At 38.0% G+C, this 115,343-nt stretch carries 108 protein-coding genes and 3 pseudogenes (1 of these 111 running past the window's edge); 65 read left to right on the top strand and 46 right to left on the bottom strand.

The annotated features are described in order from the left end of the window. Window positions 1-1,328: the 5' portion of an electron transfer flavoprotein-ubiquinone oxidoreductase gene (locus H5116_RS02830; RefSeq protein ID WP_182715515.1), read on the bottom strand. The gene continues 319 nt to the left of window position 1, outside the view; 1,328 of the gene's 1,647 nt are visible here — the first part of the coding sequence; its start codon is at window positions 1,326-1,328; the stop codon falls past the left edge of the window. A 221-nt stretch (window positions 1,329-1,549) separates the two neighbouring features. On the opposite strand from H5116_RS02830, the gene H5116_RS02825 reads away from it, so the two are divergent. Further along, complete coding sequence (locus tag H5116_RS02825) at window positions 1,550-2,299, top strand: electron transfer flavoprotein subunit beta/FixA family protein (protein ID WP_182715514.1); 750 nt, start codon at window positions 1,550-1,552, stop codon at window positions 2,297-2,299. Continuing rightward, window positions 2,300-3,226 (top strand): electron transfer flavoprotein subunit alpha/FixB family protein, encoded by a 927-nt coding sequence (locus tag H5116_RS02820; protein WP_182692832.1) that lies wholly within the window; start codon window positions 2,300-2,302, stop codon window positions 3,224-3,226. It abuts the gene before it with no gap. Window positions 3,227-3,365: 139 nt separating this feature from the next. Here the strand turns inward: H5116_RS02820 and asnS are convergent, their stop codons facing one another. Further along, window positions 3,366-4,763 (bottom strand): asparagine--tRNA ligase, encoded by a 1,398-nt coding sequence (gene asnS, locus H5116_RS02815; RefSeq protein ID WP_002961230.1) that lies wholly within the window; start codon window positions 4,761-4,763, stop codon window positions 3,366-3,368. 297 nt (window positions 4,764-5,060) lie between these two features. On the opposite strand from asnS, the gene H5116_RS02810 reads away from it, so the two are divergent. Then, complete coding sequence (locus H5116_RS02810; protein ID WP_002961231.1) at window positions 5,061-5,495, top strand: ATP-binding protein; 435 nt, start codon at window positions 5,061-5,063, stop codon at window positions 5,493-5,495. A 4-nt stretch (window positions 5,496-5,499) separates the two neighbouring features. On the opposite strand, the gene H5116_RS02805 is transcribed toward H5116_RS02810, so the two are convergent. The 6 genes from H5116_RS02805 to bioA all read right to left on the bottom strand — a co-directional run bounded on the left by H5116_RS02805 (window position 5,500) and on the right by bioA (window position 12,021). Further along, the gene (locus tag H5116_RS02805) at window positions 5,500-6,129 is read right to left on the bottom strand and encodes a Vat family streptogramin A O-acetyltransferase (RefSeq protein ID WP_024604311.1); all 630 of its coding nucleotides are present in this window, start codon (window positions 6,127-6,129) and stop codon (window positions 5,500-5,502) included. A 35-nt stretch (window positions 6,130-6,164) separates the two neighbouring features. After that, complete coding sequence (locus H5116_RS02800) at window positions 6,165-7,181, bottom strand: ABC transporter ATP-binding protein (protein ID WP_182715513.1); 1,017 nt, start codon at window positions 7,179-7,181, stop codon at window positions 6,165-6,167. Between the two features lie 14 nt (window positions 7,182-7,195). Then, the gene (locus tag H5116_RS02795) at window positions 7,196-8,695 is read right to left on the bottom strand and encodes an iron ABC transporter permease (protein ID WP_002961234.1); all 1,500 of its coding nucleotides are present in this window, start codon (window positions 8,693-8,695) and stop codon (window positions 7,196-7,198) included. Then, window positions 8,695-9,735: an extracellular solute-binding protein gene (locus tag H5116_RS02790; RefSeq protein WP_096793161.1), complete on the bottom strand. Its 1,041-nt coding sequence runs from the start codon at window positions 9,733-9,735 to the stop codon at window positions 8,695-8,697. Before H5116_RS02790 ends, H5116_RS02795 begins: the two co-directional genes overlap by 1 nt. Further along, complete coding sequence (locus H5116_RS02785; protein ID WP_182715512.1) at window positions 9,736-10,548, bottom strand: hypothetical protein; 813 nt, start codon at window positions 10,546-10,548, stop codon at window positions 9,736-9,738. Between the two features lie 171 nt (window positions 10,549-10,719). Next, a complete protein-coding gene (gene bioA, locus H5116_RS02780) occupies window positions 10,720-12,021 on the bottom strand; it encodes an adenosylmethionine--8-amino-7-oxononanoate transaminase (RefSeq protein WP_182715511.1) in 1,302 nt (433 codons plus the stop codon). Between the two features lie 95 nt (window positions 12,022-12,116). Between bioA and bioB the strand changes: the two genes are divergently transcribed. The 8 genes from bioB (at window position 12,117) to H5116_RS02740 (ending at window position 20,257) form a co-directional block, all read left to right on the top strand. Continuing rightward, entirely contained in the window at window positions 12,117-13,157 is a 1,041-nt protein-coding gene (gene bioB, locus H5116_RS02775; protein ID WP_002961242.1) for a biotin synthase BioB, read from the top strand. A gap of 12 nt (window positions 13,158-13,169) precedes the next feature. Then, window positions 13,170-14,321 carry an 8-amino-7-oxononanoate synthase gene (locus H5116_RS02770; RefSeq protein ID WP_182715510.1) on the top strand — a complete coding sequence of 384 codons (1,152 nt, stop codon included), beginning with the start codon at window positions 13,170-13,172 and terminating at the stop codon, window positions 14,319-14,321. Continuing rightward, on the top strand, window positions 14,318-15,196 hold the full coding sequence (locus H5116_RS02765; RefSeq protein ID WP_182715509.1) for a methyltransferase domain-containing protein: 879 nt from the start codon (window positions 14,318-14,320) through the stop codon (window positions 15,194-15,196). The genes H5116_RS02770 and H5116_RS02765 overlap by 4 nt, the downstream gene beginning before the upstream one ends. Window positions 15,197-15,282: 86 nt before the next feature. Then, on the top strand, window positions 15,283-15,966 hold the full coding sequence (gene bioD / locus H5116_RS02760; protein ID WP_182715508.1) for a dethiobiotin synthase: 684 nt from the start codon (window positions 15,283-15,285) through the stop codon (window positions 15,964-15,966). Between the two features lie 121 nt (window positions 15,967-16,087). Beyond that, complete coding sequence (locus tag H5116_RS02755; protein ID WP_182715507.1) at window positions 16,088-17,671, top strand: FAD-dependent oxidoreductase; 1,584 nt, start codon at window positions 16,088-16,090, stop codon at window positions 17,669-17,671. Window positions 17,672-17,883: 212 nt separating this feature from the next. Next, window positions 17,884-18,747: a protease HtpX gene (gene htpX / locus H5116_RS02750; RefSeq protein WP_182715506.1), complete on the top strand. Its 864-nt coding sequence runs from the start codon at window positions 17,884-17,886 to the stop codon at window positions 18,745-18,747. 280 nt (window positions 18,748-19,027) lie between these two features. Further along, window positions 19,028-19,513, top strand: coding sequence for a hypothetical protein (locus tag H5116_RS02745; protein WP_182715505.1), 486 nt, complete (start codon window positions 19,028-19,030; stop codon window positions 19,511-19,513). Between the two features lie 201 nt (window positions 19,514-19,714). Next, window positions 19,715-20,257, top strand: coding sequence for a hypothetical protein (locus H5116_RS02740; protein ID WP_182715504.1), 543 nt, complete (start codon window positions 19,715-19,717; stop codon window positions 20,255-20,257). Here H5116_RS02740 and H5116_RS02735 read toward each other — a convergent pair. From H5116_RS02735 to gloA, 3 genes are all read right to left on the bottom strand, one after another. After that, window positions 20,254-21,852, bottom strand: a complete 1,599-nt coding sequence (locus H5116_RS02735) for an MASE1 domain-containing protein (protein ID WP_182715503.1) — start codon at window positions 21,850-21,852, stop codon at window positions 20,254-20,256. The two genes, H5116_RS02740 and H5116_RS02735, sit on opposite strands and share 4 nt — an antisense overlap. After that, a complete protein-coding gene (locus H5116_RS02730; RefSeq protein WP_024589303.1) occupies window positions 21,839-22,468 on the bottom strand; it encodes a response regulator transcription factor in 630 nt (209 codons plus the stop codon). The genes H5116_RS02735 and H5116_RS02730 overlap by 14 nt, the downstream gene beginning before the upstream one ends. A 168-nt stretch (window positions 22,469-22,636) precedes the next feature. Next, on the bottom strand, window positions 22,637-23,164 hold the full coding sequence (gene gloA / locus H5116_RS02725) for a lactoylglutathione lyase (protein WP_182711227.1): 528 nt from the start codon (window positions 23,162-23,164) through the stop codon (window positions 22,637-22,639). A gap of 121 nt (window positions 23,165-23,285) precedes the next feature. On the opposite strand from gloA, the gene H5116_RS02720 reads away from it, so the two are divergent. Both H5116_RS02720 and H5116_RS02715 read left to right on the top strand, forming a co-directional pair. Continuing rightward, window positions 23,286-23,732 (top strand): GNAT family N-acetyltransferase, encoded by a 447-nt coding sequence (locus H5116_RS02720; protein ID WP_220487420.1) that lies wholly within the window; start codon window positions 23,286-23,288, stop codon window positions 23,730-23,732. A gap of 91 nt (window positions 23,733-23,823) precedes the next feature. Then, window positions 23,824-24,333: a DUF421 domain-containing protein gene (locus H5116_RS02715; protein ID WP_182715502.1), complete on the top strand. Its 510-nt coding sequence runs from the start codon at window positions 23,824-23,826 to the stop codon at window positions 24,331-24,333. 71 nt (window positions 24,334-24,404) lie between these two features. Here the strand turns inward: H5116_RS02715 and H5116_RS02710 are convergent, their stop codons facing one another. Beyond that, window positions 24,405-25,025, bottom strand: coding sequence for a trimeric intracellular cation channel family protein (locus H5116_RS02710; RefSeq protein WP_154944503.1), 621 nt, complete (start codon window positions 25,023-25,025; stop codon window positions 24,405-24,407). A 414-nt stretch (window positions 25,026-25,439) separates the two neighbouring features. Here H5116_RS02710 and H5116_RS02705 point away from each other — a divergent pair, with 414 nt between their 5' ends. The 6 genes and pseudogenes from H5116_RS02705 to H5116_RS02680 all read left to right on the top strand — a co-directional run bounded on the left by H5116_RS02705 (window position 25,440) and on the right by H5116_RS02680 (window position 30,770). Further along, the gene (locus H5116_RS02705; RefSeq protein ID WP_182715501.1) at window positions 25,440-26,027 is read left to right on the top strand and encodes a cold shock domain-containing protein; all 588 of its coding nucleotides are present in this window, start codon (window positions 25,440-25,442) and stop codon (window positions 26,025-26,027) included. A 195-nt stretch (window positions 26,028-26,222) separates the two neighbouring features. After that, complete coding sequence (locus tag H5116_RS02700; protein WP_165735167.1) at window positions 26,223-26,696, top strand: hypothetical protein; 474 nt, start codon at window positions 26,223-26,225, stop codon at window positions 26,694-26,696. A gap of 205 nt (window positions 26,697-26,901) precedes the next feature. Next, entirely contained in the window at window positions 26,902-28,113 is a 1,212-nt protein-coding gene (locus H5116_RS02695) for a hypothetical protein (protein ID WP_165735166.1), read from the top strand. Further along, window positions 28,106-29,890: an ATP-binding protein gene (locus H5116_RS02690; RefSeq protein ID WP_165735165.1), complete on the top strand. Its 1,785-nt coding sequence runs from the start codon at window positions 28,106-28,108 to the stop codon at window positions 29,888-29,890. The genes H5116_RS02695 and H5116_RS02690 overlap by 8 nt, the downstream gene beginning before the upstream one ends. A 200-nt stretch (window positions 29,891-30,090) precedes the next feature. Further along, window positions 30,091-30,252, top strand: a pseudogene (locus tag H5116_RS02685) (transposase); the annotation flags it as partial. Between the two features lie 74 nt (window positions 30,253-30,326). After that, window positions 30,327-30,770 (top strand): hypothetical protein, encoded by a 444-nt coding sequence (locus tag H5116_RS02680; protein WP_182715500.1) that lies wholly within the window; start codon window positions 30,327-30,329, stop codon window positions 30,768-30,770. 280 nt (window positions 30,771-31,050) lie between these two features. Here H5116_RS02680 and H5116_RS02675 read toward each other — a convergent pair whose 3' ends face one another. Both H5116_RS02675 and H5116_RS02670 read right to left on the bottom strand, forming a co-directional pair. Further along, window positions 31,051-31,653: a thiamine biosynthesis protein ThiC gene (locus H5116_RS02675; protein WP_182715499.1), complete on the bottom strand. Its 603-nt coding sequence runs from the start codon at window positions 31,651-31,653 to the stop codon at window positions 31,051-31,053. 382 nt (window positions 31,654-32,035) lie between these two features. Continuing rightward, window positions 32,036-32,737, bottom strand: coding sequence for a metal-dependent hydrolase (locus tag H5116_RS02670; RefSeq protein WP_182715498.1), 702 nt, complete (start codon window positions 32,735-32,737; stop codon window positions 32,036-32,038). Between the two features lie 264 nt (window positions 32,738-33,001). Between H5116_RS02670 and H5116_RS02665 the strand changes: the two genes are divergently transcribed. After that, on the top strand, window positions 33,002-33,424 hold the full coding sequence (locus tag H5116_RS02665; RefSeq protein WP_182715497.1) for a hypothetical protein: 423 nt from the start codon (window positions 33,002-33,004) through the stop codon (window positions 33,422-33,424). Between the two features lie 31 nt (window positions 33,425-33,455). Here H5116_RS02665 and H5116_RS02660 read toward each other — a convergent pair whose 3' ends face one another. The 4 genes and pseudogenes from H5116_RS02660 to H5116_RS02645 all read right to left on the bottom strand — a co-directional run bounded on the left by H5116_RS02660 (window position 33,456) and on the right by H5116_RS02645 (window position 38,023). Next, window positions 33,456-35,087, bottom strand: coding sequence for a diguanylate cyclase domain-containing protein (locus tag H5116_RS02660; RefSeq protein WP_182715496.1), 1,632 nt, complete (start codon window positions 35,085-35,087; stop codon window positions 33,456-33,458). Beyond that, the gene (locus tag H5116_RS02655) at window positions 35,080-35,520 is read right to left on the bottom strand and encodes a hypothetical protein (protein WP_182693798.1); all 441 of its coding nucleotides are present in this window, start codon (window positions 35,518-35,520) and stop codon (window positions 35,080-35,082) included. The genes H5116_RS02660 and H5116_RS02655 overlap by 8 nt, the downstream gene beginning before the upstream one ends. 2 nt (window positions 35,521-35,522) lie before the next feature. Beyond that, window positions 35,523-36,785, bottom strand: a complete 1,263-nt coding sequence (locus H5116_RS02650; protein WP_182715495.1) for a hypothetical protein — start codon at window positions 36,783-36,785, stop codon at window positions 35,523-35,525. 334 nt (window positions 36,786-37,119) lie between these two features. Beyond that, window positions 37,120-38,023: pseudogene (locus tag H5116_RS02645) on the bottom strand (2OG-Fe(II) oxygenase family protein). Between the two features lie 323 nt (window positions 38,024-38,346). On the opposite strand from H5116_RS02645, the gene H5116_RS02640 reads away from it, so the two are divergent. Continuing rightward, window positions 38,347-38,586: a hypothetical protein gene (locus tag H5116_RS02640; protein WP_002962631.1), complete on the top strand. Its 240-nt coding sequence runs from the start codon at window positions 38,347-38,349 to the stop codon at window positions 38,584-38,586. A gap of 68 nt (window positions 38,587-38,654) precedes the next feature. Here the strand turns inward: H5116_RS02640 and msrA are convergent, their stop codons facing one another. Beyond that, window positions 38,655-39,254: a peptide-methionine (S)-S-oxide reductase MsrA gene (gene msrA / locus H5116_RS02635; RefSeq protein ID WP_039487894.1), complete on the bottom strand. Its 600-nt coding sequence runs from the start codon at window positions 39,252-39,254 to the stop codon at window positions 38,655-38,657. 281 nt (window positions 39,255-39,535) lie between these two features. On the opposite strand from msrA, the gene H5116_RS02630 reads away from it, so the two are divergent. After that, a complete protein-coding gene (locus tag H5116_RS02630) occupies window positions 39,536-39,730 on the top strand; it encodes a CPXCG motif-containing cysteine-rich protein (RefSeq protein ID WP_002962627.1) in 195 nt (64 codons plus the stop codon). 58 nt (window positions 39,731-39,788) lie between these two features. Here H5116_RS02630 and H5116_RS02625 read toward each other — a convergent pair whose 3' ends face one another. Further along, window positions 39,789-39,989, bottom strand: a complete 201-nt coding sequence (locus H5116_RS02625; protein ID WP_002962626.1) for a hypothetical protein — start codon at window positions 39,987-39,989, stop codon at window positions 39,789-39,791. 107 nt (window positions 39,990-40,096) lie between these two features. Here H5116_RS02625 and H5116_RS02620 point away from each other — a divergent pair, with 107 nt between their 5' ends. The 3 genes from H5116_RS02620 to H5116_RS02610 all read left to right on the top strand — a co-directional run bounded on the left by H5116_RS02620 (window position 40,097) and on the right by H5116_RS02610 (window position 42,272). Beyond that, window positions 40,097-40,579 (top strand): GNAT family N-acetyltransferase, encoded by a 483-nt coding sequence (locus H5116_RS02620; protein ID WP_182715494.1) that lies wholly within the window; start codon window positions 40,097-40,099, stop codon window positions 40,577-40,579. A gap of 169 nt (window positions 40,580-40,748) precedes the next feature. Then, window positions 40,749-41,360, top strand: a complete 612-nt coding sequence (locus H5116_RS02615) for a MarC family protein (protein WP_033029579.1) — start codon at window positions 40,749-40,751, stop codon at window positions 41,358-41,360. 30 nt (window positions 41,361-41,390) lie between these two features. Further along, the gene (locus tag H5116_RS02610) at window positions 41,391-42,272 is read left to right on the top strand and encodes an alpha/beta hydrolase (RefSeq protein WP_182715493.1); all 882 of its coding nucleotides are present in this window, start codon (window positions 41,391-41,393) and stop codon (window positions 42,270-42,272) included. Window positions 42,273-42,785: 513 nt separating this feature from the next. On the opposite strand, the gene H5116_RS02605 is transcribed toward H5116_RS02610, so the two are convergent. Beyond that, entirely contained in the window at window positions 42,786-43,931 is a 1,146-nt protein-coding gene (locus H5116_RS02605; RefSeq protein WP_182715492.1) for an MFS transporter, read from the bottom strand. Between the two features lie 24 nt (window positions 43,932-43,955). Continuing rightward, window positions 43,956-45,128 carry an MFS transporter gene (locus H5116_RS02600; protein ID WP_182715491.1) on the bottom strand — a complete coding sequence of 391 codons (1,173 nt, stop codon included), beginning with the start codon at window positions 45,126-45,128 and terminating at the stop codon, window positions 43,956-43,958. Between the two features lie 108 nt (window positions 45,129-45,236). On the opposite strand from H5116_RS02600, the gene H5116_RS02595 reads away from it, so the two are divergent. After that, entirely contained in the window at window positions 45,237-46,148 is a 912-nt protein-coding gene (locus H5116_RS02595) for a LysR family transcriptional regulator (RefSeq protein ID WP_182695936.1), read from the top strand. 89 nt (window positions 46,149-46,237) lie between these two features. On the opposite strand, the gene H5116_RS02590 is transcribed toward H5116_RS02595, so the two are convergent. Next, window positions 46,238-47,446: a porin gene (locus H5116_RS02590; protein ID WP_182715490.1), complete on the bottom strand. Its 1,209-nt coding sequence runs from the start codon at window positions 47,444-47,446 to the stop codon at window positions 46,238-46,240. Window positions 47,447-48,083: 637 nt separating this feature from the next. Between H5116_RS02590 and H5116_RS02585 the strand changes: the two genes are divergently transcribed. From H5116_RS02585 to H5116_RS02565, 5 genes are all read left to right on the top strand, one after another. Then, entirely contained in the window at window positions 48,084-49,673 is a 1,590-nt protein-coding gene (locus H5116_RS02585) for an ABC-F family ATPase (RefSeq protein ID WP_182715557.1), read from the top strand. Window positions 49,674-49,834: 161 nt separating this feature from the next. Continuing rightward, window positions 49,835-50,317 carry a 5-(carboxyamino)imidazole ribonucleotide mutase gene (gene purE / locus H5116_RS02580; protein WP_002962540.1) on the top strand — a complete coding sequence of 161 codons (483 nt, stop codon included), beginning with the start codon at window positions 49,835-49,837 and terminating at the stop codon, window positions 50,315-50,317. 2 nt (window positions 50,318-50,319) lie between these two features. Further along, window positions 50,320-51,471, top strand: a complete 1,152-nt coding sequence (locus H5116_RS02575) for a 5-(carboxyamino)imidazole ribonucleotide synthase (protein WP_182715489.1) — start codon at window positions 50,320-50,322, stop codon at window positions 51,469-51,471. 119 nt (window positions 51,472-51,590) lie between these two features. Next, window positions 51,591-52,754: an endonuclease/exonuclease/phosphatase family protein gene (locus H5116_RS02570; protein WP_182715488.1), complete on the top strand. Its 1,164-nt coding sequence runs from the start codon at window positions 51,591-51,593 to the stop codon at window positions 52,752-52,754. Between the two features lie 132 nt (window positions 52,755-52,886). Beyond that, a complete protein-coding gene (locus H5116_RS02565) occupies window positions 52,887-55,391 on the top strand; it encodes a prolyl oligopeptidase family serine peptidase (protein ID WP_182715487.1) in 2,505 nt (834 codons plus the stop codon). An 81-nt stretch (window positions 55,392-55,472) separates the two neighbouring features. Here H5116_RS02565 and rrtA read toward each other — a convergent pair whose 3' ends face one another. Further along, window positions 55,473-56,057 (bottom strand): rhombosortase, encoded by a 585-nt coding sequence (gene rrtA, locus H5116_RS02560; protein WP_182194594.1) that lies wholly within the window; start codon window positions 56,055-56,057, stop codon window positions 55,473-55,475. A 97-nt stretch (window positions 56,058-56,154) separates the two neighbouring features. Between rrtA and ggt the strand changes: the two genes are divergently transcribed. The 3 genes from ggt (at window position 56,155) to H5116_RS02545 (ending at window position 60,650) form a co-directional block, all read left to right on the top strand. After that, window positions 56,155-57,933 carry a gamma-glutamyltransferase gene (gene ggt / locus H5116_RS02555; protein WP_182715486.1) on the top strand — a complete coding sequence of 593 codons (1,779 nt, stop codon included), beginning with the start codon at window positions 56,155-56,157 and terminating at the stop codon, window positions 57,931-57,933. Between the two features lie 142 nt (window positions 57,934-58,075). Beyond that, entirely contained in the window at window positions 58,076-59,770 is a 1,695-nt protein-coding gene (locus tag H5116_RS02550; protein WP_002962527.1) for an NAD-dependent malic enzyme, read from the top strand. A gap of 154 nt (window positions 59,771-59,924) precedes the next feature. After that, window positions 59,925-60,650, top strand: a complete 726-nt coding sequence (locus tag H5116_RS02545) for an SIMPL domain-containing protein (RefSeq protein WP_024596616.1) — start codon at window positions 59,925-59,927, stop codon at window positions 60,648-60,650. Between the two features lie 16 nt (window positions 60,651-60,666). Here the strand turns inward: H5116_RS02545 and H5116_RS02540 are convergent, their stop codons facing one another. Then, complete coding sequence (locus H5116_RS02540; protein WP_182715485.1) at window positions 60,667-62,019, bottom strand: DUF2254 domain-containing protein; 1,353 nt, start codon at window positions 62,017-62,019, stop codon at window positions 60,667-60,669. A 152-nt stretch (window positions 62,020-62,171) separates the two neighbouring features. On the opposite strand from H5116_RS02540, the gene H5116_RS02535 reads away from it, so the two are divergent. The 14 genes from H5116_RS02535 to H5116_RS02470 all read left to right on the top strand — a co-directional run bounded on the left by H5116_RS02535 (window position 62,172) and on the right by H5116_RS02470 (window position 76,882). Beyond that, window positions 62,172-62,543, top strand: a complete 372-nt coding sequence (locus H5116_RS02535; protein ID WP_002962524.1) for an MAPEG family protein — start codon at window positions 62,172-62,174, stop codon at window positions 62,541-62,543. 14 nt (window positions 62,544-62,557) lie between these two features. Beyond that, on the top strand, window positions 62,558-63,190 hold the full coding sequence (locus H5116_RS02530) for a sulfotransferase (protein WP_182715484.1): 633 nt from the start codon (window positions 62,558-62,560) through the stop codon (window positions 63,188-63,190). 47 nt (window positions 63,191-63,237) lie between these two features. Continuing rightward, complete coding sequence (locus H5116_RS02525; protein WP_165743839.1) at window positions 63,238-63,810, top strand: tRNA-(ms[2]io[6]A)-hydroxylase; 573 nt, start codon at window positions 63,238-63,240, stop codon at window positions 63,808-63,810. Between the two features lie 212 nt (window positions 63,811-64,022). Further along, a complete protein-coding gene (locus H5116_RS02520) occupies window positions 64,023-65,942 on the top strand; it encodes a pilus assembly protein N-terminal domain-containing protein (RefSeq protein ID WP_182715483.1) in 1,920 nt (639 codons plus the stop codon). Beyond that, a complete protein-coding gene (locus tag H5116_RS02515; RefSeq protein WP_182693153.1) occupies window positions 65,939-66,616 on the top strand; it encodes a lipopolysaccharide assembly protein LapB in 678 nt (225 codons plus the stop codon). The genes H5116_RS02520 and H5116_RS02515 overlap by 4 nt, the downstream gene beginning before the upstream one ends. 288 nt (window positions 66,617-66,904) lie before the next feature. Continuing rightward, window positions 66,905-67,294: a hypothetical protein gene (locus H5116_RS02510; RefSeq protein ID WP_076925982.1), complete on the top strand. Its 390-nt coding sequence runs from the start codon at window positions 66,905-66,907 to the stop codon at window positions 67,292-67,294. Window positions 67,295-67,377: 83 nt separating this feature from the next. Continuing rightward, a complete protein-coding gene (locus tag H5116_RS02505; protein WP_007586678.1) occupies window positions 67,378-68,145 on the top strand; it encodes a hypothetical protein in 768 nt (255 codons plus the stop codon). Window positions 68,146-68,151: 6 nt separating this feature from the next. After that, window positions 68,152-69,450, top strand: a complete 1,299-nt coding sequence (locus H5116_RS02500; RefSeq protein ID WP_182715482.1) for a CpaF family protein — start codon at window positions 68,152-68,154, stop codon at window positions 69,448-69,450. Then, complete coding sequence (locus tag H5116_RS02495; RefSeq protein ID WP_182715481.1) at window positions 69,443-70,318, top strand: type II secretion system F family protein; 876 nt, start codon at window positions 69,443-69,445, stop codon at window positions 70,316-70,318. The genes H5116_RS02500 and H5116_RS02495 overlap by 8 nt, the downstream gene beginning before the upstream one ends. Then, window positions 70,315-71,130, top strand: a complete 816-nt coding sequence (locus H5116_RS02490; RefSeq protein ID WP_169043649.1) for a type II secretion system F family protein — start codon at window positions 70,315-70,317, stop codon at window positions 71,128-71,130. The genes H5116_RS02495 and H5116_RS02490 overlap by 4 nt, the downstream gene beginning before the upstream one ends. Window positions 71,131-71,139: 9 nt before the next feature. Then, complete coding sequence (locus tag H5116_RS02485; RefSeq protein WP_182715480.1) at window positions 71,140-72,306, top strand: hypothetical protein; 1,167 nt, start codon at window positions 71,140-71,142, stop codon at window positions 72,304-72,306. Further along, window positions 72,303-75,170 (top strand): hybrid sensor histidine kinase/response regulator, encoded by a 2,868-nt coding sequence (locus H5116_RS02480; protein WP_182715479.1) that lies wholly within the window; start codon window positions 72,303-72,305, stop codon window positions 75,168-75,170. The genes H5116_RS02485 and H5116_RS02480 overlap by 4 nt, the downstream gene beginning before the upstream one ends. A 16-nt stretch (window positions 75,171-75,186) precedes the next feature. After that, entirely contained in the window at window positions 75,187-75,612 is a 426-nt protein-coding gene (locus tag H5116_RS02475; protein ID WP_182715478.1) for a response regulator, read from the top strand. A 445-nt stretch (window positions 75,613-76,057) separates the two neighbouring features. Then, a complete protein-coding gene (locus H5116_RS02470) occupies window positions 76,058-76,882 on the top strand; it encodes an alpha/beta fold hydrolase (protein WP_182715477.1) in 825 nt (274 codons plus the stop codon). Between the two features lie 433 nt (window positions 76,883-77,315). Here H5116_RS02470 and H5116_RS02465 read toward each other — a convergent pair whose 3' ends face one another. The 6 genes from H5116_RS02465 to H5116_RS02440 form a co-directional block, all read right to left on the bottom strand. Then, window positions 77,316-78,275 carry a sugar-binding transcriptional regulator gene (locus tag H5116_RS02465; RefSeq protein ID WP_002960874.1) on the bottom strand — a complete coding sequence of 320 codons (960 nt, stop codon included), beginning with the start codon at window positions 78,273-78,275 and terminating at the stop codon, window positions 77,316-77,318. Window positions 78,276-78,523: 248 nt separating this feature from the next. Next, the gene (locus tag H5116_RS02460; protein WP_182715476.1) at window positions 78,524-79,525 is read right to left on the bottom strand and encodes an ABC transporter ATP-binding protein; all 1,002 of its coding nucleotides are present in this window, start codon (window positions 79,523-79,525) and stop codon (window positions 78,524-78,526) included. 10 nt (window positions 79,526-79,535) lie between these two features. After that, window positions 79,536-80,366, bottom strand: coding sequence for a carbohydrate ABC transporter permease (locus H5116_RS02455; RefSeq protein ID WP_002960878.1), 831 nt, complete (start codon window positions 80,364-80,366; stop codon window positions 79,536-79,538). 2 nt (window positions 80,367-80,368) lie between these two features. Beyond that, window positions 80,369-81,241, bottom strand: a complete 873-nt coding sequence (locus H5116_RS02450) for a carbohydrate ABC transporter permease (protein WP_002960879.1) — start codon at window positions 81,239-81,241, stop codon at window positions 80,369-80,371. Between the two features lie 146 nt (window positions 81,242-81,387). Beyond that, window positions 81,388-82,692: a sugar ABC transporter substrate-binding protein gene (locus tag H5116_RS02445; RefSeq protein ID WP_007377152.1), complete on the bottom strand. Its 1,305-nt coding sequence runs from the start codon at window positions 82,690-82,692 to the stop codon at window positions 81,388-81,390. A gap of 152 nt (window positions 82,693-82,844) precedes the next feature. After that, window positions 82,845-84,173, bottom strand: a complete 1,329-nt coding sequence (locus H5116_RS02440) for a hypothetical protein (protein ID WP_165723449.1) — start codon at window positions 84,171-84,173, stop codon at window positions 82,845-82,847. A gap of 529 nt (window positions 84,174-84,702) precedes the next feature. On the opposite strand from H5116_RS02440, the gene H5116_RS02435 reads away from it, so the two are divergent. From H5116_RS02435 to H5116_RS02415, 5 genes are read left to right on the top strand one after another with little or no spacing between them, the layout of a single operon-like run. Beyond that, window positions 84,703-85,086 (top strand): response regulator, encoded by a 384-nt coding sequence (locus H5116_RS02435; RefSeq protein WP_002960883.1) that lies wholly within the window; start codon window positions 84,703-84,705, stop codon window positions 85,084-85,086. Window positions 85,087-85,099: 13 nt separating this feature from the next. Continuing rightward, complete coding sequence (locus H5116_RS02430) at window positions 85,100-86,005, top strand: MoxR family ATPase (RefSeq protein ID WP_182715475.1); 906 nt, start codon at window positions 85,100-85,102, stop codon at window positions 86,003-86,005. A gap of 6 nt (window positions 86,006-86,011) precedes the next feature. Continuing rightward, window positions 86,012-86,998, top strand: coding sequence for a DUF58 domain-containing protein (locus H5116_RS02425; RefSeq protein WP_182715474.1), 987 nt, complete (start codon window positions 86,012-86,014; stop codon window positions 86,996-86,998). Then, entirely contained in the window at window positions 86,998-88,968 is a 1,971-nt protein-coding gene (locus tag H5116_RS02420; protein WP_182715473.1) for a DUF3488 and transglutaminase-like domain-containing protein, read from the top strand. The genes H5116_RS02425 and H5116_RS02420 overlap by 1 nt, the downstream gene beginning before the upstream one ends. An 8-nt stretch (window positions 88,969-88,976) precedes the next feature. Beyond that, complete coding sequence (locus tag H5116_RS02415; protein WP_182715472.1) at window positions 88,977-90,299, top strand: Na+/H+ antiporter family protein; 1,323 nt, start codon at window positions 88,977-88,979, stop codon at window positions 90,297-90,299. Between the two features lie 271 nt (window positions 90,300-90,570). Here H5116_RS02415 and H5116_RS02410 read toward each other — a convergent pair whose 3' ends face one another. Genes H5116_RS02410 through H5116_RS02400 form a run of 3 tightly spaced genes read right to left on the bottom strand, consistent with a single transcriptional unit; the run spans window position 90,571 to window position 92,676 of the window. Next, window positions 90,571-91,002 carry an acyl-CoA thioesterase gene (locus H5116_RS02410; RefSeq protein WP_002960891.1) on the bottom strand — a complete coding sequence of 144 codons (432 nt, stop codon included), beginning with the start codon at window positions 91,000-91,002 and terminating at the stop codon, window positions 90,571-90,573. 5 nt (window positions 91,003-91,007) lie between these two features. Next, complete coding sequence (locus H5116_RS02405; protein ID WP_182693902.1) at window positions 91,008-91,826, bottom strand: M23 family metallopeptidase; 819 nt, start codon at window positions 91,824-91,826, stop codon at window positions 91,008-91,010. Continuing rightward, a complete protein-coding gene (locus H5116_RS02400; protein WP_002960893.1) occupies window positions 91,819-92,676 on the bottom strand; it encodes a 6-carboxytetrahydropterin synthase in 858 nt (285 codons plus the stop codon). The genes H5116_RS02405 and H5116_RS02400 overlap by 8 nt, the downstream gene beginning before the upstream one ends. Window positions 92,677-92,879: 203 nt before the next feature. Here H5116_RS02400 and fabA point away from each other — a divergent pair, with 203 nt between their 5' ends. Beyond that, the gene (fabA, locus tag H5116_RS02395) at window positions 92,880-93,395 is read left to right on the top strand and encodes a bifunctional 3-hydroxydecanoyl-ACP dehydratase/trans-2-decenoyl-ACP isomerase (protein ID WP_002960896.1); all 516 of its coding nucleotides are present in this window, start codon (window positions 92,880-92,882) and stop codon (window positions 93,393-93,395) included. A 65-nt stretch (window positions 93,396-93,460) separates the two neighbouring features. Here fabA and rmf read toward each other — a convergent pair whose 3' ends face one another. Beyond that, the gene (gene rmf, locus H5116_RS02390; protein WP_002960897.1) at window positions 93,461-93,631 is read right to left on the bottom strand and encodes a ribosome modulation factor; all 171 of its coding nucleotides are present in this window, start codon (window positions 93,629-93,631) and stop codon (window positions 93,461-93,463) included. Between the two features lie 409 nt (window positions 93,632-94,040). On the opposite strand from rmf, the gene H5116_RS02385 reads away from it, so the two are divergent. The 3 genes from H5116_RS02385 to H5116_RS02375 all read left to right on the top strand — a co-directional run bounded on the left by H5116_RS02385 (window position 94,041) and on the right by H5116_RS02375 (window position 96,207). Continuing rightward, on the top strand, window positions 94,041-94,676 hold the full coding sequence (locus tag H5116_RS02385) for a TetR/AcrR family transcriptional regulator (RefSeq protein WP_182715471.1): 636 nt from the start codon (window positions 94,041-94,043) through the stop codon (window positions 94,674-94,676). A gap of 49 nt (window positions 94,677-94,725) precedes the next feature. Next, entirely contained in the window at window positions 94,726-95,718 is a 993-nt protein-coding gene (locus H5116_RS02380) for an MDR family oxidoreductase (RefSeq protein WP_182715470.1), read from the top strand. A 72-nt stretch (window positions 95,719-95,790) separates the two neighbouring features. Further along, window positions 95,791-96,207, top strand: a complete 417-nt coding sequence (locus H5116_RS02375; protein ID WP_182715469.1) for a VF530 family DNA-binding protein — start codon at window positions 95,791-95,793, stop codon at window positions 96,205-96,207. A 97-nt stretch (window positions 96,208-96,304) separates the two neighbouring features. On the opposite strand, the gene H5116_RS02370 is transcribed toward H5116_RS02375, so the two are convergent. Continuing rightward, the gene (locus tag H5116_RS02370; RefSeq protein WP_182715468.1) at window positions 96,305-96,736 is read right to left on the bottom strand and encodes a DUF3859 domain-containing protein; all 432 of its coding nucleotides are present in this window, start codon (window positions 96,734-96,736) and stop codon (window positions 96,305-96,307) included. A 205-nt stretch (window positions 96,737-96,941) separates the two neighbouring features. Between H5116_RS02370 and H5116_RS02365 the strand changes: the two genes are divergently transcribed. Both H5116_RS02365 and H5116_RS02360 read left to right on the top strand, forming a co-directional pair. Continuing rightward, on the top strand, window positions 96,942-97,946 hold the full coding sequence (locus tag H5116_RS02365; RefSeq protein ID WP_182715467.1) for a YHYH protein: 1,005 nt from the start codon (window positions 96,942-96,944) through the stop codon (window positions 97,944-97,946). A 13-nt stretch (window positions 97,947-97,959) separates the two neighbouring features. Then, window positions 97,960-98,484, top strand: coding sequence for a hypothetical protein (locus tag H5116_RS02360; RefSeq protein ID WP_182715466.1), 525 nt, complete (start codon window positions 97,960-97,962; stop codon window positions 98,482-98,484). Window positions 98,485-98,597: 113 nt separating this feature from the next. Here H5116_RS02360 and H5116_RS02355 read toward each other — a convergent pair whose 3' ends face one another. Beyond that, window positions 98,598-100,415, bottom strand: a complete 1,818-nt coding sequence (locus H5116_RS02355; protein ID WP_182715465.1) for a protein kinase domain-containing protein — start codon at window positions 100,413-100,415, stop codon at window positions 98,598-98,600. 225 nt (window positions 100,416-100,640) lie between these two features. Between H5116_RS02355 and H5116_RS02350 the strand changes: the two genes are divergently transcribed. Further along, window positions 100,641-102,656 carry a TonB-dependent receptor gene (locus H5116_RS02350; protein ID WP_182715464.1) on the top strand — a complete coding sequence of 672 codons (2,016 nt, stop codon included), beginning with the start codon at window positions 100,641-100,643 and terminating at the stop codon, window positions 102,654-102,656. Between the two features lie 114 nt (window positions 102,657-102,770). Here H5116_RS02350 and H5116_RS02345 read toward each other — a convergent pair whose 3' ends face one another. Together H5116_RS02345 and H5116_RS02340 are read right to left on the bottom strand one after the other, a co-directional pair. Next, complete coding sequence (locus H5116_RS02345; protein WP_170070926.1) at window positions 102,771-103,217, bottom strand: hypothetical protein; 447 nt, start codon at window positions 103,215-103,217, stop codon at window positions 102,771-102,773. Window positions 103,218-103,338: 121 nt separating this feature from the next. Continuing rightward, a complete protein-coding gene (locus tag H5116_RS02340; protein ID WP_182715463.1) occupies window positions 103,339-103,998 on the bottom strand; it encodes an NADPH-dependent FMN reductase in 660 nt (219 codons plus the stop codon). 250 nt (window positions 103,999-104,248) lie between these two features. Here H5116_RS02340 and H5116_RS02335 point away from each other — a divergent pair, with 250 nt between their 5' ends. Then, entirely contained in the window at window positions 104,249-105,295 is a 1,047-nt protein-coding gene (locus H5116_RS02335; RefSeq protein WP_182715462.1) for a YHYH protein, read from the top strand. 12 nt (window positions 105,296-105,307) lie between these two features. Beyond that, window positions 105,308-105,628, top strand: coding sequence for a hypothetical protein (locus H5116_RS02330; RefSeq protein WP_182715461.1), 321 nt, complete (start codon window positions 105,308-105,310; stop codon window positions 105,626-105,628). 68 nt (window positions 105,629-105,696) lie between these two features. On the opposite strand, the gene H5116_RS02325 is transcribed toward H5116_RS02330, so the two are convergent. From H5116_RS02325 to H5116_RS02305, 5 genes are all read right to left on the bottom strand, one after another. Beyond that, a complete protein-coding gene (locus H5116_RS02325; protein ID WP_182715460.1) occupies window positions 105,697-106,500 on the bottom strand; it encodes a hypothetical protein in 804 nt (267 codons plus the stop codon). 122 nt (window positions 106,501-106,622) lie between these two features. Further along, the gene (locus H5116_RS02320) at window positions 106,623-107,075 is read right to left on the bottom strand and encodes a hypothetical protein (RefSeq protein ID WP_182715459.1); all 453 of its coding nucleotides are present in this window, start codon (window positions 107,073-107,075) and stop codon (window positions 106,623-106,625) included. 11 nt (window positions 107,076-107,086) lie between these two features. Then, window positions 107,087-107,323, bottom strand: a complete 237-nt coding sequence (locus tag H5116_RS02315) for a hypothetical protein (RefSeq protein WP_170070932.1) — start codon at window positions 107,321-107,323, stop codon at window positions 107,087-107,089. A 71-nt stretch (window positions 107,324-107,394) separates the two neighbouring features. Beyond that, a complete protein-coding gene (locus H5116_RS02310; RefSeq protein ID WP_182715458.1) occupies window positions 107,395-108,408 on the bottom strand; it encodes a DUF5924 family protein in 1,014 nt (337 codons plus the stop codon). A gap of 135 nt (window positions 108,409-108,543) precedes the next feature. Then, on the bottom strand, window positions 108,544-109,293 hold the full coding sequence (locus H5116_RS02305) for a spermidine synthase (RefSeq protein ID WP_182715457.1): 750 nt from the start codon (window positions 109,291-109,293) through the stop codon (window positions 108,544-108,546). A 612-nt stretch (window positions 109,294-109,905) separates the two neighbouring features. On the opposite strand from H5116_RS02305, the gene H5116_RS02300 reads away from it, so the two are divergent. Continuing rightward, window positions 109,906-110,883 carry a DUF1852 domain-containing protein gene (locus tag H5116_RS02300; protein WP_182715456.1) on the top strand — a complete coding sequence of 326 codons (978 nt, stop codon included), beginning with the start codon at window positions 109,906-109,908 and terminating at the stop codon, window positions 110,881-110,883. A gap of 78 nt (window positions 110,884-110,961) precedes the next feature. After that, window positions 110,962-111,990: a methionine synthase gene (locus tag H5116_RS02295; RefSeq protein ID WP_182715455.1), complete on the top strand. Its 1,029-nt coding sequence runs from the start codon at window positions 110,962-110,964 to the stop codon at window positions 111,988-111,990. 638 nt (window positions 111,991-112,628) lie between these two features. Here the strand turns inward: H5116_RS02295 and H5116_RS02290 are convergent. Next, window positions 112,629-113,786: a DUF547 domain-containing protein gene (locus H5116_RS02290; protein WP_182715454.1), complete on the bottom strand. Its 1,158-nt coding sequence runs from the start codon at window positions 113,784-113,786 to the stop codon at window positions 112,629-112,631. 675 nt (window positions 113,787-114,461) lie between these two features. Next, window positions 114,462-114,683 carry a hypothetical protein gene (locus tag H5116_RS02285; RefSeq protein ID WP_002961860.1) on the bottom strand — a complete coding sequence of 74 codons (222 nt, stop codon included), beginning with the start codon at window positions 114,681-114,683 and terminating at the stop codon, window positions 114,462-114,464. 412 nt (window positions 114,684-115,095) lie between these two features. On the opposite strand from H5116_RS02285, the pseudogene H5116_RS02280 reads away from it, so the two are divergent. Then, a pseudogene (locus H5116_RS02280) lies at window positions 115,096-115,343 on the top strand (transposase); the annotation flags it as partial.

Raw genomic sequence — 115,343 nt, 5'->3', positions numbered from 1 at the left:
GGTTTTGGATATGCAATTTTGTCAGCGGCGTTAGCATCAACAAGGGTAGAGTGATCGGGCGTATTATCTTTAAACGTAAAGGGTAAACCGCCATTAAAAATGTTTTGATCAAGCGTATTGTACGCACCACCTAAAAATTTACCGAGCTTGTGCATAGCAGGGCCAAAGTTACGAGATTGATATAGCTCTTTATATGCCCACGATTGCTCAAACGCAGTTTGATAATGAGTTAAATCGGTATTTGCTAACTCATTTTGCAATGCTTCAAAAATAACCTCAGCGGCAATCATTCCCGATTTCATTGCAGTGTGATTACCTTTAATTTTTGCAAAATTAAGAGTGCCTGCATCACACCCTACAAGTAAACCACCAGCAAAATGCATTTTTGGTAATGAATGCAAGCCACCTTTAGCAATAGCACGCGCACCGTAAGCAATACGTTCAGCGCCTTCAAGTACGTTTTTAAATACTGGATGGTGCTTCATTCGCTGAAACTCATCAAACGGGCTCAAATGTGGGTTTGAGTAATTTAAATCAACAATTAAACCAACAACAACTTGATTGTTTTCACTGTGATACATAAATGGACCACCATTAGTATCGCCGCTAAGTGGCCAACCTGTACCATGAACTACCTTGCCAAGCTCATGTTTACTTTCATCTATTTGCCAGATTTCTTTAAAGCCTAAACCGTAATGCTGCGGCGATGAATCTGCATCAAGTGCAAACTCATTGATTAGTTGTTTACCTAAATGACCTCGGCAACCTTCGGCAAAAATAGTGTATTTTGCACGAAGCTCCATGCCTGGCATGTAACCGTCTTTTTCATTACCATCTTTGTCTACACCCATATCGCCAGTAATAATGCCTTTTACTGCTTCATCTTCAATTATTAAAGAGTGTGCGCTAAATCCTGGAAATATCTCTACGCCTAAGCTTTCAGCTTGCTCTGCAAGCCATCGACATACATTGCCCATAGATACAATGAAGTTACCATCATTATGAAATGTTTTTGGTGTAGCAAAGTGGGGGATTGATGTCGCTTTTTGCTCGTTATTAAACCAATAAATTTCATCATTAGTTACTTTGGTTGTAACCGGTGCGCCAAGCTCTTGCCAATTAGGTAGTAGTTCATCCAAAGCTCTGGTTTCAAAAACAGCACCAGAGAGTACATGTGCACCTACTTCAGAACCTTTTTCGACTACGCAAATCATGCACTCTTGTTGTTTTTCTTGTGCTAATTGCGCGAGTTTAATTGCACTTGAAAGCCCAGCAGGGCCTGCACCAACAATTACTACATCAAATTCCATGGTTTCACGTTCGACCATAATAACCTCTTTATCTATGACGGACTTATTTGAATGTTTACTACGCATTTAAATAAGGTGTACAGCCTATTTATAACTTTGCAAATTAAACGTTACAGACTGTGAATAGTTAAAGGTTATTTTAGGTTGACGTTTACGTCAACAGGAAGTAGTCTAATTTCATAAAATAAATAGGTTGACGTGCACGTTACCTTGTAGGTTTAAATAATTATGGAGTTCCTATGAAAGTTCTCGTACCAATAAAAAGAGTGATTGATTACAACGTAAAAGCACGCGTTAAAAGTGATAACAGCGACGTTGATTTAACCAACGTTAAAATGGCAATGAACCCGTTTTGTGAGATTGCTATAGAAGAAGCAATTCGCCTTAAAGAAGCCGGTACCGCCACTGAAGTGGTTGCCGTAACTATTGGTCCAAAAGCATCACAAGAACAATTACGCACAGCATTAGCATTGGGCGCTGACAAAGCCATTCACATCGAAACCGATGAAAAGCTCGAGTCACTTCATATTGCAAAACTACTCGCTAAAATTGTAGAGCAAGAAACGCCTGAACTTGTCATTTTAGGTAAGCAGTCAATTGACTCAGATAATAATCAAACAGGTCAAATGCTTGCTGCATTAACTAATCGCGGGCAGGGTACATTTGCATCAAAAGTTGTTATTGAAAATGGCAAAGTAAACGTAACTCGCGAAGTTGATGGCGGGCTGCAAACGGTAGCACTTAATTTACCGGCGGTTGTTACAACTGATTTACGCTTAAATGAGCCTCGCTATGCATCACTGCCAAATATTATGAAAGCCAAACGTAAGCCGCTTGAAGTAATAGCAGCAGATTCGCTTGGTGTTGATTTAACACCGCGTATGCAATTAATAAGTGTTGAAGAGCCAGCTAAACGCACCGCAGGAATTATTGTAGAAGACGTTGCACAGCTTGTAGAAAAATTAAAAACAGAGGCAAAGGTGATTTAAATGAAAACACTCGTAATTGCAGAGCACGACAACGGTGCCTTAAAACCAGAAACCTCAAAAACTATTAACGCTGCAGTAAAAATGGGCTTTCCTATTGATGTACTAATAGCAGGTAACAACTTAAGCGCAATGAGCTCACAAGTTGCAAGCATTGATGGCATAGCTAATGTTTTAGTTGCCGATAATAGCGTTTATGAACATCAGTTAGCTGAGAACATGAGCGATTTAGTTTTATCACTTAGCGACACCTACAGCCACATTGTTGCAAGTGCTACTACAACGGGCAAAAACTTTATGCCACGTGTTGCCGCGCTATTAGATGTTGCGCAAATTTCTGAAATTATCGCAGTAGTGGACGCCGATACATTTAAACGACCTATTTATGCAGGTAATGCAATCGCCACGGTTAAATCACTCGACAGTAAAAAAGTAATTACCGTACGTGCCAGTAGCTTTGATTTACAAGGTGAGCAATCAGCTGTTGCTATAACAAGCATTGATACAGTATCAGATTCGCAATTAAGCAGCTTTGTAAGTGTTGAGCAAACAGAATCAGAACGCCCTGAGCTTACAGCTGCTAGTGTGGTCATATCGGGTGGTCGCGGTATGCAAAACGGCGAAAACTTTGCATTACTTAATGGTATTGCCGATAAACTAGGTGCAGCTATTGGTGCATCGCGTGCAGCAGTTGATGCAGGCTTTGTACCTAACGACATGCAAGTAGGGCAAACAGGTAAAATTGTAGCACCTAACTTATATATTGCAGTAGGTATCAGCGGTGCTATTCAGCATTTAGCCGGCATGAAAGACTCAAAAGTAATCGTCGCGATTAATAAAGACCCTGACGCACCTATTTTTCAAGTTGCAGATTACGGTTTAGTGGCTGATTTGTTTGAAGTACTGCCACAGTTAGAGAGTGCTTTATAGCCTTTAAATAAACAAACTTATTCTGGTTGAAAGCCGTGGTGCTCTTTGAGTGCTGCGGCTTTTTTATTCGGTAAATTAAAGACACAAAAAAACCAGCCAATTGGCTGGTTTTTAGTATTTATAAACGGCTAACTTAGTATTAGTAAGTTGCGCTGCCTTTAGTACGAGGGAAGGCAATAACGTCACGTACGTTGCCCATACCTGTTACATAAGCAACTAAGCGTTCAAAGCCTAAACCAAAGCCTGAGTGCGGCACGCTACCGTATTTACGTAAATCGCGGTACCAGCTGTAATCTTCTTTGTTTAAGCCCATTTCTTCTAAGCGTGCATCAAGTACATCAAGGCGTTCTTCACGTTGTGAACCGCCAATGATCTCACCAATACCAGGTGCTACAACGTCCATTGCGGCAACGGTTTTACCGTCTTCGTTTTGGCGCATGTAGAATGCTTTAATATCACGTGGGTAGTTTTTAATAACTACCGGTGCTTTAAAGTGCTCTTCAGCTAAGTAACGCTCGTGCTCAGACTGTAAATCTACGCCCCATTCAACAGCGTACTCAAACTTTTTGCCACAGTTTTTAAGGATTTCTACAGCGTCTGTGTAGTCAACTTGTGCAAAGTCTTTATCTACAAATTCTTCTAAACGCGTAATTGCGGTTTTTTCTACACGTTGTGCAAAAAATTCCATGTCATCACGGCGCTCTTCAAGTACGGCTTTAAACACATACTTAAGCATGTTTTCAGCAAGTTTTGCTATGTCTTCTAAATCTGCAAACGCTACTTCAGGCTCTACCATCCAAAATTCTGCAAGGTGGCGAGATGTATTTGAATTCTCTGCGCGGAATGTAGGGCCAAATGTATAAATTTTTGACATTGCAGACGCGTAAGTTTCGCCATTTAACTGACCAGATACAGTAAGGAATGCTTCTTTGCCGAAGAAATCTTCGCTGTAATCAACATCGCCTTTGTCTGTAAGTGGTAAGTTTTGCATATCAAGCGTTGATACACGGAACATCTCACCCGCGCCTTCACAGTCACTTGCCGTAATGATTGGCGTGCTGATCCAGTAAAAGCCTTGCTCGTGGTAAAAACGGTGAATAGCTTGTGCTAAACAGTTACGTACACGAGTTACCGCGCCAATCATATTTGTACGAGGGCGAAGGTGAGCGTGCTCACGTAAGTACTCAATGCTGTGGCGCTTTGCCGACATTGGGTATGAATCTGGGTTCTCTACCCAACCTAATACAGTCACTGAGTTAGCTTGAATTTCGTAAGATTGACCTTGGCCAGCAGATTGAACTAAAACACCAGTAACCGACACAGAACAACCGGCTGTTAAGCTAGTAACTTCATCATAATTATTCAGTGAATTAGGAACTACCGCTTGAATAGGATCAAAACACGAACCGTCATGAACGGCTAAAAATGAAATTCCTGCTTTTGAATCGCGGCGAGTACGGATCCAGCCTTTAATTGTTACTTGGCTGTCTACCGCAACATTGCCTTTTAATAGCTCTGAAATCGCTAAATGGCTCATCTTCACTCCAATGATATAAGTTGCCTAACTATTTTATTTTAACTGTGCGCAACACGCGGGCATAAATTGCACATAAACGGCGCTGCACTTGAACCCTGTATCTTACCTAGTAAAGTTAAATAAAAAAACTATTGTGGGCAACTCTTTAAAAGTTTTTATGCATGCGGTTTATTTTTAAACAGTTTTTAGAGTTTAATTGCCACTATTATGATTTGTTGCTCTGAAATTTAATGATTTTGTGGCATTATTAACATCCAAACTAAATTAATATTTATTCACCCTTAAAAAATCGATGCTATGAAACAAGTTTTTATTTTACGAGGACTACCAGGAAGTGGTAAGTCTTACTACGCGCAAAGCCTTGCTGACGAATTAGGTGGAGCCGACGAAAGTCAGTATCTAATTTGCTCAACTGATGATTACTTTAATAATGAGCAGGGCGAATATCATTTCGATAAATTTAAGTTACCACAATTTCATAATTTAAATTTGGCGCGCTTTATAAATGCACTTGCTCAAGGCATTCCATTGGTGATTGTAGATAACACCAATATTAAAAAATGGGAATTTATAGCTTACTCTCAAGCTGCCGTTGCTTTAGGTTATCAAGTAAAAGAAGTGATAGTGGGTGAAGTAAAAGACAAAGCTATGCAGCACCTATACGCTAAACGAAACTCACATAATGTGCCGCTAAAAACAATAAGTAAAATGGCCTACATGTTTGAGTGGTAATCACTTAGAGATTAGATAAGGCTTTTATATCGCATTGTGTAATGGCATCTAAATGAGCAGTGATTTTTTCATTGCTCCAATCCCACCAAGCTATATCTAGCAGCGTATTTATTGTTTTATCGTCAAATCTGGTTTTTATCACTTTAGCGGGATTTCCACCTACAACGCTATAAGCAGGTACATCGCAGGTAACAACTGATTTACTGGCAATAATAGCGCCGCTGCCAATTTTTACCCCGGGCATAATTGTAGCGTTATAACCAATCCAAACATCATGACCAATTTCTGTATTGCCTTTAAAGGGTAAATCATTTGATTTTGGTACAAATTTTTCCCAGCCATTACCAAATATAAAAAATGGATAAGTAGAAAATCCAGAAGTTTGATGGTTAGCGCCATTCATTATAAAAGTAACGTCTTTAGCTATCGCACAAAACTTACCTATGATCAGACGATCCCCAATAAAATCGAAATGGTAAAGCACATTTTTTTCAAAATTCTCAGGGCCATCAGGATCGTCATAATATGTATAATCGCCTACTTCAATATTGATAGAAGTAATATAGTTTTTTAAAAAACCTACTTGAGGAAAACCTTCCATTGGTGAAGGATTATTGGGGTTTGGTCCGTTCATGGGGTTTCCTCTTAACTTTGAGTTAGGTATAGATATTAATCTATAGATTTATAAACGGCTAGTGGGTGCGATGTGCTTAGTGATACATGCACTTCGTCGCCTGGGTTTACCACAACTTCATGGCTTACTCGGCTAGTTACCACCGTAGAACACGCAAGTTTTACAGCGCACAAGCGGCTGCCACCTTCAAAGCGTACCCAAATCACTTCGCCGTTATTACCAACACTGCTTTGTACAAGCAATACATCGTCAGGGCGTAGTAGTACATCAACGTCGCCACTTTCACAGTCAACGCCATGAGCTGGCGCATTACCAATTGAGGTAGTGGCTTGTCCTTGGCTAAATTGGCCGCTAATAAAGCTGGCTTCACCTAAAAAACGTGCTACAAAGCGATTTTTTGGGGTACTAAAGCAGCGCTCGGGTGTATCGATTTGCTGAATTTTACCGCCTTTAAGCACACCAACACGATCGCCAACTGAGAGTGCTTCTTCTTGGTCATGTGTTACCCAAATCGCCGGTACGCCAGCGGCTTTAAGTGCGTTTCTAATATCCCAACGAAGCATGTCTTTAAGAGCGGCATCTAAGTTTGAAAGCGGCTCATCAAGTAATACAAAGTCAGGTTGGTGGGCAAGGGTACGCGCAAGTGCAACGCGCTGCTTTTGTCCGCCAGAAAGCGTTGCTGGTTTTTTGTCTCTAAAATCGCTCAACCCAAGTAGGTTTATCCAATACTCAGCAGGGGCTGTATCTTTTAATCTAAAGCAAATGTTTTGCTGTACGGTTAAGTGCGGAAATAACGCAAAATCTTGAAATACCATGCCTACACTGCGTTTTTCAGGAGGTATTGTTAATTTGGGTGTAGCGCGCCATTTACCTGTGTTTATTTCGCCTTCGCTAATAGGTATAAGGCCAGCAAGGGCTTGTAAAATTGTACTTTTACCACAACCTGTTGGCCCTACAAGCATAAGGATTTCGTTTTCACCCAGCGAAAAGTTTAAATCGCTTACTACGCGGTTACTGCCATAATCTATAGACAACTGACTTACAGATAGCATTGTTTCTTAAATCCTTAATGTTCAAACTGGTTGCGTTTTTCGCCAGACATCATAATAGCTAACCCGCAGGCAGATATCACTACTAACAATAACCCTGGAATCGCGGCGCGACCAAAATAGCCCGCTTCGTATACACGCCATAAATATGTAGAGAGGGTTTCAAACCCTGTTGGGCCAAGTAGTAGCGTGGCTTCTAGTTCGCGCATTGACTCTAAAAACACCAGTGCTGCACCGGCAATAATACCGCGCATAGTTAAAGGTAGTGTTATGCGAGTAAATACTTCACGTGGGCTTGCCCCTAATACGCGCGCAGACTTTACTAAGCTTGGATCTAAGTGTTCGGTGCTTGTTCTAACAGAGCCTACAGCAAGTGGTAAAAATCGCAGCATATAAGCAATAATAAGCAATCCCAGTGTTTGATATAAAAACGGCAACTGCAAACCACCGTAAACAAGCGCTGTGCCCATTACTATACCCGGAATACCAAAACCAAAGTAAGTAACACGCTCCATTATACGACCCGCTTTTCCACTCAGTGCAGCATGTGCAACGGGGATCGCAACGATAACGGCTACAATTGCCGCAATACCCGATGCATACGTAGAGTTCCACGCAATATTAAAATCAAATGAGCTAAAACCATCGCGAGCTAACCAAAGCGAAAATATAGCCAAAGGCAAGCCAATAGCAAGCAGTAAAACAGGTGCAAACGTAACAAACATGGCACTTAACTGTAATTTACTTGGAAATAAAATTAACGGACGACCATGGCGCTCAGGTGCTGTTTTTATTTGTGATTCAACTAAAAGTAAAAAACCGACAATAACCATCAGCTGAAGTGAAAGCATTGCAGCGCGCCCTAACGCAAAGGCGTTGTATTCAACATAAATTACGCGGGTAAAGGTATCTAGGCGCATCATTGCGGGCGTACCAAAGTCTGATAACGTATAAAGCGCGACTAACAAAGAGCCTGCTGCAATACCGTTAACTACGCGCGGTAATATAACTTTAAATATACTTTGCGTCATCGACATGCCCAGCGTTCGCGCGGCATTAACCATGCTTGCGTCAAGGCTCAGTAGGGATGAGCGAGTTGTCATCATTACAAACGGGAAGGTATAAAGCGTCATTACAATGGCGGCACCTGTTAGGCCATACATTGATGGTGTTTCTATTCCTGTTAAGGTATTTATTTCGCCACCGGGGCCAAAAGCAGCATAAAGTGTAAATGCGCCAATATAACTGGGAATTGCCAGTGGGGCTGCAAATACAACCAGCCAGAGCTTTTTAAATGGTAAATGCACATACGCGCTAATAAACGCCAGTGGCACACCAATTAAAATAGATCCGAGTACCGTTAAACCCATTAACGATAACGTGTTACCTAAAATTTGAAGATTGTGGGTGTCAAACACTGAGCTTGCATCGCTTGCAAGCACAATTAATACATAAACAGGGGTAAGCGCAACAAGCGCTGCAAGCAGCGCCATTGGATAAGAGGCAGGTATTTTCATTACAATACGCCGCTGCTTCGCATCAAATCTATAGTAGGGCGTAAATCAGCTAGCTGTGTTAAATCTACTTTAGGTGGAGAAATATTAGCAAGTGACGGTAAACCCTCAGGTTGGGTAATACCATTTACTAACGGAATTTCGTACGCTTCACTGGCTAAGTAACCCTGTACTTCTTTACTTAGTAAGTAACGCATAAAGTTAGTTGCAAGCGGATCGTCGTTAAGCGCTAATACACCCGATGCATTAACTAAACAGCCCGCATCATTTTGTGTAAATGCTAAATCTAGCTTGGCATCAGGCTTACCTGATTTTAAACGCAAAGTGTAATAGTGATTTGCAAAACCAATATCAACTTCACCGCGTTCAACGCCCATAACAACACCTAGCTCGCCGGCGTATGTTTTAGCACGTTTTTGAATCTTTTTAAGCCACTTAGCGGTTTTGTCATCGCCTTCTAAAATTCGCATTGCGGTTACAAACGATTGAAAAGAAGCGTAGGCGGGTGCCCAGCCAATACTTAAATCGCTGTCGGCAATTTCCATAATACTTGTTGGAATTTGATCTTTAGTCAAACGCGACGTGTTATATGGCAATGTACGAATACGGCCAGTTACGGGTGCCCACTCTTTATATCTAAATTGTGGTTGTAACTGAGCAGATAAATCACCAGGGATGGGTTGTGCAAGGCCTGCATCGGTTACTAAACCAATTGCGCCTGAATCAACTGCCCAAAATAAATCAGCGCGGCGAACGCCAGCTTTAGCTTCTGCAACAATGGTATTTGCTAAAGCAGCAGTAGGACCTCGGCGTATACCGAGTTTAAAGTCTGGATTTTTTTTCTGGATTGCTTGTAATACGTTTTCATACAAACCACCTTCGCCTCGACCTAAATAAAGCGTTAACTCGCCTTTAAGCTTTGGTAAATCGTCAACAGAAACAGGGTTTGCTATATCAGCGGCTAGCGCACGAGAAAGAGGCAGTGGCAATGAGCCAACCACCCCTAACGCAGCTAGGCCTTGAATAAAGGTCCTACGCTTCACTTAAAATACATCCTTACGAGCTTTTTCGGCTTTTTCTATTAAAACCTTAGCGCGGTCTAATTTTGTTTGCATGTCACTGATCACATCGCGTACTTCGTCTACGCTTTTGCTGTTTTTAATGGCTTGTGGCAGTGTTACGTTAAAGTCTTTTTCCAGCACTTCAACTAGTTTTGCATCTTGTTCAATAAGAGTACCTTCAACGCCTTCAAACAGGTGCAGATAAGTATCATGAACAATTTCAGTTGCTTCGTCTCGTAAACGCTCAGCAAATTTAGCTACTACACGGTCTAATTTGTGCTTAATTTCATCAATTGTGGCACTTTGTGTCATTTGAGTTGTAGCCGTTGCTTTTACAGTGTCTAACAAGCCTTTTTGCTGGAATTTTGCAGCAAGCTTAACAGCCCCAAGACCTTGCCACAAGGCTATGTTCATCGCTTTTTGCTGTTTACGAACTTCATTAGCAGGCTCTTTATTATCAATGGCCATTTTTACGCCATAAAGACCCTGCCAAATAGAAGCGTATACTGGTACAAAGTTAGTTTCTATTGCGCTGTGAAACTTAACTGATTCCCAATATTCAATTAAATCATCAGTTTTTACAGATTTTGCGCCTTTAGTATCGTAGTCGCTTACCATGGTATCAACTTTGCCTACCATCCATTCTACTTCTTCTGCGTAACTTTTAAGGTTAGCTTGAAGATGATTAACATGCTCGCCAATAGGGCCGTTAGCTAATACTGGTTGAGCCATAAACGCCGAGGCTAGTAAAAGGCTTGCACCTAAAGTTTTGGCTGGTTTAAATAGTAATTTCATAGCAAAGAAGTCCAAAAAGGTAATTGTAAATGATAGACATTATCATATAGCTAATGGTTAACGAGATCAATAACTACAAACTCGCTTAATAGATAAAAACACTAAATGTAGCGGTAGGTTGCAGCAAATAGCGCTATAACCTGTATTAGGATTAGTTATTGAGACCGACTATTAAGCGTAATGCTTGCCTTTAATGGCATTATAAATGGCATCACACAGTGTTTTTATACTTGTGTCGTCACTTATATACGGTGGCATAAGGTAAATTAGTTTACCGAATGGGCGTATCCATACACCTTGCTCTACAAAATAAGCCTGAATTTTAGCAACATCAACATTGCCCGCAGCCTCGTTCAGTTCAACAACGCCTATTGCTCCTAAGGTACGCACATTGGCAACCGCATCTAGTTCACTGCATTTATTAAGTTGTTGTAGCTGGGTGTTTAGCTGCTTTATTCGTTGTTGCCAGTTTTGTTCAAGTAATAAATCAATACTTGCGCAGGCCGCTGCACAGGCAAGCGGGTTACCCATAAACGTAGGGCCGTGCATTAATACACCTGCTTCACCTTCGCTGATGCCAATCGCTATTTTATCGCTAGTTATAGTGGCCGATAACGTCATTGAGCCGCCAGTTAATGCTTTACCAATACACATTATATCGGGCTCTATATTGGCGTGCTCTACAGCAAATAATTTACCTGTACGGCCAAAGCCTGTGGCAATTTCGTCGCAAATTAGCAGTACGTTATATTGGGTGCATAATTTACGCACGCAGGCTAAATAATCAGGGTGATAAAAGTTCATACCACCTGCGTTTTGTACAATAGGCTCAATGATAAAGGCGGCTACTTGGCTGTGGTTTGCTTTAAAGTATTCTTCAAGCTCTTGGGCTTCAGTTTGGTTAAACTCGAACCCAAATTGACTAACCGGTGCAGGCACAAAAACGTGTTCAGGTAAAAAGCCTGAATATAAACTATGCATTGAGTTAACGGGGTCGCATACGCTCATGGCTGCAAAGGTGTCGCCATGGTAGCCCTTGTAAGGCGTCATTAATTTTTGTTTTGTTGTAATGCCTTGGCTTAACCAATATTGCAGCGCCATTTTTATTGCTACTTCAACACTTACCGATCCGCTGTCGGCTAAAAACACTTTAGTTAAACTAGGCGGCGTTATATTTACTATTTTTTTGCACAGCTCTACCGCGCTGTTATGCGTAATACCGCCAAACATAATGTGGCTCATATTATTAATTTGCTCAATCATGGCGTTATTTATAACAGGGTTGTTATAGCCATGTATTGCGCTCCACCACGAGGCCATGCCATCGATTAATTGCTCGCCAGTTTCGAGGTGAATAATATTGTGATTAGCATGTGTAACAGGGTATACCGGAATTGGCTTAGTCATCGATGTATATGGGTGCCAAATGTGCTCACGATCAAAATCAAGGTCAATCGTATTCTTTTTAATCATATGTAAACTTTAACTTGGTGGGCTTCGTTGACAATGGTACTTCAACTCGTAGACTAAGCCAATATCACCGTTATGAAAAAAAATAAGAGAGTATTATGGAACTTGCACCTGTTCGTCACGATTGGACCCACGCTGAAGTTAAAGCATTATTTGAAATGCCATTTAACGATTTACTTTTTAAAGCCGCATCGGTTCACCGTGCTAACTTCAACCCAAATGAAGTGCAAATTTCTACGTTGTTATCAATTAAAACAGGTGCTTGCCCAGAAGACTGTAAGTACTGTCCGCAGTCGGGGCATTACCGAACAGATTTAGAACGCGAACGCTTAATAGAAGTAGAAAAAGTAGTAGAGCAAGCACGCCTTGCAAAACAAAAAGGCGCTACCCGTTTTTGTATGGGGGCTGCATGGTCAGATCCAAAAGACAGAGACATGCCATACATTTCGCAAATGGTTAAAGAAGTAAAAGAGCTAGGGTTAGAAACCTGTATGACGCTAGGTAAACTCACAAACGAAAAAGCCCATGAGCTTAGAGACGCAGGGCTTGATTACTACAACCATAACCTTGACACGTCACCTGAGTATTACGAGCAAATTATTTCAACCCGTACTTTTCAAGATAGATTAAATACCATTGACCACGTACGCGATGCCGGTATGAAAGTATGCTCGGGCGGAATAGTCGGTATGGGTGAGCAAGCAAGCGACCGTTTTGGACTACTTATGCAACTAGCTAATTTGCCACAACAGCCAGAAAGTGTGCCTATTAATATGCTGGTTAAAGTTAAAGGCACACCGCTTGAAAACGTAGACGATTTAGATCACTTTGAATTTATACGTACCATAGCAACAGCGCGTATTATGATGCCACACAGTTATGTACGTTTATCGGCAGGGCGTAATGCCATGAACGAGCAAATGCAATCAATGTGCTTTTTTGCAGGCGCTAACTCAATATTTTATGGTGATAAACTACTTACCACCGAAAACCCAGACGCTGATGCTGATATGAACCTAATTAAAAAATTAGGCATGAACCCAGAAAAACGTCACGACTATTCAGACGAAGCAGTAGAAGCCTCGCTTTCATCGCAAGTAGCCGACAAAGCAACGTCTGAATTGTTTTACGAAGCGTAGGCTTTTATATCTATGCCTTTTGATTTTATAAATACGCATCTTGAGGCTCGCCAGCAAGATGCGCTGCTTCGTAAACGCAATGTAGTAGAGCACGCTACAGCGCGCACCATAACGGTTAATAATAAAACCTATCTTAATTTTGCGAGTAACGACTACTTAGGTTTTGGGGATGAGGCTGTAAACCTTAATGACTCCTACGCATTAGGCAGTCACAGCTCTGCATTGGTTACCGGTTATCAGGCGCAGCAAAAAGCGCTTGAACAATACTTATGTGAGCAATTTGGTTATGGCGCAGGAATGCTATTTAACTCAGGGTTTAGCGCTAATAGCAGCGTAATTAAAGCGCTGTTTCAAGATAAAGCGGCTGCACAAAACAGCGATATTTTTCAAGATAAGTTAAATCATGCAAGCTTGATTGACGGTGCTCTGCATTGTAATGCGGCATTAGTGCGTTTTAATCACAACGACATGAATCACTTACGTTCACGGCTCGAAAAATCAAAAGCGCAAAACAAGCTAATTATAAGCGAAGGTGTGTTTTCGATGGATGGCGATACCGCGCCTCTTAAAGAATTACTCGCACTTGCAAAACAGCACAACGCATGGCTAATGATTGACGACGCACACGGCTTTGGTGCATTAGGTAAAACCGGTTTGGGCAGTTGCGAAGCGTTTATTACTCAAACGCTGCCAGATATATTAGTTATTACCTTTGGTAAAGCAGTGGCTAGTAGTGGCGCCTGTGTATTAGGCAGTAAACAGTTTATTGATTACATGCTGCAATTTAATCGCGATTACACGTATTCAACTGCTATCTCGCCGCTTATGGCAAGCCACACACTTGCGCGTATTAAAAGCATAAAAACAGCTGATGATAAACGCGATAAGCTAAATGCCAATATTGCGTTATTTAAGCAACTCGCTAAAACCCATAATATTGCTGTAATGGAATCAAACACAGCCATACAGCCCATTGTATTAGGCTGCGCTGAGCAAACGCTACAAGCGGCAGATAAACTAAAACAACAGGGTATTTGGCTCACTGCAATTAGACCGCCGACGGTTGCACATAACACCTCACGTTTACGCATTACTTTAACCGCCGCACATACCGAGCAAGACATAACGCATTTAGTTAAACATTTAGTAGGTGCAATAGCATGACTGCTCAGCCAGTATTAAAAACAAACCTAGTGCAAACTCGCTTAGTAAAACAGTGCCTAGTAAGTAGCGATTTAAATAAAGAATTAAATAAGGAGCCAAATCGAGAGCTAAACAAGGAGCTTAAAAAGTCCACCCAAAGTAAGTTTTCAAAGGCGGCAGCGCGTTATAACACCCATGCAAATGTACAAAAACACGCAGCGAGCGATCTATTTGCGCTCATAAAACCAGGTATTAATAAAAATAAGCTTTGTGTTGATTTAGGCGCAGGCCCACTTGTTAATACACATACCTTACAAAGCGTATTTGCAAGCGTTGTGGCAATGGATTTAAGCTTAAACATGTTGCAAAGTAGTGATTTAACCGCACCTAAAATATGTGCAGATATGGATAATTTACCGCTGCAAGCAAATAGTGTTGATGTTATTTACAGTAATTTTGCAGTGCAGTGGTCTGCAAATTTTTCGGCTTTAATGCAATCACTTTACAGCATATTAAAACCAGGCGGGCAGGCGTACATAAGCACTGTGGTAGAGGGTTCACTAAACGAAATAAAAACAGCTTTTGCAGCGCTTGATTCTAACAGCCATATAAACACCTTTAATAGTGAGTTGCATATAAACCAATCAGTCCAAAATGCAGGATTTACTATTAACAGCACTAAAAAACGTATTTACACCGATGAATACACAACACCTTTAAAAGCTATTGCCTCAATTAAGGCTATTGGTGCAACAACGCAAAATCATACCAATACGCGCCAAGGGTTACTTACCAAATCGGCGCTACAAAAAGTATGCAGTGCGTATCCGCTTATAAATAATAAAGCATGTGTGTCTTATCATGTGGTGCTGTTATCATTAGAAAAAAGCCATTAGAAAAAAGCCATTACAAAAAAGCGATTAATTGCTTAAGTTAAAACTTAAAATTAAACCAAACTTAGATTCAGATCATAAGGCAACGCATGAAAGAATTTTTTATAACAGGCACCGACACCGATGCCGGAAAAACCCACGTTACCAGTTTGCTATTAAAGTTACTTGCCCAACACAAAAAACAAGCAATTGGTTTTAAGCCTCTTGCTGCTGGCTGCGAAATGGCGTTCGATCAACTAGTAAACGCCGATGCCCTTATACTAATGGAAAGCGCAACAGTGAGCGCTAAATACGACGTAGTAAATCCGTTTGCGTTTGCACCGCCTATTGCGCCGCACATAGCAGCTGAGAAAGTTGGGGTTAGTATTACTATTGATAAACTAAGTGATGCTTATAAAAACGTAAAACAACAGGGCGCTGACATTATACTTACCGAAGGCGCTGGTGGTTGGGCACTACCAATTAATAATACCGACTATTTATACGATTGGGTAAAGGCTGAGCAGCTACCAGTAATACTTGTTGTAGGCATGAAGCTAGGTTGTTTAAATCATGCATTACTAACCGCTGCGCATATGCAAAGTATGGGAATAAACTGCGTTGGCTGGATTGCAAACCAAGTAGATAAAAATATGGACGAGTACCAAGCAAACCTTGACTCACTAAAAGCACGTTTACCGTTTCCAATACTTGCTATAAGCCCATACAGCGAGCAAACGCCTAAGTTACAAATATACAAAAGCTTGCTTAGTGCGTTATCTATAAACACTTAAGTGGTTTAAAAAGATTTACTTTTTTAGGTAAATCTTGAAATAGTCAACCTTAGTACACATATAAACGTTTATAAATACATAGCTTGCTTAAAGACAATGTTACTAAGGACATAACGACTATATGACGCACCCATTTATTGAAAACTACGCCCCAGATGCGCACGTAAGCGCTGAGCCAAAAGCACTAAACTATGGCTTACCTAAAAAACGCGTAGGTATAATAGGTGGAGGCACAGCTGGCGCCACAATAGCCATTAGACTTGCTGCGTTAGGGCTAGAAACTTATGTGCTTGAAAAGAAAAAGTCGTTAATTGATGGCCCTCCAATGTGCCATTTGCATGCGGGTGGCAACTTATATCGTGAAATACCCGACGAAGACTGCATAGATTTACTCAAGCAATGTATAGATATTGCGCGCCTTTATCCTTACACCATCGATGTTCGCCCCACAGTATTTGCAGTGCCTAAACGCGATGACGACTCACCGGAGGATTTATTTCCGCGTTTAAATAAATTAGTAAAAGCATACAGCGAGCTTGTAGAGCAAGATAGCGCTAATAAAGTGTTAGGCGAGCCAGAGCATTATTATCAGTTATATAGTTATGAGCAAATGCTAAAGCTTGCTAAGCAAAAACAAGTAGCCAAGCCCACGTCGTTAGATGAGTGGATGATACCCGTGGCTAAGCATTTAGATTTAGATAAGCTAAAGTTTCCGCTTATCGTTGCACAAGAATATGGCTGGAATATTTTTCGTTTATCGGCCAGTGCACAACTCGCCCTTGCACAGTACAAACACGCTCACGTTTTAACAAGCACCAGTGTTAAAAATGTATCGCCAGTTATAAATACCAATAATGATAAGCAAACACTTAAGTGGCGCATTGAATATCAATCAGAGCCAAGCCTTGATGAACAACCTGATACTTCAACCAATACACAAGCCGATTCACAAACCATTGAGGTAGATTACCTAATTAATGCGTGTGGTTTTCAAACCGGTATTATTGACGACCTCGTTGGGGTAGATGTAAAACGCATGGTCGAATTTAAAGCCTCTTACATTACTCATTGGCAAGGTGCTGGTGGGCAAATACCCGAAATAATTATTTATGGTAACCGAGGTACGCCAGAAGGTATGGCGCAGCTAACCCCTTACCCTAACGGATACTTTCAAATACATGGCATGACTAACAACATTACATTGTTTAATGATGGGTTAGCTGATGCCACGCCAATGAGCGCACAACCTAAACTTCCCAATAAATACCTGCATTATATTAAAGATGGCTGGGACAAAGCAGCATTGCAAACACGTACCCAAACAGCAATTGATTATGTAGCCGAGTTTGTCCCTGCGTTTAAAATTGCTAATAAACAAAATAATGCCTTGTATGGCGGGCAACAAATCCCAGGGGATGACGACACTTTGCGCGTAGCCGATGTAAGTTTATATTCGCATATTAGTTACGCACGGGCCGAAAATGTAAAAGCATCGTCAACGTTAATAGCGGCAGATCAAATAGTGGGTGAGTTTATAAAATTAGGAATAATAAGTAGCGATCCTGCTGTAAATCATCACCGAAGTACCCACCAATGGTCGTACCTTAAACATAATAGCGGCGACAAAATTGACGAAGTTGCACGCATATTGGCACACGAGCGTGGTTTTCCGATTGATATGGCAGAGCTTAATAACAGCTTGTAATAAGCTGACTTATAAAGAAACTTTAGTCTTAAATTTGCTGTAAAACCCTTCTTAAAAAAATTATCAATAAACACATAAATAACACTTGTGTTATGACATAGTTTGTCACAGAATAGCGCTAACGTTATGACATAGTGTGTCATAACGCAGTGGTTGCTTTAACCTAATTTAATTTTATGTTCGGTGATCAAACCTATTTTTGTGAGGACAATATGAAACGTATATTTTTGTTTTTATTAACTAACCTAGCGGTTATGTTGGTATTAGGTGTAGTGCTTTCAATAATAATGAGTGCGCTGGGCTTAAGCCATCGTAGCCTTGGCGGAATTTTACTTATAGCAACAGTATTTGGTTTTGGTGGATCGTTTATTTCGTTATTTATGTCGAAATGGATCGCTAAAAAATCAACAGGCGCGCACGTAATTACGCAGCCTCGAAACGAAACCGAACATTGGCTTGTACAAACGGTATCTGCGCAAGCACAAAAAGCAGGTATTAAAATGCCAGAAGTAGCTATTTACGACAGCCCAGAAATGAACGCGTTTGCAACGGGCCCAAGTAAAAACAACTCGTTAGTGGCAGTAAGCACAGGCTTAATGCACAACATGACCAAAGATCAGGCCGAAGCCGTACTTGCCCACGAAGTATCGCACGTGGCTAACGGCGACATGGTAACGCTTACGCTAATACAAGGCGTGGTAAACACCTTTGTAATATTTGCCGCAAAAGTACTGGCAGGCATTGTAGATAATTTTATTAATAGCGATGAAGAAGAGGGCGGTAGTAGCTGGACATACTTCTTATTCGATATTTTATTCCAAGTATTATTTGGCGTGCTAGCAAGCATAGTGGTTGCAAGTTACAGCCGTAAACGTGAGTTTGCAGCCGACAGCGGCGCAGCAAAACTAGTTGGTGCTGATAAAATGCGTTCCGCACTTGAGCGATTAAAGCAAAACCATCCTTCGCAATTAGAAGGCTCAATGATGGCCTTTGGTATTGCAAGTGGCAAAGGTGTTGCTGAGCTGTTTTCATCCCACCCGCCGCTTGATGCGCGAATCGACGCACTACGCAAGTAACTATGTAAGTTAGTAAATATTCTAAGCCAGCTTAACCGCTGGCTTTTTTATGTTTACGTTAAAATGCTAAAATCTAATGCACTGTTTTTATATACAGTGCATTGTGTTGTATTATAAAATCGTTACTTTTTTAACCTATATGTGTTTACGGGGTTCTTTAGCATGAGTAAACTAAGATACCTTAAAGTCAGCAATGCTGCTGGTTTTAATACTTAACATTTAATACTTAACAAGGACGGTTATTGTAGTGGAAAAGGTGCAACACACTAAAGAATGCATTATGTGCTTTAGCACTATAGATTCACGGGCTAAAAAATGCCCGCAATGCACCTCACTTCAAGCTAAATATTCTAACTTAGAAAACAATCCCATTATTATTGGTGCATTAGCGCTTAGTATTGTTGGTATTTTTGGGTTTATTTTTTATCAAAATATTTATGTAGCAGGGCTTAAAGACCAAGCACAAAAAAACTTAATCGCTAATGTAAGCCAAATTAATACTAAAAATGAAAACGATGCATTGTATGTTGCATGCATAGGGCAGGTAAAAAACGAGTCGGACTTCACCTTTAAAAATATAAAGTTTAAGGTCGATTTTTTAACCGAGCAAAACACGCTAGTCGATACGTTATCAATAACCGACGAAGACCTAATTATACTTCCTAATGACTCAACAAACTTTAGAGTAAGAGGTATTGCGCAAAAACAAGCGGCCAGTTATAACAATTGCCAAGTAATAATAACCGATGCCTGGGCTTATAAATAAGCTATAAATCACTTACAAATTAATTATTAGCAGTTAGCTAAACCACTCGCTTTTTTATATGTAATATTAGTTATTGACTTGCAAGCCACTAAATCCAAAATTTATATAAGCCATTTTCCTAGAGCGATTAAGAATATGGATGATTTATTACTTAAGTAATCGTTTATACACTCCTTGTAACTTGCAAGTGAGGGATCGAAAATGAGCTTGATTGATGAAAGTACAAAGGATTTTGGAAGCATGAGCGTGTTGCTTCACAGCTTAGGAACTGATTGCTACCGCATTGAGTGGAATAGCAGAATGACCGGAGCCTCAATAAGCTTAATTCGTGTTAAAAAAAACGAATACATAGTTGTGCGAAAATGGGCAACCGCCCGAAATATAGATGACGTATCAGCAGAGTTTGATCGGGCTAACCAAGCACTAATTCATTTTTTAAATAATGTAGATGTAATTAAAAGTAAAAACGAAAGTATTGTTGCAGCTAAAGAGCATTGCATAAACTTATTTACCTCAGCTGAGGGCTTAAAACCAATTAGCCATCCGAGCTTACCTACGCCACGCTTACAAGAAGCCATAGGCAAAGAAGTCATTGTAAAATCAAGTTTAGGCAACTACCTAATATCAAAAGGAGTGCTATTACAGCTATTAGGTAATCAAGCCGAGATCCAAGTTAATCCCGACCACCTTGACGAAGGCCAATTAAGGCAAAAATTTTATACCAAACAAGTTCATGTTTGCTAGTTAATCGCGCTATCAAAACTCAAAGGCAGCTTTACTTTAATGGTAAAGCCATTTTGTTTAAACACCTTAAAAGTGCCGCCTAATGCCGTAGTGCGCTCCTCTATAAACGCTAAACCGTAGTGACCTGAGTTATCTGTTGGGGTTACTAAAGTCCCGTTATCGCTAATTGTTAACTCAATAAATTCGTCGCTGTTTATTATATTTATAATCAGTTTGCTGGCATTGCTGTGCTTCATACAATTGGTTACTGCTTCTTGGCAAATTCGGTAAATAGCTATTTCGTGATCTTTTGAAAGGCTATTATCTAACTTAAATTGTGGCTGATACCTAATATTTGCCTTGTGCAGTAAGCTTTTTAGTCGCCCTTGTGTTATTGCCTTTTCTAAACCGAGTTCATCTAGCTCACGCGGGCGTAGATAATGCATTAATTGATAAACAGAGTCATACATCGAATTAGCATTGTTTTTTAATGTAGTCACAAACGATTGGGTATCTTCGTTACTAAGGTGCGACAAAATAGCTAAATCTGTTTTTAATGCCGTTAGGTTTTGCCCTAATTCGTCATGCAACTCTTGCGAAAGGTGCTTTCGCTCGTTTTCTTGCACCGACACCATTTTGGCAGCCAGCGCCGTGTTTTGAGTTAGCTGCTCTTTAAGCTCTTTATTGGTTTGCTTTAACTCGTTGTTTTTACGTTTAAGCTCAGTAATTGCAGCGCCTAAAACCATACTGGTAATTGCGTTTGCTAAAATAAATAACTGGCTAATGTAGGTATTGCTAGGCTCGTGCGTAATGCTTGCTTCAACAATTATTAACGCGTTAATAAGCGCTGCACTGCTTACAGCCCCTAACAGGCCATACTTATACGAAAACCAAATTATCGGTAATAACGATGCAAGCCTTAATAGCGGGTAGGTGTCTGGGCGAACCGCATAGACAAAAAATACAATTAATATAAAACACACTAAAGTGGCTACTAGGCCAAATAACTTAGTGAGCCTGACTGTGTTAAAACTGTATTTAGAATCGTAAATTAACATAATAAAAGGGGCAATTAACAACGAGCCAGTAATATCGCCCAAGCACATGTTTAACTGATACTGCAGTAGCTCTTTAGCAACCAATACATTTGTAAATTCAAACGCACTGGCAAACAAAAACCACTTTATAGATGTACTCGCAACACAAAGCAGTATTAACGAAAGTATACCTAGGCTGTCGTTAATGCTTGGCGGCCAACGGCTATTTTTAAACACATAAACAAGCGCTATAAAACAAAGCTCCTGCCAAAAGCCATGAAATAAATCAAACTCCCAAACCCCACTGTATGTTAAACCAAGCTGCGCAGCTAAAGCGCGTGACACAATCCATAAGGTGAGCCAGTATCGTGTTGGAGTGAGTAAGTAAAACGCAATTTTTACGCCTGCGGGAATAAATATAGCGCTGCTCTCGGGTACGGTTTCAAGGTTTTGGCTAACCCAAAAAGCGGCGAGTGAAGCAATAAAGTAAATTAGCCCCACCAATAACTGTTTAGCTACCTCTTTGTATGCGGTAGTAAAACTAACATTAGATAAAGAAGAAACGTTAGGTAAGTTCATCTAACTGTATTACTCCCGCATCAATTGCAATTTTTAGCAGTTCAAACGAGGTCGTAACATTAAGTTTGCTGTATATGTTTGCTTTGTGTACATGTGCTGTTTTAGGCATTATTTCGAGTATTTGCGCAACTTGTTTAGCGTTTAATCCCTTAGAAAATAACGGAAGGGCTTCAAGCTCTCTGTTAGTAAGCACAGTTAATGCTAAATTTTCGCTACTCATCGAAAAATTTACGTCTTCACTAATGTACCTTTTACCTAAAGCGACCGCTTTAACTGCATCTATTAGCTCATCAGAGGCAGAGCGCTTAGACACATAACCCAAAGCACCTAATCGCAAAGCATTGCTTACATAAGGTTCGTGGTCGTGCATGGAGGCAACAATACTTTTAATATGCGGGAAAAACTCTTCAAGGTACGACAAAAAAGAAAGGCCGGTTTCAGTGCCGTTAAGCGATATATCAACAATAAATATATCAGGTTGTTCAAGCTCTACAGCCAGCTTGGCTTCTGTCACGCTGCACGCTTCAATAATTACTTTCCAATCTGGTTGTAACTCTAAAAGCTTTTTAAAGCTGTCTCTTACTAATTGATGATCTTCTATGATGCCAATGAGCATTTAAATCTCCTTTTATGCTTAAAATACAGCGGGGCGGGTAACTAATTACCTAAAACGTTTTAAATGGGTTACCTCACTTAAAAGCAAGGTAACAAAACCAGTGGTTCTAAATTGGTAATTAGTTGCTGGTGGAGATTACAACTAAGCTCTTTTTATAGCAGCTTATTATTACTGAGAAAGAATAATATCAGCAATACCTTCGGCAGATAGTATTTCAATCCAGTAGCCGTCAGGGTCTTTAATAAATGCTAAGCCTTTCATTGAGCCATCATCTGGTTTTTTAACAAACTCAACATCGTATTTTGCAAAGCGCTCACAGGCTTCGTAAACATCCGGTACGCTAATACCAATATGGCCAAAGCCTTTGGGCTCTTGGTTACCGCTGTGGTAGCCCTCAAAGCTGTCGTCGCTTTCAGTGCCCCAGTTATGGGTTAACTCAATTAGCGCAGGGCGACGAAACACCCATTCTGCTTTAGTTCTATCATCACCTTGCGGTAATTCTTGTTCGTAGCCTAAAAAGTAAAGCGTAAACTTCATACCAGGAAAATCATACTTACCTAACAGCTTCATACCTAATACATTTTGGTAAAATTCGAGCGACGGCTTTGGATCTTTAATACGTAACATAGTTTGTTGCATAACAAAGCCCTGAGTGGCCTGTTCAACTTGTTCTGGAGATTCGTTATAGTTAGACATGGTGATCCTTTCTAATAATTAAAAAGCGAAAATAGAGATATAATGCTTAAACCATCATAATCAACCGTAGTTTAAATTTAAACTGTCTAGGTCAAATCATATAATAAAAACAAGGAATTTTATGGCTATAACTATAACTATAACCACAGGCACCATTGATGATATAACCGCAGTGAGTGAATATATCCCTGAACTACTAACAGCCATTGATAGTGACACTTTACGTAACCGTTTAGAAAACAAAAAAACATTGATATTAGTAGCACATAAAGAAGATACATTAGTTGGTTTTAAAATTGGCTATGAGCTATCTAATACACAATTTTATAGTTGGCTTGGTGGAGTGCATTTTAACTATCGTAGATTAGGTATTGCTAAAAAATTACTTGTCCAACAAGAAAAGTGGGCTTATGAACAAGGCTTTACCGATATACACGTAAAATCGATGAACCGGTTTCCTCAAATGCTGACTATGCTAATCACCAATGATTATCATGTTTGTGGCTACGTTGATAATCAAAGCACAGAGCTAAGTAAAATTAAGTTTGTAAAACAACTAACAAAGTAGATGCAGGCACTTTATTCATCGTTATTTAACTTAGCGCCATGTAGGGTTATAAGTAAAAGCTAATTGCCACCTTTAATAGCAAGGAGCCACTATGTTTTACGATGATATTCAGGGGTTATTACGTGTACTTACAATAGGTGTACTGGGTTATATCGCGCTGGTGTTTTGGTTGCGTGTATCGGGTAAACGTACGCTTTCAAAATGGAACGTGTTCGACTTTATAGTCACCATTGCGCTGGGCTCTATTTTAGCCTCGGTGATTATTTCAAAAAGTGTTCCGTTAGCTGAGGGCATACTTGCCTTTGTCGTATTAATAGGGCTGCAATATGTTATTACATGGCTTAGTGTGCGCTCGTCAAAATTTGCAGCGCTCATAAAAGCAGAGCCCACGTTGTTACTGAGTGATGGTGAATATTGCACGGCAGCCCTTAAATCACAGCGCGTAACTAAATCAGAAATTCGCGCTGCTATTCGTGGTGCGGGTATATTAGCCATAGAAGATGTAGCTGCCGTAGTGCTAGAAACCGATGGCAGTTTTAGCGTACTTAAGCAAAATAACAGCGGCTTAAAAACTGCGTTAAGTGATGTAAGTGTGCATTAAATTAATACGCTAATAGTTATATTAACTAAGGCAGGTATATTACCTGCCTTATTTTGTATTAAAGGTTATTTTTATTTAGCGTGCTGCTCTAATAAACTAAAGGTAGGTAAGCGCCATTTAAAGCGTATTGATGCCATACGAATTAAGTAGCCTGCAACAAGGCTTGCAATAATGCTGATGTTGTCGTCAATATTATAATGGTGTAGCGCTAAGTATAAACAGGCAACAAGTAACGATACACTCGCGTATAGCTCGTTATGTAATACCAACGGCGCTTGGCGACATATTAAATCACGCAGTAATCCACCAAATACGCCAGTAACAACGGCAGCCACTACACAAATACCATAATGCAGGCCCATATTTAGCCCCACTTGGCAGCCAATAATACTAAAAGCAGCTAAACCCAGTGCATCTAGGCGCATAAATATGCCTTTAAATTTAACTACCCATTTAGCAAGCCACGTAGTAACAATACCGGCAATACAGGTAATTAATAAATACTCAGGGTGTTGTACCCACGTAAGCGGGTAATTGCCTAGTAATATGTCTCGCACGCTACCACCGCCAATTGCCGTGGCGCTGGCTACTAGCACTACGCCAAACCAATCCATTTTCATCCGTCCTGCGCTAAGTGCGCCAGTCATGGCTTCTGCGGTAATACCAATAATATAAACAACGGTTAGTAACATGAGATAATCACTTAAAATACGTGCGTAAAAATAAGGTGTGGATTGTATAGATAAATTAAGTAAATAACGAATGAAAAATCATGCTAAAAGAGCTTCATTTAGATAGAAATAACTTATAACAAAACCTAGTGTAAACAAGCTGTTAAGCTAATCGCTTCGCAAAAGTCAGCAGTCGTAGAATAAAGGACAAATGGCCGTAATTTATAAAATAAAACACGCTATTTTTTCCTTGTTTTTAAAGCTAAAGCTCGATATTTTCCCTATACGGTTAAGTATTTTGCCAACTTATTAGAATATTTAAATTAACCTAATATGAATATTTGGTTGCGTGGTAGCAATTTAGGAACGTATACTAACGACTCTTAACTTAAATGGAATTTGCGTAATCGCAGCTTAATCAGCACAGGTAAATACATGAACAAAGGATTGTTAAAAGCGTGGAATGACGAAAAGGGCTTTGGTTTTATTAAATCAGAAACCCTAGCGCACGACACCTTTATACACATTTCAGCGCTCAAACATATGAGCCGCAAGCCTAAAGTGGGCGACACCCTTTACTTTGAAGTGGCAACACAGCCCGACGGTAAAACCAAAGCAATTAACTGCCGCATAGAAGGCGTTGCAGAGCTTAAAGCACCTTACCAAAAACACAATAACCAGCCGCATCGCATTGCCAAATCTAATTTTGCCAGTAGCTTTTTAGGTAAAGTTGCCTCAATTGGTCTTATCGCTGTGCTTTGTTTATATGCATTTAATAAATACAACACCCACTCAAGTAGCCAAACTCCCGTTATTACGAATGATGATTTAGCCACCTTTGATGAAAAATACCCAAAAATAGTGATACCAAAAAACACTAATAATTTTACCTGCGATGGCAGGCAGCACTGTAGCCAAATGACTTCACGAGCCGAGGCAGTATTTTTTATTAATAACTGCCCGAATACAAAAATGGATGGCGACGGTGATGGTAATCCTTGCGAAAGGGACTCACGGTTTTAAAATGGGTGATAATTTGATAAATCGCTTAGTTAAAGGTTTGGGTGAAAAAAAAGAATTAATTAATGGCTGTGTATAAATACAGTTATTTGCAATTTGCCCTATAACATTATTAAAAGTCGTTTTTTGGGTGTTATAGCCTCAAAAGTGGTTTGAATGAGTTGTTAGAACTCATCCTTCAATTTCTAAAAGGTAATTATGGATAATTTTGTAGATCTAGCGATGAAATTTATTGTTCCGTTTGTGGTGTCAATACCTACTGCAATCATCGCTGTAAAGCTTGCATTGAGAAAATTCAAATCAGAAAAATGGTGGGATAAAAAGCTAGCTTGTTATATTGGATTATCTGAAGCTCTTAGTGTGATTATTAATTATGCCGATATGGTGATTGATATTAAACTTGACGGCGTAAAGCACGATGAAGAAGAGCTCAATAATCGCAAACTAATGTTTAATAAATCAATGCTGAAATTACAAACTCAAGTATATTCAAGCGTTCTTTTTATGGATAACACCTCACATGAATCGTTGTTACGATTTTATAATAAACTATTCAGTATGCAAACAAGCTCGGAAGACCCAAAAAAGCTAGCAGAATTAAGGGAAAATGCTGAGTTCTGTTTAAACATAATTAACAAAGAGGCTAAAAGAGAATATAGAAGTCAAATGTAAAAGCCTAACAAGGCGTTGATGCTGTAGAATTTTTTTTAAGGAAAGCAGCTTCGAATTCATTACTTAATGCTTAAAAGGGGCTATGATTTCAAGAACTCATATTTAAATTAATTGTGTCTGTTGAAGTTATTTTATAGCCTCACTAGGTACCAATCTAATTTCTGGTTTTGTTAAATAATCAAAGTGGTAAAGGGAGTTTGTATCAATGACAGGAAGAACAGCTGATAGCACCATTAAAGGCTTTCTATATCAATTTAATAAAACGTTGCTAGAAGTAACTCAAGCAGATGACGATGAAATAATAACCGTAGAAGGGCTTGTTGAAGATGTTGATATCTATAGTGCTGATGGAAGCCTAAACGCAATACAATGTAAATATCATGAATCCCAAGATAAATTTACAGGTAGTCTGATATATAAACCACTGCTGCAAATGGCTGAAGCTTTCTCAAAGAACTCAAAAAAGGACATTAAGTACACTATATTTCTTCACGTACCCAATGAAGTTATAGGTGTTAGGAATGTTGAAAAAGAAATGCTTAATGAGGCTATGGCAACAGATAATCAATCCCTGATTAAAATTGTAGCAAGGATTGAAAATAACTTTGATGCTGATGAATTTTTGAAAAATGTAAAAATCGAGTTTGGAACTTCAATTGATGAGTTAGAGGTCGAAGTTAAAAAGTCTTTAGGAAAATATAAATTATCTGGTAGTGATATAGACACATTACTATATCCAAACGCAATCACAAAAATTTCGAAGTTATCTAGTTTAAAATCTGAAGCCCACAGGAAAATTAGTAATAATGATCTTCGAAAGTACCTTTCAAGTGTTACAACCACAGCTATTTCAAAGTGGACTTTATCTCTTAAAAACCGTAAAGAAATTCTAAATAAAACAAAAAAACAACTCGCGAACTCTTTTTCGCAAAACAGTAGAGAGCGATGTTTTTATTTTGATATTCATGAAATTGAAGAATTTGAAGAAAGAATTGTTGTATTCATTGGTAATTACTTAAACAAATACCATTCAAAACCAAGTCACTTAAAAACACCTATTTTTGCAATGAATATTGATTTTTCATCCATTAAAGATATTCAGTACCGTTTATTTATAAAGGGAATTAAGGCAAATACTGGCTTAGTTGGAGATGTTTTTGAAGTAGATAACTTCTATAAAGATCCAATTCAAATAATACAAAAAAGTAAAATTGAAAATCGAGAGTTTGACTTGAGATTGTTAGCACTTAGTTCCGAGCAGCATGCTATAAATCACAGGAAAGGTGATGATCTTTATTTAGTCTGTAGCTCAACTCCTGAATGTATAGAAACAACTGATATTAACTATTATCAGGTTGGTACTAATAACTTCAACGAACTTGAATATGTAGTAAGTTTAAGGAATAGCCATGAGTAAAATAGGGTATGTTACATCAAGCTCTCCAGAGCAAGTAACAATTGAAATTGATGGTTTAGAAATTTTAGAAAAAAATAAAACTAAGTTACAAGTTGGGAAATTTTTAAAAATTGAAGATGGAAATCATAACTTTGCAGTAGCTACGATAAATAATATAAGTGGTCAAAAAGTCGAAAAAGAAGGGGAATTACTCTGGAATTTTATTATTGATTCCTCGCCCGTCGGTGCGTTAATTAATGATAACGGGCAGTTGAAGTTTTTCAGAGGTACACAAGTATTACCTGTTCCTACAGAAATAGTCCATATTTTCGATGATTCTGACTTATCAATTATTTTTTCAAATGATGGTGATTATAATTTTAATGTTGGTCATCTTTCTGGAAATACAGAAGTACCATTCTGTATTGATGGTGATAAGTTTTTTGGTAAACATATTGGATTAGTTGGGTCTACTGGTTCAGGTAAATCATGTGCTGTTGCGAGCTTAATACAGAATGCTGTTGGTATTTCAGATTCAAAAAATATAAATAAAGAAAATAAGAAAAATTCACATGTACTTATTTTTGATATTCACTCTGAGTATTCGTCGGCATTTAAAGTTGATGAGGAAGAAAAATTTAGCTTGAATGAATTAAGCGTCGATAACTTAAAGTTGCCGTATTGGCTAATGAATTCTGAGGAGTTAGAGTCACTTTTCATTGAAAGCAATGAACAGAACTCACACAATCAATTATCGCAGTTTAAACACGCAGTCATTCTTAACAAAGAAAAGCATAACCCTACACTAAATAAAATAACTTATGACTCTCCTGTATATTTCGATATTAAAGAAGTTTACAGTTTTATTTGTAACAAAAATGAGCTCACCGTTTATGAAAAGGACTCAAAAAAGTTATTTGCAACACTCAGTGCTGAAATTGAGTTTGATGAAGATAAGTTGTGGGAAACTATAAACTTTGAAGCATCCACAGGTAATGCCAAGCATAAAGTGTTAGATGCTAAAGTATCCAAAGATGGAGGTTTTAATGGTGAATTTGATAGGTTTATATCAAGGCTTGAGACAAAGCTAAATGATAAACGACTCACTTTTCTTCTTAATCCATTAACTGAAAATAGTGAGATATACAAAACTAAAGATTTTGAGGAAATATTGAGACAATTCTTAGGATATATTGATAAATCAAATATCTCGGTCGTAGACCTAAGTGGAGTCCCTTTTGAGGTTTTGAGTTTGACTGTTAGCTTGATTTCTCGGCTTATCTTTGATTTTGCATTTCATTATTCAAAACTGAAGCATAATCTAGATGAAACGAACGATATTCCATTTATGATTGTTTGTGAGGAAGCCCATAATTACATTCCGCGAATTGGGGGAGCAGAATACAAAGCCTCAAAAAAATCTATCGAAAGAATTGCAAAAGAAGGACGCAAATACGGGCTTAGCCTAATGGTGGTTAGTCAAAGACCATCAGAAGTATCTGATACAATTTTCTCTCAATGTAATAATTTTCTAGCGTTAAGACTCACAAATAGAGTAGATCAAAGTTATATAAAAGCACTGTTGCCTGACAGTTCAAGTGGTCTTATTGATTTGTTACCTTCGTTAAATCAAGGGGAAGCATTCATTGTTGGAGATGCTGTACTAATGCCCAGTTTAGTTCAACTCCCTAAACCAAGTCCAGAGCCAAAGTCAGCAAGTGTAAGTGTATATACTGAGTGGAGTTCGGCATGGAAGGATGTAGCTTTTGATAAGGTTGTTGAACGCTGGAGAAAGTAAGGAATAATTGAAAAAAGCGAAAGGGGTCACTCATTAGAAAATTCCGGTCAAGCAGGCAGCTGTGTTTTCTTGATCTTTTTATTCAAAAACCAAGTGTTCTTATTATTTAAAAGATTAACAGTGACACCCATTCTAAATTTTGCTCTTTTAAAAATTAAGGACTAGGTTTTAATTAGTTCAAAAAAAGAGCAGGGTGTCTTATGGCAATTGCAAGAAAGCGTCAAATAAGTTTGGTTGATACAAAATACTATCACTGTATTTCACGCTGTGTTCGTCGTGCATTTTTATGTGGCGAAGACCGTTTTACAGGTCAATCTTACAAGCACCGACGAGGGTGGGTTGAAGATAAGCTGCTTGAATTAGGAAATTAATAAGACACCCATTTTAAATTTCAGCTTAGTCAGCAGTGCAGAGCAAGTTTTCGGAGTATTAAAAAATGGACTTTGTTATATGCTTAATTTTATTTTTATTGTTCTATATTTTAGTCAATTATATCCAAAGCATTATTGGGTATTACCCTAAACTAGCTAGAGAATATAAAACGGATTTAATTATTTCTGATTCCTCACTTTTAAAATCAAGCAGTATGTACTTGACGAATGTGGCAGATATTTCTCGTGAGAAAAACAGTGAATATCGGACTTGGCTAAATATCAAATCATTTCAGCAAGGTATATTTATAAGCCAAAAACGGATGTTGATTCTACTATTTCCCAGGAGTTTTTTAATACCATGGGAGCAAATTAGTTTAATAAAAGAAAAAACTAATTTTCTTAAAAATCAATATCTTTATAAAGTCGAATGTAAAAAAGAACCTGTTTATATCATTACGAAATTCGATTTATTAAAAAGCGTAAGTAACATGAATTTACGAGAATAAATGAAGTCAAATCTTGACTTCATACATCAAAACTTAAATGAGTTAAATAGCTTTGATTCAAGCTATTTATACCCTCTAAAAGCGCAGCGCCTCATATCCTCTTTGTGAATTAGTCTTTAGAGATTACGAAGAGGGCATTAACTTGGGAAGCTGTAGTCGAACGTTTTAAGTTGAAAGTGGGCGTCAGTTCAAACGTAAAACATCGGCGAATTAGATCTCTAATATACGCCGATGTTTATAACTCATTTAAATAAGCACATTACTTGTAAGGTATTAAGCCTTAGCCTTGTTTACGGTAAAGACTAATCAAACATATTGCTAAAAGTAACGTTGCAATCATGCCTGATGCACCAGCAACAGCTGATGGAAGGAATCCATCACGGCCAAAGGTAATTAAAATACCATTGGCAAGCATTGCAACTCCGCCAGCTAAGGCTGTAAGTCCGCCAATTGCTTTGCCGCCTTTAGCTAGAAAAGACAGCCCAAATACAAGGGCTGCTAAGCCTAATAATAATTTAGCTGCGTAGTAAATCATGAATGATAAAGACACCACACCACCAATTAAAGGTTGTGCGCCTTCTACTGCGCCCGCTACTTTGCCAAATGTTGAAAACAACGTTAGGCCAATGCTTACCTGTACTATGTTTAATATTGCGCTAAATGTGATAGCAGACCAACCTAGTTGAGCGTTTTTAGCTTGCACCATAGTGGTACTTGCAAAGGCCACAAGTACAGTAAACAGCACGGCTTCTAGTCCCCATGCATACTGTCTTGAAAAGCTAATTTCAGCACTGTAAAGGGCAGTAAAAATAGCCTGAGTTATCGCCAACGCCAACAATAACGATGCTGTAATTAGGGTGGTGCGTTTATGTGTAAATTCCATTATGGACCTCTTATAATTTTATATTTAACGCTTTTAAAAGATGCAGTAGTTTTGCACACATCAAACCGTTGAAACTTTTATATAAATATTGAAACTATAAGACAGGCAAAGCGATTTAAAAATTTCACTAAAACCAATAAAAATAATAATTAATTACAAAAAGGCTAAAACTTGCGCTTTTAATTAAACTTAAACGAGCAAAGTCGCATTGATTTAAGCTGATAAACCTCTAAAAGCGCAGCGCCTCTTACCCTCTTTGTGCATAAACTTTTAAATTACTAAGAGGGTATTTTGCATTCATTCTAGCAATGGGGATAAGCGACTTTGCAAAAGTCACTTACTTTAGTAGGGCAAGTCTATAAAAGGGCTTAAATCGCCTTCATTAAGATAAAAACGTAAAATGGGACCAGTCACTTAACGCTGTAATAGTTTGCTTTGTAGGGGGCGCAACATAGATTAAACCTGTAATGGCAATAACTGATGCTAGCGTAATTAGTTTGTTATCGAAGTCGGCTATTTTTAAAGCGGTGCCAAAAGAGCGTTTAATGGTGACGTTACTCAAATCTACACTGTAAATTTCATCCAGCAATAAATGAATTAATCCGCCGAGTAAAATAAACCCACCCGTTAACCAGGCAAAGACGGCTGCTTGTGTGGTTGATTGGTCATTCAGTTTCCATGTTACTTGAGTTGTTAATAGCGCGCATAACAGTATAAATAGTAAAGAGTGGCAACTACCTCTGTGTACTGTGATCCATTCAAAAATGGGTCTAATAATGTATTTCATAAATCCGTAAACCAATAACGGCACTACGATTAACTCGATAAAGCTAATTTCAATAATGAGTTCGGTGGTTATGTAATGCAGTACCAGTAATACAGCGCTGAGTGCGAATAAGTTAAAAATAGTATCGAGTGATGTTGAGTTATCTGAATCTATGTCGGGCAATAAGCCGCCAATTGAGCCTAAAAACCAAAGCCAGAGTGCGCCCTTTAAATCAATATGGCCTGCAGATAATAAGGTGGCTGAGGCTAAGCCTGTGATGATTACGGCAGTATTAAGATGAGTATTGAAGTTTGCCATTGTATCTCTTTATGGGAAAAAGTAGGGCATTCTATCAATTGAAAAGTTTATTGTTCAATATTCTTTTTAATTAGATTTTTTATTACTTTGATTAATTACTAATAGTACAATTGTTATTCTGTTTTGTGGTTAGTAGAGCAATCAAGTTGTAATTTTTTTTATAAAAATCAATAATACGGACAGTTTTTATTGTCTATTGGCCTTTTGTGTTTTAAATAAAAGCCTAGCTATCAACTTATATAAAACGGCTTAACTGGAATCCACATGAACCAAAATAGATATAAAGCATCGTTTCCTGCGCCTGACATTGGTAGTAACTATTTTGTCTCATCAACTTGGAGCAGTTATGGTTTCTGGGCTTTATTAGCACTGACTCCGCTTGCTCATTACATGATGTACTATACCGAAGATGGTTTAGCGCATGGGGAAGATTTAAACACTTTAGTGTATGTAATACTTGGTGCTATTAGCTTGTTTGTTTTAAATATTGCAGCCCAATCTATATGTTGCTTAGGCAGGCTTTTGGCAGTGGTTTGCTTTAGCATGAGTCTGTTTTTTATTTTATCGATTATCTATCTTAGTATTTATGCTCACTTCCCAATCGCTTATTTTGGTCCTGTTATTTACTTTGGTTTAGCAGCGTACTTTTATAATAAAGACTATTTGAAAGCCATAAAAACATTATAGCATTTACTATGTAGTTACTAATTCACGCCATCTAATTTTTTATATCGTCATAAAAGGCAACTTTCCCTCGGCCTGTTTCTTTTACGTGATAAAGAGTTTTATCACCGTTGTGCATTAATTGATGTAGTTCATTGCCATCATATGGGGCTATTGCAATTCCTATGCTTGCACCTACTGCGCATGTTTTTGTGTTTGAAATACTAACCTGCTGTTGTAACTCATTGAGTAAGGCGTTCGCTTTTTGTTGTGTTGCCGTTTTATCGTAGGTTTTAATTTGCTGCGCAACAATAAATTCGTCACCGCCTAGGCGGATACACATGTCGTTTTTTTCGTGAAAAAGTGTTTTAAATCTGTGCGCTATTTCAATTAGCACTTTGTCGCCGGCTTCGTGTCCGTAGGTGTCGTTAATGGGTTTAAACTTATCTAAATCAATCATCATAAGCACTAAATGTTCATTATGTTTAATACATTCACGTAGTGCTTTTTTAAGGCGTTTTTCACCGGCGCGTCGGTTTAATAAGCCAGTAAGTGGGTCGTGATCGGCTTCAAAGCGGGTTTGCTGTTCGCGTTCTGCGCGCTCGGTTACATCGTGTAAAATTACTTCTACTAGCTGCTCTTGTTTGGGGTTTCGTTTGGTATCTCTTTGGTCTGTTAACCTTACAAATAAACAATGAAACCATACCGTTTTATAGCCAACTTTACACTCTACATCTAAGGTGGTTTGTGGTGGGTTTTTAGCAGAGCGAATATCTGCCAGTAGGCTTTGTAATTCGTCTACATTGCTAAGTAACTCAGGAAAATGCAAGGTTGGTAATTCTTCTTCACCGGGTACGGTAAAGTAATGCTTAAATGCAGGGTTAAAGGTGGTGATAATATTTTTGTCATCTAGTAAACAAATACCTGCGCTGGCTTGTTCAAAAATAAGTCTAAATTTAGCTTCTAGCTCTTGAGTTTTTTTACGCAGTGTTTGCTCATTACTAATAGTTAAATGTAGCTCGTGCATTAAGGCATTTATACCTTGGGTTAAACGGCTTATTTCGTCCCGCTTGCCTTGCTTGAAGGTTAGCATTTTAAGGGTTTCTGGCTCGCTTGGATTTATTTTAGCAAAGCTGTCGGTTAGGTTTTGAATTGGCTGTGTAAGCCAGCGCTGAACTACCAGCGATACAAAAAATGCGATAACAATGGATTGAATCAGCATTAAGATAAATTCTTTTATAAGCGCTGACTGTGCTTGTTGTTCAATAAAATTATCGTCTGGGTATATGGCGAGTACACCTATAAAAGTGTCTTCTATAAAAGGGTGAACTAATTTAATTAAAACAGCTTCATTTTTTTTGTTAGTGGAGCCACTTGTAATAAATAAATCCATCTCTCCTTTAGGGTTTACTTCTCCTTCTAGGCTTGCACCTTGCACTAAGTCGTTACTGAGTAGGCCGTTAATAATTTCTTGGCTTAATTCTTTGTCATTTAAGTAAGCGGCAATAGCGGCTGTTTTTTCCATTGTTTGCGCTAACTGTTGAACAAGTAGGTAATTTGTGTTTTTTTTCTCTTTAAAGCCTGAGTAATAAGAGAGCATAGACGAGACTAAAGACACAACAATAGCAACTAACGCAATTGATATAGCGACGCGTATGTAGAGTTTTTGGCTAATAATTTTAATCAAATGTGTATACCACTTTTACTGCATCTGTAACTTGCGATAGCGGAATGTAGCCAATTGCAAATTGTGATGCTGCTATTTTGTTTATTGCGTCTTCTACCGATGTTGAAGGCGTGGGTGGCTTTGCGCGCCCTGAAAATAAAAGCCTTGCCCAATACGCATTTATTTTTTGCTCGTCTTTATTGACCAGTTTTAAGTAAAAATCGTTTTTTAATGCTGATTGGGCGGGCAAATCGAGTGGCTTTGACGTTTCACCATCAGGAAAAGTTAAATACCTACCCATGTAAATATCAATTATTTCCCGTTTTGATAATGCGTTAATTGCGTTGCTTTTATTTACCACTACAACAAACTCTGTAGATTTAGCATAAAAGCTCACAAAAAGCAGGCATAAGGGGAGCATTACATTAAGACCTAGATTACGAGCGCTTATCATAACTAAAACACCATACTAGCATTTAAACTGAGTATATGTACTTTGTTGCTTTTATTTGCATCAGCAGGATTACTAAGGCTCCATAGCCCCGCACCTTGAGGCTTTATATCAAAGCGGTCTAACTGCGCTTTAAATACTAAACGATCCGAAAAATGCCATTTTACGCCTACGTTTATAGAGTGCTGGTGAACATTTGTAATTTGAACTGAAGATTGAGTGGCAACCGCGAGTTGTTGTATGGGTACTGAAAACTGCTCAGGAGTACCTGGTGGGAAAATAGGGCTGTTTACTTCAACTACATCATGGCGATTTTTAGCTGCCGTAAAGCCTGTGTAAAATATTGCATCATCTACTCTGTAACCCGCACTAATATAAGTGCTAAATACAGATGGAGCTATTATCCAATCGGATTCTGAAATACCTAACTCAGATTGAATAAGCCAATTATTATTATCGTAAGTAACGCCAAAGGCTGCGTATTCTATGCTGTTGCCTTTGGTGTTAAATTTGTTAGATATACTTTGTGCTTGCGGCCATATACTTTGTGGTATTGAGTTGAGTGCGGCTAAATACTCATCTAAAGAGGTTAACTTATAATCCCCAAAGTCTGACTTTGATAATGAAAAACGCATAGTCCATGCATCTAAAGAGTAGGTTGCGCTAAAAGTTGTTAAGTTATCAAAATCAATAAAAAAGTCGTCATTATAGGCTTGTAGCTTGGCTGTTGTACTACCATAAGCAAGTTTTAAACGTAAAAAACCGTCGTTAATTGCTTTGCTGTATTCCACATCTACACCATCGAAATTTCCTGCAATGTTTGCAAACGAGTAGTACGAATGAGGCGGGCGCACCCATAAATAGGCATATCCTACGTAAGGGTATTCCGATAGTAAGTAAAGGTCGCTATTTAACCTGCCTGCACGAATAGCCCAATGACGGGTAGGGCGATAGCGCACAAAGGCGAGCTCTAAAAAATTATCAAAGCTTTTAAAGGCATGATCTTGAATAACTACTTGAAACACAGAGTCCCAATTTTTTGAGAGTGATATATTAGCCTGCCCACCTAAAATTGAATCTCGCGTTGCTGAAAAACCAGATTCGTTGACATTTGAATAACTCGATGCAAAGCCAATATCTGAATCGTCCGTGTAGCTGAGTGTTAAGGATGCAAAACCACTAAATTGTACATCTATGTCGTTTGCATAGGTTTTATTAGCAGCAGAAATTGCCAATATTGCTATGGCAATTGTACCTCGGAACAACATGTTAGCTCGTATTTTTATAATGTAGATAGTAAAAAGATAGCACAATTTATTAAATTACCAACTTAAGCATTACAGTGGCTTATCAATTAAATACAAAAAAACATGGCATCATCTTAAATTTTGTACTTTGTTAAGCGAAGTACTGGGACATAAGAAAAGCAAGGCGGAAAATTTGTGTTATCTATTGTTATAAGTGGCGACAATATAGATTATGAATAGGGCGGTTTTTTGATATTACTAAACTTAAAACGTGTTGGTTACTGGATGAGCTTTATTTTTATAAGGCTGCTTAAATTAGGCAGCCATTTGTATTTAAAACTTTAAAAGCGATTATTTAAAATGGTGCATAGCCATCATTTGGTTTGTTTGGGTTAGTCCAGCGCTGTTTAGCATCAACAGGAATGCGTGGTGCGCCTTGTGCTGGTAATCGACCGCGCTCCCCATACAACCACAATACAAAGTTAGTTCGCTCGCCACTGGTAATAGGCTTGGCTGCGTGTGCAATATTGCCTCGATGTAACATGGCAGTACCAGGCTTAAAGGTAAGTGATTTAATGTCACCTGTGTACGGGTGATAAAAGTCCACTTGTGACCCTGTAAACTCTTCGCCTGGTAAATTTAGGTTAATGTTAAGCGTTACAGTTGATGCGTCGGTATGTGGGCGAATTGACGAATCTGTATTTGGCTCATAATAAATTGAAAAGCCAAATGTTTGTGTATCAAACCCCATAACTTCCGGGAACAGCATACGTGAAATAGGGCGCATATAAGTGTTTAGTATTTCGTTATAAAATGCTTGAAAGCTTGGCGCGGCTAAATAACCTTCTGATCGGCTATCAATCATGGCACCACGGCGATTTAACACTATGCCGTATGGCGGGCGCATAGGGATTTGCGAATTCCATACTTGTTCTAAATATCCGCGTAATACTGCTAGTCGCTCAGGATCAAAAAATTGAAATTGAAACACATCAGGCGCTACTTCGTGTAATAACGCTTTTACGGCTAGCTCTTTTGATGGATCTTCCCATGCTTGTTTTACTGCTTCACGTATGTTTTTATCGAGTAACGAATCGTCTAACGTGAAAGTAGAGGCGTCAATTTCGCTTGCTTCCCATTCTTTCCACTAGGTCGTCGTTGTTGTACCAAAACTGCTGTACCGAGTGCTCACGGTTTAACATAGCTGTTCGTGATGGTAAATCTAGAGCACGCGCTAGTTGTAATTGGTTGGCAAGCATTTTGTGTAACTCCAGTTGTTGAATTTTGTTTATATCAATTTAGGAGTGCAATTTATTGCATTTGATTTAGTAGATAAACAGCCTGCTTTAGGAAACAGAATATACTATTTATTGATAATGAATCCTAAAACTAAGTATCTTTAGTCAATCAGTGCTGTCCACTTAAAGCGAAGTGACATGTATCCTATTTGCTATTCAAGCATTTAGCTTAATAACAAAGGCTTTATGAAATAGACGGTGTATAAATAAACCTTTATTATAAATTCCTTATTTTGCCTATGTTATAGTTAGGATTTAATAGCAATATAAAATGGAGATTAATTGTGGAAGATAAATTAAAAGAAAAAAGTGTGACGCAGAAATTTTTTGGTGAATATTCTTGGATGTATCAAGTTTCAGCGTTTGTTGCTTTTATTATGGTTATTTACATTAGCTTTAATGGAGAGGGAAATGTTTGGACACAGCTTGTGAGAGGTGATTTTAATTCAGCTTTGCTTGTTAGCATTGTTGGTTACTTATCTGAATTTAGATATCGATTTATTAAAGAATCTCGCAATAACTAAAATATTAAAAAGCTGATAATTAAATCAGCCTTTTAATATTTTACAGTGGATTACCTGATTAAACGCGATTAATGGGTTGCTCTGTCGCCCCAAATTTCTTCTAGGCGGCTGTCACGACCACAACGCCAACGATAAGTGTTGTATCGGATTGGATTGTTTTTGTAATAATCTTGATGAAAGCTTTCCCTCCCTTTTATAGGGTAAAAGGTGCTTGCGTTTAGTATAGGTGTAACCACAGTTTGATTAGGGAACTCGGCAACTACTGCAGCTTTTGTTTTTTCGGCTAATTTACGTTGTTCGTCGTTTTGTACAAATATAGCGCTTAAGTAACTAGGGCCTTTATCACAAAATTGGCCTTTGGCATCAAAGGGATCAATATTTACCCAGTAATGATCAAGTATACCTTGATAGCTTACTATGGCCGGATCGTAAGTAATTTCTACCGCCTCGTAATGGCCTTTATGATTACCATTGTATGTTGGGTTTTTAAGTTTACCGCCAGTAAAGCCCGATATTACATCGGTTACGCCTTCTAGCTTTTCAAAGTCACTTTCCATACACCAAAAACAACCTCCAGCTAGAACGGCTTTTTCGGTTTTAGCTGCATGGGAAAATGTACTAAACAAAATAACGGCAGATGTTAATGCAAGCGTAAGTGATTTTTTCATAAAATTATCCATCTGTACTGTGAGTTTATAAATACTTATAAAGTTAGACCCGCTAAGTGCTAATACAATTTCATTGTAGAGGGCTGGCCAACTTATCTATGGTGAAAAATATTGTGCTTTGACAAGTTTTATAGGGATAAGGCTAGTAACAAGATCACTATTTAAGTTAGTAGCACGGTTTAATTGGGTTAGCCAAGTATGCGTTATTTAATGGGGTGTTGAATTATGCTTACGTGTTCATTAAAGTGACAACATTCGTGATATAAATTAGCAGGTGATAAATGAACCAGTTAACAGAAACATCAATAAGCTGCCCTTATTGTGGAGAAAGTATAGAAGTATTACTTGATGCAGCAGATATTGATGAGCAATACATAGAAGACTGCCAAGTATGCTGTAAGCCTATTTCGTTTGTGGTATTTGAAAATGATGACGAGCTAAACGTTAATGTTTACAGCGAAGACGATGCATTTTAACTCGTTAATTAGATAGTAGGCTGCAAAATTGCAGCCTTTTTACTGTGTATGTGTTTGGTTAGCTATTTTGCTCACGCGCTAATTGGTTAGGAAGAAGTTCTTCTACTATTTCGCGTGCTGGAAGCGTATAGCGTGTGCCGTCAAACATTACTGAGGTAAACTCGTTAATATTAGTAATGCCTGTTAAGGTCCAGCCTTCGCCGCGCTTTGGGCAATATACTGTGGTAGTGGGTTGTATTACTTTAAAATCGTCACTCATTACGTTCTCTTACTCTTTTTGCTTTAAAGATAATGCTTGTTAATAGGGTATGGTAAGTTAATAATGCGTGCCCATAAAGAGCTAATTTAACTAACCACTTAAATAAAATGTTTAACACCACAAAGCTTGAGCGCGTTACGCTGCGTTTAGTTACCCACAAACACGCAGCGTGTTTATTTAATATTTTAAATCACCCGCACGTGTCAGAATTTAACGACTACGAAACACCACTTAGCAAAACGCAAATCAAACAATTAATACAAGATGATATTAGTGCATATTACGAAGGTGAAGTAATTCGAGTTGCAATTGAACATAATATATCTGGAAAGTTAATGGGTACTTGTGGGCTTTATAATTTAACCCCGTGTAAAAGTGGTGCGTTTATAGGATTTGAGCTGCATCCTGACTTTTGGGATAAGGGCGTAATGTTTGAAGTGGTGACCGGTTTTATTGAAACTCTAGTTAAGCATATTCCGCTTAAACATTTGTCGGCTGAGGTGAGCGCACATAATGCACGTTGTCATAATTTACTTATGAAACTGGGCTTTAGTTTAAGAGAAAATTCTATTTGGCATAAATCACTTTAACTCAAGGCGGCAATTATAAGTGCTTACCTTTTTTCAATCCTCAATCCTCAATCCTTAAAGCTCAGTAAATAAAATCCAAAAAATAGCGGCTTTCTATTATAGTTAAGCGTGAGCAAATGAATTTGTTACCCGTGTTTTATTAAACATTTACGCTTAACAAGGATTTTATATGCTAGAAAAACTCTCTCAAGATGCGCTTGTAATTTGGGCGACCATTGACCCAATAGGCACTATGGCGCTGTTTGCTGCGCTTACTTCTCATTTAACTGATCAACAACGCCGTAAAACTGCATTTAAAACGGTGCTTTATGCCGGGGGCGTATTATTGGGTTCTATTTTAATAGGGCAACTAATACTTAATGCGATGGGAATTAGGTTGGTGTCGTTTCAGTTAGGGGGCGGAATTATATTGTTTTTATTTGGCCTGCAAATGATTTTTGGAAACGATTCTAACAAAGCCAAACAAGACCCCGATCACGATATAGCCGTGTTTCCGCTTGCTATACCTGCAACGGCGACTCCTGGCGCTATTTTGGCGGTAATACTACTTACCGATAACCACATACACCCAATTACTACTCAAATAGGCACAGCGCTTGTTACACTTGGTGTGTTGGGTATTACCTTAATACTGTTGCTGCTTTCGGGTAAAATTATTAAGCTAATTGGTACTGGCGGCGCGTCTATTTTAACGCGAGTGATGGGCATGATTTTAGCCGCGTTTTCGGTTGAGCTTATTATGACCGCGCTGGAAATAAAACAATGGGTTAAGCTCGATTAAATAACTCCTAAACATTGAAAGGAATGCCGTATGGCAATAAAAATAACAAAACACTATATTATTAATTTAAGTTTAGCCGTAGTCATTTTTGCTATTGGTATTTTAGCTATACGCTATTACAACCATTATGTATCGGCCTATACAGATGTAACAATTAACTCAAGCGTGCTTAATGAGTCGCGCAAAGTGTTTATAAGATTGCCCGCTAATTACAATCCTAAAAAAGCGTATCCGTTAATTATTAAAACCGATGGTAACTTTAATTTAGATACATGGGATAAAGCACTTACAAAACAAGCTAAGAGCGAAAAAGGGGACAAGGCTATATTGGTGTCTATTCCTAATTTGTTTTTTACAGATACACGTAATCGCGATTTAGTACCTCCTTATGCCCGCCAAGATGTAAATACACAAGCGCGTCCAGAGCATGAAACACTTATTGAACCAAATGGTGAAGCCGACAAGTTTTTAGCGTTTATTGAAACTGAGTTACTCCCTTATTTATCAGCAAAATATAAGCTTAGTAATAACCGTGTATTAAGTGGTTTTTCGGCAGGAGGTAGCTTTGTGCTTTATACACTGCATACAAAGCCTGAATTGTTTAATGGCTATTTTGCTTTTAGCCCAGCGGCTTGGTATGACGATATGACCGTAGTTAATAATTTAGAAGCGTTTTTAAGTGCTCAAGATAACAAAGTTAAATCGTCTACTTATTTATATCTTTCGGTGGGTGGGGCAGAGCATCCGTTAATGTTAAAAGCGTTTAGTAATTTAGAGGCCGCTTTAACAGCCAACCCTAACAATAACCTTGTGTGGCAAAGTGCTATAAACAAAGGTGCTGAGCATTCAGATAATCCATCAATTAGTGTGGCTAAGGCATTAGCTGGTTATAGTACGTTTATTAAAAAGTAGGTTAGATAGGCTTAAGCGACAACTGTACACATATACAGTTGTCGTTGTTTTATATATTTATGATAACGAATCAGCTTTATAACAACTTACTTAGTTCAATATTATTAACGACTTACAAAAAAAGGTAGGTTTAAATTATTTTTGCACAGCAATTACATGTACTGTTTTTATATACAGCTCACAGCTATTGAATTAGAATACCGTCAGTACCCATGAGCATATACACATCTATTTGTTACTGCTTTTAATCAGCCTTTCGCCTTTGTGATCAGCAATAAGCAGTGTCAGTACTTTACAGTTCAATATAGTTTCACCATTTTTTATACTCGTAATGCAGTTAATATAAATTGGCTGGTGGCTTTACAGTAAAAGAACACATCATACTAAATGCTGCTATAACGCTAAACTTAGCAATAGAGTCAAATTAGAAAAAGTAATCAGGGAAGTAGTGCAAATAGTAAAGTGGGAAGTTTAGATAAAAAAAGAGCATTTATAAAAATGCTCTTTTGTAAGTTACGACTGCTTTGCTTTGGTCGGTTTAAAAAATAATACCAGTGCAATTATAAATGCTGAAACGCTACAAATTATAAATACGTTTTTCTCACCACCAGGTATATATTCCATAAATGAGGTAAAAAACTGACCCGAGAATACAGCCATCGTAAAGTACGATAAGTTACGGCCGCGTACTTTCACATCGCTGAGCTCTACCGTCATATGGTTTAAAAGCGGAATACTAAAACCAAATCCTATACCTATTAATATTGCGCCTAAAATTAAAGGTCGGGTGCTTACTTGTGTAAAACAAATATACGATAAACTAAACGCTAAAAAGGCAAATGCCAAAACCTTGGGCTCACCAAGCTTCTTTGTTATTTTAGGCATAAAGCCTGCAGTAACTACAGCCACTAAAGATATAAATGCGAGTAGTTGGCCTATTTGTGATTCGTCAAAGTTTTCCTCGTTCATTACGATGGGCAGTAACACAGTAGACGTAAAAAATATGGTCATCGCGAGTGTTGAAATTACATAAACGCTTTTTAACGTGAGGCCATTATTAGCTTTGTGGTGTAGATGTTCTGACACTTCATCGTTATTACTAGCCACTGAGTTTTTATTTGGCACAAACAATAAAAGCATAGCCAAAAATACCCACGCTATTAAATAAAGTGAAAATGGCAGCGCCCAAAATTGCGAGGCTAATAATCCACCTAAAAATAAAAATATAACACCGCCTAACTCTATCGCCATACCTTGTTTTGCAATCATGCCAAGGCGTGCTTCGCCTGTGTACCAATCAGAAATTAAAACCGTACAACTTGCCATAACCACTGCCGTTATACCGCCGAGTAAAAATCGATTAGCAAATACAAGCGTTGGGCCTTTTAAAAAGTAAGCACTGGCACCTTCAACCCCATATAAAAATAACCCAATTACTAAAAGTTTATAAGCGCCGTATTTATCAATTAATTTTCCTGCGAAGGGCGCAAACACCACAGCTCCTAACGATGGCAACGTAATTAAAAGTACGGTGTTATCGGCTATACCTAATCCTTGTGAAATACTTACTAAACCTGGCGCAAGTAGGGTTCCCACCATAATAGTTAAACTGGCAATACACAGTAATGTAAAGCTACCCGCTGTTTTCAATGTATTCATTTTTACTCCTTAAGTTTTAAGCGATTACTTTTTAGCAAATGAATTAAAAATGCCACTTAGCAAAATAAATATAATGCTTACAGCAACAACGCCAGGCCATTGATAAAGTGCAAATGCCTTAACACCAACCATTGAGCCAACAGCGCCTCCAATGTAATAACCCAGCATGTAAATTCCATTTATGCGACTTTGCGCAGTGGGTTCAATACTAAAAACACGCACTTGGTTAGCCACTTGCGCACTAAATATGGCAAAGTCGATTAAAATAATACCAATAACCAACGACGCTAAACTGCCATTAAACAAACCTGTAATAGCAAAGCCGATTGCCGCAAGCGTAAGTGCAATCATAATTAGAGCTTTAGACCCTAATTTGCTGACCCATTTACCCGATGACTTAGCGCCTATTACGCCAGCCAATGCTATTACACCAAATAAACCAGCTTGTTGAGCGTTGTAGTTAAATGGCCCATCACTAACATAAATTGCAAGTGTTGCCCAAAGCACATTAAATGATGCAAACCAAAATGCGCCCGAAAGTGTAAAATGCTGCAGTGATTTATGTTTAATAAACAACGCCAACGTACTTTTAATGAGAGGCCAATAACGCAAATTAGTGTGAGGCTTATTGCTAGGTAAAAACACGCGCAGTAATATACCAAATAATGCTGCGAGTACTGCCGACATTAAAAATACACTTCGCCAACCAAATTGCTCACCTACAAATCCACTTAACGTTCTTGAAAGTAAAATACCGATAGTTAAGCCCATCATTAATGTGCCTAACGTGGCACCTTTTTGCTCGCTCGATACAAGCGATGCTGCAAAGGGTATTAATTGCTGGGTTATATTGGCGCTTACACCAATTAAAAATACCGATATAAGTAATAAAGGTAAGTTAGGTGCAAGCATTGCTGCACTACAAGCCACTACTAATAAGCTCGACAAAATAGTAATTAAACGCCTGCGAGCAATCGAGTCACCCAAAGGAGAAATAAATGATAACGCAAACGCGTAACCAATTTGTGTAAGCGCGGGAATACTCCCAAGCTGTGAATCAGTTAAATTAAATTCGTTCGCTATAAGCGGTAAAATAGGCTGGTTGTAGTATAAGTTTGCTGCTGTTGCGGCAATTGCAGTGGTCATTAGTAATAAAATAAATCGACTTAATGACTGATTTTGTTTGGGTTTGGTCATAGCTGTCTAGTGTTGTTAACTCATGCCGCTATGGTATGAGTTCTTTACCTATAACAAAAATGATATTATTTTATAGAATCTATACAAAAAATGTATTTAAGGTGCGTAATGGATATTAAAACATTAAAAAGTTTTGTCAGCGTGGCTAAGCATCAGAGTTTTTCAGAAGCGGCCAAAGAGCTACACACCGTGCAACCTGCAATAAGTAGGCATATTGCACAGCTCGAAAGCGAGCTTGATGTTGTGCTGTTTATAAGAAATTCACGCGATGTTGCAATAACTCAAGCGGGTGAGCAGCTATTAAAAGATGCACGCGCTATTTTGGCTCTAGCTGACAAAGCTAAAACTCAGGTTAAACGTGCCCACAACGGGCAGGTAGGTACACTTAATATTGCGCACTTAAGCTCGGCATGTTTAGCCTTTATGGCAGCACTGGTTCGAGAATACAAACAGCAATACCCAAGCGTGCACGTTACATTGTTTGAAATGACCGCAACTGAGCAGATACATGCGTTTAAAAATGATTTAATTGATGTGGGTTTTTCACGGCCTTTACCTGATTCGATTAATGATGAATTTGTAAGTCATACTATTTATGTAGATTCATTAGTGGCCATAGTTAATCAAAACCATGCGCTGGCAAATTATAAAAACATTGATTTAGTTAAACTAAAAAATGAGCCATTTATCATTTTTAATAGAGAGGAAGCACTTGGTCTTTTTGATGAAACCATTTTGCAATGCAAACAAGCTCGTTTTTCACCGAACATTATTAGCCAACCTCGACATATGCAAACATTAGTTACCGAAGTGGCTGCAGGCCTTGGTGTGGCAATTGCGCCTTATTGCGTACGTAAATTGTATAGTAAAGGGTGCCATTTTATAAAATTGAGCGATGTATTTACGCAAATTCCGGTGCTATTACAATTTAAAAAAGCAGATACCAATGCGGCTGTTAATGCATTTGTTGAAATAGCCTTAAATGCAAAACCAAGTATTAAAAAAAGTATGGCGGAATAAAAAAGCCCAATTAAAAAAGTCAAAAGGGCTAAAAGGGTTGTGCTTAGGGAAGTTGTAGTCGTTTTTAAACTTATATTTAGAGCTTATATTTAGAACTTATATCTAAAACCAAATGCTATACCGTCGTCTTCCGACTGCTCCATTTGTGCTTGTTGATCGTCGTTATCACTTTCGAAGTCACTAAAGTCCTTACGCGCTTCTATGTAGGCAATAGTAGCTTCGTCAATTAGGTAATGAAGGCCAATAACAGCAAACTGACGCTTAAATACATCGTTAGGATCGGCGTTAAAGTTTGGCTGAATTACGTAATCATCACCGGCATCAAACACGTTGTAGGCAATAAAAGGGCGAAAATCGTTATCAAAGCGGTAAGATGCGAATGTTTCTACACCGATTGCGTCTTTAATTAAGCGACCGATGTTATCTGTGTCGTGGTTTTTGTTTTTATTTACGTTGGCTGCAACGTATAGGCCGGGCTCATCAATGTTGCCCCACATAATACCTGCACCATAAATTAAATCTTCAACATTGCGAGTAGAACCATCGCCAAACGTTAAATCAAACTCACCACGGTTAACACCTGCTGTAATTGTTAGCATGTCAGTTGGGGTATAAGTAACAGACGCACCAAATGTGTAATTAAATTCAACTTCTTGGGCTGCACTATCGCCAGAGTTCCAAAGTGCTTCACATTCTTCTTCTGAAATGTCGGTGACGTCACAGGTATAAAATTCGCTGTTTTTAAGCTGCGCTTGTACTGCAAAACTAAAATCGTTATAGCTATTGCGGTACTGCACTAATTTATCTCCACGGCCAGTGCCATTAACAGCGCCATCGTCTTTGTTATAGGTGTAAACACCAGCCGCATTGCCATCCCATACAAAGCTATTATTTGTGCCGTAAACTACGTCGTACCATGCACCCCATTGTTTACCAATGGTAAGTTGGCCATATTTTTCGTGCGAAAGCCCTGCGTAACCTAAACGGTTGTATAAAAACTCATCCTGGATAGACTCAAAACGATTGTTATAAATAATATCGCTGCTGCCAACAGGGTTTACACCCCATTCTACGAGTGCGAGTGCGGTCCAGTCTTTCTTAAGCTTTCGGGTAAATCCAAAGTTAATGCGCGAGGTACCGTTAACAACTTCGGTTTCGTTTTGTGTATTAATTACACGCACATCAAGATATCCACCAACTTCAACAGTATTTTTGTCATCTTTGTATAATTCTACTGCCGAAACAGCGGGTGCGAATACAATACTTGCGCTAATAAGCGTCGCTAATTTTTTGCTCATCTTGTGTGTTGCCCTGTGTAAATTGGTCAATTTTTTACGTAGGTAAAAATTCAGATTCGAAGACTAACAAAGCAATAAACGGCTCAAAAGTGAAAAATACTCAATAAAATTAATCGTTAAACTTAACGGATATTCACTAAAGGTTAATTTTGTTTTTCAGGAGTTGCAAAAGTTTATGTTTTTAATGATTTGATAGGTAAATAGGATGATAAATTAGCGATGTATAAAAATTGTAATTTGAATTAATTTCATCTTGGTTAAAAAGTAGTAACTAGTGTAAAAGCTCTAAAAGTACTATATTTTCATAAATATAACTTTTTATTATTATAGGGTGAACAAAAATGAGTTAAGTAGACACACAAATACGTTAAAAGTGTTTTTACTCTAATTTGTATCGTAATTTCTAATCTCTTATGCCCGTTTATAAAACATACTTTATGGATTTTAATTAGAATAAGCTGAATAAAAATTAACGAAACCATTAAATCTAATCCGTTATTTTTACTACTAACTACATAGCCATAATAAATGGCTAAAACGCAGTGGTTTGCTTTTAAACTTTCATAGAAAAACAGGCCATTTTGGTTTAAACTGCGCGCAATTTAAATACATCATTACTCCTTTGGAGGGTAGCGCTATTATTAGTACAGCTAACGTCACCATGCAATTTGGTGCTAAACCATTATTTGAAAATATCTCAGCAAAATTTGGCGATGGTAACCGTTACGGTTTAATCGGTGCAAATGGTTGTGGTAAATCAACATTTATGAAAATTTTAAGTGGTGAGCTTGAAGCGTCTTCAGGTAATGTAAGTACTGATCCTAACGAACGCGTTGCTAAACTTAACCAAGATCAGTTTGCCTACGAAGAATACTCAGTAATCGATACCGTGATTATGGGCCACAAAGAGTTGTGGGAAATTAAACAAGAACGAGACCGTATTTACTCTTTACCTGAAATGAGTGAAGAAGACGGTATGAAAGTAGCCGATCTTGAAACTGAATTTGCCGAAATGGATGGTTACTCTGCTGAATCTAAAGCAGGCGAGCTTCTTTTAGGCGTAGGTATTGGCACAGACCAACACTTTGGCCCAATGTCTGAAATAGCACCAGGTTTTAAACTACGTGTGCTACTTGCTCAAGTATTGTTCTCAGACCCGGATATAATGCTACTTGATGAGCCTACCAATAACTTGGATATTTACACTATCAAGTGGTTAGAAGACGTGTTAAACCAACGCGACTGTACCATGATAATCATCTCGCATGACCGTCACTTTTTAAACTCTGTTTGTACACACATGGCCGACATTGACTACGGCGAGCTACGTATTTACTCAGGTAACTATGACGAATACATGTTTGCAGCAACGCAAGCACGTGAGCAGCTACTTAGCGAAAACGCGAAGAAGAAAAACCAAATTGCTGAACTTCAACAGTTTGTATCACGTTTCTCTGCTAACGCATCTAAAGCTAAACAGGCAACATCGCGCGCTAAACGTATCGACAAAATTCAGTTAGACGAAGTTAAAGCCTCTTCACGTCAAACGCCATTTATTCGTTTCGACCAAGAAAAGCAGTTATTCAGAAACGCGCTTGAAATGAATAACCTAACGCAAGGTTTTGACGACAACACGTTGTTTTCTGGGCTTGAAGGTTTAGTAGAAGTTGGCGAGCGTATTGCTATTATTGGTGAAAATGGTGTTGGTAAAACAACATTACTTAATACACTAGCAGGGCGCTTAGCACCTAAAGCCGGTGAGTTTAAGTTTTCTGAAAACGCGAACATTGGTTACTACGCGCAAGATCACGCAGATGAGTTTGCAACCGACATGAACTTGTTTCAGTGGATGGAGCAATGGCAACAAGAAGGCGACGACGAACAAGTGGTTCGCAGCTTCTTAGGTCGTATGTTGTTCTCTCAAAACGATATTAAAAAGTCAGTTAAAGTAATTTCAGGTGGTGAGCAAGGCCGCATGCTGTTTGGTAAAATTATGATGCATAAACCAAACATATTGTTAATGGATGAGCCAACTAACCACATGGATATGGAATCTATTGAAGCGCTTAACTTAGCACTTGAAGCCTACGAAGGTACATTAATGTTTGTATCGCACGATCGTCAATTTGTATCATCGGTAGCTACCCGTATTTGGGAAGTTAAAGATGGTAAAATTATTGACTTTAGAGGCAACTACGCAGAATACCTAGCGAGTAAAGAAGCTTAATTAGCTATTTACCCGTTAACCCTAAAAAGCCATGTTTAAACATGGCTTTTTTTGTTTTTGTGGCTTTGTATTAGTCGCAATTAATATGGCTTTGGGTATAATACCCGGCTTAAACAGGACATAAGTCCGCTATTTTGAAAATACATTACTGAGGAGTATTTATGACTGTTGGCATTATTATGGGTTCTAAATCAGATTGGCCAACCATGGAACATGCAGCACTTATGCTAGAGCATTTTGGCATTAAGTACGAAACTAAAGTCGTGTCTGCACACCGCACTCCTCAATTACTTGCTGATTATGCAAGTTCAGCCGCAGAACGCGGGATTAAAGTTATTATTGCAGGCGCTGGCGGCGCTGCGCATTTACCGGGTATGGCTGCTGCTTTTACGTCGCTTCCCGTACTGGGCGTGCCTGTAAAATCAAAAGCATTAAATGGTGTTGATTCACTTTTATCTATTTGCCAAATGCCTAAAGGCGTTGCAGTGGGCACACTTGCAATTGGTGAGCCGGGCGCAGCAAACGCAGGTTTACTAGCCGCGCAAATTTTAGGGTGTCAAAATCCAGAAATTTTTGCAAAAATTGAAGCGTTTCGAAAAGCGCAAACCGACACTATATTAGCTAATCCAAACCCTGCAGAGTAATAATGAATATTTTAATATTAGGTGCAGGGCAACTTGCACGTATGATGAGCCTTGCAGGCGCGCCGCTTAATTTAAACGTAGTGGCGTATGATGTAGGCAGCAAGCAAATTATGCACCCGCTAACTGGTGAGGTTTATAGCACGTCACTTGAGCAAGCAATATCAAACGCTGATGCCATTACTGCAGAGTTTGAGCACATTCCTGATGATGTACTAACACTTTGCTGTAACAGCAATAAATTTTACCCAGGTAAAGCCGCTATTAAAACCGGTGGCGATCGCTCGCTTGAAAAAGCACTGCTTGATAAAACAAACGTAACTTGTGCGCCATATCAATTAATTACTGAAAAAGCGCACCTTGAACACGCTGTTAAAACCCTAGGTAAGCCACTTGTTATTAAAACATGCCAAGCGGGTTATGACGGGAAAGGCCAATGGCGTTTAAAATCAGATAGTCAAATAGACGAAATTTGGTCACAAATGGCTGATTTTATTGCATCGGGTACGCAGCTTTCGCCACATACAATTATTGCTGAAAAAATGATCCCGTTTGATCGTGAAGTATCTATTATTGGTGCGCGCGATAAATACGGTAATGTGGCTATTTATCCGCTAACAGAAAACGAGCACACAAATGGTGTATTAACGCTTTCTATTGCCGGTAAAAATAATCAAAGTGTTGAAACCCAAGCAAACGATGCCTTTACAAAAATAGCAAACGAGCTTAACTACGTTGGCGTATTAGCTATTGAGTTTTTTGATGTACAAGGTACGTTACTTGTTAACGAAATTGCGCCGCGCGTACATAACTCAGGCCACTGGACGCAACAAGGCTGCCATTGCTCACAGTTTGAAAACCACATGCGTGCTGTTGCAGGTTTACCGCTTGGTAATACAGAACTTAAACACATTACCGCGATGATAAACGTACTAGGGCAACCTAGTATTCCAGCTGACGTACTAAAATACGCAGATGTAACTAGCCACTGGTACGGTAAAACGGCAAAACCAGGTCGTAAAATGGGCCATATAAACGTATCGGCCAGCAGCATGAATGACCTAGCAGATAAATTAGGTGAGCTTACTGAATATTTACCTGAGCAAGACTACCCAGGTATTTTAAAAGCGGCAGCAAATTTAATACTAAGCCAATAATTTCTAATTATAGAATTAATTTTTTAATACCGGCTTGAGCCGGTATTTTTTTGTCATAAAAAAAGCTTTTGAATATGTAATACTGTTAAAGTCTAATTTTAAATTTGTGAAGTAAAACAATGAAACTAAAAACAATATATGGCGCGCTAGCCATTGCTACATTATTTAGCTTAAATGCATTTGCATCGGAATCTCTTCGTGTTGCAACTTTTAATGTAAGTATGGATGCGACAAATCACACGCCTAAAGGCGAGCAAGTTAAAAGTGATGCTTTAGTTAATGCACTTAAAGCAAACCACCAGCAAATTAAGAACATAGCGGAAATTATTCAACGAGTTCGCCCTGATATTATTTTACTTAACGAATTTGATTACATCCCAAAAGAGCAGGGCATTGAATACTTTAATGAGCACTTTTTAAATATAGGTCAGCAAAAACAAGACGCTATTAACTATCCTTACTCTTACATTGCTCCGGTAAATACTGGCCTAGCTACCGAGTTTGATTTAGATAACGATGGCAAAAAAAATGGCGTGATGGGCGATGCACAAGGCTTTGGCTTTTTTGAAGGCCATTACGGTATGGCTATTTTGTCAAAATACCCAATCGATTTTGATAAAGTAAGAACCCTTCAAACCTTTAAATATAAAGACATGCCAAATGCACTAATGCCAGTGATGCCTAAAACAGGTGAAAACTGGTATAACGCACAAGAATGGCAAGCGCTTAGACTCAGCTCTAAATCGTTTTGGGATTTACCTATTAACGTAAACGATAAAACCATTCATGTTATTGCATCTCACCCAACACCGCCTGTATTTGATGGCGAAGAAGACAGGAATGGCAAGCGTAACCACGATGAAGTAAGGCTAATTGCCGATTACGTTTCAAACGCTAAGTATATTTACGATGATAAAGGCGAAAAAGGCGGTTTAAAAACTTACTCTCGCTTTGTTATTTTAGGTGATTTAAATGCCGCCCCAGAGGGTGATAAAGCCCGTACAAACACCACAGATCAACTACTTAAAAATCCACTTATTAACGCTCAATTTGTTCCAAAAAGTGAAGGCGCTAAAGAGCAGTATGACGTGCCTTATGCACAAAATTACAGTGCAAATTGGCAAGCGCGTGTTGATTACGTTTTACCATCAAACTATGGTTTAAAAATTAAGGACGGTGGTGTGTTTTGGCCTACTAAAATGAGTAGTGAGTATCGCTTAATTAAAGATAGAAACGCATCGAGCGATCACCGCATGGTGTGGCTTGATTTAATCGTTGAATAACGTCCACTAATAAAGGGGGCGTTAGTAAACTGAGCTTTACCCTGTTTAATGGCTATTTATCTTAAAAAATTGCAATAACTTGAGTGCTTCTGCTTAAATACGGCTTAATTATAATAACCGTATAGAAGCACTATGATTTTTAATCTTTCTTCATCTAAAACGTTAGTGGCCTTAGCTGTTGCCTCAAGTGTTATGCTTGCAGGTTGTAGCGCTACCGCTAACACCTCTTCAACACAGCAAAGTGCATTACCAGCAACTAAAATTGCTGCGGTTGTAAACACACCAGCAGATATCGGCTCACAAAAAATAACGCTAGAACAAGCAATGGCCGATCCGGATTGGATGGGTAATCAGCCAGAGGGTGCTTACTGGGCGAGCGATTCGTCTACTATTATTTATGCTCAAAAAGAGCAGGGTAATACACTACGCGATTTATTTAGCCAATCGGTTACTAGCCAAACAGCAGAGCAAGTAGCTCTTAATAAACTTCATACTGTGGGTTCAAATAAAGCCGTTTATTCTAAAAATAAAACAATGGCGGCCTACACATTTAAAGGCAATGTATTTGTTAAAAACCTAAAAACCGGCGAACTTAAACAAATTACAGCTACATCAGCGGGCGAGTCAAAGCCACAATTTTTAAATAATGGCGATTTAGTTTACCGCCAAGGCAATGTATTTTTTAAAGTTGATTTAAAAACAGGCTTAACGAGCGAGCTTGCTAACTTAAAACTTGCTGATGAGCCAAAAGGTATTGAAGAGCCAAGCACGTATATTGCTAAAGAGCAGCATAAATTGATTAAATTTGTGGCGCTCCAACAAAAAAATAAAAAAGATAAGCAAGCACGCAGTGAGCAAATTAATGAACAAAACGATTCAATTGCTAACACAGCTTATTACTTAGGCGAAGGAAATACCGTTGCAGAAGCGCAGCTTTCGCCAAATGGTGATGCGCTGTTAGTCGTTGTACAAAAGCAAACAGACTGGCGTGGTGATGGCGATATTATGCCTAACTACATTACAAATGACGCCACTATAGAACCTAAAAAAGCACGCCGCCGTGTAGCCGACGCTAAAGAAGAAACCTCAAAGCTTGTCTACATCAATTTAACTAACAAAGAACAAACTTCACTTAGCTTTAATACCTTACCGGGCTTTGACGAAGATGTTTTAGCCGCAGTTAAAAAAGAAAATTATGCACGTGATGGTAAAACATATAAGTCTAAAAAGGCACCTCGTGGTATTAACCTTATTATGGACTGGGGTTTTGAGCAAAGCCCAATAGTATGGAACGATGACGGCTCGCAAGTGGCTATCATGCTCGAAGCATGGGACAACAAAGACCGTTGGCTTGCTACTGTAGATTTTAAAAACAACAAACTTGTGTCGCAACATCGCCTGCATGACGACGCATGGATTGCTTATGCGTTTAACGACTTTGGGTGGTTACATAACTCGAACACGCTTTATTACCTATCGGAAGAGTCGGGTTACAGCCAGCTTTATAAAAAACCAGTTAATGGTAGTGCAACCGCGCTAACACAAGGCCAATTTGAGGTTTCTAACTTAACGCTTACAAGTGACGACAGCGCAATTTATTATAAAGCGAATGTTGAACACCCAGGTCTGTACGAAATTTACCGCGTTAACCCGCAAACTGGTAAGAGTGAGCAAGTTACTGACTTAAACGGCATGACCGATTACACGTTGAGCCCAGATGAAACTAAGTTACTCCTTAAGCACTCTACAATTACGATGCCTAATGAGCTTTATGTAGCTGACGCACAAGCCAATACAAAAGCAACGCGATTAACTCATACAGTGTCGGATGAGTTTTTAGCTAAAAAGCTAACTGCACCTAAAATTGTTGCTGTGCCATCGAGCCATACCGAACAACCAATATACGCAAAAGTGTACTACCCAGCTGATTACGTTGAAGGTGAAGTAGGTAAAAATCGCAAAGCAGTTATTTTTAACCACGGCGCGGGTTACTTACAAAACTCACATATGGGATTTTCGGTTTATTTTCGTGAATTTATGTTTCATTCATTGCTCGCTGATGAAGGTTACATAGTAATGGATATGGATTACCGCGCATCTAAAGGTTACGGGCGTGATTGGCGCACCGCAATTTATCGTCAAATGGGAACGCCTGAAACACAAGATTTAGCCGATGGCGTTAAATGGATGGCGCAAAATGCCAACGTTGATACCAAAGCAGTCGGCACTTATGGTGGCTCTTACGGCGGCTTTATGACCTTTATGGCATTGTTTACCGCGCCTGAGTTATTTCAATCGGGTGCGGCACTTAGACCTGTTACCGATTGGGCACATTACAATACAGGTTATACAGCTAATATATTAAACCATCCTGATGTTGACCCGATTGCGTATGAGCGCAGCTCGCCAATTTATTACGCTGAGGGCTTAAACAAACGTTTATTAATTAATGCCCCAATGGTTGACGATAACGTGTTTTTTCAAGACTCAGTGCGTTTAGTACAGCGCTTAATAGAGCTTGAAAAACAAAACTTTGAAACAGCTATATTCCCTGTTGAACCGCATGGCTTTGTACAGCCTTCAAGCTGGTTAGACGAATACCGCCGTATTCATAAATTATTTAAAGAAACGCTTTAAGCTTTAATTATAAAAACAAAAACGCCGCATTGGTTTAGTTAACTAATGCGGCGTTTTTATTGGGTTGAACAAAATCTAACTTTATTTTTTCTTTTTAAAGAGCTCTATAACCAGTGGTATGGCAAGCAGAGTCCCGCCAATTACACCAATTAAATGTGCATCAATAGCCACAGTGGAGTTAATAAGCTTTCCTATATCAGCATTAGGGCCGCTAAATTGCTCAAACGCTATTTTAATCCATACGCCTATAAATAATAAATACCCCGACTTAAGCCCTACAGTTATATCTTTAACTGCCCCCCAAATAATTACGCCATGCAGCAGAGCACTTAATCCGGTATAAATATGTATGCTTGGGCAAAACCAATACACGCCAAGTCCACACCACAGTGCCAGCGCACTTATATTAACGGCGTAACGAGTAGGTGATGTGTATTCGCCATGTAGTAACCATATTAGTAAAACACCACTGGCATTTAGTCCCAAATGAGCCCAATTAGCATGAACAAATTGGCTAGAAAAGATTCGCCACAGTTCGCCATCATCAATTAGGCTTCGGTTAAATTCAAGTAAACTATTTAAATCAAATGCAGCAAAAATGGTACTAAAAAGCAGCAAAATAATAGGCGGTAATATATAACGAGGTTGAATAGGTAAATTAAGCATTTTATTATATTTTTTTAGTCAAAATTTTTGCATATTGTGCCCGTTTAACTTTAAGATGCCAAATACAACTACGTAATTAAGTGTTTTTAGTATTTTTATGCATTTTAAACTTAACTCATTATTTGCCATTGGACTGTGCGCAGTATCACTGCCTTCATTTGCACAGCAAGCAACTCAAATTGAAACTCGCGAACCTGAAGCTGCTACCGGATTAATCCATAAAAAAGTAGTGCAAGGTGATAAATACATGGTAGCTGCGGCAAATCCATATGCCTCAAAAGCCGGTCAACAAATTTTAGCCCAAGGCGGCAGTGCCGTAGATGCTGCGATTGCTACTCAACTAGTGCTTACTTTAGTTGAACCGCAATCCTCAGGTATTGGCGGTGGTACATTTATGATGTATTACAACAAAGCAAACAATAAATTGACTAGTTTTGATGGCCGCGAAACAGCACCTGCAAATGCAGACGAAACGCTGTTTTTAGATAAGCACGGTAAAGCCGTTAAATGGATTGAAGCTGTAGTAGGCGGACGCTCTGTTGGTGTGCCTGGTATTTTACACGCCTTTGCAAGCGCGCATAAACAATACGGTACATTGCCATGGGAAGCGCTTTTTAAACCGGCTATTGAACTTGCAGAGCAAGGCTTTGTAATTTCGCCGCGTTTACATGGCTTATTAGCACGCCAATTAAACCCTGGTGTATTGAGTATGCCGATTATTAACGAATACTTTTACCCAAATGGTAAGTTAATTGAAGTAGGTAGTGTTAAAAAGAATCAACCGCTTGCTGATTTATACAAAGACATTGCAAAGCAGGGCATTGATGCATTTTACAAAGGCGAAAACGCTAAACAAATGGTTAATGCTGTACAGCACTCTAAAATAGCCCCTGGTAAATTAAGTGTGCAAGATTTAGCAGATTACAAAAGTAAAGAACGCGATGCGGTATGTATACAATACCGTGCTTATAACGTGTGTTCTATGGCGCCACCAAGTAGTGGCGGTGTAGCTGTGCTACAAATGCTTGGCCTACTTGAGCATAAAGATATGAGCGCGCTTAAACCAAATGGCGAAAAGGCGATTCATTACTTTAGCCAAGCTTCGCGTATTGCATTTGCCGATCGCGATATGTACATGGGCGATCCCGATTTTACTCAAGTACCTACAAAAGAGCTATTAAACAAAGATTACATTGCCTCACGCGCTAAATTAATTACCGAAACAGACCAAAAAGCCGTAGCCGGTAATCCAGTAGGGTACCTAAGTTATGCAATGGATGATTCATACGAGTTACCTTCTACCTCACATGTATCTATTGTAGATAGTAAAGGTAATGCCGTTTCGATGACCAGTTCAATTGAAATGGCGTTTGGCTCTACGGTTATGGTTAATGGCTTTATTTTAAATAACCAACTAACTGACTTTTCGTTATCGCCACGTAAAAACGGCAAGCTTGTAGCAAACCGTGTAGAGGCTGGTAAACGCCCGCGTAGCTCTATGTCACCGGTAATGGTATTTAATAAAGATGGTAGCTTACGCTTAATCGTAGGCTCACCTGGTGGTAGCCGTATCATAGATTACGTTGCACAAGTTGTTGTGGGTGTTATTGACTGGAATTTATCAGCGCAAGACGCTATTAACTTACCGCGTACAACAAATCGTAACGATTACACCAGCCTTGAAAAAGGCACAGCTATTGAAGCCATTGCGCCTGCGCTTACTAAACGCGGCCACAATGTACGTATTATTGATTTAAATTCAGGCTTACACGCAGTTGAAGTTAAAAATAATACCTTATATGGTGGCGCTGATCCGCGCCGTGAAGGTGTTGCGTTATCTGATTTAACTGATAATAACGCCACTATCAAATTTTAAATTATGTATAATATGCATGCGGGCAGTGAAGCCCGCATGTATTTTCTCTCAATGGTCTGACTAGCTTAATTGTCGTTGCAATTAAACCTCTAACACTGATAATGACAGATCATAACTTAAGACTCCGTTAAAGCCTGGAAATATGACAACTAATACTGATCCTAACTACTTATATATTCATCATTCTGGCCCTGGCCTAATTGAAACACCGCTATTAAATAAAGGCAGCGCCTTTAGTAAAAAAGAACGCGAAAATTTCAATCTTGCTGGTTTACTTCCTCCTCGCTTTGAAACAATAGAAGAGCAAGTTGAGCGTTGTTATCAGCAGTATTCTAGCTTTACCGACAACCTTAATAAGCATATTTACTTACGTGCGATTCAAGATAACAACGAAACACTTTACTACCGTTTAGTACGTGACCACCTTGAAGAAATGATGCCAATCATTTACACACCGACAGTGGGCGATGCTTGTGAAAAATTCTCTGACATTTATCGCAGCGCACGTGGTTTATTTATTTCGTATGAAGATCGCTACCAAATTGACGACATTTTACGCAACGCTACCAAAGGTAAAGTAAAAGTTATTGTTGTAACCGATGGCGAGCGTATTTTAGGCCTTGGCGATCAGGGTATTGGTGGCATGGGTATTCCAATTGGTAAATTGTCACTTTACACAGCGTGTGGTGGTATAAGCCCAGCATACACATTGCCTGTAATGCTTGATGTGGGTACTAATAACGAAAAGCTTTTAAACGATCCTATGTACATGGGCGCACGCCATAAGCGAATTGCTCAAGACGAATACGATGAGTTTTTAGATTTATTCATTAAAGCGGTTAAACGTCGCTGGCCAAATGTATTACTTCAGTTTGAAGATTTTGCACAGCCAAATGCAATGCCATTACTTAAGCGCTACCGCAATGAAATTTGTAGCTTTAACGATGACATTCAAGGTACTGCGGCTGTAACGGTCGGTTCTTTACTTGCTGCGTGTCGTGTTAAAAATTCAACCCTAAGCCAGCAAAAAGTAGTTTTTGTGGGTGCAGGCTCTGCTGGTTGTGGTATTGCTGAGCAAATTATTAGCCAAATGGTTTTTGAAGGTATTTCAGAAGCTCAAGCGCGTAGCCAAGTATTTATGGTTGACCGTTTTGGTTTGCTTAGTGAGGGTATGGAAGGCTTACGCGATTTCCAACAAGCACTTGCACAACCTACAGGCTCGTTAAGTGATTGGACGTACAGCGGCGAGTACGCATCACTGCTTGATGTTATGCACTGTGCTGAGCCTGACATTTTGATTGGTGTTTCTGGTCAACCTGGCTTATTTACAGAACAAGTAATACGCGCTATGCATGCCGGTTGTGAACAGCCAATTATTTTCCCATTAAGTAATCCATCTAAGCAAGTAGAAGCGCATCCTGCTGATGTGATTAAGTGGACTGACGGTAAAGCACTTGTTGCCACAGGTAGCCCATTTGATCCTGTTGAGTACAATGGCGAGACGTTCCCAATCCCACAATGTAACAACAGTTATATTTTCCCGGGTATTGGTTTAGGGGTTATTGCCGCTAAAGCGACACGCATTACAGATGCAATGTTAAGTGTATCTAGCGAAATGCTTGCAGAGTCGTCGCCGCGTGCAAACACAGGTAAAGGTAGTTTATTACCAGCCCTTACGGAAATTGAAACGCTAAGTAAACGTATTGCATTTGCCATCGCTAAAAAGGCAATCGAAGAGGGCGTTGCTCTTGAGATTACGGATGACGCATTATGGGCAGCAATCGACAAAAATTACTGGTTACCAAAATACCGTAACTATAAACGTTGTAGTGTTTAATTAGGTTTATAAGTAATTAAAAGTAAATGGCGTAATAGCATTAGTTACAACGCTTAACAAAAAACAGGCAATTGCCTGTTTTTTTGTGCTTGTTCATATTTAATTAACCACGTACGGTGTTTACTTGCTTTTACATAATTAAAGGATCGACTTAATGAAAACACTGACTCTTGTTTTAGGTAGTGCACTGGCTTTAAACGTACTTAGCTTTGATGCACTTGCGGCAGCGACTCCCGATGCTCCTCATATTTATGTTAAGGGCGAAGCGACTCTTACTACAATGCCAGATTACGTACAGCTTAGTGTAGGTATTACCGAAGTTGATAAAGACTTAATTGCTGCTAAAAATAAAACCGACTTAACTATCGCCAAGGCAATTAAGCTCGTAAAAGAGATTGGTGTTAAAGAGGGAGATATAAACGCAGGGCAAATTTCAATAAACCGTGATAGCCAATACAACCGCACTACCGGTAATCAAGAATTTAAAGGCTTTAAGGTTTCTCGTACGTTAACAGTAAAACTCAGCGATATAAATAAATACCCTGAGTTACTACAAAGCTTAGTTAACAACGGTATTAACGAAATTAATCAAACGCAATTTTTAGCAAGCAACTACAACGAGCTGCATAAAAAAGCGCAAAAGTTAGCAATTAAAGACGCACGGGATGCTGCAAAAGAGTTTAGTGAAGATTATGACGTTGATTTAAAAGGATTATACAGCGCGTCACTAAGTCCACTCAATGTGCAGTCGCAGCCTTATATGCGCGCAGAAAAAGTAATGATGGCTGATAGCGCACCAAGTAACTATGTACCTGATGCCTACCATGCTGGAGAGATTAAAGTAACAGCGTCAAGCTACGCTGTGTACTACATAGATTAAACTATGTTTTAAGTTTTTATTTTTGGTGGTGCTCAAAACGTGCCACCAACTTCTCACCTTGCTCTTGGCTGATACGCGCTATAGAGTTGAGCATATTAGTCACTTCGCGTCTGTCGTATTCATTAGTTACATGTTCATTTATGTCATCAACAATCGCATTTAAATAATTAAATAAACTGTTTCGTGCATCGGTATCTTTATGGGCTACAAACAAAATATTTTTGAATGCCTCAAGCACGTTTGTCATTACGTATGCATCGCCTTTGGCGTAATTACGCAGCGGTGTAAAGTTGTCGTGTAATAACTCATCAAAGCTTGTTTCATGAAGGTACAACAATGGGGCATTATCACTGTGCTTAAACGAGTAGTTAATATCGTTAATTGACAGCCGTTGAATAAGTAAAATACTCAGCATATCAATTGATTTAACCGCAGTACCTGGATCGTTTATGCCCGGGCTCATTGCCTTAACTGCAATCTCAGATATTTGCGTTAACCCATAACGGTAATGATCGCTAATGTACTCTTCTATATAAAAAATAAAACAGTCGAGAATTTTATTTATCAGCTCTTCATCGTTTGATATGTCTTTATTACACTTTAAAAACGGATAGCCTTTAACTGTAAAGTAGCCTTGGTTAACAGAGATATACACCTTTATATCTTGCTCTGCCAAAATGGCACACAGCTTATCGGTTTGCACGCCTTTGTAATATCCCTCTGTTTTACTGCTAACCGAATACCACTTACTAAAGTCTGGAAAGTCTTCAACTGGGTTTTCTTGTTGTCTTTGTATTATTGTTTTAATTTCGTTTTTAGTTTGGCTAAACAAGCCATTTAATACGTTATCAACCTGAATGGCACGAGAGATTGAATGTATAAAAAATACAAATAAACCTAATGAAATCAATCCAAAAACAAGTGCGAACAACACACCAATTGAAGGAATAGCCGTACTGCCACCTTCAAGTTTATTAATATTTATAAGCATAATAATGGAGTAAATTATGCTGCCTAAATAAAAGCCCAAAACCATTTGATGTGATTTACGCGTAATAAGCCCAGGCACTACGCGGGGCGATAAACTCGCACTGGCCGAATTTAAAACGACCATTACCATTGAAAAACTAAACACGGTAAGCGAAATAATACTCCCCGCTAAGGTGCTTAAAATAGTACGTGCGTTTTCAGCGCTATCAACAAGTACAACCGATATAAACGATTTTAGCTGCTCAATAGGCGCTAAATATTCAACCGACATAGTAATAATGGCAAATGCTAAAAAGCCCACTGAAAGCATCGAAGGGTAAAAGCCAATACTGTTAATCATTTCACGGTAACTGTCGGCTACTTTGCGAGGTACAAACATAAAATCCTTATGTAATTTCTACTTACTTAATACCCCTAGCTTAGCATAGGCATTTATTAAACTTCTGATAATGCTGCTCAAATTTATGTGTTATTATCACGCCCACAATAATAGAGCGCATATTTATGCGATAAAAATAACAGGAAAACGCCGTGATCATTTCAACTTATGCTGCATTACTCGCATTCTTTTACATTTATTTAAGCTTTAACGTAATAAAAGTGCGCCGTGCGGAGCAAATATCGCTTGGTGATAACGGTAATGCAACGCTGCAACGTGCTGTGCGTGCCCACGCAAATTTTATGGAATACGTGCCATTTGCTTTAATTTTGCTTTTTTTAGCAGAGTACCAAGGGCTTGCTAGCCATTACTGCCATATATTAGGTGGTGCGTTATTAGTAGGGCGTGTGTTTCAAAATTTAGGCATAGTAGAAAAAAGCCTTAAATATCGCCAAATTGGTACTATTACTACATTTTTAGTCATGATTATCAGCGCCTTTGTATTACTAGTAACACGCGGCTAATTAAAGAAAAGTTAATGAGCAAAATATTTATAATAGGTTTACCACGTACCGGCACAACTAGTGTGTGCCATGCATTTTTAGAACTTCGCATTACAACAGCGCATACCGCGTATACTAATGCCTGTTTTCAAAATGCCAGCGCAATTGCCGACACTCCCATATTTAACGACTTTAAAGCACTTGATATTCATTACCCAGACTCTAAGTTTATTTATTTAGAGCGCGAATTGAGTGCATGGCTACCTTCAATAAAGCAGCTTTTAACGCGTATGCACACTAATTTAACGCGCGGCGACGGGGGCTTTAATATTCATATAAAGCGCTGTTATTTAAATACGTTTAGTGAGTTTTCGCTTAATAATATTAGCGACGATAGTTACTTAGCTCACTGCTACGAAACACATTTGAACGATGCTCACACGTACTTTAAGAATCGTGACAACGATTTTTTATCCATTGATATAGCAAAGCCTGATAGCTACAAAAAACTATGCGATTTTTTAGCATTAAAAAGTGACAAAGCTGATTTTGAAAAAATGAATATGGGCGGCAAAGTCACCGCATGGAACGATATTAAACACCCGCTAAAAGTCGAATCCACCGCTAAAGGGCGCATAGATAAATTGCTGCCTTACAAGATTTTTTAAAACAAATACGTTAAAATCCCCGCATTATTATTTAAGTTGTACAGAACATGTTTGAATTAAAATACCACACCCCATTTGAATGGACCGAAGTTGTCCTTGCTGACTTTAATACTTTTTTACAAGATCATGCCGCTGCAGAAAAAAAAGCATCGGGTATGGCTATGTCTATGCTTTCGCATTACCCAGACAAACGTAAATTAGTAAAAGCCATGACCGACTTAGCATTAGAAGAATTAATACACTTTAAACAAGTGCTTAAGTTACTTTTAGAGCGCGATGTAAACTTAGGTGACGACAAAAAAGACCCGTACATAAAACAAATACGTGCACTGTTTAGACATGGTCGTGATGGTTTTTTAATGGACCGATTACTGGTTGGCGGTGTAATTGAAGCACGTGGTCACGAGCGTTTTTCTTTAGTAGCACAAGCACTTCCCGAGGGTAAAGAAAAAGACTTTTATGTTGCGATTGCCAAGTCAGAAGAAAAACATAAAAATCTTTTTGTAGAGCTTGCTTACGAATACTTTGATAAAGAAGAAGTTGATACTCGCCTAGAAGAGTTACTTACAGCAGAAGCTAAAATCTGTGAAAGCATCCCATTTACAGCTGCTTTGCATTAACTAAAATTAGCGCAGAGCCTATTTTATTCGCTTTGCGCCACCTGCCTCTACTCTCATTTCTTGGTTAAACCCTTCATGAATTATTGATTTGCAATTTGCGAATCAAAATAATAAAACACACTTTCACACATCTTAATGCATTGATAATAAATACAAAAGCGTTTGGTCTCATACTTGCTACCTATACATTAAGCAAATTTAGGGAAAGGCTTATGTTAAAATTTACTTTTATACTATTACTAATATCTTTTAGCGCCGTAGGCAGTGAAAGTCATTTAGATTATATAGAAAATGCAAATGGTGAGCGGGTACAAAAAGTATCACACTTAGTTAAATGGACACATACTCGCTTTGTGTTTACCCGTGATATTTCTCGCATTGCACTTGGCCACGAAACAACACTTGATGTGAACGTGGTTAATGGCCGTGAGCTACTAATTTTAGCTAAAAAGTTGGGCCGTACATCTATGATGGTGTGGTACGACGATAAAAGCTCGGAAACATTTTTACTTGGCGTAACCGAAGATTACAGCGTGCTTGAAAATGCCCTCAACGATATTCATCCTGACGTGCAGCTAACCATAGCACCTGATCGCCATGCTGTTGTATTACGCGGTGAAGTACCTACTATAAATTATCGTCATGCCGCTTATGAAGCTGCAAAAAACTATCTATACGCCAGTAGCTCACAAGCATCACAACCCGTTATTACCTCAAACCCTAACCAAGGAATGTTTAATTCTCTCGCTCAACGCTTGCAAGGATTGGGTAACGCAAACGGTGGTACCTCTCAAAACTCGAGCAAAGTCGCTATTATTAATTTAATAAAAGTAACTCAAGCACCCAAGCCAAAAGAAGAACGTATTAGCGAAGTAATTAAATCAATGGGTGCAGATAAAGTAACTATTAAACGCATCTCGGTTGATGAGCTATCAAATGATGATAGCGATGTATTTTTACTGTCAGGCTCTGTAAAAAATCAAATAAAGCTAGTGCGCTTATTAAATACAATTAATAAATTATTCGAACCAGAGCAAGCATTACAAACTCAGGGTTCTCCTCTTGATCCTAATAATTTAATGGGCGGCGCAACGCAGGATAAAAGCGCAGGTATTGAAGTGCTTGCCAACGAGTCGGGTGGGTTAATAAACGATGCTACATCAGGATTAAACTTAAGTAATGTGAGTTCTAATATTGCAAGAGCAACGCTTCTTTCAGTGGCTGGCGGTAAAGTTTTGTCGAGCATTGAAGTTGAAGATTTACCGCAAGTTCGTGTGTCGGTACAATTATACGAAGTAAATCAACGTAGGTTAAAGCAATGGCGCCCAGATATTAGCGTGCTCTCTAATGGGTATGAAAAAGAAGCGGGCTTGTTTGGCCGTGACGGTATGACTAATCGCGAATCTGGCTCTGCAACAATAGAAAATGCGCTGCAATTAATTGGCGGTCAATTAACTAATAACTTACAGCTTTCTACCTCACAGTTTGCCATTGATATGTTGTTTTCATTACTTGAACAAGAAGGTATTTCGCGAACGCTTTCTCGCCCTACAATCACGGTTTTAGCCGGTGAAAGTGCCGTGTTTAAAGTCGGTGGTGAAGTACCTGTACCTACAAGTTATAGCCCATCTGGCATTACAAGCGGTCAGCAAGGTAGTAGTGGGTCGGTGTTTAGCGGTACGGAATTTAAATCATTCGGAGTTGAATTAAATGTACGCGCTATGGTTGACGACAAAGACAGAATAACACTTGATCTAAACCCAGTAATTTCACTACCCGATACCACGTTAACAGCCGAAATTGCACAAAGCACAGGCAGCAGTTTAAACAGTAGTGCATTTAATACACGCAGCATGCAAACGTCAACGCGTTTAAAAGATGGGCAGCCTCTTATCATTGGTGGCTTAATTAGCACTGATAACAATGCAAGCCACGACTTTGTACCTGATGGCAACGGCAATAGTATGCTTGGAAAGTTAAGTGAAACAACCAGCAAAAGTGAAAACAACCGTGAGCTGATAATTGTTGTAACTCCAAATCTGGTGCGTGAACCAATTAACACATTACGTTCGTGGGAACACGCAAATATAGACACCCAGGTACTTAGCTACATACAGGAGCAAGGGCTATGAAAATATTTTATATTATTTTACTGCTTACTTTATCGGGTTGCGCTCATATTGATTACAAGCCAACAGTAAATCCTTACAACGCATTGGGTGACATAGTAAAAAAATACCAATTAAATGCCCTACCGTTAATGTGCGAAGGTATTAATGCAAGTGACTGTTTGAACCTTGTGCATGAGGTGAATCAGTTAATGCTTGAACACCCCGATAACACGGCAATACTTTCAATATCGGCATATGTACTTTATAAAAGTGGCCGTGCTAATCAGTCTCAACAGGTTATAAACACTTTGCTTAATAAAGCTAACCCGCCGTTAAACGCAATTACTTTAGGGGTTACGTTAGCAATAGAGCAAGGTAATTTAGCTAAAGCAAAAAGCATTGCCCAATACGGCGTTGATGTTTTTGGTACACATGCTTCACCATACCTACAAATGGCCTCTATACATTATGCTCAGGGCAGTTACGTTATAGCTTCAAATTACTTAGAGCTTTCGGTTAAGTTTGGTTTAAATAGCACCGCCTATTTTTACCATAAAGGGTTAATTGAAGAAGCGAATGCTAATAATTTATTGGCCTGTGGCTACTATGAGCAAGTTTTACGTGCAGAACCCACGCATCAAAAAGCACTTGCTAGGCGCGGAAAACTCTCCGTTTTAGGTAATTGCTACTCTTAAGGCCTCAGGGCCTTTTTTATGCCTACAATTTGGCATTATTAAGGAGCCAAAACCACTTTATTATTTATTAAAAATAGGAGTAAAGCTTTCGCTCATCCTACGTTTTATACGTAATCTCACAAGTCTCATTTTAATATTGATTTGCATTTTGCAAATCAAAAATAAAAAAAGCTAAAAAACACACACATAAAAACCATAACCACCTGTATTTAATAGCATTTTTCAATTGGCATGGTCCTCGCTATATATAAAGTGAGCATAAGCTCTTTTAATTTAAAGGCTACGATTATGAAAACTATTAAACATAACTTAAATGGCAAAAAGCAAAAAGGTTTTGTACTAACGTCAGAGCTAATCATTCTTTCTACATCAATGGTAGCAGCACTTGTAATTGGTTTATCTACATTACGTGACTCTGTAACCAGCGAGCTTGAAGATGTAGCTGAAGCAATTGGCTCACTTGACCAAAGCTATGTATTTGACGGGATGATTAACGCCGAAGGCACAGCTGAAGTGTCTGGCTCTGGGTTTGTAGATTCAGTTGACGTGTACGCAGGCGATGGTAGTTCATTCACTTTTGTTGCATCAGACTTTAGTGAAAGTGCCGCACTTGTTAATGCTACACCAAGCGGCGATGCTGCAACACGTACAGCAGCAGGCGGTTCACAAGGTAACTAACGCAAGGTAACCAGGTTTGAATACCAAGCTTAAGGCTCACTGCCACAAAATTGTGGCAGTGAAAGTTACTCCGGAGGAATATTATGAAAAGTAAAAGTAACAAAGGCGCAACCACAGCGGCTCTCACATTACTCATCACCTCTGGCATGTTAGCTTCGGCTTTGGGTATTAGACAGGTAAACGATGAAAATAGCGTAACAGCTTGGGTAGTAAACAAAAATATGTCGGCCGGTCAAACAGTAACAGTTCACGATGTTGAGCAAAAGAGTATAGATCCAAGTAACTATTCAAATATTGCACTGAGCGTTCAAAATCCGCGTGCATTAATCGGTCAAAAATTAGCAACTAATAAAATGGTTGAACAACCATTATTTGACACAGATTTTATCAGAGCGAAAAGCCAAAATTTATCAGAAGCCATACCGGCAGGGCGTGTTTTATATACTTTAAAACTAAACACCTTGGATATTCCGCTTTCGCGCATACACAAAGGTGACCGACTCGACATAGTCGCTAAAACTAATCGCTTAGTAAGAACCGTTGCCCGTGATGTACAGCTTATTGGTGTTTCAAAAGGTCCTAAATCGCAAGCTGCTAAAAGTGGCGTAATGGATAATTTAGCTAAAGAGTCTAATTCTGCTGCGGGCGGTGTTTCATTAGTCCTCGCGGTACTTCCAAAAGATGTTTATTCGTTGGCGGGTATAGATAACGCTGACAAAGTTTCAATTATTGTGCATAGCGCTTATGACATTGAACAAGGTCGTTTGCAAAACTTTTCACGCTTACAAACCAGTCGCACAATCGAAGTGGTTAAAGGCGTTAAAAATGAAGCTGTATATGTAGCTAAGTGAGTTTTTATGTTTAATTTATCAAGCAAACATGAAGAAGTTCAAACCAGTTTAAGTACCTTTGAAGAGCTTAAAAAGCTATTGCATGATGCCGTTATCGAAGAGTACGAACAAGAACCAACCGCGCTTTTATCAAGTAATGTTCTCGAAAAAATCTCTGCATTGTGCAGTGAAATCCCACAATTCAATCAATCTTCATTTAATCAGCATCAAAAAGAGCAGGTTGTTCAGGCTGTATTTGATGAAATTCAGGGTCTGGGTCCTATTGCACAGTTTATGCTGGACGATCAGGTAAGTGATATTTTAATAAACGACACGCAAGATATTTGGATTGATAAGCAAGGCAAACTACTTTGCACAGCCAGTAAGTTTGATGACGAACGCCATTTACGCCGATTTGTTGATCGCTTACTTGATGGCTGTGGTCGCCAAGTAAATGCGCTTATGCCAATTGTTGATGGCAAATTAAAAGATGGTAGCCGTGTTCATATTATTGTACCGCCTGCGTGTACCGGCGCCGCTATTGTGTCTATTCGTAAGTTTAATCATAAAAAAATAAACGATGACTTTTTAGTTAATAACCATTTTTTAGATAAAAACATCTTATTATTTTTAAAAAGTGCAGTTAAAACAGGCGTTAATATTTTAGTCTGTGGCAATGCGGGGGCTGGTAAAACGTCATTATTGAACGTACTTGCCAACTCAATTAATCCAAACGAACGTGTTGTAACCATTGAAGAAAGCGCTGAGCTTAATTTGCATCACAACCATGTTGTGCAATTGGAAGCCCACGACACTAACAGCGATGGTAAAGGTGCAGTAAGCCTAAGAGATTTAGTAAAAGCAGCCCTTAGAATGCGCGCAGATAGAATACTTGTAGGTGAGGTACGCTCAGGCGAAGTAATCGATATGCTCCAAGCAATGAACTGTGGCCACCAAGGTTCGATGACGACCATACATGCTAACAGTGCAAATGATGCCGTTATTCGTTTATCTACCTTAGTGCAGTTACACAATGCACAACTGAGCGATACCCATACAAGTTCGCTAATCGCGTCGAGTATTCAGCTCATAGTTCATGTTTCTCGCTCAACTAATGGCATCCGCACTCTAAAAAGTATTGGTGAAATTAAGCGTGTTAATGGCGGGGCACAATTTAGCCCGCTTTATAGTATTAACGAAGCAGAACCAGTACAAAGTGATTTAATAGATAACTCAAGTGTTATTGAGTTTATGAAAGGTCAAGGCGCAAATGCACAAGAATTGAAAGCATTACTGCACAATAACCCGGAGGCTAACAATGACTAAACTTGATTATTTATTAGCTATTGCGGCGGTTATAACTTTTGTACTGGCTGCGAGTGTATTGGCTTCTTTGTATGTGAATAATAAAAGCAACCAAAGCGCTAAAAAAGCAGATATTTTAGAAGAAAAAGATGTCCTTACTCTGTCACTACGAGTGCTTGGTTTAAATATTAGTAACGCCTGGTTTATAAGCATGGCGTGCTCGCTCTCTAGTAGCTCCTGGTTTTTAGCTAAATTATATTACCCAGAGGCATCAACCAGCGCGTTTATTATTTCAATCGTGGTCTTTGTAACCTGTTTTATAACTGTGATTGACTTGGCTCATTATAAATTAGCAAAATTTGAGCATCACTTTTTAGAATTTATTGAAACCGTACAATCGTGTTTAAGCACAGGGCTATCGCTACAGCAATCAATGCACTTTGCTGATGAACATGCTGACTCATATATAAAAAAACAAAGCTCTTTGCTATTACAACGCATGAGCATGGGTAGTGACGCCGAAACGTCGTTTGCTCCGTTAATTGAAAGATACAACTGCGAGACCGTAAGATTATTTGCTCATAGCATCATCACACATACACAAAGCCAGTGCGATTTAACTGACATGCTAAAAAGCGTATGCAACATGATGTCGCTAAGAACCCTCGACCGCCAACAGCTAAAAGCAAAGCTTTCGGGTACTAAGTACGCTGCTGTATTTAGTGGTTTTTTACCTTACGCACTAATTCCTTTATTTAGCTATACCGATCCAACCTGGTTTGAACCTTTATTAAACGATCCTAATGGGATTGCATTTATAACGGTTGCGCTTCTTTGTCAGCTATTTGGCTTTTTATGGCTACGCCTTAGCTTAAGGGTAACATTATGATTGATATACTTTTACTTATCGGACTTTTAGTAAGTATGGGCTCGTTTATCCATATTCATAGGCAATCTCTTAAAGTCGAATTAGATAAACCCGATACTAAAAACATTAACTGGTATCCGCTAATTATCATCTCTAAACGTCAACTAAGACAAGCAGGGATTCAAATTAATAAAATATTAATAAGCCTGTACTGCTTTAAAGTGGCTGCTACTTTTAGTGCATTTACGGTTATAGAGCTAACAGGGTATGAGCTGAGCCAATCGATTAAATTATTACTGTGTTTTATGTGTTTTTTTGCACCCGAATGCTGGTTTTTATTACGTAAAAATCAACGTCAAACCACTATAAATAACAGCTTAGAGTTTTTTTTACGGGTGTTACTGGTTTACATGCGCGCCGGGTTTTCGTTAGAACGTTCATTTGCACTGGCGGTTGATCATGGATTGAGTCAAAAACACCCATTATACAAAGAGCTAAAGTTATTTTTATTCGAACTAAGTGCAGGTAAAGATCGTGAATTTGCATTTAATTCACTTTTTGAAAGAACCGGCGTATTAGGAATTAAAAAACTCGCAAACTTAATGTTAATAGGGTCAAAACTTGGTACGCCACTTATCCAAGCAGTAGAGGCTCAACTTGAAGGCCTAGCTTTAAAAAAGAACATTTTACTCGCTAAAAAGGTAAACAAAAAAGCGATGCACACAACCTTTCCCATTATCTTAATTTGTTTTCCGATGTTTTTGGTATTGGTGTTTTTTCCCGCAGCATTACAAGTAATGAACGTACTTAAAATGCTTGTAGAAGTGTTATAGGAGCCTTATATGAAAAAGCATTATCAACAAGGGTACATACTTACTATTGAGCTTATATTAATTATAACTATTTTAATTATTGGCTCAATTGGTGGGGTGATTTTAGTAAGGGATGCCCTTATTAAGCGCCATCAAACTAAGGTAGATAATCAAATTACTGTAGTTGATGCTAACAATAGACCACTCGGTATTGCAGTAAGTTTTGATGAGCATCAAGCACCACTCATTTTTTATACAGATCGTGGAGCAAACAACACGTACAGGGCATTAATAGGCATAAGAGATGATAGGTTTACCTCGCGAGAAGCTGTTTATTACGATGCTCCAAATTGCCAAGGTAGCCCGTGTTTAAAGGGCTTAAGCGACGAAGCAACAGACAGCCAAGGTGTCAGCAAGTTAAATAATACCGGTAATGTAAGTTATATAAATGCGCTGCAGCAAGGTCCAAATTACGCAATAGGGCAGTTAGGTAACAGCGTTATTGGTCAGTTATTAAGGAGCACGCCACAACAATGCCCTGCTAATAGTGAACAAATTCTATCTCGTTATGTATCCCAAAAAGTAGTAACAGGCTCACCTTGTGAAAGCTTTGAAATAGATAAGCAACCAGCCGACAGCAGTTGTTTAGTTGGAGTAACAGCTTTAGGAAATCCACTTTTAGGTACAAGCGATCAAGGTTTATCACAATCGTGTGATACATGCCAAACAGGGTACGAATCGCAAGGTGACATACTTGATTTATATTTACCTCAGGTAGAACCGCTTTTAAATACAGCCCTTAATGCGCTTTCATTAGTAGGTATAGGCACAAACGTTGATATAGAGCTTGGCACAATATGCTGCCCAGAAGGTACACGCTTAGAAGATGATGAAAACATTGTAGAAACACTTGTTTTCACTATTTTACAAACCACATTTGAGCTGGTCGGTATCGATTTAGTAAATAACCTTATCATTAGTGAAACACTGAACTTAATAGGGATTGAGCCAGGTATTACATATTGCAAAACATCACTTAATTTAGTTAATGCAGAACAAGTAATTAATATCACCACAGGCGAACCTGCTCTTAGTAGTTTAACGCCACCATTTAAAGTTTTACTGCCAGTACATAGCGGCCAAAACAGGACAACGTGGATACATACTCCCCCAAAAGGGGAAGGAGAACGTCAATGAACGCCTCTAATATATTTACCTCACATGCTAATTTAGCAGATACACCAACTGATGAAATATCAACAGAAATTAAAGAAACGCTAACGCTACTAAAACAGTTTTATGATGTTCCAATTGTTAAATTTATCGATTTTAGAGAGGTTTATTCAGAGCAGTTAATAACCTGCAACGATAAAGAAAGTGTCGAAAATGAGTTATTAAGCTATCAACTACGCTGTACACAAGAAAAACTATATTTATTTGAAGATACTTTTTTTGATGATGTATCAAACAACACGCACAAATTAATTCGCTTTTATGCACAATATCCAATTTATAGTGTCACTAATAAATTAATTGGCGTAGTGCTGATGGCTGATTTAGCACCTAAAACATTAATAGGTTCACAAAAAAATCAGTTTATTTCATTTGCTCAATTATTGCAGACACAGTTAAATAAAAATTCAGATTCAGTAAGTAATCAAAGTACTAATCCTGTGAAAAAAAATTATGGGGAAAAGTATATTCATGTATTTAGTTTAGCGCCCGTGGCATTCTTAATTGCATTAGTATTATGCTCATTCACTGCATTACTGCTTTATACTATAGAAAAAAAGGAGCTGCAAAGTAATTACAATGAACAAACTCAGCAATTACGTAAAACGTTATTTAATGCTTTAGAGCGATTTGATAATCAAGGGTTATATATATCGCAAAAAGATTTAGTTATCGCAGGCTTTTTACAAAGCCAAAATAGCTATACAAAAGAGCAGCTTAATGATTTAGTACAGAGTCAGGTTTCACAAAGCTTAACTTATAAAGGGTATATTGTGTTTGATTCTGAGTATAACCAACTTGCACTTTGGTCAAAAAATAATTTTGATTTAGCCGCGTATGGATTTAAAAACTGGTTAGAAAAATTCAATAATAGAGCGAATAAACAAGCAGTAGAAGTATTTACTGTTGCAGATACGGCCTTCTTAATTTCTGAAATAAAAATTAAACAAGGATCTATTTATACACTTACAGCATTTGATTTAAGTAAGTTTTTAAAAGCCGTTATTGGCAAATTAAACACTGAAAATTATAACGTTTTTATAGTAACACCACAGTTTACTTTAGGAAAACAAGGAGAAGTTAGCCCGAGTATAATTAAAAATAGTATTAGCGCTTTAAGTAGTCGTTTTCCACCTACATGGCGCTTACATGTGCAACCTATGAATAAAATAGTACGCCCACAAATAACTAAATATAGTTTAATTAGATTAGGGTTAATCTCTTTTTGTGTATTTGCCTTTGTGTATTATTTTTTACGTTTGCCAAGACGTTTACACAACGAAATAAAACAAAAAAATCAGTTAATACTCAATAGAGAAGAGCTTTTTTCAAGTTCTCTTGATGCACTGCCGCATGGGTTTGCTATTTTTAATAGCCACGAATTTCCTGTGATCACCAACAATGCATTTAACCTTTTATTTGCACAAGTGAATAAACAAAATAGTCAGCTATCGTATAGCCAGCTGGTAAGTATTGCGCAGCAGAATAATATTATAAATCACTACCATGAACATCATAAGCTTGATGATGATCGTAACCAATTAATAGATATAGGTTTTACAGACGGGAAGTGGATAACTGTATTACAAAGACATACAGATTTTAATGGTTTCGTTTGCTACTTTAGAGATGATACAGAGCCACATCAAAAAGAATGTTTACTCGCTGATGTTCTTGAAAAATCAAAACAGACAAATCAATTAAAAGAAAAATTTGTTACAAGGCTTAGCCGTCAATTAAAAACGCCTTTATCATCTTTAAAGTCATTAGTTGAAATATCTAAAGATCCAATAAGCTTTAACGAATTTAAAAACAATGTGGGGAATATTTCTGATGCATGCGACCAGCTCGAAAGTGTAATTCAACAACTCGTAAATATAAATAAATCGGAAATAGGTAAGTTAAAACTGCAGGCCAAAAACGTTAACCTGAATCATATGATCAATAATAATATTTCGATTTTAACTAAAGAAGCTGAAAACAAAAAAATAGTTCTTAAAAATAATATTACGCCTGGGTTAACCGTGGTAAGCGATGAAAAGTTAATTTCTCAATTGGTTATTCAGTTAGTGACAGAGGTTTTGGATTCGTCAAATAATACAACGCTATCTATTAACGCTCAGATTAAAAATGAAAGTAACCGTAATTACTTACACCTAGACTTTTCATTAAGCAATTTAATCGACAGTAGTTACTTTATAACTGAGCTTAAAAGTATATCGGGTGATGATATAGCACGTCTCATAGATGATAAAGACGTTTCATTAGAGTTAAAGTTTTTTATCTCAATATTTAAAATGTTAGGTGGTAAAGCGATAACTGTAAGTAGTAACGCGAATAAATCAACGATAACGCTTTCTATGCTGGTAAACAAAGTAACGAAGCAAGATAAAGACAATGTGCAAAAAGTACCAAGTAGCTCATTAAATACTGATTTAGTAAAAGCGAGTTTAGTGACTAAAAATCACCAAAACACGCTACTACTTGTTGATGACGATCCACTTGTAGAAATTGTGATTAGGGCAATGCTAAAAGATCAGAATATCATTATAGATTACGCATGCAGTGCGATAGAGGCTATGTTGATGGTTTCGCAAAATAGTTACGACATTATTCTAATGGATATAGTAATGCCAGAATTGTCGGGAACTGACGCTATGTTAAAAATTAAAAAACACAGTGATAATTCTAAAACTAAAATAATTGCGCATACATCGACACCCGATACAGAATCTAAATATGTAAATCAGGGCTTTGATGACATGTTATTAAAGCCGGTGAAACAAGGTGTTTTAATAAACCAAATAACACGTATTTTAAAAAGATAAGCCGCTGGGGTAATAAATGAAAAACATTAATGAAAATATGGCAGAAGTTATCGAGTTTAAAGTAACGCCAATAAATAAAACTAAACGACTACTTTTAGTAGATGATGACTTACTAATAGAAATAGTAATAAGAAAAATGCTTAATGAAGAAAATATTTTAATAGATTTCGCATCAAGTGCTATAGAGGCGCTATTGATGGTTTCTCAAAATATTTACGATATTATTTTAATGGATATAGTAATGCCGCAATTTACAGGCACTGATGCAATGCTAAAAATCAGGAAGCATGCTGACGCATCAGCAACAAAAATTATAGCTCATACATTTAGTGAAAACGAAAATAGTAATAATAAGTACGTGAAGCTTGGGTTTAACGGTCTTTTGTTAAAGCCAGTTAAGCAAAGCGTATTAATTGAAAATATTAGAACTTTCTTGGAATGATAAATAGAAACAGTAGGGCGGTTAACTATTTTTATTTATAGCTTATTAAAAAATTAAATTATAATTTTTTAAAGACTAATATTTATTTAGTGCTTTTGTGTATATGAACCTTTAATATATTTAAATTTGTAAAAATCCTTTAATAAGAATAATTACTTTAAATTATTACAAACTACGCTTTTGTAATTGTTGCATGTATACGAGTCATCGTTTCACACTTTTTAAAGCGGTTAATAATCTCAATTATTAAACGCTGTAATATTATAAAGTTAGTAAATTTATTTAGCCTAGAGCCCACGTATCACAAGGGTTTAACTTTCAAAACATTAATATTTTTTAATAATTAATAAATGCACATCTTGGGATGGAATTTGCTTTATAAGGTTATATTCTAATTTTATAGTTTATTAAACATTATAATTTTTAAAGTTAACGAGGCAAAATTATGAGCAAAACACAGTACGTTACAGTAGAAAGTCATCAAATTGCTTATCAAGAAATGGGACAAGGCACACCTTTATTATTAATACATGGCATACCAACTAACAAATTTTTATGGCGAAATGTGATGCCCAAACTCGCATCAGAACATCGAGTAATAGCGCCTGATTTACTAAACTTTGGTGAATCAGATATGCCAATTAACACCGATGTATCTATAAATGCGCAATGTAGAATAATGTGTAAGTTTATGGAAGAGCTCGGTATTTCTAAAGTTAATATTGCTGCACATGATATTGGTGGTGGTGTTGCTCAATTAATGGCGGTAAATCATCCTGATAAAATAAACGGATTAGTTTTAATAGATAGTGTATGTTTTGATTCTTGGCCAATACCAGAATTTGAACCTTTGCTAGAACCTGGTGTAGAAGAAAAGACAAGTGTAGCTGAATTTATTGATACATTAAGAGATTTCATGCCTAAAGGTGTATACGATTCTAGCGTAATGACTGAAGAGTTAATGGAAATATACTTAAAACCATGGAGCAATGAGCAAGGAAAAGCCGCTTTATTTAGTAACATGCGCAGACTCAATAAAGAATATACACAAGCTATTGCAGGCGATCTTAAAAGCTTACCTCATGAAACACTTATATTATGGGGTGAAGAAGACAAATTTCAAAAGCCAAAATATGCGCCAATGTTAGAAGAAGCAATTCAAAATTCATCATTAATTTGGTTAGATAAAGCCGCTCACTGGGTTGTTGATGAGTATCCAGATAAAGTATCTGAGCTTATTAGTGAATTCATGAATGATAAAAAATTCTAAAGTCTCAGCAAGTACATCAGTAGGATAGTTAAAAAGCCATTAAATTCAACATCTTGAATTTTACTGGATGAAATATCTACTAGGAAGTTATTGTTAATACCGCTTGGATATATTAATAACCAAGCGGTATTTTTATATGTTCAAGAAGCTAATAGCGTAAATGGGAAAAACATTAACTATTAAGATAAGTAGGTTAATGCTTATTAAATAGTCAAAATATCGCGTTTATACGTTAATTAATGAAGGTGAGTAACTTGGTTACGTATTTATTTATGCTATTTAACATAATATAAATTATAGGTAGTTAATGTATATATAGAAAGAGCGCCTAAATGCGCCCTTACTATGTCCAATACTAGACGGTATCGGACATTAAGTGTTTTTATTACAATAACTAGTATTACTAATACAGATACTTTATTTATCAATTTGTTTAATCAATACTAAGTAAACGCTCAGCTGTATATTCGTTAGTAATTAATCCACTGATCATGTTTGACCTTACTGCGCCCAAAATGGCTAACACTTTTTCTTCACCAGCAGCTATCGCATAAATCTGTTTGTTAGCATTTGTTTTTAATGGCGTACTTGCTACACGCTGATTAACTGTGCAATCTAAAAGCTTACCGTTTTTATCAAACACCCAACTAATCATTTCACCAACAGCACCCAGATCTTGTAACTCTTTAAGTTCTTGCGCATCAATAAAACCATCTATATGTAATGGCGACTTTTCACCTAAGCTACCAATACCCACAAATGTTACATCGGCATCTTTAGCGAGTTTTAAATTACCGGTAATATTTTGTTGTGCGTGCAACTGTTCTTTTTCTTCAATGCTTCTTGGTAAAACTGGCAATGGCATTGGATAATGTTTTGCATTGGTGTGTTCGGCCATTCTTACTACAACATCATAAGGTGAAGCCGATCCATCCAAAGCCATATTACCTAGCATGGCTACAATTTTATGTTGCGGACAATCAACGGTTCTTAGCTCATCCACACATGAACGTAAAACTCGACCGGTTCCCATAGCAAGTACTTTGGGTTGTTCTGATTTTAAATGACGTTCTATTTCTGCCGCGCCAGCTTGAGCCAAACCTAATGTAGATGAAGGTTCAGATGGATCGCTCGGTACAACTTCACACGAATCTAACCCAAAACGGCTTTTTAATTTTTCGGCCAAATCCATACATTTAGCAATCGGGTGGTCAAGTCTAACTTTAATTAATCCTTGGCTCACAGATAATGCGACCATTCTTTGTGCAGATTGACGAGATATATTTAGCTTTTTGGCAATTTCATCTTGTGTGTTACCGCCAACATAATATAACCACCCTGCTCTGGCTGCATCATCTAGCTTTCTAATTTCTGTATTTGATAGCTTTACCACGTAAACCTCTTAAAATAGAAGGAAAACTAAGTCCTTATTTTCATTACATAATTTTAATTATATGTGCTGCTATATAAATTATTTTATTAATTTTGGATTATCTATTTATCAATAACGTTTTTGTTATTTATAGTTTTAAATATACCATTCCTTAATAAAAAATACCTAGGTTTCATAGGATTATGTAATTAGAATTTAGTTAATAGCACCCTTATAAAGGTGCTATTTAAGGTAATTAAAGATTGGCTTTAGCGAATTGTTAAACCGTTATTATCAAACTTTAATACTTTATCATCCGGTGCGCTTAGGTAAATACTGTCGCCATATTTTAACGGACAATCACCATCTGCTTTTACTGTTACGGTCCCTTTGCCTTCAATATTTATATGTAAAAAGCTCTCCGACCCTAAATGTTCAATTACACCGACAGTACCAGCCCACGTGCCTTGCTCAGTAGAGAGTGTTATATGCTCTGGTCGTATACCAATACAACTAACATTCGCATTTTCATTTTGTGGAGCATCTATAAAATTCATTTTTGGAGAGCCAATAAAACCAGCTACAAATTTGTTTACTGGGTTTTTATAAAGCTCTAAAGGTGTGCCTACCTGTTCAATAATACCGGCATTAAATACCGCGATTCTATCTGCCATTGTCATGGCTTCAACCTGATCGTGCGTAACATAAACCATTGTTGTAGCTAAGCTTTTATGTAATTCAGATATTTCTAAACGCATATTTACACGTAATGACGCATCAAGATTCGAAAGCGGTTCATCAAATAAAAATGCCGAAGGTTGGCGTACAATTGCGCGCCCTATTGCTACGCGCTGGCGCTGACCGCCCGATAATTGCCCAGGCTTTCGATCTAAATAATCGGTCAAATTAAGAATTTTAGCAGCGTTAGCAATTTTACTCTCAATTTCTGCAGGGCTTACCTTGGCTCTTTTTAAAGGAAAAGCAATATTGTTACGCACGGTCATATGCGGGTATAACGCATAAGATTGAAACACCATTGCCAAGCCTCTTTTTGCCGGCGGTGTTTTTGTGGCGTCAATGCCGTCAATTTCTATATTACCACTGGTGGTATCTTCAAGACCTGCGATCATACGAAGTAATGTAGATTTACCACAGCCCGATGGCCCAACAAAAACGATGAATTCACCGTCTTTAATTTCTAAGTCGAGCGGTTTAATTACGTTTACTTCATCAAAGTTTTTAGTGACTTGTTTTAGTGTGATGCTGCCCATGTGTATTCTCCTATTTTACTGCGCCGAAACTTAATCCACGCACTAATTGTTTTTGACTAAACCAACCAAGTATTAAAATTGGCACAATGGCCATGGCAGATGCTGCCGATAACTTAGCGTAAAATAACCCCTCAGGGCTTGAGTAACTGGCAATAAATGCCGTTAAAGGTGCAGCATTTGCAGCGGTTAAAATAAGTGTCCAAAAAGCTTCGTTCCACGACAAAATAACATTGAGTAATAGCGTTGAGGCTATACCTGGTAAGGCTATTGGCAATAAAACATGGAATATTTCTTCACCAATTGTTGCGCCATCCATACGAGAAGCTTCAAGTATTTCGTTTGGTATTTCTCTAAAGTAGGTGTAAAGCATCCATACCATTATTGGTAAGTTAATGAGTGTCATTACAATAACCAAACCTAATTTTGTATCGAGTAATGCAAAGTCGCGAAACAATAAATAAATCGGAATAAGTACGCCTACTGGTGGTAACATTTTAGTTGAAAGCATCCACATTAATAAATGCTTTGTTTTTTTAGTTTGTACAAAAGCCATAGACCAAGCAGCAGGTACAGCAATTAATAAACCCAGTAAACTTGAACCTAGTGATATAACTACAGAGTTCCAAAAATGGTTAAAGTATGGCGAGCGCGACAGTACATCGCGGTAATTTTCGAGCGTCCAATCAAACGCATATAAGCTTGGGCTTGCTGAAATTGCTTCGGCTTCCGTTTTAAAGCTGGTGATTAACGTCCATAAAATTGGAAAGAAAATCATGCCGCTTATTGTCCATGCAGCAATGGTATAAATTAGTTTGGAACGACGGCTATCTTTTATAGTCATAATTAACCCTCCAAGTTTTTGCCAATTAAGCGCATTAAAAATATAGCGACTATATTTGCAATAATAACTGCAACTATGCCCCCTGCCGAACCGCCGCCTACATCAAATTGAAGTAGTGATTGCGTGTAAATTAAGTACGTTATATTGGTCGACGAATAACCAGGACCACCGCTGGTTGTAACTAATATTTCGGCAAAAATTGACAGTAAAAATATAGTTTCGATTAAAATAACAGCGGTTACAGCGCGCGATAAGTGCGGCAAAACGATGTAAAAAAACTTACTAAATGGCCCAGCTCCGTCTAAATCAGCCGCTTCTAATTGTTCACGGTCTAATGATTGTATTGCTGTTAGCAGTATTAATGCTGCAAATGGTAACCACTGCCAAGACACAATTATGATGATTGAAAATAGCGGCATTTGAGCAAAAAAGTCGATAGGTTCAAAGCCAAGCCAAATCGCGAAATGTGCAAATAAGCCATTAACTGGGTTCATTAGCATGTTTTTCCATACTAATGCCGACACAGTTGGCATTACAAAAAATGGGGCTAGTACCATAATGCGAACGTAATTTCGTCCCCATATTGCTTGGTCTAGTAAAATAGCTAAGCCAATACCACCACAAATAGTGATAAGTAAAACCCCAGTTACTAGGTAAAGCGTGTTAAAAAATGATTCAAAAAAAGCCGGATCAGTTAGGAAAAATTCATAGTTTAAAAAGCCTACAAACTCTTTATCCCCTGGAACGAGTAAGTTGTAATCAATAAATGAGAAATACAGTGTCATACACAGCGGAACTATCATCCAAGCAAGTAATAAAATTACACTAGGAAGAAGCATAAACCGAGCAAGCGTGCGCGAGTTAGTTGTTGCCATAAAGGTGACCTTAAAAAAGCCAATTCTATTTACTTGTTAACTATCAAGTGAAAATCAGAAACCCTTGATAGTGTTTATAACTAACAAGTAAATAGAATTGACATAAAATATTGGGTAAGTTTGAGTACTTACCCGCCCATTACATGCTATTTAGGATAGCGAGCTTTACGCATTGTTCGCTCAACGAGGTGCTGAGACGTACTAAGCGCTTGCTTAACGGTCATTTGGCCAGTTAATGCTGCTGAAAATTGTTGCCCAACAGCTGTACCAATTCCTTGAAACTCAGGAATAGCAACAAACTGAATACCTACATAAGGCACTGGTTTAACTGTCGGATTTTTAGGATCTGCAGATTGAATAGAATCTAAAGTAATTTGCGCAAACGGTGCTGCGTCCATGTACTTTTGATTACTGTAAAGTGATTTACGTGTACCTGGCGGTACTTTTGCCCAACCTTTTTTATCGGCTACAAGTTGTGTGTATTCTTTAGATGTTGCCCAGCTAATAAATTTCATTGCGGCATCTGGTTTTTTGCTGCTTGCCGGTACGGCTAAAGTCCAAGACCATAACCAGTTACCGCGTTTACCTAGACCGTTATCTGGCGCAAGTGCAAACCCTACTTTATCGGCAACTTCTGAATCTTTTTTGTTAGTAACAAATGCGCCTGCAACGGTTGCATCAATCCAAATACCACATTTTCCGGTTTGAAAAAGTGCAAGGTTTTCATTAAAACCGTTTGCAGATGAACCAGCAGGACCAGATTCTTTCATCACATCGACATAATACTGAAGGGTATTTTCCCACTCTGGGGTATTAAACTGAGGTTTCCAATTTTCATCAAACCAACGCGCACCAAACGAATTTGCCATGGATGTAATAAGCGCAACGTTTTCGCCCCAACCTGCTTTACCACGTAGACAAAGGCCATAAACACCTTCTTTTTTATCTGTCATCGCTTTAGCAGCTTTGCGTATAAAGTCCCATGTTGGGGCTTTAGGCATTGTCAGCCCTGCTTTTTCCATTAAGTCAGTGCGGTACATAACCATTGAGCTTTCGCCATAAAATGGCGCAGCATAAAGCTTGTCGTTAATCGTTAAACCGCTTCGAATTGCCGGAATTAAATCGTCTAAATCGTAGTTTTCACCTAAATTATCCAGCTCTTTTAGCCAATTTTGCTTGCCCCAAATTGGTACTTCATAAGTACCTATGGTCATAACATCGTATTGGCCGCCCTTTGTTGCAACATCGGTTGTGACACGTTGGCGAAGAATGTTTTCCTCTAGAGTAACCCATTTTAGATCTATATCCGGGTTTTGGCTGGTAAAGTCACTGCTTAATTCTTTCATGGTGATCATGTCACCATTGTTAACAGTCGCTATTGTGATTGTTTCTTTTGCCGCAGCGCCCATGCTTATAAAGCCACACGCGAGCATAATTAATTTATTTTTCATCGGGTATTCCCCATACACGTTATGTTTTAACAAGTGCTATTAAATTTCAATCTATTACCAATTCTATTTATGGCAGTTTTAACGCATAAAACTGCCCGCAAAGTGCCTTTTTAGGTCCTTTGTTTAAATAGTTAGACTAGTTGGATAATGATTTAAAATTTAACAGATATTTCAGAAGTGAAGCCGTCAAATCCTTTACCGATTTGGCCGCCCGAATTAACACCTTCTTCTTGGTTAACATACTCAACTTTTAAAAGCGTTTTATCGTTAAACCAGTAACCTGCGGCTACTTGAATACGCTCTACTGTGTTGTCTGTTTGTTCAATTAAGTCGGAAGTGTTATCGGCTTCTGCATAACGAGCCGCTACATATAGCTTTTTAGGGATTAGATATTGTTGTGCTTCAAACACGAAGTACTCAACCGATGAGTCGCCTTCTATTACACTGTTTGAATCAAAAGTAGTGCCATTTTCATCAGCTATGCCGTTTGTACCAAAGTAGGTAATACCGGCAACTGCATTACCAGCGGCATCTGCAAATGTGTAATCATCAGACGATTTACCAACCATAAAAATTAAGCTAGTTTCGTCAGATGGTTGATAAGCTAAGTTAAGCTGGATGATTGATTGCTCAAGCCCTGGCATTGCGCCAACGTGAGTGTCACGCTCGTTTGAAGGTGACGCTGAGAAATTATAGTTTTCACCATCGCCAAAGCGATAGTTTGTTGTGGTTACACCATCAAGACTTGCTACGCCATTTTCAAAACGTAACTGGTCGCCTTGATTCGCTTTTAATAAGTTTAAGCCTGCTTTAAAGCCACCTTCAAATTCTAGAGTACCTTGAAGTCGGTAGTTATAACCTCTGTCTTCTTGAAATGCTTCACCGAAACTTGAAGTCGTAATGTGACCTGTAACATTATAAGCACGTACTACACCACTATCGAAAGTTTCGCTGTAACTTAGCTGTGCGCCGTTTTCTGCGGTTGCGTAATCGGTAATACCATTACCAATAAGTGCATTACTTTGGTTATCTGCGCCGTCTTGAAAGCCTTTAAATTGAAATGGTGAGCCACCAATATTACCCAAACGCAGTGTTAAATTTGCGTTTTCTTTTGGTGTGCCATATAGACCTAGTAAGTCAAATTCAACACCTGCAAAATCGTTGTGAAATGAAAAGTCACGATCTTCGCCACCAAAGTCATTAGGCTCTTCTGCAATATCTATATCGGCAGTGATGAACTCGTTAATATGAAATTTAAGCATTAGATTAGCTCTAATACGGCCAAATCCTGATTCTTGTTCTTCATCTTCTGGACGAAATGCACCATCTTTAGCCTGAATTGACTGAAAGTTTTGCATTAGTAAAAAGTCTACGTCAACGCGATCTAAATATTCAGAAATATCAGCCTGTGCTGGAGCCGATGTAGCCATAGCTGCCGCTATGAGAGAAATTGCAAATTTAGTCTTTTTATTATTCAACATAATAAGCTCTTTATTTAGTGTGGTGTGTGATGCCAACTTTATTAAATTGCATTTTCATTTAATGAAATTGGTATTAATTCAGTGTGTATAGATGAGGCTGACTGAGCAAAACATTAAGTGGTTAATGAAACTGCACTTGTGAGCATAAGCCCATCTGCTGAGCATAATCACAGAATGAATTTAGAAGGTCAACGATTTTTTATTACAAAACGTTTACAAAAAATCGAATTCATATGTAAATATTTTTGAATCAATAAGTTAAGTAGCAAATTTGTTACATCAAATTTTGATGGAATGTTGTATTGGATTAAGGAATTTCTTATGAATACGTCATTATTGTTCATTACAATTAATGAAAATATAAGTTAGTAGAAGATATGAGAGCAGATAATCCTTTAAAAATACGTTGTTGGGCAAACCTATAAACAGTTTATTTATTGGTGTTTTTTAAGTAACGTTCTTGAGCTTATGATGGGGTTAGCTTAGTATTAAAGCACTTAGATGTATTCAAAATAGAAGTAACCTACATATGGAATTTGTTCGCCCGCTAGAGCCCATCCTCATTATTGATGACGTTAAGGAAATTCGTGATTATCTAAACCAAATTTTAACTGACTTAGGGTTTGAAGATATATTAGAAAGTGCTGATTTTAGCTCTGCCAAACCTATTATGGACAATAAACCGCCAGGCGTTATATTTGTAGATGTAGATTTACCAGACTCTAACGGTGCAGAGATATTGGAATACATTAATAGTGCTTACCCGCACACTCACGTTGTTATGTGTTCGGGCCACAATAGTCTCGAAAACGTACAAAACACGTGGGAAATGGGCGCTAAAGGTTTTATTGCAAAACCTTTTAATACAAAAAAAGTAGACACTGTAATGAAGCGTCTTGAAATAATAGAATAATAATAAGGTTAGCATGCATAGTACTGTTACTGCGATTATAGACGATCTTTCGAGTGTTATATTTGGTAAACAACAACAAATAAAACTGGCACTTACATGCTTATTTAGCGAAGGGCATTTACTCATTGAAGATTTGCCTGGCATGGGAAAAACCACTCTTTCTCATGCATTGTCAGCTGTGTTAGGCTTATCGTATCAGCGTATACAATTTACCAGTGATCTTCTCCCTGCTGATATTTTGGGTACTAACGTGTTTAATTCTACTGAGCACAGTTTTACATTTCATAAAGGCCCTATTTTTAGCCAAGTTGTTTTAGCTGATGAAATAAACCGCGCAGGGCCCAAAACACAAAGTGCGTTGCTTGAAGCAATGGAAGAGCAACAAGTGACAGTTGATGGAAAAAAATATACGCTGCCAAATCCATTTTTTGTGATAGCAACACAAAACCCGCTTTATCAATCAGGTACCTACCCGTTACCTGAGTCGCAATTAGACAGATTTTTAATGCGCATTAGCTTAGGTTTTCCACCTAAAGAAGCCGAAAAACGCTTAATTTTGAATATGCAAAAACGAGATTACAGCCAATTACCTAAGCGTATTAACCAACAAGAGTTAGCGGCAATTCAATCCCAGATAAGCCAAATTACTTTAAGTAGCCCGGTTATTGACTACATTATAGAGCTTGTTAATTACACACGCACAAGCAACGCTTTTGCATCATCGTTATCACCTCGTGCTAGTATGGCTCTGGCTAAAGCGGCTAGGTCGTGGGCCTTTATTGATGGTCGTGATTTTGTAATGCCAGAAGATGTTCAAGCCGTATTTGCAAGTGTGTGTCAGCATCGATTAGGTTTGCATAATGAGTCAGGTGAAGCGCAAGTAAACGATATTTTAAAAAACGTATTAGTTCCGGTATAAACTTTTATGCCAAAAAAAACAGCTAAGCGCCCTTCTTTATTTAAATCATTTAAGCAAAGTGTATTTAATAAGTTATTAAAAAATAAACATTTAAAAAACTCAATTACACTTGAACACAGAACAATTTATGTATTGCCATCATCCCTTGGTTGGTATTTTATAGTTGTAGCTATTTTAAACTTTGTGATGGGCATTAATTATCAAAATAATTTAATTTTAATAATGTCTTATCTTATGTTTGTGGTAATGATTATTGCTGTATTAATGGGCTACAGTAACGCTAAAGGCTTAACAGTTAAATTTAAGGATGCATTTAACAGCTACGCTCCTCAAAAACCGAGTATTATATTTGAATTACAAAGCCCTTCTGTTACCCAATCTATTAATTTAACATATCAAGATAGTGAGCAAACTCACAAACATACCGGCCAAGTTGATAGTAAACCTCAGTTACTTACACTCAACTTACCCTACAGCTCACGCGGTAAGTACTCAGTGCAACGTATTAAAATAGCGAGTAACTATCCCTTTGGTTTGATAACTGTTTGGAGCTACATTCAATTACAAGAAGAAGTATTTGTGTACCCGTCACTTGAACAGGTTCACTGTGATGCGCATGTTTCTATGCTTGATGAGCAAGCCGATAAAGGTATTTCTACACAATTTGGTAGCGAAGAGTTTGAGTCTCTTATCCCACATTTACCTGAGATGGGCTTGCAAAGAGTGTCGTGGAAGCATTACGCAAAAACACAGCAGTTGTTAGTTAAAGAGTTTGTAGACTTTAAAACAGCGAATGCGCTCTTCGATTTTACGTTAATGAATGGAGATACAGAACAACGGTTAAGCCAGTTATGCTTTTTAGTGTGTGAAGCAACCGAGAAAAACACCCCTTTTATGTTAAAGCTACCGAATAAAACAATAAATACAAATACCGGACAGCAACATAAGCAGCAATGCTTAGAATTCTTATGCTCATTTAATGGTGATGTGTAATGGACATACTTAAAAACGAAAAAGTAATAAATTATTCGCTGTCTTTTATATATGCATGTTTGATTGTATTTTTTGTATCACATTTACCGCTTGTTTTTGTTGGTGTACTTTCACTTATTTGTGCATGGAACTTTTACATAACGCTGAGTAATAAACCAAAGCCAAATGCTTGGCTGGCAAATATACTCGCAGGTGTGTCACTCGGTTTAATGCTCTACACAGTAGGCATGTCGGATACGGTTATTTTATTTGTGGCCATGCTGCTACTTGCTAGTTTATTTAAGCTGCTACAGGCTAAAACCAAAAAACACTATCATGTAATTATAACGCTTACGTTTTTTTCACTCTCATCTGTGTATTTATTTAACCAAAGCATTTTAACGACTTTAACTGTTAGTAGTTTATACATATTAAACTTTGCAGTACTTGGCTTACTCGAGTCCAAACATAATTTAAAAATAGCCTCTAAACAAAGCGGTAAACTGCTACTTTTAGCGCTTCCTTTAGCTATATTTTTACTGCTTTTTTTGCCAAAAATGCCCGCCTTTTGGCAGCTTCCTGGGCCTAAGCTTGCTAAAACAGGGCTTTCTGAACAAGTCGATCCATTCGATATTGCTAAGCTTTCAAACTCAGATGAACTTGTGTTTAGAGCTAAATTTAACGAAGAAAAACCTGTAGCGCCTTATTATTGGCGAGCAATAGTCCATGATGAGTTTAATGGTAATGCGTGGCTTACGTCTGACTTTTTAAAATATAATAATGTAAAAACAAATACGCAGAGCGAAAATGATGAGCAACTTATTGCAAGCTACTCAGTTATTACAGAGCCTGCTACACAAAAATGGCTCTATGGTTTAGCGTATTCCAGTAGTAACTCACCAAATGTTGAAGGTAATTCGCTAGGTTTATTGCGTAAAAAAAGTCGCCAAGCTAAAAACTTACAATACGATGTAAATAGCTTTAACTTCACAACTTTACCGCTTGGCGAATTTGAAGAAAAACGCTACAAATACCTCTCCAATAAAAAGAATGTAAAAACATCATCACTTGCTAAAAACTTAAAGCAAAATACACACTCTGACCGCGATTTTTATAATCGCTTATTACAGTACTTTGCAGGTACGGGATTTACTTACACATTAACACCCACTCCTATGAGCGGCGATAACACCATAGATCAATTTTTATTTGATAATCAACGTGGCTTTTGTGGCCACTATGCCAGTGCCGCTGCGTACATTTTTAGAACCGCAGGTATACCCGCTCGACTAGTAAGTGGCTATTTAGGTGGCGAATTAAATCAAGATAATAATACGCTCACTGTTCGCCAATACGACGCACACGCATGGGTAGAAGTATATTTACAAAACGAAGGTTGGGTTATTTTTGATGCAACCGCTGTTGTAGCTCCGGAGCGTTTAAATGGCTCACTTTCGCAGAACGAAGAGCTGAATGACGAATTTAAAAGTAACCTTGATTTTGGTTTAGTGAGTTTAAGTAATTTCCCCGCTATTAATTGGTTAAGGTTGGAACTTGAAAACCTCGATTATCAATGGTCTAGCTGGGTACTTGGTTTTGACGAAGAAAAACAAAATGATTTTTTAAAATCGATTTTTGGTAGTAAAAACATTTGGCTTGTACCATTAATGGTTTTACTAACAGCTGGTTTTTGTTTTATAGGTTATTTTATTTATTTAAACTTGCCAAAACGCCCGTCTAAATTAGCGCCTATGGTTAAAGAGTTTTATGAAGTAAAAGCATGGGCTAAAAAACAAAAAATAAATACACCCGATAATTTAACACCGAGTCAGCAGTTAGACTTTTTTGCTGATCAACTTCCTCGTTCTGCACAATCTATAAACACTTTTAGGCAGTTATTTAACCAAGTACGCTATGGTAAAAAACCTTTTACGAAAGAGCGTAAAACTCAGGCTAAAGATCTGATAAAATTAATTAAAATTTCCAAATAGAGAATACTATGAATGCTGTTGTTATAGGCGTTATTTTAATGCTCGGGCTATCTCTGGCTCGCGTTAACGTCATTGTTGCCATGATCATAAGCGCGTTAGTTGCAGGTCTTACTGCAGGCTTGGGCATAAAAGAAAGTGTTGATGCGTTTAATTCTGGCCTTTCAGCTGGAGCTGAAATTGCACTAAGTTATGCTATGCTCGGCGCGTTTGCCGTTGCTATTTCTAAGTCGGGTTTAACACGCATTCTCGCTGATAAGCTACTTGCTAAAGTAAATGCAAAAGGCAGCGGTAATGAAACATTTTTAAGTTACTTCATTTTATTAATTATTTTAGGTTGTGCAATTTCTTCGCAAAACTTAGTCCCTGTACACATAGCGTTTATTCCTATTTTGATCCCACCGTTACTCGTTGTTTTTAATCAGTTAAGGTTAGACAGGCGTGCTATAGCGTGTATTTTAACATTTGGATTAGCAACGTCTTACATGGTGCTTCCTTATGGTTTTGGGGGGATTTACTTATATTCTATTTTGCACAAAAACCTAGTTGATAACGGCCTAGATATTGTAAATACTCAAGTACCCGTGGCGATGATAATTCCTGCATTAGGTATGTTTATTGGATTACTTATTGCGGTATTTATTACCTACAAAAAACGCCGCGAATACACCGAGCTCCCATTAACAACTCAAAGTAAATCGGCTGAAGTCGAAAACCCTAAAAAAGTAATGATTGTCGGGCTTTTTGCAGTACTTGCCTCACTTGTTGCACAAAACCTAAGTGGCTCAATGATTTTAGGTGGCTTAGTAGGTGTAATGATATTTAGTGTTTTTGGTGTAGTTAAGTGGGAAGAAAACGGCGACGTATTTAGTAAAGGCGTTGCGATGATGGCCATGATTGGCTTTATTATGATATCGGCACAAGGTTTTGCATCGGTTATGCAAGCCACTGGCGATGTAGCAAGCTTAGTACACAGCGCAGCCGCCCTTTTTGATGGTAATAAACCTTTGGCCGCCGGTGTTATTTTGTTAGTCGGGTTATTAATTACAATGGGAATTGGCAGTTCGTTTTCAACAGTGCCTATTATTGCAACTTTGTTTGTTCCTTTGTGTTTAGATCTTGGGTTTTCTGTTATGGCTACCGCTGCGCTTGTTGGTACTGCGGGCGCTTTAGGTGATGCAGGCTCTCCTGCTTCAGACTCAACGCTTGGCCCAACATCGGGTTTAAATGCCGATGGCCAGCACGACCACATTAGAGACTCTGTTATTCCAACGTTTATTCACTTTAACATACCGCTGCTGATATTTGGCTGGATTGCAGCAATGGTACTTTAAAAAGTATTTATGTAAGTATTAATAAATGTAATTAAAAGCTAAATATAACCAAAAAGGTATGTTAAAAGCATACCTTTTTAGTATCCAAATCCAACAACTCTCACCCCTATCAATTCCCTTCAGTTTGACTACTTTTTTAGTTAATCCACACTCTGTTGTTGAGGTTATACTTTATGAATATTTTGTATGATGTGTTCTTTTGGGTGTTTTATATAAGCACCAATTAAGGTGCTTATATAAATTTGCTTTAGCGCATATTCAAAGCTTTAAGTTAATCAAAACCATAAATCATTTTGTCGCATACTACCGGAGTCGGTCTGTGGTTATCATCAACTGCAACAAAGGTAAAGCTGCCACTAATGGCTGAATGCTTATCGTCTTTGTGCATAGTTTCTAATAATATATCTACGTCAACTTTTAAGCTGGTGTTACCTACATGCACTACTTTAGCTATTAACTCTGCAAAAGTACCTGCTGGTATGGCTTCTTTAAAGTCGACTCTATCAGAAGATATAGTTACCAAAGGCTTACGACAAAAACGAGTCGCTGCTATAAATGCCACTTCATCCATCCACGCCAGTGCATCACCACCAAATAAAGTATTGTGATGATTAGTACGCCCTGGAAACACGGTTTTAGTTACCGATGTGGTTGAGTCTTCAATACGCTGAGCAATTATTGCATCGCGATTTACGTCAGTCATAATCTCTACTTTTTGTTTGCTAATGTATCTTGCATTAGTAATGCAGGATCAAGGCGTTCGCCTTTCCAGTTAAAACGCCAATCTAGGTGAGGACCCGTTACACGCCCTGTTGCACCAATTTCAGCCACTTTGTTACCTTGCTCAATTTTATCACCCACTTTTACATCAAGCTTACTTAAGTGAATGTAAGTTGAGGTAATACCATGGCCATGATCAATAATTAATGTTCCGCCAGAGTAGTATAAATCAGGTTCAGCAAATACCACGGTACCACTAATAGGCGCGTAAACAGGAGAGCCCGTTTTATTCGCGATATCTAAGCCAAAGTGCGGACGACGAGGCTCGCCATTAAAATAGCGCTGACTACCGTAAACACCCGATATGCGCCCTTCTGCAGGCTTTAACACAGGGTCTAAAAAGTACAATAAATCAGAGTCTACTTCTCTGGCTTTTCGCACAGCAACTGCTTCACGGCTTATACGCGCACTAACTTCTTTTGGCGGAGAGACATATTTTTTAGCTACACCGGTAATTTTATCAATTTTATATTCGCGCTTTGTGATAGCTATTGGCTGTGAATGCGATTTACCATTGTTATCTACCCATTTTAAAGTATGAGTAGTTTCAGCGTCACGACCAAAACCAAATACAAAATCACCCTTTGGTGAAAGTTTTAAGCTTTTGCCATCTAAGCTTACTGATTTAGCGTTTTCTAGCTTTCCAGTAACTAAACCGCCTTGTGTTAAATGTCCTTTTAACTCAAGCGCCATAGCACTAAAGCTAGCAGAGGCAACAAGCGCTGTTGCTAAAAGTGTTTTAAACATAACTAATCGATCCTTTTCCAACACCTTCATAAGCCGTTACTTTCACTGCTTTTTCTGGGTATTGGGCTTTAATTTGGCCAGCTACATGTTCAGCAATACATTCTACAGTGGTATCTACTGGCAAAATGTCGCAACGAGACTCGCTTATAGCCATTTCAAAATAGCCTTGTGCCGATGTATAAGCAAAACATACATCACCCGCCTTGGCTGGTATGTGTTTTAAATCAGCTGCGTTAATTTGATCTTCACTGGTGGCTAAGTAAATATCTTCCCACTTTTGAGACCATTCTTTTTGCAAGCGCGGCATAGAAATACCATCTAGGCTAATACCAATTTGAGAACGATGCCCATGAATAATACGCTGGCAATTACCGTCATGCTTTTTAAGACCATGGCTGTAATGATAGTAAAAACTTTGGCTGTGTTCAGGCTTAAGAGACAGCTCAATTTTTTCAATGTTATCTGGTAGCTTCGGTAAAATAGTCGCAATTAAAAATTCGGTAACCGATTCAACAGTTACTTCGTCTGCGTTAATCATGCAATAAGCTTGATGAGGAGCGCTCATAGCTAAGTGATTATTTTCACCAAATGTACAGTCGAGTGTTTTATGCTCGTCAAATTCAGATACAGTGCCATTAAGCCCTGTAGGAATTGCTAAACGGTGATCAATACACTCATCTATAATGCCTTTAATTTGCTTTTTAACTAAACCAAAGTCTAAAACCATAGACTCTTCGTTAAGTTTACCGTGCAAAGTTAAATCAACAATCCAGCTCTCGCCAACGGCGCCGCGTTTGTTACATAAGTAAGAAAAATCAATCACAGTTAGTGAGTTAACAAAAAGGATCATAAACTTCCTTTAGACTGGTTATAAGACAGCGTTAATTATAATGACTTCTGATTGTAATTGCGCGGTTTTATAGTGCAAAAACCAATCGCGTTGATTGATTGATGATTTAATATGCAATATTTTGATTTTTTAACTGCTCCGAGTTGTTTAGCGTACAAGTGTACGCTAAAGTACTTGGCAATTTCTAAGCGAAGATAAGTGTTATGGAACCTAAAAATAGCTATACAAAAGAAGAGTTGATCCTGTGTGGTCAAGGTGAAATGTTTGGTGAAGGCAACTGCCGCTTACCAAGTGACAACATGTTAATGATGGACCGCATTACCTCTATTACTGCTGATGGCGGTATTCATGGGAAAGGCGAAATTGTTGCTGAGCTTGATATTGACCCTAGCCTGTGGTTTTTCGATTGTCATTTTAAAGGCGACCCAGTAATGCCAGGTTGTTTAGGCTTAGATGCTATGTGGCAACTAGTTGGTTTTTACTTAGGTTGGTCTGGTGGCCCTGGTCTTGGCCGTGCGCTAGGTGTGGGTGAAGTTAAATTTACTGGCCAAATTTTACCAACTAATAAAAAAGTAACTTACCGCCTTGTAATGAAACGCGTAATTAAACGTAAATTGTTCATGGGCGTTGCAGATGGCACTGTAGAAGTAGATGGTCGAGTAATTTACGAAGCAAAAGATTTAAAAGTGGGCTTGTTCCAAGACACTAGCGCGTTTTAATTTTTAAATGCGTACAAAAAGGCCTCCAACATGGAGGCCTTTTTGCTTAAATTCGATTATTGATTTTAGGTTTTGTACATGTTGCGGTTTTCAATCGCTTCACGCCAACCTCCTAACCACTCTGATTTTGGATCTACTTGTTGATAAGGGCATAGCTCTTTTGAGCGACCTGCTAAACCTGCTTTAAAACCTTGAGAATGAGCTCTTTCTAAACGATCTCTTTTCTGTCTCTTCATCGGTAATATCCTCACCTTTTTATTTATATATTGTGTAGCATTAGTGAAATCTACATTTAATGAATAGTTAATAAAAATGTAAAATTCAAATCGTAAAAGCAATTAAATTGTTTGACTTTAACTAAGCTGCTGATGCAAAAATGAATTAACATTTAAAAAAGTAAGTGGTCATACAACATTTAATTTGACCGGTTTTATGCTAAATAAAATGCGACTCAATAATCGCTAAAAAGCACTTATGTGCTTTAATTGTGACCGACTAATATTGACTAAGTTCCAAACAAAAATGTAATCGTGACACTTTTATTTCATTAATCTTAAATTAGTAGCCCGCCCCTAACTTGAAGTATTTTTAAACAATTTGAATTTATACTTGATTATTTAAAGTCGATCGGTCTAATATAAGCTCATGAACAAAAATACATCAACACCAATACGCCGTGGTCGCCCACCTAAAATAGCCAGAGAGAACGCCGATACCAAAGCGTTACTTATTCGCACGGGCCTAGAAACCTTAACTGAATTTGGCTTTAGCGCCACGGGGCTCGATACTATTTTAAAAAAAGCGGCTGTACCTAAAGGCTCCTTTTATCATTACTTTAAAAGTAAAGAGGCCTACGGCATTGCCCTAGTTGATGCATACGACAGTTACTTTATTGCAAAGCTTACCCATTACCTACAGCAAGAAGATGTTCCCCCACTTGAGCGAATCGTTAATTTTACCCAAAGCGCAATTAAAGGAATGAAAAAATACGATTACAAACGTGGCTGTTTAGTAGGTAACTTAAATCAAGAGCTTAACCATTTAAGTGATGAGTTTAAAACCAGATTAATGCAAAGCTACACCGCTTGGCAAAACCATGTAGAGGTTTGCTTAAACCAAGCTAAGCAACAAGGCACTATTGCAAGCCATGTAAATACAAAATTGATGAGTGAGTACTTTTGGATTGGCTGGGAAGGTGCGGTTATGCGCGCCAAGCTCACAAAATCAAATACCCCACTTACTTTATATACAGAAATTTTTTTACGCGCATTACTAACCTAATGCGTTTTTATTTACCAATTAAAAGACGATCGGTCTAAAAGGATATCCTATGAATAACCCAATTAAAGCCATTGTTATTAATAAAGAAGATAATAACTACAGCGCCTCATTATCGACTATCGAAAGCAGTGATTTACCAAACGAAAACGTCTTTATCGACGTGCTATACAGCACACTTAACTATAAAGATGGTTTAGCAATTACTGGTAAAGGCCCCGTTGTACGCAGTTTTCCTATGGTGCCAGGTATCGATTTAGTGGGTACGGTTACAAATTCCACCAGCGATGAATTTAAAAACGGCGATAACGTAATATTAAATGGCTTTGGTGTAGGCGAAAAACATTGGGGCGGGCTTGCTCAAAAAGCGGCACTTAATAGCGATTGGCTAATCCCCTTGCCTGCAGGTATTTCTCCAAAACAAGCGATGCAAATAGGTACAGCCGGTTATACCGCTATGCTAAGTGTTATAGCTCTTGAAAAACAAGGAATAAACCCTGAATCTGGCGAAATACTTGTAACAGGTGCCAATGGTGGCGTAGGCAGCTTTGCTATTTATTTATTAAACCAGCTTGGCTACAACGTAACAGCAGCTACGGGTCGATTAGATCAAAGTGAATATTTAAAAGAGTTAGGTGCTAAACAGGTAATTGACAGAAACGAGATTTCAAATCCTGGTAAGCCTTTGCAAAAAGAGCGCTTTGCAGCGGCAATAGATTCAGTAGGTAGCCATACACTTGCTAATATTTGTGCATCATTAAAGTATGGGGGTGTAGTAACCGCCTGCGGACTTGCCCAAGGCATGGATTTACCTGCCTCAGTTGCCCCATTTATATTACGTGGTGTGTCACTAATAGGCATTGATAGCGTAATGCGCCCTAAAGCCGACAGAATTGAAGCGTGGGATCGTTTAGCAAAATTAGTAAACGCTGATTATTTAGATAAAATTTCGACAGAAATATCACTAGAACACGTAATTGATAACGCAGAGCTACTTATGCAAGGCAAAATTCGCGGTCGTGTTGTAGTTAATTGTCAAAGTTAAGCTATTTACTCTGTTAAAGCCTCGTTATTAAATTTATAATGCAATTTGTATTTTAATAACGAGGCAACACCTATGAGCAACCAAGAACTTTTCAGTAATAATCCACTGCAAGGCGTTAAATTAGAACAAGTGGTTGAAGAGCTGGTTGAACAATACGGGTGGGAGCTCCTACACGCTTATTTACAACTTAACTGCTTTAAAAACAATCCTGATATAAAGTCAGCGGTTAAATTTTTACGTAAAACACAATGGGCACAAGAAAAAGTAGATAACTTTTACCTTTATCGCCTAAAAAACTTACCTAGACCTGATGATGTACAATACGAATTACCGCCACGTGATCGCGTGATCCCAGCTGATCATAAACCTGGTGACCCATGTGAGTTAAGTTTTAGTGATGCAAAACGTATTATGGAAAAAAAAGCATCAAAGCAACGTGCTCGTGATCGCAAACAACGCTCTAATTCTAGTAACCCTTGGGGTAACTAAACACGCTAATTTAATTTTGTAGAGCTATTTTAAATGGCTCTACAACTCTCTTTTATTAATTTTTATTACATCCACACCATATAGCTAAAAATAGAAATCAATAGCCTCGGTTTTTCCAAAAATCTGTTTCAGTACGCTCTAGCTCTAATGCCACCTTAAAAGTTCTATCAGCAATAATTTTCCCATTTAGCTCAATCGTCATACGCCAATCACCCAATTTATTGTCTATTGGCAACCAAAGCGTGTCGCCTAAATAAAAGTTCCAATCACTGTTTTTAACGTATACGTCGCCTTCAAAGGGGTCCATTACATCACCGTCACTGTCTGGAATATCTGGATGGTATATACAATAGTGAAGCTTTTCGCCTTTACCCTTTTTAATATTTACGATTAAGCCAAACTCAACATCTACCTCAGCTATTACATTTGTTGTAAATTGCTCTATTTGTGGCAATGCTTTACTTTCGCTGTCCCACTTAGAGTAAATACCGTGACTTTGTAACGTCACTACAGGTTTTGTTTTAGCCATTAAGGTAACCTTTTATATTAGCTATTTTTGCATTAGTTTAACTTTTGAAATTTTAAAATAAAACACAATCCAATAAAATTAAATCTCAACTTAGCTTTAATACTTCGTCTATTTACATCATTGCTAATTTGTCATCATTGTTTACACACTATTTGCACAATTGCTAATTATTGTTTGAGTAACTTAATTGATCAGGTAAGCAGCAATGAAACTACACGCACTTAATATTAAAAACTCAAATCGGGTAAATGCTATAAAGCTAAGCACCTTGGCTCTAGTTGTTTCATCGTTAGTTGCTTGCGGAGGTGGAGAAGGCATAGTTGATACCTCAACAACTACAGATTCATCTCAAAGTATCACAGATAACGGTACAGGTACGAGTAGCTCAACCCAAGGCGTGTTTTGTGAATATAGTTACAGTGACTATAACGAGTCAGAATCAGTACAAGCCACCAGCGCTGCAGATTGGTCATGCACAGGAACTACACGCGACTTAGTCGCTAATGGCATACCTGATCACAAAGTAGGTACATTCCCTAATGCCGATAACCCAAATACTATTTCTGAACAATCAGTAAATGAAAGCTACACACTTGAGCCTGTAGATACAACACAAGCAACCATGCTTGGGGGTCCTCGCGGAATGATAGGCGTTGTACTTAACGGCATTAAAATAGACGCAGGCACAGGCGGTAGTTGCGATGATTCTGGCACCGATTGCGATTTAGGCGACAACAGCGGTAATTGGAATATAGAAGCCTTAAGCCAAGAAACGTTTAGTTTTGGAACAGACGACAACAATGCACACGTACAACCCGATGGCACATATCACTATCATGGTATGCCTGAAGGCTTTGTAGCAATGCGAGGTGGCAATAGCTCCACTATGACTCTAATAGGCTGGGCAGCAGACGGCTTTCCTATTTATGCACGTTACGGCTATTCAGACTCAAATGATGCAACTTCAGCGCTAACAGTAATGACCGGTAGCTACCAACACATAACATCTGTAAGCGCAAACCGCCCTTCTACCGATATATACCCATTAGGTACATTTGCACAAGATTGGGAATACGTAGCAGGCTCTGGTGATTTAGATGAATGTAATGGCCGCGTTGGCGTAACACCTGAGTTTCCTCAAGGGATATACCACTACTACGCAACAGACACTTATCCGTTTTTTCAACGCTGCGTTAAAGGCGAAGTTTAATTAGGAGTAAGTTATGCTTTATATGAAAAATTATCTGTTAAGTGTGACCACATTGGGCTTATTGAGCACATCAACATTAGCAAACGCGCATTTAATGGTTGCAGAGCACGGTACGCTGAATTTTGTTGATAATAACGTGTTTATTGTACTTTCAATCCCTATGTCAGCTTTTAAAGGGGTTGATGAAAACAAGGATGGCAAAGTGTCAATAATTGAGTTTAACGCTCATAAAAAGCTAATAACTAAGCGAATTAAAAAGAACGTTTATTTAGCGGATCATCAATATAAATTTACTATTGACGGACTTTTGCTAAACCCAGAAGCGTCGCATACACATAAAAGCGACAATATAGACCAAGTAACCATTACTGGGCGCTACTCTGTGCCCAGTAAATTAACCAAAGTTAACTTTAACGTTAAGCTATTTAGTAACAATGAGCACAAGCAGCATTATCAAATAACAGCGACTAATAAAACGCAAAAACTTACTCACCAATTTGAGCTATCACCAACGTCGCCCTTTAGTAAGGTGTTTTAATAGTTAGTAATACTTACCTAATAATTAAGTAGCAAAGAGTACAAGTTAAACAAACTTCTGCTCTTTTTTTATCTTTGTCTTTTTATGCAGCACTCTTAATTTAAGTGCTCTTTCTATAAAGAAACAAGTTTTGGGTTTTTAGGAAAGTAATGATCTTCTTGCTGCTCACATAAACTAAACTCACGGGTGTTTTTATAAGGGAGTTTCATAAAGCCCGCAACACCCACGTCCGTAATATTTACCGCGTATTGCATTAGTTTATTAAGAAGGCGTTTAAACTCAACTTCTTTGGTCGAATCGAGTAATCGGTAGTAATGGTGAATCTTCATTCTGTCCGGCAGTGCTTCAAAAATAATACACCCAGTATGATGAATTTGGTTAAGCTCAAATACGCACTTAATAACTTTTTTAGGTAGCTGTAGTTGCTCGTCAGGGTCTTTACCGTCTTCAAAGTATGAATGCGGGCGGGTTATGTCGTTTGCTTTCATGCTTACAACTTCGTATTCAAGCTCTGGCAGGCTATCAAACTTAAATGCACCGGTGCCATCTCGCTCTAACTGAATGGTTTTACGGGCATCAAACAAACAACACTTAAATAACCCTTTTTGATTAATCGCTTGGGCAAGCATCACTGTGTTATTAATCGCATCACTAAAGGCATCACCCAATGATTCGTCATGCATAATTAAAGACGATTCAACAAACATTGACTCATCCTTCCAATGAAAACTAAGCCCACCTACTACAGGGTACTTAGCTAATCGGCTTATTGATGCTAAAAATGCTTTTTCGGTATCGCCTGTATCAAACAAAAACTCTTTATAATAGCGGTCAAGTTGCGCGTCGTTTATATCTAGTAATTGCTGGTTATGATCGGCTTGGCGTAAAAATTGTTTTCGTGAGCTATACACAACCGTATCTGGCTGCTCGTCGTTGCCATACCAAAAAGGAATATCTGCTTTTCTTTGTTTTTTATCAAGCTCAGGTAAATACATTTTGGCCATAGTTGTAATGTTACGCATAAAGTAATCACCAGCACCATCACGTTGTGCCTTACTTTTTGACAACATGCCATCAATCACCTTAGCCAGCTCTTTTGGAAGTCCTAAGCTGCTTGCTGGGATGGCTTGCGCACCAAAGCGGCACGACTGCGCCGACGCTAGCGCATATAACGTAGCGGCTACACCTTGTTCGTCAAATCCTGGGGATGATTGCTCCCCCGACATTTGCGCTTCACCAATAAAGTACACATCGCCCATACGCGCATTCGTTGTGCTTAAATCGCCCGACATTAAATCCATAAAGTTACTCGCAACAGGATTACCATCACTATCTAACTGTGCATACACAGAGCTACCCCAATCGACTAACGACAGCGCATCAGTGTTTGCATCCCATACAAGGTTTGAAGGCTTTATATCGCCATGCACTATAGGTTGTGGGCTAATGCCATTTTTATGACTGCGTAAATCAACCAGTACATTACGAAGCCTAACCGCGAGCGCCATTATTTGCGCGGCACTAAAGCGCCCTGTTTTAAGCGATACTTTTTCAAGGTCCTCTCCAATGGCGCGTGCCATCATTAAAATCCCTTGTTTTTTAATACGTTCAAAAGCATAAAAGGTAGGCACTAACGGATTATCAATTTGCGAAAGCATATACGCTTCGTCTTCTAGACGGTCGCGTACACTTTGAGCAAGAGTAATACGCGAAAACTTAAATACCCAAGGTAAGCCGTTATCGTCATCTCCTGCAAACACAAAGCCAAAAGCACCCGAGCCAATCATTTCAACGTTTTTGTAGCCCAGCAGTGTTAGCTGCTTAATACAAATATTAAGCCACTGGCGGTGTTTTTTAGCATCGCGGTGCGAAAGCAAATAAACAGATTGCTCTTCGTTGATATAAAAATTGCGGATTTCTTTGGCTTTCAATACGGGCTCTCTGTCTTGTTAGTGTTATACAGTCATTTAAAGCACTCGATTATTAGTTTTATGTAATAAGATTACAATAGCGTGCGGCGTAGTTTTTAAGTTACCCATCTTTACTCACCCCTAAATAATTACAAATAACCAACAAATGTTGCATCCAATAAATTATCTAAGCCGTATTTAACATAGCTGCATTAATAACAAATACATTAGATAGGGATTTTAGTCATGAGAACATTAGCAATTTTAGCGCTAGGCACTTTGTGTAGTGGTTATAGCTATGCAAACATAGAAAAATTAACCGTTTATGGTCACAGAGATGGGCTAATTGGTGAGTCAATCAGCGCATCTAGCGGTATTATTGGTCAAGGTGAAATTCAGCAGCGCCCAATGTTAAGAAGCGCCGAAATGTTAGAGTTAATCCCAGGTATGGCGGTCACTCAACATAGCGGCTCTGGTAAAGCTAATCAGTACTTTATTAGGGGGTTTAATTTAGATCACGGCACCGACTTTGCCACCAGCATAGATGGCATGCCAATTAATATGCGCAGCCATGGCCACGGACAAGGTTACACCGACCTAAACTTTATAATCCCTGAGTCTATTTCAACTATTAACTATCAAAAAGGCTCATATAGCGCAAGCCAAGGTGACTTTTCAACCGCTGGTAGTGCTCAATTTCAACTTGCTGATAACCTAAAACATCACCAAGTTGAACTCAGTATAGGAGAAGATAATTATAGACGCGCTGTTGTACTGGGATCTACTAACATTGCAACAGGTAAGCTCATTGCAGCGGCAGAATGGCAAGGCTATGACGGCCCATGGGATGATATAAACGAAGATGTAAATAAAAAGAATGCCCTACTGCGCTATGTTGGTAAAGCTTTTAATGGTGACTTATCAATAAGTGCCATGGCATACGACAATACATGGAATTCAGCAGATCAAATTCCACAGCGCGCTATATCACAAAATTTAATTACTCAATTAGGCTCTCTTGACACCACACTTGGCGGTAGCTCTAGCCGTTATAGCTTATCGAGTAACTGGCAGGGCGAGCATATAAAAGCCAGCGCTTATGTAATTAATTACGATTTAAACCTGTATTCTAATTTTAGTTATTTTTTAAATGATCCAATTAATGGCGATCAGTTTAATCAGCAAGATAGCCGAAATATTTATGGAACAGATATAAGCTACCAGTTTGAAACCAAAACATCAGATATAAACATACAACATACCGTAGGTATTGAGCTTCGCCACGACGACATAGATAACGTAGGGCTTTATAACACACAAGCAAGAGAGCGACTTAGTACGGTTAGGCAAGATGAACTAAAGCAAACGAGCTACTCAAGCTTTTGGGAGTCTAAACTTTTACTTACTCCAAAACTTGAAGCAACCGTTGGCGTTAGGTACGACTATTTTGATACAAACGTGACTAGTATTACCGCCGTAAATTCAGGAAAAGCAAAGGATGATTTAGTAAGTTTTAAAGGGAGTTTAAATTACCGTTTTACAAATTTAGTAGCTGCATATGCTAATTGGGGACAATCTTTTCATTCAAATGATGCGCGCGGATCTACTATTAATATTGACCCTGTTACCGGTGAGCAAGCAGAGCAAGTTGACTTATTAGTTAAAAGTGAAGGCGCTGAAATAGGCGTCCGATTTGCTGATGAGCAAAAGTTTAATCTATCAGCTGCACTTTGGTGGCTAACACTCGACTCAGAGCTTTTATTTGTTGGCGATGCGGGTAACACAGAACCAAGTGATGCATCTAAGCGTTACGGATTAGAAATAAGCGCTTATTATTGGATTAACGACAGCTTTAGTATCGACGCAGAAGCATCGTTCACGCATTCTCGTTTAGATATTAATGACAATAATGATTATATAGAAGGTGCTGTTCCGGTTGTTGCAAGTACAGGTTTAAATTGGCACTTAAGTGAGCAATGGCAGTCATCAGTTAGAGTTCGCCATATTGGCAAACGTACATTAACTAGCGATGGTAACGAGCGTTCAGAGCCTTTAACAGTAGTAAATAGCGCAATTAGCTATGAGCAGACTCACTGGAAAGTAAACTTTGAATTTCTTAACTTATTTAATAGCACCGACCACGATATAGATTACTATTATGCATCGCGTTTACCTGGCGAATCAGCACAAGGCGTTGAAGATAACCACTTTCATCCAATAGAGCCACGAACAGCTCGATTAAGTGTAAGTTTATTATTTTAGTATTCATTGATATTCACAGGGGTACTGTATATAAAAACAGTACAACTGTAAAACATACCCTTAGCCAATAAGTATCTTAGTAATTAATCCGATGCCTCAACAAGCTGGCTGATGTTACTCAACAATGCGAAGTTGATTTATTGAGTTAACAGCAACATGTGTTTGATAGTAATATTTATTGGTTTTTCTGCCTTTACTTAAAAAATCGATAGTTACCCGCTTCGCTTCACCTGTTACTTCAATTGTTTTACCAATAAAAAATGTGTCTGCTGATTGTCCGTATTTTTCTGTGAGTTTAGCAGCTACTTTTGAATCAATTGAAATTGTAATAGCACGTCGATCACGATAGTCAGCTTCGGTATTTAAAAATACGTCACCGTACTGAGAGCCTGCAGTTTTAATATAAAACTGAAATGTACCGCTAACACCTTGTGGCGCGCTCTGCTCCGAAAGAGCTATTAAATTCATATTAGCAATAGTGCCTTCGCCAAGCGCCGGTAAGTGTTGTACAGAGCTGCAAGCACTAAGTGTTAATACACTTAAAAGAGTAAGGTATTTCAAGATATAACATCCTTTTTTATAAGTAGATGTTAATAGTAACATTTATATATTTTAAGTTTCTATAAAAGAAACAAATTTAGCCCAATTAAGGGCTAAATTAGTTATATTTTAAAAGTATTCGTTATGGGGCATTTCGCTGCGATGGATTTGATTTAAAGCTTTTTAGCATCTGCTCAGGATCTTCAACGCCACTCTGATTTTTAGCCGCTTGCGCCCACCAAACCAATTGCCCAAAAGTACGGTGAAAATAATTAAACCACGATGACTGCTCTTCACCAGCTTGCACAGAGCCATTATCATTAAATACTTCTTGCGCTTTTGGAACATGGATCATTGCAGATACAGGCAAACAGCCAAGCTCTGATAAAAACGAGCGCATACTAATTGCCGCTCTGAGTCCACCCCACTGCCCAGCAGAGTAAGTAACAATAGCACTGGGCTTATATGAAAATAGTGAGCTACCAAAGTGATTAAGTAAGTCAGCGAGAGCTGGGCTCATACTGTGATTATATTCAGGGCTAACCATTACATATCCATCAGCCGCTTTAATTTTATCAGCTAAAGTATTTAGCATTGAAGGCGCCTTACCTTGAGCATAGGCAAAATGTGGTTTAAAAACTTGATCACTTGGGTAATCAAGTGCATCTATAAGCTCAAACTCATGTTCGGAGAATTGCTCGTTTAAGCACTCCATGCAGGCTTTAGACACTCTCTCACCTAAGCGAGCAGGTTTTGGTGGCGTGCTGTTACGCACTGTCCCTAAAAACACTAAAAACTTCATATGTAATCCTCATATGTATTTGAATAACATCTAAACACTAACACTTTTAGCTAATGTGTATTACACATATCCGTTTTTATTAATTTTGAACACTAATAATTAAATTTAAAACTGCGCTTTAGCAACCACACACTGTTAAAGGTTTTTTATCATGTGCTTATTTTGTCGTTCTCCATACTTTTTGCACATTTAGCCAGTAATATGCCACAGTATAAGTACACCAAAACCTATACTGAAAAGGATACAAGTAATGGGCTCAAATAATTACAGCGCGTTTGCAATCATTGTTACCGCTACAGTTTTAACTCTAAGTGGCTGCGACGACTCACCAATTAATAAAAATACTAAGAATATCAGTAGCTCCCTTAGTGAAGTACAAAAAACGAATCAAATAATAAATTTATCTATGTTTAAAAAAGGGGCCTTTTTATCTGAGCCTAACATTGTTGATTGCGAAACGGCGCAAGGAACTAAAACTAAGTGTTATGAGTTAATTACATCAGGCGCACCTGCAGGTAGAGAGCCGGGTCCATTTTGCCCGCGCACATCGACCGATGGCGCTGATGTAACTGGCAGTTGGTTTAGTAAAGAAGGTACTGGTGATTTAGTTGATTTAACAGGCCAATTTGTCCTAAAGCTTGATGAATACTACGGCGATGAAAAGTGGGTACTTTACGACACTAAAACAAATGAAATTAGATATACAGCTACAAAAGAGTCTTGCGCTGGTGCAGCTCGCCCTGATGTTGAAGAGCAATATAAACAAAATTGTATTGAGTGTGAACTTTCGTATTTAGAAGATAGTTTTTCATTAACGTATTTAATTCCTGTTACACCTATTCCAGCATCTGATACTGGCCGATTAAGAACAGTAGGTATAGCACTAGACGGTACTGAGCTATCAGGGCCTGCTCCAATTAATGCAATTTTAGAGAGCTATACCATTGCGGCATTTGATGATTGTGGTGGCCATATAAATTTACACCAAGGTTATCACTATCACTCTACCACTGGTTGTACTGACTCAGCTGCTACAGAAGGTGGACATGCACCTCTTATAGGTTATGCAATAGACGGTTATGGTATTTATGCAATGCGTGATACAAGCGGTAAAGAAGAGTCACTTGATGAATGCCGAGGTAATACAGATGAAGTAAGGGGTTATCACTACCACGCAGCCAGTCCTAGTGAAAATATGTTTATAGGGTGCCTACATGGAGAATCAGTTAGGCCTGCAGGTGGGCCACCGGGTGATCATAATGGTCCACCGCCAGGAAATGATCCTGAAAAACATTAAAAAGGAGTTGTTATGTTTATAAAAAGTAGTTGTTTAAGCGTGTTTGGTATGGCTTTACTTGCAGCACCCACATTTTTAAATGCTCATGCAGGGCCGTTAAATGGTGTTGCAGTTAAAGCCTGCGCAGATAAAGTAAAATCTCAATCATGTAAATACGAAGGCGGCCATAACGATTTATATATTGGCAGCTGCCAGTATATGGCTGATGATTTAATGTGTGTACGAAGCCAGCCGATTCAAAAAATTGATAATGGAATTTCCGCCCCTATAAAAAGCCACACTCACGAAAAAGAAAAGAGTGATTTAAAAACCAACGTTAATAAAGCTATGTAAATTTAGGGCTAATTTTTATTGATAAACTCTTAATAAGCAGCACAACCATTTTATTGTGCTGCTAACTTTTAACGATATAGATAGCTCAGACCAATACCACTCCAAAACACGTTTTTTAAGGTTTGATCACCCACAAAGCGCTCAGCATTTTTATTAATTGCCATGGTGTAGCTAGTATATGCGTATACTTCAAGCTGCTTAATAACTTTATACGACACGTTAGCTGTAAGCTTAAGGTTGTTAATACCATTATGGCCATCACTTACATAACCTGCATTAAACCCTAGCCCCGTTTGAAAATCGATATTAACAGCTTCATTTATCTCGTAGCCTTTATTTATCGTAAGCTCTATAAATGTGCCTTGAGAATCAAACGAATAATATGCGCTGCTAGTGAGCTGAAATTTATCATCGTAAAAATACGAAAAATCTAAGCTAACCTCATTGTCGAGAGCATTAGAGGTATTTTCACGCGATCTTAAATGGTTGTAACCAATAAACATATCAACGGTATTAAATAACTGAGTTGCATAAATAGCATTTAAGTTAAACTCGGTATAATCGCTATCAACACCCGTTGCAACCCACGGAATAATAGCTATTTCATTATAATTGAATTCAGTTGCGATTGAGGCAATACCTTTACCCGCTAAATTGTCACGGCCCTCACTTACATATCGACTTTCCCAAAGTGGATGCACATGAAAATCAAAACCGTCATCAACATAAGCTGTACTTGCCTCATCTAGCTTAATATTTCCGCCAACACCTAATTCAGGCTCAAGTGCATGAACGTCTTGGGCCTGCACTTTAGCTAAAAGAGATACACAAATAAGAGCTGCAAGCAAAGTACTCAATAACGTTTTATTCATTTATAGATACCTAAAGCCAAAATATATGCGCGTAAAAAATAGTCGCACATAGTATTTCGCAATATAAAAATAAGCTATCAGTATTTAATAATTTGAATTTAAAAGATCAGGAAATCTAGCATTCATACATTTTTTATTCGCCACAATTTAAGGGTACCAAATAAGTAAAATGACCCATAAATGCAGCAGATTATCGAGCTTATAATCCAAAATTGAATAGAATTCTGATGAACGATTTGGCTTGAAGTTAAAAAAGGAATGATTAAACCCGCAATACCTCGTATTAAATACACTGCGGTTATTAATACGAGTGCAGTTTTTAAAAATGGCAGTTTTAAAATGGCGCCTGCACCAGAGAGCGCATAAAAGCCCCAAATAGCAATAATAACTGAAATAGCTAAAGTTACATAAGTAGGATACATACTGCCCTGCTCTGCCATTTGAGCCATTTGAGCCATTTGCTCACCAGCACCCAAAAGGCGATACCAATCAGGCCCTCCAAAAACACAAGCTACATGTAAAAGTGATGCTATAAAGCTTAAAATGCCTGCTGTAAATAACGTATTGTTATTCATGTAATTATAATTTAATGACTCATGTAGGCAACAAAGCCAATTAATAGCACGTAAAAGCTAAACCCGAGCACACAAATTAAATAAACATTTTTAGCTTTATTCGCCTTAAACGATACGTAATCGGTAATATCGCTTTTAAACTTACCAAAGGTAACTATTTTTAAAATAGTACAACCTGTTGAGTAAATTAAAAAACCTAAAATAGTCTCTACCATTAACCAAATAAACAGATCAAATGCAAAACTCATAACGTTCATCCAATAAACACTGTAAAAATAGCCTATCAAATATTTATTCGATTACAAACTTATTACCATCATTAAGGTGTAACAGTAAATTTCGTTAAACCTATTAACTGACCTGATTCGGTGACTACTTTTACTTGCCACTTACCAACAGAGTCTTTAGGAAAGTTTACTTTGTGTGTCCACGCTCTATAACCTAGTTCTCTCCCACCGTTTATATTTAACGTGATCCGATCAACTTCTTTTTTATTATGAAGCCACACATGAAATATTTTTTCGTTTAAGCCTCTCGGTGCTTTAACAGCAGTCCAACTATATAAACCTTGATGGTGCAGCGTATAAGAATCTAACTGTTTAATACTCCCTACTGGCTTTTTATGTTGTAAATCAACTTCATGAGCTAACGTAATATCGGTTAAGCGCAGCGCAGCAGGAGGCACATAGCTTCTTAATTGCCACACTGCTGTGCTTAAAGCGCATAAAATCAATACAAGAATAGGAAAACGCCACCAGCGAGCATTAGGCATTAAATTGTTTAAACTCGGAAGAGTAACCACTACAGCAGTTACAAGTGCGGCACCTAAACTTTGGCTCGTTGTAAGGTTTAACAAAATAGGTAACGTAACAAGCAAAACAACAAATAAAGCAAAGTTATGAAACACGCTAAATAGCGTGCGGTTTCTAGCAAGTTTTTTATAATAAAAGGGATCGATAACCGATATAACTGCACACAAAGCAATAAGGGAAGTAAAAATTGCTTGAGGATGATCCCACTGCGTAACAGCTAAAAAAAATGGCAACGCAAAAAATAGGCTTTCTTGTTGCACCATTTGTAGCGCAAAACGCATTACATTAGGAGATACAGCCACACCAAACTTTTCTTCTACTTTATCACGCAGCCAATTATCAATAATTAGCCACAACCAACTAATAAGTAAAAATATTGCAATAAATTGCGAAAAAGACTCTTTTCTATCTACAAGTACAAAGCTAGCAACGCCCGACAAAAACGCCAACACAGCCAATAATCCAGGCCGCTTTTGCATCGCGCTTATAAATTTAGCGATTATATTTTTACAGTAATCCATGTATGAGTGTTTCCGTACGAGTACGTACTTTATTATTTTTATTCAGAGTATGATTAGTTTAACCAAGTTTAAATGAACAACAGATAGATGAATGGATTTAAACGCCCCATTTAACAGTACATCAAACTAACCATTTTAATTAAATAAAAGCCCGGCATAGCGCGTCATTGGTACGTTTATTAATTTTTGTAACGCGTGAGCCTTAGCAAGTAATTCATCCTCACTAAGTGCAGGCATTCTATTGTTAAAAGCGAGCACAATTTTATTACCGCCTTCAATAATAAAACTAAGAATCTTTCCTGCAAATTCTTTCTCAAGTAGTTGATCAAACGCTTCCCTCTGCCCAATTTTGGTATGGCAAATATTAAGTACTAAAACACCATCAAAAGTGAGCGCATTTTTACAATCGCGTAAGTAGGATGATTGCACCTGATCTGACTCCATCCCATCTGAGCTATATAAATCAGAAAAAATAACATCCGTTTTTATCTGCGTGTTTTTCATGTAGTTTGCCGCATCATCAATATGAATAAACAAACGTTCTGACACGGGAACTTCAAAATATTTTATAGCCATATCAGCAACGGCTTTACGATATTCAACGGTATGTATAGTCAGCGCGGGAAACGCATGATAAAGACTTTTTGCGATAGAGCCCGCCCCAAGTCCCATTATCATCGCGGTTTTTAAATGCGGAATAAAAAAAAGCGCAGCCATCATAGCTTGCGTATAAGCTAAGCTTAACCCATTAATATTATTTAATTTAATACAGCTTTGATAAATTTTTCCGTCAAAGCTGAGAATAAGATTCTTTTTTGTTTGATATACATAAACAGGGCCATGCTCATCAATAGTTGATGCAATACAAGTGCCTTTGATATCCACGAATACTCAATAGGTGAGGTGATGAAAAACGAGTATAACTTACTTAACGTACTGCCATGGCTATTAATATGATTTATAGCCTTTTATTAATTTACAGGCATTTATATACGTACTCAGAAAAGTCGGTTTATCTTTTGAGATTAGATTAGCTAAGGTATCTACTTATATAGCTAGCTGGAACTTACCCGTGACGACATTTATTATAAACAGCGATGCAATATGCTAAAAACCAACTAATACACTGATATAGCTACAAAAAAACTCTTTGAATATTCCTCATGTTTAACATGAATAAAGTACACATCAACACAAAGGAAGTCTAAACGGCTAAACATCCATCCTTTATTTTTATCGATTTATGCCTTTTTTTCGTCAATTACTACGTAATCGCATCTAACAATAATGTGTAATGAATATGACTCATGTTTTATGTGAAATTAAACCGTTTTTCTTCATATGCCAATCCACGTATAAATTACTCATCCCTTAGCGCTAAACACTATTACTAACAACTTAAAGCCGCTGAATAACAAAACCAGCTAAGTAAGTTGCAAGGCTAATAAAGCGCAGAGCATTAATCAGGTTTAAATTATAAAATTGGATATAAACACGATGAAAAAAGATTTTACATTTAATATTAAGAGCGTTTCACTCGACGAAAATTATCATCCATCAACTAATACGCGTATCACAACCAACTTTGCTAATTTAGCCAGAGGTGAATACCGCAAAGCAAACTTGCGTAACGCCTTAAACATGATTAACAACCGTTTTAATGCCCTAGCCCACTGGGATAACACCAAAGGTGAGCGTTATGCTGTTGAGCTTGAAATTGTCTCTGTTGAGATAGGTATTGAAGACGGCGGCGAAAGCTTCCCATCAATCGAAATATTAAAAACAAATATTGTTGATCATAAAACTAATAAGCGCATTGAAGGCATTGTAGGAAACAACTTTTCATCGTATGTGCGTGACTACGACTTTAGCGTACTCCTACAAGAGCACAATAAAGGCAAGCCTCAATTTAGTATTCCTGATGACTTTGGGGTTTTACATGGCAAACTATTTCAGTCATTCGTAAATTCGGATACATACAAACAAAACTTTAAAAAACCACCGGTTATATGCCTAAGTGTGTCAGATAACAAAACCTACAACCGCACTGAAAACCAACACCCGGTACTTGGCGTTGAATACGAACCAAATGAATCGTCTTTAACTGAGCAATACTTCAAAAAAATGGGCTTACAGGTACGTTATTTTATGCCACCAAATAGTGCCGCGCCTTTAGCATTGTTTTTCTTTGGTGATTTACTTAATGATTACAGCAATCTTGAGCTTATAAGCACCATTAGTACGATGGAAACGTTTCAAAAAATCTACAGACCAGAGATTTATAATGCCAACGCAACAGCGGGTAAATCATATAAACCAAACTTAAAAAACTTGGACCACTCACTAACGCAAATTGTGTATGACCGAGAAGAGCGCGGCAAGTTAGCAAACGAGCAAGGCAAGTTTGCGCAAGAGCATTTTATCAAGCCGTACCAAAGAGTTCTTGAGCAATTCTCTACTAGCTATCTGTTATAACAACTAATAGTAACAAGCAGTAATAACGCGCTTAACAATACGTTTAATAATTAACTAAAATATACGGCATTATTTATTATGAAAAAATTACTACCTACATCTACCGCTGGCAGTTTACCTAAGCCTTTATGGCTTGCAGAGCCAGAAACACTTTGGTCACCTTGGAAATTACAAGGTGATGAATTAACCCAAGGTAAGCACGACGCCCTACGCTTGTCATTATTCGACCAACAACAAGCAGGTATTGATATTGTTAGCGATGGTGAGCAAACAAGGCAGCATTTTGTAACTACATTTATAGAGCACCTAAACGGTGTTGACTTTGAAAAACGTAAAACAGTAAAAATTCGTGACCGATACGACGCAAGCGTGCCTACAGTTGTTGGCCCTGTTAGCCGTCAAAAGTCTGTGTTTGTTGAAGACGCTAAATTCTTACGCAAGCAAACCAAACAACCTATTAAATGGGCATTGCCAGGCCCAATGACAATGATAGACACGCTTTACGACGATCATTATAAAAGCCGCGAAAAACTAGCGTGGGAATTTGCCATAATTCTAAATCAAGAAGCAAAAGAGTTAGAAGCCGCAGGCGTTAATATTATTCAATTTGACGAGCCCGCGTTTAATGTATTTTTTGATGAAGTAAACGACTGGGGAATTGCCTGTTTAGAGCGCGCAATTGAAGGGCTCAAATGCGAAACAGCCGTGCATATTTGCTATGGCTACGGCATTAAAGCCAATACAGATTGGAAAAAAACACTAGGAAGTGAATGGCGACAGTACGAAGAAGCATTCCCTAAACTTCAGCAATCTAAAATCGATATTATTTCACTAGAGTGCCATAACTCCCATGTACCAATGGATTTACTAGAACTCATTCGTGGTAAAAAAGTAATGGTTGGTGCTATTGATGTAGCAAATCACACTATCGAAACGCCAGAAGAAGTAGCTAATACGCTGCGTAAAGCACTGCAATTTGTAGATGCCGACAAACTCTACCCATGTACAAACTGCGGCATGGCTCCGCTACCTCACCATATAGCTAACGGCAAATTAAATGCCTTGAGCGCAGGGGCAGAAATTATAAGAAAAGAACTAAATAAGTAAAATAGGGTTTAAATCTACATACGCCCTAAGATGAATCAACTTACCTAGCGGCATTGAAAAGTAAGAGATCACCACTGTTAAAACTTGCGGTGGGAAGTGAGCTTTAGAGCTTGCTGTCCACCTCAGAGGTGTTGTTAGGTATACACTGCTCGAAAGAGAACAATACCTGTAATTATGATCAAAGAACAATATATAAACTGCTCAGCTAAGTATATTAATAATCTACTTTTTACAGAACACTTAAACATATAAGACTCTTTGTAAATTAAGCCATAAATTAGCAATATAAACCATGCTAAAAAGAATATAGATATTAATACGAGTTTTGCAAACGGCTGAATTAGGATCTCACTAATTGCCAACCCACAAAGTAAGAATACAACGATTAAGAAAGTAGACTCAAAAATAGTTTTGAATTTTTCTTTAAGGATCAACACCAAACTCAATACTTCCTTGTATACCTAACAAGCCTATAGATTAACTCGTTTTTTATTTGTTTTTGTTGATAAAAAACCATAGCTGACTTCCTATTTTGGTTCAATCTATTAGTGTTTTTCATGAAATTTAGGATGGGTGCCTAGTTTATTTTGTTTATTTTTTGCTCACCATAATGAGCTACTGTTCATATATTGTAAATTTTAGTTTTCATCTTGTAATTCTAGGTCTGTTATCGTTACGGATGTCTCACCGTAATTCTTAGCTCTTACTCTCATTAACTCCTTTAACCTGGTTATTTCTCTAGCTGAAAGTCTGAACTTTCCACCTGTGTTCGCGTCTTTAGTGACTTTATCGGTCAACGCATAATTTCTTGACATTCCTATTGATGCTGCTGAGTTAGTAGATATGCCCCCACCAAAGACTCTTTTACTTCCAAATAGATCAGCAATTGCCCAATTATTTATAATGGGCTCAATTTTATCCGACTTATTTATTATTTCTTGGGTTGTTTTATCAGCAAATTGCAACAGATGAAGTTTGAGGTCATTGCTAAAATTAGGAAAATAATCAGCATTTCTCGCATAATAACTTGAGACCTCTAAACTATTTAGAGAATCAATTTTTGTACCTCTATTCGAATTGACAAAATCTGTTGCATTATTTTTTAATAGCTTATATACATTTTTACCTGAAAAGGCTTTTTTATTGATATTTGGGCTGCCGATATACCCTTGATATAATCCATAAATAATTAAAGGTTCTTTACTATAGTTTTTATCTAAAATCCCATACTGTATGTCACTGAGACTCAACTGAAGACTACCAATATTTACTAGCTTTTTATCCAATAGTGAGTCAGGACCAGTTAATATTTTTTCTAAACTAACTATTGGATACCGCTTAACAATTTCGTTAATTAAAGTAATGTTATAAAGATTAAGCCAATAGGCCAATTGCTCTTGTTTTGAATATAAATTAAGGTTGTTTTTCTCGGGCAATGATTCTAAATATTTTTTAACATCATTGACTAAACTTTTTTGTTTAGGAGATTTTATCAACTCATATGTGAATCTGTTACTTTCATTATGGGTAGCACTGGAGAAAACATTTCTTAACCTAGTACCTATCGGAGGTTTGTCAAGTTTAGCATTTATTCTTCTGGATGGTCCCATATCAAGAACATTCGATTCTAATAATATGTTCACAGGTTCAAAGTTTATTGTTAACTTAGATTTAGGTGAATAACCGCTAAATTGAGGGTAGGCTTTATCCTCAGCGTGAAGATATTTTGGGGCGCTTAAAAGCAACAACAAACAACTAAACTTGATCAATAAACTAACTAATTTAAATAAACTCATAAAAAATCCTTATTTTGAGTAGAATAGCCCACATACTTCATGAGCAACATAACGAGTCTGTAGATTAACTCGTTTTTTATTTATTTTTATTGATAAACAAACCATAGCTGAGTTCCTATTTTGGTTCAATCGATTACTGTATTTTATGCAGAATATAAAGTGGGAATTTGGTGTTGTTTTAATTGGCGTTTTGGAAAGGGTTGCGGCTGGTTGAGTAGCTTTAATTTAGGGTAAAAGGGCCTCCCTTTCTCAATGCATCGTCTTTTGCAACTGTATTTTATGAACAAGGCAATACAGTTTCCACACAATAAAGTAAAGGCATTCATTTTCATCTGACCTCGTAAGGTCAGTTTGTTCATCCCTTTATTCACGATAATATTTCGCTTTTTACTTAAAGGAAAGCCGGTTCTATACAGCCGAGTCGTTTGCCATTATTTAATAAACAGCTATCGTAGCCCGATTGGGCTGTCTATTTTTACTTTCATTTTGTCTACATAGCTCAGCTTTTTGCGTGATTCATTATTTATAATAATGCACTCTTCATACTGTTTTTGTTGGCTTTTTTCCTAATGATTAGGATAGGTGTCATCCTAATCATTATTTTCCTCAAAGTGATGAGGAGGTGTCCACTAAAACGGGTCAGGAGCATTGTCCTTGTTTAACAGCTTGTTATAACTAATTACCACTTCTAAGCTGTTCTTTTAAGTTAAGGTTTTCATTTTTCAATATTTCAACTTGCTGCTTGTAAGATGCAACTTCACTCTTTAAGCTAGAAACATCAGACTGTATCTCATCTAGTTTTTCTACAATTTCTATGGAACGTGCATTCCCCAAAAAGAGAACAATTAACGCTATTACGAATAACGTGCCACCAGTTAACTTTACTTTTGATTCCATCCACTACAGCTCCTTTGATTATAACGAGCCTGTAGATTAACTCGCTTTTAAATTTGTTTTTTATTGATAAACAAACCATAGCTGAGTTCCTATTTTGGTTCAATTGATTACTGTATTTTTACGCAAAATATAGAAGTGTTTGATATTGTTTTAATTGGCGTTTTGGAAGGGATTTCGGGTGTTTGAGTGGCTTTTATTTAGAGTAAAAGGGCTTACCCTTCTTAATGCATCGTGTTTTGCAACTTTTCTATTTTATGAACAAGGCAATACAGTTGCCACACAATAAAGTAAAGGCATTCGTTTTCATCTGACCTCGTAAGGTCAGTTTGTTCACCCCTTTATTCACTGTAATGTTCCGCTTTTTATTTAAAGGAAAGCCGGTTCGATACAGCCGAGTCGTTTGCCATTATTTAATCGAGAAAGTGGAGCCTATCAGAGTAAACGAATGATACGAGGTGGACGGCAAAAAATTAGAACCGCAATGTATATGGTAATGATGTCAGCTATCCAATGTAACCCTAAATTTAAAGCTATTTATCATCGGCTAGCCGCGGCAGGGAAATCTAAAAAAGTGGCTATTATTGCCTGTATAAGAAAGCTTATAGTAATCATTAATTCTCTGGTGAGAAATGGTGTCATGTGGGATCCTAAAATGGTTTA

Origin of the sequence: Pseudoalteromonas sp. SG45-2 (assembly GCF_014164115.1) — a bacterium.
Taxonomy (GTDB): Bacteria; Pseudomonadota; Gammaproteobacteria; order Enterobacterales; family Alteromonadaceae; genus Pseudoalteromonas; species Pseudoalteromonas distincta.
This window is presented reverse-complemented; position numbering and strand designations above follow the sequence as displayed.

Coding starts and splice junctions, on each gene's coding strand:
- H5116_RS02825 (WP_182715514.1), top strand. CDS start 1,550: ATGAAAGTTCTCGTACCAATAAAAAGAGTGATTGATTACAACGTAAAA.
- H5116_RS02820 (WP_182692832.1), top strand. CDS start 2,300: ATGAAAACACTCGTAATTGCAGAGCACGACAACGGTGCCTTAAAACCA.
- asnS (WP_002961230.1), bottom strand. CDS start 4,763: ATGAGCCATTTAGCGATTTCAGAGCTATTAAAAGGCAATGTTGCGGTA.
- H5116_RS02810 (WP_002961231.1), top strand. CDS start 5,061: ATGAAACAAGTTTTTATTTTACGAGGACTACCAGGAAGTGGTAAGTCT.
- H5116_RS02805 (WP_024604311.1), bottom strand. CDS start 6,129: ATGAACGGACCAAACCCCAATAATCCTTCACCAATGGAAGGTTTTCCT.
- H5116_RS02800 (WP_182715513.1), bottom strand. CDS start 7,181: ATGCTATCTGTAAGTCAGTTGTCTATAGATTATGGCAGTAACCGCGTA.
- H5116_RS02795 (WP_002961234.1), bottom strand. CDS start 8,695: ATGAAAATACCTGCCTCTTATCCAATGGCGCTGCTTGCAGCGCTTGTT.
- H5116_RS02785 (WP_182715512.1), bottom strand. CDS start 10,548: ATGAAATTACTATTTAAACCAGCCAAAACTTTAGGTGCAAGCCTTTTA.
- bioA (WP_182715511.1), bottom strand. CDS start 12,021: ATGATTAAAAAGAATACGATTGACCTTGATTTTGATCGTGAGCACATT.
- bioB (WP_002961242.1), top strand. CDS start 12,117: ATGGAACTTGCACCTGTTCGTCACGATTGGACCCACGCTGAAGTTAAA.
- H5116_RS02770 (WP_182715510.1), top strand. CDS start 13,170: ATGCCTTTTGATTTTATAAATACGCATCTTGAGGCTCGCCAGCAAGAT.
- H5116_RS02765 (WP_182715509.1), top strand. CDS start 14,318: ATGACTGCTCAGCCAGTATTAAAAACAAACCTAGTGCAAACTCGCTTA.
- bioD (WP_182715508.1), top strand. CDS start 15,283: ATGAAAGAATTTTTTATAACAGGCACCGACACCGATGCCGGAAAAACC.
- H5116_RS02755 (WP_182715507.1), top strand. CDS start 16,088: ATGACGCACCCATTTATTGAAAACTACGCCCCAGATGCGCACGTAAGC.
- htpX (WP_182715506.1), top strand. CDS start 17,884: ATGAAACGTATATTTTTGTTTTTATTAACTAACCTAGCGGTTATGTTG.
- H5116_RS02745 (WP_182715505.1), top strand. CDS start 19,028: ATGTGCTTTAGCACTATAGATTCACGGGCTAAAAAATGCCCGCAATGC.
- H5116_RS02740 (WP_182715504.1), top strand. CDS start 19,715: ATGAGCTTGATTGATGAAAGTACAAAGGATTTTGGAAGCATGAGCGTG.
- H5116_RS02735 (WP_182715503.1), bottom strand. CDS start 21,852: ATGAACTTACCTAACGTTTCTTCTTTATCTAATGTTAGTTTTACTACC.
- H5116_RS02730 (WP_024589303.1), bottom strand. CDS start 22,468: ATGCTCATTGGCATCATAGAAGATCATCAATTAGTAAGAGACAGCTTT.
- gloA (WP_182711227.1), bottom strand. CDS start 23,164: ATGTCTAACTATAACGAATCTCCAGAACAAGTTGAACAGGCCACTCAG.
- H5116_RS02720 (WP_220487420.1), top strand. CDS start 23,286: ATGGCTATAACTATAACTATAACCACAGGCACCATTGATGATATAACC.
- H5116_RS02715 (WP_182715502.1), top strand. CDS start 23,824: ATGTTTTACGATGATATTCAGGGGTTATTACGTGTACTTACAATAGGT.
- H5116_RS02710 (WP_154944503.1), bottom strand. CDS start 25,025: ATGTTACTAACCGTTGTTTATATTATTGGTATTACCGCAGAAGCCATG.
- H5116_RS02705 (WP_182715501.1), top strand. CDS start 25,440: ATGAACAAAGGATTGTTAAAAGCGTGGAATGACGAAAAGGGCTTTGGT.
- H5116_RS02700 (WP_165735167.1), top strand. CDS start 26,223: ATGGATAATTTTGTAGATCTAGCGATGAAATTTATTGTTCCGTTTGTG.
- H5116_RS02695 (WP_165735166.1), top strand. CDS start 26,902: ATGACAGGAAGAACAGCTGATAGCACCATTAAAGGCTTTCTATATCAA.
- H5116_RS02690 (WP_165735165.1), top strand. CDS start 28,106: ATGAGTAAAATAGGGTATGTTACATCAAGCTCTCCAGAGCAAGTAACA.
- H5116_RS02680 (WP_182715500.1), top strand. CDS start 30,327: ATGGACTTTGTTATATGCTTAATTTTATTTTTATTGTTCTATATTTTA.
- H5116_RS02675 (WP_182715499.1), bottom strand. CDS start 31,653: ATGGAATTTACACATAAACGCACCACCCTAATTACAGCATCGTTATTG.
- H5116_RS02670 (WP_182715498.1), bottom strand. CDS start 32,737: ATGGCAAACTTCAATACTCATCTTAATACTGCCGTAATCATCACAGGC.
- H5116_RS02665 (WP_182715497.1), top strand. CDS start 33,002: ATGAACCAAAATAGATATAAAGCATCGTTTCCTGCGCCTGACATTGGT.
- H5116_RS02655 (WP_182693798.1), bottom strand. CDS start 35,520: ATGATAAGCGCTCGTAATCTAGGTCTTAATGTAATGCTCCCCTTATGC.
- H5116_RS02650 (WP_182715495.1), bottom strand. CDS start 36,785: ATGTTGTTCCGAGGTACAATTGCCATAGCAATATTGGCAATTTCTGCT.
- msrA (WP_039487894.1), bottom strand. CDS start 39,254: ATGAAAAAATCACTTACGCTTGCATTAACATCTGCCGTTATTTTGTTT.
- H5116_RS02630 (WP_002962627.1), top strand. CDS start 39,536: ATGAACCAGTTAACAGAAACATCAATAAGCTGCCCTTATTGTGGAGAA.
- H5116_RS02625 (WP_002962626.1), bottom strand. CDS start 39,989: ATGAGTGACGATTTTAAAGTAATACAACCCACTACCACAGTATATTGC.
- H5116_RS02620 (WP_182715494.1), top strand. CDS start 40,097: ATGTTTAACACCACAAAGCTTGAGCGCGTTACGCTGCGTTTAGTTACC.
- H5116_RS02615 (WP_033029579.1), top strand. CDS start 40,749: ATGCTAGAAAAACTCTCTCAAGATGCGCTTGTAATTTGGGCGACCATT.
- H5116_RS02610 (WP_182715493.1), top strand. CDS start 41,391: ATGGCAATAAAAATAACAAAACACTATATTATTAATTTAAGTTTAGCC.
- H5116_RS02605 (WP_182715492.1), bottom strand. CDS start 43,931: ATGAATACATTGAAAACAGCGGGTAGCTTTACATTACTGTGTATTGCC.
- H5116_RS02600 (WP_182715491.1), bottom strand. CDS start 45,128: ATGACCAAACCCAAACAAAATCAGTCATTAAGTCGATTTATTTTATTA.
- H5116_RS02595 (WP_182695936.1), top strand. CDS start 45,237: ATGGATATTAAAACATTAAAAAGTTTTGTCAGCGTGGCTAAGCATCAG.
- H5116_RS02590 (WP_182715490.1), bottom strand. CDS start 47,446: ATGAGCAAAAAATTAGCGACGCTTATTAGCGCAAGTATTGTATTCGCA.
- purE (WP_002962540.1), top strand. CDS start 49,835: ATGACTGTTGGCATTATTATGGGTTCTAAATCAGATTGGCCAACCATG.
- H5116_RS02575 (WP_182715489.1), top strand. CDS start 50,320: ATGAATATTTTAATATTAGGTGCAGGGCAACTTGCACGTATGATGAGC.
- H5116_RS02570 (WP_182715488.1), top strand. CDS start 51,591: ATGAAACTAAAAACAATATATGGCGCGCTAGCCATTGCTACATTATTT.
- H5116_RS02565 (WP_182715487.1), top strand. CDS start 52,887: ATGATTTTTAATCTTTCTTCATCTAAAACGTTAGTGGCCTTAGCTGTT.
- rrtA (WP_182194594.1), bottom strand. CDS start 56,057: ATGCTTAATTTACCTATTCAACCTCGTTATATATTACCGCCTATTATT.
- ggt (WP_182715486.1), top strand. CDS start 56,155: ATGCATTTTAAACTTAACTCATTATTTGCCATTGGACTGTGCGCAGTA.
- H5116_RS02550 (WP_002962527.1), top strand. CDS start 58,076: ATGACAACTAATACTGATCCTAACTACTTATATATTCATCATTCTGGC.
- H5116_RS02545 (WP_024596616.1), top strand. CDS start 59,925: ATGAAAACACTGACTCTTGTTTTAGGTAGTGCACTGGCTTTAAACGTA.
- H5116_RS02540 (WP_182715485.1), bottom strand. CDS start 62,019: ATGTTTGTACCTCGCAAAGTAGCCGACAGTTACCGTGAAATGATTAAC.
- H5116_RS02530 (WP_182715484.1), top strand. CDS start 62,558: ATGAGCAAAATATTTATAATAGGTTTACCACGTACCGGCACAACTAGT.
- H5116_RS02525 (WP_165743839.1), top strand. CDS start 63,238: ATGTTTGAATTAAAATACCACACCCCATTTGAATGGACCGAAGTTGTC.
- H5116_RS02520 (WP_182715483.1), top strand. CDS start 64,023: ATGTTAAAATTTACTTTTATACTATTACTAATATCTTTTAGCGCCGTA.
- H5116_RS02515 (WP_182693153.1), top strand. CDS start 65,939: ATGAAAATATTTTATATTATTTTACTGCTTACTTTATCGGGTTGCGCT.
- H5116_RS02510 (WP_076925982.1), top strand. CDS start 66,905: ATGAAAACTATTAAACATAACTTAAATGGCAAAAAGCAAAAAGGTTTT.
- H5116_RS02505 (WP_007586678.1), top strand. CDS start 67,378: ATGAAAAGTAAAAGTAACAAAGGCGCAACCACAGCGGCTCTCACATTA.
- H5116_RS02500 (WP_182715482.1), top strand. CDS start 68,152: ATGTTTAATTTATCAAGCAAACATGAAGAAGTTCAAACCAGTTTAAGT.
- H5116_RS02495 (WP_182715481.1), top strand. CDS start 69,443: ATGACTAAACTTGATTATTTATTAGCTATTGCGGCGGTTATAACTTTT.
- H5116_RS02490 (WP_169043649.1), top strand. CDS start 70,315: ATGATTGATATACTTTTACTTATCGGACTTTTAGTAAGTATGGGCTCG.
- H5116_RS02485 (WP_182715480.1), top strand. CDS start 71,140: ATGAAAAAGCATTATCAACAAGGGTACATACTTACTATTGAGCTTATA.
- H5116_RS02480 (WP_182715479.1), top strand. CDS start 72,303: ATGAACGCCTCTAATATATTTACCTCACATGCTAATTTAGCAGATACA.
- H5116_RS02475 (WP_182715478.1), top strand. CDS start 75,187: ATGAAAAACATTAATGAAAATATGGCAGAAGTTATCGAGTTTAAAGTA.
- H5116_RS02470 (WP_182715477.1), top strand. CDS start 76,058: ATGAGCAAAACACAGTACGTTACAGTAGAAAGTCATCAAATTGCTTAT.
- H5116_RS02460 (WP_182715476.1), bottom strand. CDS start 79,525: ATGGGCAGCATCACACTAAAACAAGTCACTAAAAACTTTGATGAAGTA.
- H5116_RS02455 (WP_002960878.1), bottom strand. CDS start 80,366: ATGACTATAAAAGATAGCCGTCGTTCCAAACTAATTTATACCATTGCT.
- H5116_RS02450 (WP_002960879.1), bottom strand. CDS start 81,241: ATGGCAACAACTAACTCGCGCACGCTTGCTCGGTTTATGCTTCTTCCT.
- H5116_RS02445 (WP_007377152.1), bottom strand. CDS start 82,692: ATGAAAAATAAATTAATTATGCTCGCGTGTGGCTTTATAAGCATGGGC.
- H5116_RS02440 (WP_165723449.1), bottom strand. CDS start 84,173: ATGTTGAATAATAAAAAGACTAAATTTGCAATTTCTCTCATAGCGGCA.
- H5116_RS02435 (WP_002960883.1), top strand. CDS start 84,703: ATGGAATTTGTTCGCCCGCTAGAGCCCATCCTCATTATTGATGACGTT.
- H5116_RS02430 (WP_182715475.1), top strand. CDS start 85,100: ATGCATAGTACTGTTACTGCGATTATAGACGATCTTTCGAGTGTTATA.
- H5116_RS02425 (WP_182715474.1), top strand. CDS start 86,012: ATGCCAAAAAAAACAGCTAAGCGCCCTTCTTTATTTAAATCATTTAAG.
- H5116_RS02420 (WP_182715473.1), top strand. CDS start 86,998: ATGGACATACTTAAAAACGAAAAAGTAATAAATTATTCGCTGTCTTTT.
- H5116_RS02415 (WP_182715472.1), top strand. CDS start 88,977: ATGAATGCTGTTGTTATAGGCGTTATTTTAATGCTCGGGCTATCTCTG.
- H5116_RS02410 (WP_002960891.1), bottom strand. CDS start 91,002: ATGACTGACGTAAATCGCGATGCAATAATTGCTCAGCGTATTGAAGAC.
- H5116_RS02405 (WP_182693902.1), bottom strand. CDS start 91,826: ATGTTTAAAACACTTTTAGCAACAGCGCTTGTTGCCTCTGCTAGCTTT.
- H5116_RS02400 (WP_002960893.1), bottom strand. CDS start 92,676: ATGATCCTTTTTGTTAACTCACTAACTGTGATTGATTTTTCTTACTTA.
- fabA (WP_002960896.1), top strand. CDS start 92,880: ATGGAACCTAAAAATAGCTATACAAAAGAAGAGTTGATCCTGTGTGGT.
- rmf (WP_002960897.1), bottom strand. CDS start 93,631: ATGAAGAGACAGAAAAGAGATCGTTTAGAAAGAGCTCATTCTCAAGGT.
- H5116_RS02385 (WP_182715471.1), top strand. CDS start 94,041: ATGAACAAAAATACATCAACACCAATACGCCGTGGTCGCCCACCTAAA.
- H5116_RS02380 (WP_182715470.1), top strand. CDS start 94,726: ATGAATAACCCAATTAAAGCCATTGTTATTAATAAAGAAGATAATAAC.
- H5116_RS02375 (WP_182715469.1), top strand. CDS start 95,791: ATGAGCAACCAAGAACTTTTCAGTAATAATCCACTGCAAGGCGTTAAA.
- H5116_RS02370 (WP_182715468.1), bottom strand. CDS start 96,736: ATGGCTAAAACAAAACCTGTAGTGACGTTACAAAGTCACGGTATTTAC.
- H5116_RS02365 (WP_182715467.1), top strand. CDS start 96,942: ATGAAACTACACGCACTTAATATTAAAAACTCAAATCGGGTAAATGCT.
- H5116_RS02360 (WP_182715466.1), top strand. CDS start 97,960: ATGCTTTATATGAAAAATTATCTGTTAAGTGTGACCACATTGGGCTTA.
- H5116_RS02350 (WP_182715464.1), top strand. CDS start 100,641: ATGAGAACATTAGCAATTTTAGCGCTAGGCACTTTGTGTAGTGGTTAT.
- H5116_RS02340 (WP_182715463.1), bottom strand. CDS start 103,998: ATGAAGTTTTTAGTGTTTTTAGGGACAGTGCGTAACAGCACGCCACCA.
- H5116_RS02335 (WP_182715462.1), top strand. CDS start 104,249: ATGGGCTCAAATAATTACAGCGCGTTTGCAATCATTGTTACCGCTACA.
- H5116_RS02330 (WP_182715461.1), top strand. CDS start 105,308: ATGTTTATAAAAAGTAGTTGTTTAAGCGTGTTTGGTATGGCTTTACTT.
- H5116_RS02325 (WP_182715460.1), bottom strand. CDS start 106,500: ATGAATAAAACGTTATTGAGTACTTTGCTTGCAGCTCTTATTTGTGTA.
- H5116_RS02320 (WP_182715459.1), bottom strand. CDS start 107,075: ATGAATAACAATACGTTATTTACAGCAGGCATTTTAAGCTTTATAGCA.
- H5116_RS02315 (WP_170070932.1), bottom strand. CDS start 107,323: ATGAGTTTTGCATTTGATCTGTTTATTTGGTTAATGGTAGAGACTATT.
- H5116_RS02310 (WP_182715458.1), bottom strand. CDS start 108,408: ATGGATTACTGTAAAAATATAATCGCTAAATTTATAAGCGCGATGCAA.
- H5116_RS02300 (WP_182715456.1), top strand. CDS start 109,906: ATGAAAAAAGATTTTACATTTAATATTAAGAGCGTTTCACTCGACGAA.
- H5116_RS02295 (WP_182715455.1), top strand. CDS start 110,962: ATGAAAAAATTACTACCTACATCTACCGCTGGCAGTTTACCTAAGCCT.
- H5116_RS02290 (WP_182715454.1), bottom strand. CDS start 113,786: ATGAGTTTATTTAAATTAGTTAGTTTATTGATCAAGTTTAGTTGTTTG.
- H5116_RS02285 (WP_002961860.1), bottom strand. CDS start 114,683: ATGGAATCAAAAGTAAAGTTAACTGGTGGCACGTTATTCGTAATAGCG.